Source organism: Paenibacillus segetis (assembly GCF_014639155.1).
Lineage (GTDB): Bacteria > Bacillota > Bacilli > Paenibacillales > Paenibacillaceae > Fontibacillus > Fontibacillus segetis.
Genome location: NZ_BMFT01000001.1, coordinates 2,941,247 through 3,056,589 on the forward strand (window position 1 = coordinate 2,941,247; position 115,343 = coordinate 3,056,589).

A 115,343-nucleotide genomic window follows, 5' to 3' on the forward strand; every position below is an offset into this window, starting at 1 on the left:
CGGTTGATGGAACACGTCTCCATAAGTTGTGCCTTCAACCCACTCTAGGTCAAACACATTCTCTTTCTCCTGAATATAGGAAGCAAGACGCTCCATTCCGTATGTGATCTCCACAGCAACAGGGTTCGCTTCAATACCGCCTACCTGTTGGAAATACGTAAATTGTGTTATTTCCATACCATCTAGCCAAACTTCCCAACCAAGTCCCCAAGCGCCAAGCCCCGGATGTTCCCAGTTGTCTTCAACAAATCGAATATCATGTTGAAGCGGATCGATGCCGAGCCGTTTCAAACTCTCCAAATAAATTTCCTGAATGTTATCAGGAGAAGGCTTCAAAATAACCTGAAATTGGTGATGCTGATACAATCGGTTTGGATTCTCCCCATAACGTCCGTCTGCCGGACGACGTGAAGGCTCTACATAAGCCACATTCCATGGCTCTGGTCCGATGGAACGAAGAAACGTCATCGGGTTAAGGGTACCCGCACCTTTCTCTACGTCATACGGTTGTACAACAATACATTTCTGTTCTGCCCAAAACTGCTGCAGGGTCAGTATCATTCCTTGAAAATTCATGAACCCATCTCCTTCTACACGTCTTAGTGTACAGCCGCCAAGAGTACGAGAACGCAAAAAAGCCCCGTCTCTACGCCTGCTGTCAGACGTAGGGACGAGAGCTGTATAGTCCCGCGGTTCCACCCTACTTGATTTATAATCCTTAAGATAAAGTCAAGGATTGCTAAATCCGCTTTTTTCACGATTCATAACATGCTCCGAGGATGCCGTTTCATGAGTCTCTCTGTCCGGGCTTTCACTCTCCCCAGCTCGCTTCAGCAGATGAAGAACCTCATTACTTTTCCGCTTCAACACATGTGATCTCCCAAAGGAGATATTCTATTTAATAATAAATGATTTTATAAAGTTCGTCAAATTTCATACTTATCTAACTGATCAAGAAAATGACGTGATTTGAGATTAAGCGCAAGCTGCATGTCCATGAAAGATCGCATAATCTGTTTCAACTCGGCCTTAGTGGAATCTTTGACCACAATATTCCCCAATCTCCGCATATCCATCTTCTCAAACAGCATTAATAACTTTAGAGTTCCTGGCGAAACTACCTTTGCCGTTGGATCATGATGATGACAACGCCGACACAGCCTGCCACCAAGCCGGGGACTAATTAATGCACTGTGCTCAGAGGACCCACAAGATACGCACGTTTCAAATGACGGGCCGTAACCAGAAGCTTGTAAAATTTTCATCTCATATAAATGGATGACAATTTGAGGATCTTTACCTGCAGAAAGACCTTCTAGACAAGACTTAAGCTGGCTGAACCAGAAGCCTCCAACCTCTTCGTCATGAAGACTACGATCAAGCAACTCACAAGCATAGGAAGCATATGCCGCCAATACCAAATCACCACGTAAAGAAAAGTGAGATTCAATAATCTCACCTTGATTTAATGTTCCTAGGCCTGTATTTTGACGATAAAAAACGTATTCTCCATAAGTAAAAGGTTGAGTTATCGCCGCATGTCGGCTCTTCAATTTTCTTGCACCGCGCGCCATCACACCAATTTTCCCATGAGTCTGTGTACACAATGTAATAATTTTGTTTCCCTCGCCGTAGTCCATGCTGCGGATGACGATTCCTTCCACCCTGTAAAGCATGATTCTTCCCCCAACCTGACTTAATCGACCTCTTCCTGGGCGATCACTTCTTCAGCTACCATAGACTCCGCTTCAGATTTGCCGTCTGCCTCTTTAAATAACAAGTAAGCATCGACATCTCCTGTCATTGTAAAATACTTCCACGAAAAATCTCGCATTCGCATTCACCCTTTCTTCGGAAATGATGCCTGCATCTTCGAATATAGGATGTGCGCACATGCTTGATCTAATCCGTTGCAATAACTCCCAGTATATTAATTAAGCATCGCGATGGAAGCCAAGATCCTTCAAAACCCGATCCTGATTACGCCAGTCCTTTTTCACCTTGACCCAAAGCTCGAGAAATATTTTCGATCCAAGCAAATTCTCGATATCGTGTCTAGCTAGCTTTCCAACCTCTTTGAGGAGGGCACCTTGCTTACCGATAATAATTCCCTTCTGAGAATCACGTTCTACAAAAATAACCGCTGACATCCGAACAAATCCATTACTCTCAACGCGCATATCTTCGATAGCGACCGCAATGGAGTGAGGTACTTCTTCGCGAGTTAGATGTAGAATCTTCTCACGAATCAGCTCTGCGCACACAAATTGCTCTGGATGATCTGTTATTTGATCATCAGGATAATATTGTGGTCCCTCAGGCAGATATTTACTTATTTGATCCAACAAGGTGTTAACATTGTTGCCCAGTTTAGCTGAAATCGGAACAATTTCTGCGAACTCATGCAGTTTACGATATTCGTCGATCATAGGGAGTAATTGTTCAGGTTCTATACGGTCAATTTTGTTCAATACAAGAATAACCGGGGTCTTAACATCTTTCAATCGCTCAGCGATAAAGCGATCTCCACCACCTAGTCCTTCAGCTGCGTCAACAAGGAATAGTACAGCTTCAACTTCACCAAGTGTGTTAAGCGCTGTGCTGTTCATGAAATCGCCAAGTTTTGATTGGCGCTTATGGATTCCTGGTGTGTCAAGGAATACGATTTGTTTGTCTTCTGAAGTGTACACACCATGTATTTTATTCCGCGTAGTCTGCGGTTTATCAGACATGATTGCGATCTTTTGACCAATGATTTGATTCATGAGCGTCGATTTACCAACATTCGGTCGACCGACAATCGCAACAAATCCGGATTTAAATTTTGATTTTGCCATAGTTGATTGTTCCTTTCTGAGTTCCCTTTATTCCTGTAAATGCGCAGGACCAAACGCATAGGGGAGAAGCTCCCGTATGGTTGTCTCGCGGATATCACCTTTAAGATTGCCAAGGATAACTGGCATATCTGGATCGCATAGCTCTAACATCACTTGCCGACAAACTCCACAAGGAGCAATCGGCTCTTCCGTATCGCCAACAATGGCCATGGCGCTAAAGCTTCCTGGAGCATGCCCATCTGCTATAGCACGAAACATAGCCGTACGCTCCGCGCAATTAGTTGGACCATAAGCAGCATTTTCAACATTACAGCCATGATGTACATGACCTTCTTTATCCAACAATGCTGCACCAACACCAAAACCAGAATAAGGTGTGTAAGCCGCAGCACGTGCTTTTATCGCTTCTTGCAGTAATAGGGTATTGTCCATGTTAATCATCTCCCTTTTTGAACTACCTCTTAGTGATAAATATGCACGGGTTTCTTTAATACAATCCCAACCAGATCATGACAGGCCTGTAGAACAATATAAGGCCAATGCTGACAGCAAATCCAGCACTAACTAGAACAGCACCTGCAGCAGTATCTTTGGCCATCTTCGCCAGAGCATGCCATTCCGATGTTACCAGATCGACCACTGCTTCAATCGCCGTATTCACTAATTCAGCAGCAATTACAAGAGAGATCACCAACAGAAGCAGGGCAATGTCTCTTGGAGGAAGCCCCAAATAAAGGGCAGCCACAATAACAACAATACCTAGAGTGACGTGAATCCGTATATTGCGCTGAGTCTTGAACGCAACCAAAATCCCTTCCAGCGCATGTCGGAACGAAGTGCTTAGCTTCTGCTTCCGGCTATTCATTAGCGAAGAAGTCCAACTTGGGCCAGGATTGCCTCCTGTTTGCCCATCATCTCGGCTTCGCTAATCTCATCCTGATGATCATAGCCAAGCAAGTGTAGAAAACCATGAAGGAACAAAAATCCGATCTCCCGTTTAAGCGAATGACCATATTCCTGAGCCTGCAACTGAGCACGATCCACGGAAATAATAATGTCTCCAAGCATAACCGCGGGCTCGTCTAGCTCCTCGCCTTCTTCTAGTTCATATACAATATCAAGTTCTTCATCCAGTGATTCATTCATTGCAAATGAGAGCACATCCGTTGGACGATCAATTCCCCGATAATCACGGTTAAGTTGATGAATAGCTTCATCATCTACAAAGGTCAGGGCAACTTCTCCTTCGGTCACACTTTCAGCCACACCTGCCTTTTGCAATAACACATCTAGTAATTCAATTAATTCTTCACCGATCTCAAGTGAATCTTGTTCATTGTTCCAAGCCAGTTGTAGGCCCATTATTCCCTTGCCCCCTGTCTATCTCTTCATTTCCCTTATTCCTCTTTATTTCTTCCGGATATTCAATACGGGAATGGAAAATGCCCATTACCGTTTCTTTCAATGTTTGGGACACGATATCAAGTTCTTTGAGCGTTAAGTCACACTCATTAAATTGATGATCGTCCAGACGACTCTTGATAATCTTCTCTATCATCGATTCGACCTGTTCCACCGTTGGCTTACGTAACGAACGAACAGCTGCCTCTACACTATCAGCGATACCAACTACAGCCGCTTCTTTAGACTGCGCCTTTGGTCCGGCATATCTGAAATCAGCCTCCGTGAAATCCGGTTCAACCCCTTGTTCTTCAGCTAATCTCAACGCCTTATGATAGAAATAATGTAAGAACGTTGTTCCATGATGTTGTTCCGCAATATCTCGGATCGGCTTCGGCAACTTGTAATCCTTTTGCATTTCGACTCCATCCCGTGCATGAGCAATAATGATCGATTTACTCAACATAGGATCAATAAAGTCATGTGGATTCTCGACGTTATTCTGATTTTCGATAAAATAACCCGGTCGTTTGGTCTTCCCAATGTCATGATAATAAGATCCTACACGGCATAGTAATCCGTTCGCTCCGATAGCTTCTGCGGCAGCTTCTGATAGATTGCCGACCATCACACTATGATGATATGTACCTGGCGTTTCCGTAAGCAGCTTACGCAATAACGGATGGTTTGGATTAGACAGCTCGACTAGCTTTAGAGCAGAAAGAATGCCAAATGTAACTTCAAAAAATGGCATTAGACCTATAACAAGTATCGTCGTAAGTAGTCCTCCAGCTATTGCTGAACCAATAGCATAAAGGGTACTCGATTGACTCCAGCCATTGTTGTTAAGCAGACTCATCGATAGTACCGCAAATGAGCCAAACAGACAGATCATAATCCCCGCCTTCAATAGCGTCGAGCGCTGACTTGCACGATGAATCGCGAAGATTGCGGCAAAGGAAGTAATAACAGCAAAAAATCCAAATTGAAAATCAAAAATTTGTCCCTGATGGACATTCAAAATAATACTGGCCAAAATACTAAACAAAATGGAACAAATATATGCCAGTGACAAATCAAGTAAAAGTGTAATTAACATCGCACCCGTTGCAATTGGAGCAAGGTATCCTATATAGGGACGTTGATCACTTTGAACGATACTAATGATATGCATAGATAAAATCGTAATCAGGAAAATGAGCAGTAACATTACAAATTGGAAATTATTATACTTAAATCTGCTAGCTGCTTCCGATTGTCGGAAGTACATAACAAGCCCCATGACCAGAAGTGAAGACAATACGAGCAGCCCAAACTGTGGCCAATAATTCACTTCATTCTTGAGGAGTCCATTCTTCTCTAACAGTGAGTACATTTCCTGGGTAATCTTTTCACCCTTTGCAACAAGTACATCGCCCTGCTTAATATATACGGTCGGCGTATTTTCACGTGCTTCTACCTTCGCCGTTTTAGTCGCTTCTTCATCATAAAATTTGTTGGCTGTAATCGCGAGACGAGCAAGTTCCGACACTACTTCCCGAGATACCCGCGTGGTTAAGGAACTCGTACTTACCATTTCTGCTACTTTGGCGCGGGCAGTCTGAGCTTCTGATATTTGATCGGCGGTTAGACGAGTTACAATATTTGCAGCAACCATCTTCATCTCGTTGATGTCGTCTGCCTGCAATCTCGGAATCTTAATAAATGTTTCCTCCGAAATGTGATACTCCTGCTCTTCAATCCGCTCAGTCACTTCTTCAAATAGTGTATTGGAATAATCGCCGGAATTACGATTGTTCGTGATGAAGGATTGAATATAATCCTTCGGCATCCGCTGAAGATCTTCACGATAAATTTTGATCTTCTCTTCAGTGGATACCAGATCATCTTGGTTCAACCGGAAAATCCGATCCATCATTTGTCCAACTAATACTTCATTACGTAAAGGTAAAATCGTATATACTTGTCCCACCTTTTCCGCAGCTACTTCCTGCGCCTTCAAAGTGGCCTTCGTATTCGGTATCTCCATAGGTGCAATAATTTCTTTATCACTAGGCAATCCGATGGCGATATCGTATTTCTCGGGTAACAGCTTTGGTGCTAGACTAACATATAGCATAATAATGAGTAGCACAAACAGAGCATAGCGAACTGCTGGGCTATGCTTCCATCCTGCTGTTTTAATCCCAATTGAATTACCTGTTTGCTGTTCTTTTGAGGTCATGAGACACAGCCCTCCTGAAATTTAAACTCCTACGTATCTTCCCACAGATGTCCTTCTTGAACAAGAACAGTTGGGAACAAGCTTATACCAGATCTACTTGCGGGAGGTACGAGAGTTGGATAATTAACCCTGGTTTTCAGCGGCACGGTCATAAGCAACTATAATTTTCTGAACGAGTGAATGTCTAACAACATCACTTTCCGTAAAAGCAACAAATCCGATCTCATCGATGTTCTGCAAGATACTTCGAGCTTCAATTAGCCCTGATTTTCTCCCTTTAGGCAAATCGATCTGCGTAACATCACCGGTTATAACCATCTTAGATCCAATCCCCAGACGCGTAAGAAACATCTTCATCTGTTCAGGGGTCGTGTTCTGAGCTTCATCTAAAATAATAAAAGAGTCATCTAATGTCCGACCGCGCATATAGGCAAGTGGAGCGATCTCAATCAAGCCCCGCTCTAATGCCTTGGCTGTCTGTTCTGGACCCATAACATCGTATAAAGCGTCATATAATGGACGCAAATAAGGGTCTACTTTCTCCTGAAGGTCCCCTGGAAGGAATCCGAGACTTTCTCCGGCTTCCACGGCTGGCCGCGTCAAAATAATACGTTTCACAGAACCTTCCTTCAGCGCCACGATGGCTAATACAACAGCAAGATAAGTTTTACCTGTACCCGCCGGTCCAACACCGAATACAACATCCTTTTTCTTGATCGTAGTGACATAATGTTTCTGCCCGATCGTTTTCACCCGAAGCGGTTTGCCACGAAAAGTTACGGCAATTTCACCTTTATATAAATCAAGTAATTGATCTGCGCGTAGATCCTTTGCCAAATCGATAGCATACAGCAAGTCTCTCTCGGTCAAAATATACCCGTTGCGAACTAATTTCAGCAATACTTCGAACAATTGCTGAACGATCTCTACTTCATTACTAGCTACGCGAATAGTGATTTCCGATTCTCGTAGGCTGATGCTGACATCTAGACGTTCTTCAATCAATTTTAGGAAGGCGTCTTGGGGTCCAAATAGGGATAGAGCCTCCGTTACATTCTGAAGACTAATTTTGATGCTGTCGAATTGTTCTGCCAAGTAGCCTCATTCTCCTTGATCTTGTACTATTGGAAGTTCTTCTGCTATATCCTGTTCTACTTCAAAAAGCACTTTCATATAAACTTTACCATTGTCTGTCTTCTCATGCAAAATTTTTTGTTCTAGAATAGCCGAGTTTACACCGTATTTAGCCACAATATCTCTTTGTGCTCGTACTATCCCTTCCTTTTTTGCATTCTCCTGAGAACGTTTCAACTCAATTTCCGTCGTTTCATATACTTTCTCGGTCATCCACCCTATAGGTAGCTTGATATCCCGCCAAGATAATGGATCAAGCTCAACTAAGGTTTGCGACTGTTCATAACCTAACTTACCATATCCAGACAGCTGAACAGCTGTTTTCCCAAAATATAAAAAACCACGCTGTTTCGACTCTCCTGTATATACCTTCTGTTTGTGAACTAGAGGTACCTCTATATTGTACTCGTGCCATACAATTCCTTTGACCTCACCTTTAGACACGACGGCTTGACCACCCTGCAGACCTGAAATAAGCACTTGGCCCTTCTTAACCCGATCATTCTTCCTTACTTGCGGCAAACCCTTCTCAGCATAAATATGAGTCACTACCGCATCCGCTTTACTAACTAAATCCTGAGGGTTATGCAGCTCCTGTTCCTTTGGGACATTAGCTTCGACAATCTGAATAGTAATCACTGTTCCCGTACGAGAGACACCTACCCAGGAGGTACCCGGCAGTTTACGGGTTAATTCAGCAGATAACTTGTCCTGTGCCTTTAACCGAAAAATCCATTGGAATGGATAAATACCTTCCTGACGCGCTGCATTTAGTACATCCTCAGTTACTATTTTCTCATTGCCTTTGACTTGCACAGACCATACTAGTGAAGTCAGGCTGAAGATCACAGCGATAAACATGGCAAAACCTAGGATAAACCATTTTCTTCTCCACAGACGCTCCAACATGAATGGCATACCATAACGTCGTTTAACATGCAGTCTGCAGCCTGTCCCCTTTAAAAGCGGACGTAAAGAGAAAAAATCCGCTAGTTGAATATTTAATTCCATATTTCCATTCGTTAATGGTCTTAAATCCCACACTTCAATATTCCGCTTGGCTAACTCATTAATAAAAATTTCAATCTGCTTCTCCTGTTTACTACGCACGACAATGGTTACAAATCCCCGTAAACGGGATAATACTGGTGATTTCACTGTTCATCCTCCGTTCCTCGATATTTGATGCCCAAAATGGTACCTTCAACGAAAACTTCATCTGGCATAATGGCTTTGATCACCAGCCCTTTTCCCTCGACCTCCATCGTTCCATGACTTAGTTCAAGATGAAGTTCCTGAGGTGAAAAGTGAATCACACCACGGTGGTTCTCTATGTACAATTGCTTACCTCCGATCAAGGTGAGCCTGGGCAAATCAAACATGAGATCTCTGGGCAAGTCGAGTACATCGACCGTCCATTTACGGAATTTGCGAGCAATCCGGCTCATAAAGTGCAGTCCTCCTTCCTCTACTGTACAAATTATGCGAGGAGGCACTGATTTATGAGAAACGGTGAAAAAGGAAAAAACACCTTCTACATAGTAGAAGGTGTTCGTTGAGTAGGCTATTGCAGTAGCTGTTGAACCGCCTGGTTTACAAGCTTGCCATCTGCCCGTCCTTTAACCTTGGGCATTAACGCGCTCATCACTTTCCCGATATCAGCTTTCGAAGAGGCACCGGTTTCCTGGATGGTCTGCTGTACAATGACTTTAATTTCTTCTTCGCTTAACTGTTCGGGAAGGTACTCGGCTAAGATCTCCGCTTCCGCTTTAACTTTTTCGGCAAGGTCATTACGACCCGCTTTCTCAAATTCTTGGAGGGCATCTTTGCGCTGTTTGATCTCACGACTTAGGATATCAAGCACTTCATTATCGTTCAAAGTTCTTTTCAAATCTATCTCAAGATTCTTCATCGTGGCACGAACCATTCGAATAGTGGAGAGCTTGAACTTGTCTTGACTCTTCATCGCTTGCTTCATATCTTCGTTCAATCGCTCGCTAAGATTCATAGTGACTTAAATCCTCCTAAAACTTTCTCTTACGAGCAGCCTCGGACTTTTTCTTGCGCTTTACGCTTGGCTTTTCATAATGCTTGCGTTTCTTCACCTCAGCCAATACACCATCTTTTGCAATGGAGCGCTTAAAGCGACGAAGTGCAGCATCAATTGTCTCGTTTTTGCGAACTTTAGTTTCAGACACCAGTTTTCCCTCCCTCCGACCAGACCGTCCAAGAGCTTATAACACGGTTCATCACACTTCATTATAGGGGAATAATAAATAGGGTGTCAACCTGACTCTTAGGTTTTTTCTCTTCCAATTTCTTTAGTGCTATTTCTTTTAGGCGTGAGACTGCGAATTTTGTACCAAAGCTCCTAATTTAGAACCCCCAAGCAAATGGTAATGAATGTGCGCAACAGCTTGTCCACTATCCGGACCACAGTTGTTGATCAACCGATAGCCAGTGTCGGCTACCCCCAGTTTCTCAGCAACATTTTGGGCAACACGGTGCAATTCTCCAATCATCGCAAAGTCCCCAGACTGTACATCATTCATCGAAGCGATATGCTTCTTCGGAATAATCAATACGTGAGTCGGTGCTGCTGGCTCGATATCATGGAACACAAGAAAAGAATCGTCCTCATAAACTTTGTTACTAGGAATCGTTCCTTCTACTATTTTGCAAAACAAACAATTATCCATCTTCGTAGCCCTCCTACAAGGAATATGTACCATCATACCGAAAAAAGACAAAAAAAAGAAGCACCCTGCTCCTTCTATCAAGAAGGTTTGCTGGTCGTACGGACGTATTGGACCGAATAACGATTCAGATGCTCTGTCACCAATACGTCCGACGGGGTGCTTCAAATATGATGTCGGCTAACTGTAGTATAACAGCAGGTTGAAGCTGTATCTGTGATGTACATCACAACCAAAAATAAAATATCATAAATTTTCCAATACAGCCCTGGAGCCTTCGCCACCGCTTTCCGCTGGTATAACTACCAGCTTACGTGGTAAGCGAGCTCGCAATTCTGCAACATGGCTAATGATCCCTACAGAGAGATGATCATGATGCAGATGCTCCAACGATGTAATTACAGTATCTAGCAATTCGGGGTCCAGTGTCCCAAACCCTTCATCAAGGAAAAAGAACTGTAGCGGATATTGTCCGCGAAGTTGGATCTGGGCAGAGAGCGCCAGTGCCAGTGCGAGTGAGGTGAGGAATGTCTCCCCACCAGAAAGGGTAGCTACCGGACGTTTCACTCCGCCATTCGCATCGTCGCATATGACAAATCCACCGCTAGAATCCGTCTCCAATGCATAGCGTTGCTTCGTCAGGAACCTTAAACGCTGTGAAGCTGCTTGACTAACATTCATGAGCTGTTCTTCAGCCACATACTCAACAAATGCATTACCTCGGAGTGAAGATTGTAATTTACTGAGCAATCCTGCTTCATGTTGAAGCTTGATCCGTCTCTCTTCTAGTTCCCTCCAACGAATATGCCTGGTCTGAAGATCTTCAAGATCACGCTCAGTTCGAGCCTTATTCTGCAGCGCTTCCTCATCCTGTTCTTTGGCTAGGGCCAGTTTTGTAGAACAATGACTCCACTCTTCGTCAGTCACCACTCTACCATCCAGCTTTGTATCCAGTTCTTTAAGTCCAATTTGGAGTTCTCGTTCGTTGTCTCTGTGCAACCTGATCTGCTCAGTAAAACTCTGGATCATTCCACCATCGATCATTGCTTCCTTCACTTCTTCTTCACTTGCAAACGGTGAAGTCTCCAATTCCCCCTGCCAACGTTGCATCAGAGCTTGTTTCTGCTCCTGAGCCGCTATCGCGGCCTGTCTGGCGAGTACATCAGCTTTGGCAAACTCATGGCTCTGCGATAGCGCCTGGCTTTGGCGAAGGGTACTCTCTTGAGCATCTAGGCGAAGCGCTTGTAAACGCTGATTCGCTTCATTCCATAATTTCTCCACATCAGCCCCGCCAGTCCAGATCCTCAACCGCTCCTGCTTATCCTTAAGCAGTTCCTCTTTACCTTGTTGCTGCGTATCAAGCTGTAACAGGACCTTATCTAATTCAACAACATCACGCCCCAGTGCTAACAATTTAGCACCCTTCTCTTCGATAAAAGGTACACTAAGGGCAAGGCGCTGTTTGATCTCTTCAGCTTTAGCATCCTTATCTTGAATTAGTTTCAAGCGTGCAGAAGCAGATTCTAAGGAACCTTGTGGTTGTTCTTTCTCCCATTCCTGCTTCTTGATATGAAGCTCATTTCGAAGTGACTCGCTTCGAAGCTTCGATTGTTCCAACAGTCCAGAAGCAGATGACATATCCACCTCCGCAGCTGTACGCAATGGCTGCAACTTGATCCGTGCGGCTGTAGCAGCCTTACTATCCCTTTGCAGCTCTTCCAGAATGGAGTGCAAAGTATGATGCTGCTGACTTAAGTTCAAAGCCTCACGGCCGGCTTCCAGTGCTCCTATCATCGATTCTATGCTGCCTGGTTCGGATTCTTTCTCAGATGAATCCAGACTAGTCGCGACTTGATTCCGAGCAAGCGAGCTTAATCCTTCTGCTTCTGGAGCGCCTAACAGCTCAAGGAGACTGAGGCAGTTGTCTATATCTCTAGATAACGCATAGCGAAGCTCACGAATTTGGCCCTGTAAGTTTGCGATCTCATCAAGTTGTATTTCGCTTCCTGAGCTATCGTCAATCCCTGCAAGTGCTGGCTGCGGATGATGGACCGATCCACATACCGGACAGGATTGTCCATCTTGCAATCCTTCAGCCAAAGTAAGTGACCATACACGATTCTCTCGATCTTTGAGCGCTTGCCGCATGGCTACTTCTTGAAGGCTTAAGGCATCGCTACAAGCGATAGCGCGTGACTCTATCGCGAACAGATCGGTAGCAGTTTGTACTAACGAAGCAGCCATGTTCCTACACACGAATTCCGCCTCTTGCTCTTTCAGCGTAATATCTTTCAATCGTAAGGCGCATTCTTCAGCCTTAGTGCGATGCCCGCTTTCCTCTACCTCTGCTCTAGACAATTGCTCCTGCAGCATCTGTAGGGCCTGTTCGCGTTCTCCCGCTATCTGAACTTCTCGGCGTTCAGAAGCCTTAACTTCGCAACCCTTCAGCAGTTCTTCAAGCTCCTGCTTCCGATGTTGTGCCTTAGCAAGGAGCTGTTCCTCTTTCTGCGTCTCCTCACTCAGCAGCAACCGTCGTGCGTTACCTTCCTGCGACTTGCGCTGTAACTCGCGAAACTCCAAGAGCAAAGCATCGCATTCTCGCTGCAATATTCTGGCCTGCTCCAGTTGATCGAGCCGCTGCAGTAGGAGCGGCTCCTCGCGTCCAAGTAAAGCCGTGGCGGCTTCCGCCTTAGCAACCGCCTGTGTAGCCAAGGCCTCCGCCTCCTGCGCGGCCTTATGGGCAGCTTCCGCCAATGACTCCCGCTCCGCTAGGAGCCGCTCCGCCTCCTTCCAGGCCGTCAGCGTCGGCCTTATTTGCTCCGAGGCAGTCGCTTTGGCAAGCTTCGCTTCTAATTCTGCTATCGCACCCTCGCGCTCCTGCAGTGCCTTAAGCTCCGTAGTGCGCCGGTTGTGCTCCAGAGCAAGCTCACGCACCTTAACGAGTTGATCGAAGCGTTGCTGTGCATCTCCCAGTTCACGGCGCCGAGTCTCAGCTAATAAGATCGCCCCTTTCATCATCGCTTCCGCTTCTCGCAGCATTTCCTCTGAGGCATTGCCAAGCCCCTGCTGTTCCGCGTTTAGCTCACGCAACGAATTGTCCGTCTCCTTCACTTTACGAGCTAGCTTCTGCCCTAGTAAATCTCCGTATTTCTCCAAGTGAAATAATCGCTGGAGCATGGCTCTCCGATCGGCACCTTTCAGCGATAGGAACTCGGCAAACTTACCCTGTGGCAAGACGACAGCCCGGGTGAAGTCGTCCATTTTAAGTCCAATTTTCTCCTCAACACATCTTGTTACATCAGCTAGCTTATCAGCCTTTACCTGCTCCCCTTCTGGCAAAACTTCGATAAAGCGACTGATCGTATTACTGATAGACAATTCATTTTGCCGTTTGAAACGTCTCTCCACCCGATAACGTTCAGTACCTTTTGCAGACATTAATTCGAAGGTAAAGGATACGAATAATGAATCCTCCGATTGGTTCATAATTCCTTGCGTTCCGCCTGAAGCACGGCCCACCTTGCCATACATCGCAAGGGTGATTGCGTCCAAAATAGTAGACTTTCCACTGCCCGTAGGACCAAATATCCCGAACAAACCCATCTCACATAGTGCACTAAAATCTATTTCTTGCATCTCCCGGTAACTCTGTAACCCCGAGAGCTTCAGTGATATCGGCTTCACTTATTCATCCTCCTCCCCAACCTTGAGTTCATCGTCACTCGCAATGAGAGACATAAATAACTCAACCAGTTCCTCTTCTGGCTCCGCCCCTCCACTTTGCCGCTGATAGAACTTGCGGAATAACTCAGGAACAGGCATCTGAGCGCGAGAAGTTAATGTAGCTTCTTCCTCAAGAGCAGGGTAAAGAGGACGGATATGAATGATACCCTCATGTGCTTTTCGCAGAGATTGAATGTCCCCAAGCGACATCGCTTCCGTTAAGCTGATCTCAAGGTCTATGAAGGCATGACTATCCCTGCCTTCATCAAGCCAGCGCCGAACCTCATCAAGTCCGCCACGGCAGGCCCATTTGACCAGCGGACGACCACTACTAATAAATAACTCCTCAGTCCGCGGAGCCTCTCCTGGAGTAATATCTAACATCATGACAGACTTCGCCTGTCCCGCTTCAGAAAAGCTGTAGGCAAGAGGAGATCCGCTATAACGGATCATCCCGCTTCCCTTTACAGCCTGAGGGCGATGCAAATGACCCAGTGCTGTGTATTGTGCTCCAATATCCAGCGCTGAAGGATCAACCGTATAAGCACCACCAACTTGAATAGGCCGTTCGGAGTCACTTTCAACTCCGCCGAGTACGTAAATGTGGCTCATCGCTAAATTAACCGTATTCGGGCTAAAGGAGCTTGCCAGCTGTCGCATCAGCCGACCAACCTTGGCACTATAAGCCACACGTAGCTCTACCTCATCCCCCTCTCCGGCAAGTAACTCAGAGAGACGTGCTTCTGATGGATAAGGTAATGCCGCAATGATGGCCGTCTCCGCGGTGCGAGGTATGTGAATTTTAATCGCCTCTGGAGAGGGAAGTCCAACTAATGTAATGCCCTGTTGCCATACTAAAGGAGAAGCCGCCGCTACCCGTTCAGGTTGATCATGGTTTCCAGCGATAACGACCAATTGGCGTCCATTTTGACTGAGCCGAGCCGCTGCTTCGTAGAACATTCCTTCGGCTGCAGCTGGTGGATTAACACTATCGTATACGTCCCCCGCCATCATAATCATATCGGCCTGTTGATCTTCCGCCATAGCGACAAGCTCATCAAGGAACTTTTCCTGTTCCTGCAAACGGCTCCTTCCTTCTAGCGTTCGGCCCAAATGCCAATCTCCTGTATGCAAAATACGCATCGTCTTTCTCCCCCTCTAACTTTGCCTCACTGTTATACCTTTTCTTTATTACAAGTGCGTGTTCAAAAAGTCAGATATTCAGCACCAGAGGGCCCGGCTGAATTCAAGATTCGATGTCGAATCCGCTTCTCGATAAGCTTCTTGATCAATAGATGGCTTTTTGAACAACCTCTACAACCTGATGGCATCCCCGCTATCAAAGAAATACAACCATTTCTCATCTACCGTAAGTCCCGTAATCTGTTCCACCGCGTCTCCGTACAATTCTAATTGGAAGCGATAAGATTCGCTCAATTCGGAGACTCCCCCTCGGTGTTCCAGAACTCGGTCACTCTTATAATCTAGCAGATACAACCGTCCATCCACGGAGAATAGGCAGTCTACTATCCCTTGAATGAGGACCATTTCTCCTGCGAGTTCTTGGCTAAATCTACTTCCTTCGCCAGTTTCAACTAGATCACCTGTGCTACTACCACTTATCGGTGGTGCTAATCGCGGATAAGCTTCTAGTACTGGTAGACCATAACTGAACGGCATTTCCCGTTTTACCCAATCCGCTCTGCGCAGCAATTCTCCTAGCGGACTACGCAAGAAATCGGCAATCCTTACAACATCCATTTCCTTCGCCTGCTCTGGCGTCATAATCTGCAACATGACAAGTCGATTCAGCGTATCCTGTACGGTTTGTTCCCCTGCTTCTAGCTCAAAAGAAAGATGCTGCATCACGGTATGATAAGCGGTCCCCCGTTCAGTAGGGGTCATATGTCGCTGCTCGATGAACCGCGGACGGCGTAAGTGTAATCTAAAGTCAATCTCCGAATTAGGTGATTCCAGTTCCCTCTTAAGTTCTTCCCTGGCAAAGACATCTTCTGATGGCTCTTCTTGCGCCGCCAATAGAGCTTTCATTTCAGTCACGGATGTCTTAGCAGAAATACGACTTGCAGACTCATAAGGATACGACCAATTCAGTTTAGAATCGACAACCTTCTGCAGTTCTTCATCTCTTGTCCCACGAATAGTGACCGGGTCACCGGAGAGCGTAGAAATCTCCTGCTCTCGATCTTCCTTAACGGCTGCCGCTTCCGCTGTTACTGACATTACAATCTCTCTTGAAGGCACGAAATCGATAATCCAATCCGAAGGGTTCTCTGCTAATACGATAGGTGAAGTCTCAGACAGTCCCCCAAATCGACGTAGCTCAGCGGCCGCCGGATGGCGAATAAGGGAAGGACCTAACCAATCAAGATAGCAACGAGCACGGGCCAAGAGGAAATCTGGTAGTTTCTCCTCGAGAGCTTCCAGTGCCCCAGCCCAAACTTCGACCGATTTAGTCAAATTTTTCACTGAAGATATCAATACGAGCTTGTCCTTTGGTCTTGTCAGAGCAACATATAATACTCGCATCTCCTCAGCAAGCAGTTCCATCCCCGCACGCCTGCGGATGGCGAGATTCGGTAATGTTGGATAACTAACTCGCGTGTCTCCGTCTACAAATTTCGGACCAAAGCCCATTTCTTTATGGACTAGAAAAGGTGCATTTAAATCCTGACGGTTAAACATCTTGGAGAGTCCCGCCACGAAAACGACTGGAAACTCTAATCCTTTACTCTTATGGATCGTCATGATTCGTACAGCATCACCTTGTTCACCCGTAGTTGCTGCTGCACCGAGATCTCCACCATTTTCCCTTAGCCTCGTTACATATCGTAGAAATCTAAATAACCCCCGGGAAGATGATGACATTTCATATTGTCTAGCCCGATCATGTAGCGCCGTTAAATTCCCTTGACGCTGGGAGCCACCTGGTAAGCCACCGACCCAATCCAAATATCCAGTCTCACGATATATGCTCCAGATTAAACGGCTCAACTCACCTTCTCTTGCCATATTGCGCCAAGCCTCCAGCTGATCCAGAAACGTATTCAACTTAGCTACTAAGGGTTCATCACTAAACATAAGATCTAAGTTTTGTTCTTCTGCACCTTTAGCAGCAGCCTGTACAGCATGAAAGAAGCTGCCACTCGGAGCTGCCAATCTCACCTGGGCAAGCTCCTCCTCCGATAAAGTATATAACGGGGAGCGGAGAACGGCTGCTAACGGAATGTCTTGCAAAGGGTTATCAATAATTTGGAGTAGCGATAACATGGTCTCCACTTCTGAAGCCTGAAAATAACCCTGACTTAGCTCACCATAAGCTGGAATCCCTTCCATCCTAAGTTCTTCGATCATAATGGGTGCCCATGATAACGTGGACCGCAGTAAAATAACCATATCACGGTATCCAACCTGACGCGTTTCCTTCAATTGTTTATCGTAAATTTGGAGCGACTTCTCGTCTTGCCCCATCATTCCTCGAATCCGGGCTGCAATAGCGCGTGCCTCAAGCCGGACGGCCTCCAATTCGGCGGCCTCCTCCTCTGCTCCAGCTTCATCGCCTTCTGCTTCCACAGTTCCGATATTTGCTTCTGCTGAAGAAGATTCCGCACTTCGGTCTATTAATAACAATTCCGGTCTGTAGTCACCTTGAGGGCTATCAGGAAATCCTTCACCATATATCAGCTCCGCCCTTGCATCATAGGAGATCTCAGCGACACCTTCATTCATCATTTGCCGGAACAATAAATTCACGGCGTCAACGACTTCACGGCGACTTCGGAAATTCCGCGCCAAATCGATCCGCAGACCATCTCCGCTATAATCGTCACCATATTTCCGATATTTATCTAGAAACAATCCCGGTTCTGCAAGCCGAAAACGATAAATACTCTGTTTGACATCCCCAACCATAAAGCGATTACCAGGACTATTGCGGGAAATTAACCGGACAATATCCTCTTGTACCGTATTCGTATCCTGATATTCATCGAGTAGTACCTCATCAAATTGTACTTGGTATTCCAATGCCGCAGCTGAAGGCATAACCTCATACGGTGTTGAATCGGGATGACGCAAAATTTGTAAAGTATAGTGCTCCAGATCGGAGAAATCCAACCAACCTTTGGCAACCTTCTCTTGCCGATATTTATCGCCAAATTCGATGATTAACATGGCGAGTTCCTTCATCAGAGGTGCAGCTTTATGCATTTCGTCTAAGAATACTTCAGCCGGACGTCCAAATAGTTGAACTCGAAGTTCAGTAACACTCTTCTTAACCTCTTCGCGTAGCGTCTTAACCCGATCTTGCAACATAGGATCTGTCTGATCCTTCTTGCAAGGCTTAAGTTTCCCGAATGAGATCCCTTGAAACACCTCATAAAGCCCCGACCATGGCCCATTTTTCACCGCCGCTAGTAAGTTCTCAATTACGCTTAGATCCTCCTCTAGCGTTGTAGCATATGGCCCAGGTCCACCAGGAGATAAAGCAATATTGTGTGCTTGCCGCAACAAATCTGCAGCTCCCCCCAGCGTCAATGCTGTATCCGTTAAGATACTTCTCACCCAAGGGCTCTTCTCTATCGCTGCCGTGTCCGGAGCCTCAAATACAGCGGCTGCCTGTTGTAACCAATAATCTGGCCAAGGATGACTTCGTGAAAAGTCATATAATTTCTGTACTAAAGTAAAAACCGCATCATCACTCCGTTCTCCACCAAACCAATCAGCCAGCATGAAGAAAGGACTACCTACAGACTCCAAATCATATTTCTGTTCAAACAGTTCTTCCAGCACTTCCTGACGTAGTAATGCTGTTTCACTCTCCGAAGCAATTCGAAAACCTGGGTCAAGTGGAATCAAAGTGTAGTAGTGTTGAATAACTTCCATACAGAAGGAATGGAGTGTCGTAATGGAGGCCCTTCCAAGCATAGCCAATTGACGACTCAGATGCTCATTGCCTGGATCTTGGGCTAACTCCTTCTCCAACGCTTCCGTGATCCGTTGCCGCATTTCTGCTGCCGCTGCTTTTGTAAAGGTTGCTACAAGCAACCGATCGACACTAATCGGTCGTTCACGATCCGACAATTTACGAATAATCCGCTCGACCAGCACCGCGGTTTTACCGGAACCAGCTGCAGCCGCCACAAGCATATCTCCACCGGAGAGCGAAATCGCCTTCCATTGATCATCACTCCAGTAGCTACCTTCTGGTTTGGGTATCGTCATCATCATTACTCCTCCTTTCTTCCGCTTGCTTCAAGTAGTTCCCATACTTGTTCTTTACCTGGTTTGCTGAGCACCTTATACGCACTGCCTTCTAGCGACTCTTCAAACCGGCACACCGGCTTATACACGCAATGAGCACAAGCTGTCTGCGTACCAAGTCGGTATGGTGAAATATTCACGTCTCCATCGGTAATACGCGTCCCTATTTCTGCAATAGCATGCCGAACTGAATCAATAAGGGTACGCCATTGTTCTTGCGATGCAACTGACGCACTGCTGTAAAATCCACCGTCAGCTTTGAGCGCTACAGGCAAAATCTCAGAATATCCGCGTTCCAATTGCCCGTCCATTTGGGCGATGACATCGCGATCAGCTAACAGCAAACCCTTCATTTTGAATCGTTTCAGCATTTCTAGCTCAGCCTCTTCACGGCTCATATCATTACTGCTCTGTAACAGTGGATTGTGTACATGAAAATATAAAGTACCCGCAGGCAATGCGGGACGACCCAGCCACACTTCGGCTGATGTTAACAACACATCAAGGTAGGTAAGCATCTGCAGCGATAAACCATAATACACTTCATGGAGTTTGAGATCCGTCTGACTCGATTTATAATCGATGACACGAAGAAGTAATCCTTTCTCCCCTTCTGCCATATCTACCCGATCTATCCGACCTACGATCTCCATCACACATCCGTTAGACAATTCGAACGTTAATGGAGGTAGCGGTCGTCCTGGACCAAAATCAAGTTCCAAACCTACCGGTTCAAAACTGCCCCGCCGGGACTGCTCGCCTAGAATAACCGAAGCTCGGCCTACGATATTTTTAAGTTTGCGAGAAATGTAGCCGTACCGCTTTGAACTGAGTAGAATCTCTCCCTGCAACTGAGGAACAAGCACCTCAACTGCTGCATCTGCTGCGCGGATACATTCTTCCGGTGTCAAGCTCCCCCAGCTTCGATTCTGCTCTTTGAATGTAATCGCCATCGAACTAAGCGCCGCATGAAATAGCTGTCCGATATCCGGAGCCTTCAAACGGTACATTCTTCTTTCCTTCAACTTCAATCCATGGGATGCGAAATGCGAAAACGGACATGCCGAAAATTTTTCCATCCGTGACACGCTAGTGCGCAGCACCTTACCATATAATTTTCGACTAGTCGCTGGGTTCAAACTAGCTACTTGATTTCGATAATCTAGCGATTCCATTAATCGTGAGACTTTAGCGGACCATTCCGGTTGTTCCTTATACCAATCCAGAACACTCCACCACAGTGGAGATATTTCGTTACCTGCTTTCCACTGCCTCATTTGTCTAATTAACGTAGTGAGTGCCTGCGCTGGCCCCGCCACGTATTCTAATTGACTCTGGGCCGTGTCCGAAATACTAGGAGTATCGCTAATAAACTTTTCCTCTAATAATGGGAAAATTCTCTTCACATGGCGTATGACCTCAGATGGAAGAAGCGAGGAACCATTTTCATCAGCACTTGGATAACTCAGCCACAATGAATGACTAGCTGAAGAAAGCGCCCCATAGATAAGAAACCGTTCGTCTAATAATCTGCGACTCATACCTGGTGCCAATTCTAGCCCAATTTCCGCAAGCCGAACTCGTTCCTGATCACTCAGCACACCTTTATCTTGAAGATTGGCTGGCATAATCCCTTCATTAATGCCTAGCAGAAACACATGCTTCACATGACTAGTACGCGTCCTATCCGTGCTACCGATCAAGACCTGATCGAGCGAAGGAGGTACTAATGCTAGCTTCAAATCCTTCAGCCCTGTCTCGAGGACACCAGCGAACAGAGAACTGCCTAATTCCTCGTCACCCATCATTTCGACAATCTGATCTAGCAGTTCAAGAATCACGTTCCATAACTGTCGGTGCTCCATCGCCCCTTGGGGATGCCCATTTTGTAGACATTGATGGGCCATCAGATCGAGCCGCCGTGGTGCTTCAATATCTTCGAGCAGATGATACACAGCTGCACACATATCAGCTGCGCTCTTAGCTTTCTTCATTCTTTTCTCAAAAGAAAATAACGGTCCCGTTATCGCCGCGCGGCACTGCTCCAACACGCGAAGCGCCTTGTTCTCGGTTATCTTTTCCGGATTCTCACCTGGCTCAAGTGATAGACTAGGGGCCGCTTTCCATGGCTGACCATCGGTCCAACGATAGCCATGAATTCCACTTGCTAGGACATAATTCTCTAGTGCATCCATATCTTCACGCGTCAAACTACCATCCAGCGGAAGTAGAAAATCACTCTTTACACAACGAAACACATCTTCATATTTCCAATATTTCAAAATAACATCGAGTGCCGCTCTTATAAATTCAATCAATGGGTGATGAAGGACACTGGTCTTCTGATCTAAGAAATGAGGAATACGATACTCCTCAAATACAGGACTAATCAAATGCTCGTAATCCCCTAAATTCCGCACGAACAATGCCATGTCCCGCCAGCGCGCGCCTTCCTCCCTGGCCAAACGCACCATTTCACGAGCCGCCCCCTCTATCTCAATACGACGGCCTCCAGCCACATGAAGTGATAGAGAATCAGGAAGATCAGCTGGGGGTGTGGCATCAGGCCAACTGATTCGTCGTTCATACGCCGATTCCAGGTAAGATAACGTCTCACTATGTTTAAACCTTGGATAAGGGCGAGCATCGAGCCATTTGGTCGGTTTAACTTCAACTCCTAAAGATTCAGCTAATGCGCTCAGCTTCATATAAGTTATCGCCGTGGGTTGAAACAAATTCAGCTCATGAGGAGGAATCCCATCGTCATAGGGACGATCTAAGGTAAGAGCTACGGTCAAAGACGAAACCGTAGTCAATAAAGCGCCAATGGCGCTATATTCTTGAGGCGTAAATGTATGAAATCCATCAATCCAAATATCAGCCCCTCGAAGGTACGAAGAATTCGGAGCACCCTCTGTCAACTTGATCACATGATCCTCGGCATCAATATATAACTTGGAGAGTTCTTCATCAAACTCGCGATATAAGAGATTCAAATCATGCAGTTTATCTCTTAATAATGGAGAATCAGTGGCTGAACTCTCTAGAAAACGCAGATGGTCTTCTAGTGCCCCGAAATTCGTATTATGCTTCTTCATCTCTGTGTACAGGGAATTGATCTCATCGATCAAACCAAGCTGATCTCCTGCATGTCCATACAGCCTTAGCTCGTCCCTGTGACGACGCATCATTTTGTAGAGCAGCATTTTCTTGCCTTCCTCGCTGATCGGAACCAAGGCTGAACCGCCCGTTTCTTGCATCACACGTAGAGCTAGACGCCGGAAACCAAGCACTTGGGTACGAAGGGTTCCGCGAAGACCCGGTGTCTGAAGTATGGCCTGCTCAATCTGAAACGTTCCTTGCTCAGGTGCAAGCAGAATAAGTGGTGAACCTATGGGGTTCTCGCGTAACTGGGAGGTAATCTCGTTCAGGACCATGTTGCTCTTGCCACTGCCGGAGCGGCCTATAATGAATTGAAGTGACATGAAAATGCCTCCTAAAGGAATATCTAAAAGTTCGAACTGCTAAAAACGGACAAGTTATCTAAGTCACAGTATATCATAACGTTCGGCGCAAAATAAGAATGTACGTTCCGTCCAAATAACGTAAACAGCTCTGATTACGAAGGTCCTCCCTTCATAACAGAGCTGTATTCATACACTATTAACCTTTAGTAAATTTTACCTTTTCTCACCGGAATAATAAAAGAACTCTTCATCTACCTCATCCATATTACTAAAATTATGTTTGAAGGATAATTCAATTAATCTTTCACGGCTCGGGATCGGTTCCCGCGGACTCTTGAATCCGATTCTTTGATGGTGAGCTTGTATGCCTGCTCTAGTCCTAGAATGAGCGATGATGAACTTTCCTCCTGGTTTGAGGTTATGGTGGGCATTCTTAAAAATCCGATCCAAATTTTCAAAATGCGGGATACTATCATAAATAATAATATAGTCAAAACAGAAGTCGAATTTTATTTTATTCTCGAAATCCATACAATAGGACTCTGCTTGCGGAAATTCATTGGTTAATTCCTCTAGCATTTTAGTTGATAGATCGATAGCTACATATCTCTTGGGGTTAATCTCCATATTGGTAAGAACAGAGAGTAATATCCCCGTACCTGAAGCAACATCTAATATTTTGTGATCATTATTAATACCCAGTGACTCAATTAATCTACTAGCGACAGAAATCGACTCTGGCGTATTTTTCCAATGAGGTGCTAATTGATCAAACCGCTTGATATCTTCTCTTTTCTTCTCAGGTATTGTAAAGCTATTCCAAGTTGTTTCTTCTATATTCCATTGCTGGATTGTCTTAAAAAGTAGTCTATGTAAATTGCCGTAAGTCATATTCTCTGGAAAAGATTCCACCCATCTTACTTCTTCTATTTCAAATTCTTCTGGTAACTTACCTAATTCCAATATTTCACAGTAATATAACAAACCGTAACTCTTTTCCCCATTCACTGTCATGGAATACTTTGTAACAGGAGTTATCCTAAAAGAACGTGCACCCGATTCTTCATATAGTTCACGTGCTGCGGCTTCATTCAAATCTTCATTGGGTTCGCGATGTCCCCCTTGCACTTCCCAAGTTGTCTTCCCTTTCTGCCTACCTATCCCCCACCGACCCTGATACTTGGAAAACATCACGACAAATTGGATCTCTGTATCTTCTGGATGATCTAAACCGTAAACTTCAACCAAACTGTCCAAATAATCACCTCCAAATCATTTTGATAAATATGAATTTTAAAGGATCAAATTTCCCTAGCTTCAATCTTATTCCGTAAAAATTGCTCATTCAGTCCATGCTTACAAAACTCAAACTTGATTCCTGTTAATCCTTGAATTCGATCAATAACTTGTGCTAAATGATAACTTGCATGTTCTACTAAATGATAAATATGATGAACATGTTCCATGTCGAATTCTGCAGGGCTGTTAATATATTGAACGATCAGCTGCTTCCATGAGTTCAATTGCTCGTTCATCTGCTCAAGTAATTGCTGCGGGGTATAATCACCTTTAGGAAAAAATTCATGAAATCCTTGTTCTAATAAATGTTCTTGGTTTGTTAATCTAAGACAGTTTCTATGAATATGCTCCGTTACGTGAATAACAATTCCACCTACTGAATTACTACCGGGATACTGTTCTACCCATAAATGGTCTTGTTGCAAGGGCTTGAATGCCTCACATAATTTCAAAAAGTACAGATCACACATTCTATGAAGTGAAATTCTCAGAAAAGTTTCTACAAAACCCTCGTCTTTCATCCTTCATCAACTCCTTAGTAGAATACAGAACCCAGCCTTAGGCAGTTTTAATTATGCCCATTCACTTGCAAGTATGGCATAGTGATACGAATCCACCCAGATTGGCTCGCCATCCTTGGTCCTTTTGAAAGTAGCATTCTGTAGCATATGAGCTTCCCTTCGCATACCTAACCGTTCCAACAGTTTCCATGATGCTGGATTGACAACATTGGCTGCAGCAGTAATTCTATGAGCCTTAAATTCCTCGAATCCATGTTGAATTACTCTTCTGGTTGATTCAGTCGCATAACCTTGACCATAGAACTCAGGATTAAATACATACCCTACTTCCCATGTTCTAAATTGTTCGGGTCCATCTTGATTGAAATAGATCTGACCTATCACTTGCCCACTATCTTTAAGGCACACCGCCCAAAATGGACCTTGCTCTCCTTCTTCTTGCCGCAATAATGCCTCTTTGATACAGGTTTCCTTAGACAGAATATCATATGGCTCAAAAGCCACAACTTCAGGCAGCGAGAGATATTGGTATATAGCCTCCCCATCCTCTGCTACAAATCTACGGATAATTAGTCTTTCTGTTTCCATTTCCACTCGTGTTTCCACTTCCATTTCTTCTTCTACTTCCATTTTTATACCTAAATCCACGATCTAAAGATCCCCTTGTGAAAAACTTTCCCAGGCTCCTTCATATTTTAACATGGTAAAATATTACTTTATGAGAATTTTGTCACCATAGAATGAATTGTGTGTGACATCACCAAAAAATCAAATTTAATATGATATACTCTCTGAACAATATTATTGTAAAGGGTGATTGTTACGTTAGTTATCAAACGAGATGGGTCGGAAGTTCCCTTTAATCAGCAAAAGATTATTGATGCGATTTGCGCAGCTATGAATTCCACCGACAAAAAGATAGATATGGATGTAGCCCAAAAAGTAACTAATAAAGTTACTCATAAAATCTCTAAGTTTGAAAAGATAGATATTGAACATATCCAAGATGAAGTGCAATCTGCACTTATGAACAGTAAACGTAAAGATGCGGCCGAAGCATATATCGGATACCGTGAGATCAGAACGTTAAAGAGACGTGAACGCAGCAGTCTCGATAAAAAAGTCCAAGGTCTCCTCGACCTGACAAATGAAGAAGTGCTGAAAGAAAATTCGAATAAAGACGGGGCGACCATTCCAACGCAAAGAGATTTGCTTGCGGGTATCATGGCTAAGGATTTTGCCCAGACCTACATGATTCCCAAGCGGGTTGTTGAAGCCCATAACAATGGCAGCTTACATTTTCATGATCAGGATTATAGTCCCTATTTTCCGATATACAATTGTATGTTGATTGATCTGAAGGGGATGCTGGAGAATGGCTTCAAGTTGGGGAATGCCCAAATTGAAACTCCAAAGTCGATTACAACAGCTACGGCTATTACGGCACAAATTATTGCTCAAGTGGCCAGTCATATTTATGGCGGGAATACTATCAATGAAATTGATATCATCCTTGCCCCATACGTAGCTCATTCCTTCACTAAACATTTCAGGACAGGCCTACAATGGCTCTATTCGCTGGATCGCACAGAGATCGATTCATTGGATATTTACTATGAAAATAAAGAGTTACGAAATAAATATCCGCAATGCTTTGATTATGCCAAACAACTTACGGAAAAAGAGACGTTTGATGCTTTCCAATCTCTTGAGTACGAAATTAACACGTTAGTAAGCGCTAATGGTCAAACTCCATTTAGTACGTTTGGATTTGGTAGAGGTTTGTCTTGGGAAGAAAGACAAATTCAAATTGCTATTCTCAAGAACCGAATTAGAGGACTCGGTAAGGACGGCAAAACGCCTGTATTCCCTAAGCTTATATTTGGGATGGAAGAGGGCGTGAACCTGAAGCCTGAGGACCCTAACTATGATATTAAACAATTAGCACTTAAATGCAGTACCTTGCGCATGTATCCCGATGTCATTTCCGTGCCTAAGGTCAAAGAGATTACAGGTTCTTTCAAATTCCCGATGGGCTGCAGATCCTTCTTAGGTGTGTATGAGGAAGATGGACATGAACTTCATGACGGCAGATTCAATATGGGTGTTGTGACCGCCAACCTTCCTCGTATTGCAATTAGAGCCAAAGGCTCCGAGAAGACCTTCTACCGTTTACTTGATGAATTACTGGAAACCTGCAAAGAGGGTTTAATGTTCCGGGTGAATCGTCTGAAGGGAGTCAAAGCTAAAGTTGCTCCAATTCTATATATGGAAGGTGCTGCGGGTAGCCGGCTTGGGCCAGAGGATAGCATCGATCACTTACTGGAGAATGGCAGAGCCAGTATCTCGCTTGGATACATCGGTATCCATGAAACGATACTTTCCTTGTATGGACAACATATTTTTGATGATGAGAAGCTTCGGCAAAAAGGGTTAGACATCGTGAAGTATTTAAGTGCTAAAGCTACGGGATGGAAGAATGAGACGGGTTATGGTTTTAGTCTCTACTCTACCCCTGCAGAATCCTTGTGCTACCGCTTCTGTAAGTTGGATGAGGAACAGTTTGGCGTTATCCCAGGCATTACGGATAAGGGATATTACACGAATTCTTTCCATCTCGATGTCAACAAAAAAGTATCTCCCTTTGAGAAAATTGAGTTAGAGAAGGATTATCCTCAATATGCCAATGGTGGATTTATTACCTACTGTGAATTTGATTCCTTGGTGAAGAACCCGGAAGCTCTTGAAGCCGTATGGGATTATGCTTATGAAAGATTGCCTTACTTTGGGACCAACACGCCGACCGATAAATGCTTGGAATGCGATTTTGAGGGTGAATTCGAAGCCACGAACACTGGGTTTAAGTGTCCTAACTGTGGCAACAGTAACCCTAAGACTTCCTCAGTAATTAGACGTTGCTGCGGATACTTATCAGAACCTAGCCAGCGGCCCTTTAATGCAGGGAAACAAAAAGAAGTTCTCGCTCGTGTAAAGCATATGTGATGTTATGAATATAGCTGATTATAAAAAATTCGATGTGCTGAATGGAAGAGGATTACGAAATTCCCTATTCACCTCTGGATGTCGTCATCATTGTAAAGGGTGTTTCAATGCAGCTACTTGGAATTTTGATTACGGTACCCCTTATATGCAACAATTTGAGGACCAGATCATATCTGATTTGAATATTGCGAACATCAAAATATCGGGCTTGTCTATTCTAGGTGGTGAACCATTTGAGAATGTTGATGGATTACTGGGCTTAGTTAAGAGAGTGCGGCAAGAATGTGAAGGCAAAGATATTTGGATCTGGTCAGGATACACATTCGAAGAAATTGTAGCCGATACTTCCAAGTCAGAGTTACTGTCCTATTGTGATGTTCTAATCGATGGTAAATTCATCCTAGAGCAGCGGAATTTGAAACTGCAATGGCGAGGATCAGAGAACCAAAGGGTAATTGATGTTAAGCAGAGCTTAAATCAAGGAATGGCTGTGTTACTGGATTAGCATAAAATATAATAAAAATCGCCGCTCTACTTCCGTCGTTGGAAGTGTGCGGCGATTTTTATTATTTTCTAGTCATCATAATGATCCCTGTCGACCAATCAAGCTTAGCCAGATGAAATTCTGTCTTCGTTTCTAAATATGCAATCAGTTCCTGCACTTTGTCGCCATGTCCTTCAGGCCAATTACTTTGAGGATTTAGATCATCGATGATGTAGATTCCGTTCGGATTGATCATATTTAAGGTCTCTTCAACTAAATAGAACTTCCCAGGCCAAGTGTCCGCAAAGATGATATCGAATTTTTCGTTAAGATGATCTTCGATATACTTACCACCATCATCGATTATAAACTCTATTCTCTCATCATGTCCTAATACATCCTTAGCAACAAGTGCACTTTCGGCATCAAATTCGACGGTAACCAATCTACTATTGTGATCCATTCCTTCTACTATCCAAGATGTTGAGTAGCCTGTTCCTGTGCCAAGCTCAAGAATACTAGCACCTGGTTTACTCATAACCAATACTCGAAGCAAACTACCTGTCAAACGATCACACGATGCGGTAAAGCCTTGCCTACCAGCGCGTTCAAGAATTTCCTCTGCAAACTTAGGAATCTGTATGTTCTTTAAATCATCCATGGATAGCCTCCTATATTCTATAGTGAGATTGCCTTTGATTAGATAGATCTTCCCATATTAATCTGTCCTCGTTTATCTTTTCTCCGATATCCAAAGGACTCATATATCTTGATTGCATTATGATTCTCAACATCGCTTGCAAGAAAACTTCGTTTGGCTCCATTGCTTCTTCCCCAGGATAAACCTTCAACAATTAGCGAAGATCCTATCCCCTTGTTCTGGTGCTTTGGCTCAACGGCTAATTCTCTTAGCCATAACACGGGCCCTTTTTCACTCTCAAATCCATAAATATTGATTAAACATACTCCAACGATTTCGTTATCCATTTCAGCTACAAGAATACATGAATGATCCGACTCATTCCATTCTCGAATAGAATCCAATTCCTCGCCATTAAACCCTCTGGAGAGACCTCTACAAGCTTTTGTAATAGAACTTGCTTCACGATACTCATCTGAATTAATTGTTCTGATCACACAAGAATGGCCTCGAATATTATTAATTTGCGTGATATCTTCATTCCAATAGTCAACAAATTCACTGACAATTTTAAAGCCCATTTCCTCCATACCTTTTACAAAATCAGGGTGAATAAATTCAAGGTAAAGATTCATTTTATCTATTGGCAGACGATTATGTATGAAATCGATTACTTTAGACATACCGGTTAAGAACTTCTCTTTGGATTCAGTGGACCAATAAATAAATTGGCGAGATTCTTGAAATTGACAGAGAATAAATAGACCCGGCTCATCAATCATAATATCTTCATCTAAATTGATCGTGAGCTCATCTAAATCCATATATTGAAAAGAACAGTATGGATATTGTTGCGCTTGTTGCAGTGTTGATTTCATAATTAACTTCCCCCTGAGGATGTGGTTAAAATTTCCTTATAGATACTCCCACAATAAATTAGATTTGCATAGGTTTCAAGAGAGAGATTAAATATAGTTATTTAGTAAGAAACAAAAAAACCATGACAAAAGCAGACTTGCTTTTGTCATGGTTTTTTTTAAGAATATTACGTGTATGAATTTATTAAAAAGTATCAGCATTATAATATGGATTTAGTAGATTCTCTGACCACTAAATCGGCCGGAAAGACTTTATGAGCATGGGTTATTTTCTTATGGATCAAGTCGAACAGAATCTTTATTGTTTCTTCTGCGATTTCTACTACAGGCTGCCTGATCGTAGTTAACGAAGGATTATAATAAAAAGATATATCAAGTCCATCAAAACCCGCCACTGAATAGTCTTCTGGAACTCTCTTTCCAGCTTCAAATATCGCTTTACATGCACCTACCGCCAAATTATCAGAAATAGCAAAAATTGCTGTAAATTCTTCTTGTGACTCTAACAGTTCTTTAGTAACCGTATAGCCATTTTCCATCGTATAGCTTTCAATATCTTCTTTCATGGCCCATATCAATTGTTCATTAATAGCTAGTCCATGGTCTTCTAGCGCTTTCTTATAGCCCTCATATCTTAATTTCCCGATACTCGCATCATCCATAGATGCAGTAATTAGGGCGATTTTTGCATGGCCTTGATTAATTAAATAATCCGTCATTTTATAACTTTCTTTAAAGTCGTCAACAGATACAGAAGAATAATCATTAAGATCAAATTCAGATGTCATTCCAATCGTACTCAATACGAACGGGACGGTTAACTGACTCAATTTCTCTTTGGAGTGTGAGAAATACCCTCCTAGAAATACAATGCCCTTTAAACGTTTCTCTTTTTCAAGTTCAATTGCAACCTCAATTTCATCTTGATTCTCATCAACACGTTGCAAAATGAAGGAATATTTCTTTCTTTGAATTTCTTGTTCAAATACTTTAATCATATGATTGAAAAATGGATTCGTAATACCTTTAATCAATACGGCAATCGTTTTTGACGCAGAGCGCTTCAAATTTCTCGCACTGTTGTTAGGGACGTAATGATTTTCCTTAATAACCTTCATAACCATCGCTTTGGTATCTTCACTAATATCCGGATGATTATTGATGGCTCTTGATACCGTAGTTACGCCAACTCCACACATTTTTGCAATATCGATAATTGTAATTCGTTCCATTATTTCGTTCTTCCCTTACACTGTAGTATCATTCATGACATGCATCGAATATATCATTCGAACAATGTACTATATAAATATAGCAATTTATGTCGATTGAGACAAACAAATTCGTTCCAGTATATGGATTTGCCATAGTTATAACAAAAGTAGGGTATCCTGGGAATAATTTACCCAGAAAGAACCCTACTCTAACATACCCAGAACTAATAACGATAGGAGTTATGAAATAAACTTACCCTTTCACCGCTCCAGCAACAACACCCTCGATAATATACTTTTGACAAGCCAGATAGAATATAACGATCGGGATAATGGCTAAGACCAACATGGCCATCATAGCTCCCATATCTATAGATCCATATCCACCCTTCAGATATTGAATAGCAATTGGAATGGTCTTGTACTCGGTACCGATGATCAAGTCAGGCAATAGGTAGTCATTCCATACCCACATAACATTTAAAATGGCTACCGTGATAGCGATGGGCTTAAGAATTGGCAAGACGACTTTGAAGTACGATTGCACTGGATTACATCCATCAATCATATTAGCTTCTTCGATCTCAATCGGTATGGATTTAACAAATCCACTGAATAAAAATACAGATAACCCAGACCCAAATCCTAAGTAGATAAATATAATTCCAATTGGATTATCTAGGTGAAGCACGTTAGCTGTCTTCGTCATCGTGAACATCACCATTTGGAAAGGTACGATCATTGAGAATACAAAGATATAGTACATTAAATTAGTAAATTTAGACTTCACCCGTGTGATATACCAAGCTGTCATCGAAGTAAATAATACGATTACAGCTACCGCACCAACCGTGATAAACAAGGACATTCCAAATGCATTGAAGAATCCTGTCTTGGCTATACCGCTAGTGTAGTTCTGTAGACCAGTAAAGGTAGTGCTATTCGGAAATAAAAACGGAGTATCACTAATATAGAACTTCCCTTTAAACGAGTTCATCAGAACAACAAATATAGGAGTTAAGAACGCCATGGCTAAGACCAGCAAAATGATGAAGATAATAATATTACTTGCTTTTGTCTTTTGCATTAGTTCTCAACCTCCTTTCTTCTAGTTAGAACAAGTTGAATTAATGCAATGGATGCTACTAGAACAAAGAAGACAACTGCCTTCGCCTGACCTACACCTTCGTAACCCGATTTACCGTAGAATGTGTTGAAAATATCTAATGCCAACATGGCAGATTGCTTAGATGGAGCACCAGCCGTTAACGCTAAGTTTTGGTCAAATAGCTTAAATGAATTGGATACGGTTAAAAATAGGCAGATTGTGATGGAAGGCATCACGAGTGGTAAAGTTACATTACGCAAAATTTTAGAACGGGAAGCGCCATCAATTTTTGCAGCTTCCACTATATCTTTAGGAACATTTTGAATACCTGCAATATAGATAATCATCATGTAACCAATTAATTGCCAATTCATGAGCACTACTAATCCCCAAAAGCCATAAGTAGCACTTGAAGTCAAAGTCACTTCATAATTATTCAGAATACCATTAATGATTAGCTGCCAGATGTAACCTAGTACGATACCACCGATTAAGTTAGGCATAAAAAATATGGTTCTAAATACGTTAGTACCTCTTAATTTTCTGGTTAATAACATGGCGAATATGAATGCAAATACGTTAATACTGATAACAGAAATAACAGAAAATCTAACTGTGAACCAGAGAGCATTTAAGAATTCTTGGTTAGAAAACGCTTTGGCATAGTTACTAAAACCTACCCACTTCGCATCTGTAACTGTAGTAAACTCCGTTAGAGATAAGTAAATACCCATAACAAATGGAATGACGAACGCAATTAAAAAGGCAAGTATAGTTGGCAATGCAAAAAGAGCAAAATATTTTTTTATCGATTTTTGCATAGTAGTTTCTCCTATCTGTGTAGAGAAATGGTGAGTCAGAACGCTACAAACTCACTCATGATAGATATTTATACCACTGTGCACCAGCAGTACACAGTGGCATAAGTTCTTCAGGTACAGGCTACTTCAGTTATTATTTAGCTTTAGCTTTTTCAGACTTCCAAGAGTCCTTAACGATGGTTACAACTTCATCCCAAGTTTTATTTCCTTGAGCGTATTCAAGCAATGCATCACCGAAATAATTTTTGAAATCTTCACTTGGGAATGCTGCGAAAGTCCATACTACGGAAGAAACATCTTTTTCCATCCAATTAGACACTTCTTTGGCCAATGGATCAGCAGGTTTCTCAGCATCTGTGAATGTATTAAATGGTGCGATAAATCCTAAGTCGTTCGTGATATAGCTTTTACCTTTTTCACTGGAGAACAACCACTCCAAGAATGCGATGGATTCTTGTTGTTTCTCAGCAGATACTTTACCGTTGATTGCAAAGTAGTTTTCAGTACCAACAGCCAAGCCTTGTTTCTCTTCACCTGGGACACCTGTATAGATAGGCATGAATTTGATATCCTCAGATTTTACAACGTTACCATCAACACCATTAATTTGTGACCAAGCCCAGTTACCATTTTGAACCATTGCTGACTGACCCAGTGCAAATTCAGCCATTGAATCAGCTACAGTCTTACTACCCAACATGGATTTGTTGGAGACAGAGTTATTCGTGTACAAATCAAAAACGTTCTTGAAGTTATCGCCGTATTTGAAAGAAATCTCATCTGATGCTAATCCAGCTAGGATTGTGTTATCATATGCAGTATTGTCTTTGAATTCATAGAACAAAGGTAGGTTGGCTAAGTGTGATTGCCATCTCCATTGCTCACCGGCAGCAAGAGAAGTAGAAGAGAATACCCCTTTAATTCCTAATTGATCTTTCTTTGCAGTCATATCTTCAACAACTGCTTTTAACGTGGCATAGTTATTAATTTCTGAAGTCGAAGAAATTGAAACCGCTTTATCAGCTAAAGAAAAATATTTCTTCATAATAGCGTCATTGTAAATGATCCCGTATCCTTCAACTACGTAAGGGATACCATAAACTCCGTCACCACTTGTTACAGCCAAGCTTTTATCTGTCAGATAGCTATATAATTTCGTGTCCTTTAAATCCAAGGTATAATCTTTCCACGCTTCGTAACCAACAGGTCCGTTAATCTGAAAGATCGTAGGAGCATCAGATTTTGAAATTTCTGATTTCAGTTTAGTCTCATACGTACCAGCAGCAGCAGTTACTACCTTAACTTTAACACCTGTTTCTGCTTCATAATCTTTAGCAATCTTCTCATAAACTTCAGCAATTTCAGGTTTGAAGTTCAAAAAGTAAATAGCTTTTTCATCTTTTTTACCACAACCAGCAACCAACCCAGCAATCAAAGTTGCTACTAGCAGAACTCCCATTAGCTTCTTGTTCATCTTTTTCAATTCTTTTCCCCTCTTCTCTTGTAATTTAAGAACCCTTCAGATTGAAATACGTCACAGGAATAATCGATTGGTCGCGCTTACAAGGAATATTTTTAAAAAATTGGCAACCTTATCGGTATCCTTATCGGTAACGTTTCCAATAACTAAATTTATCGTAGCATACCAGCATATTCTTTGCAACAAAATTTCTTATCTCCTATTATTGTTCCTTCTATAATCGATTTTATTCGTAGCAGAATACTATCGATTTTCCCCTGTTATTCCCCTATTCTTATAGGCTTCTAACAGGTCACTTACGAGAATACCATCTATTCTCATCCCCTTAATATTACAATTAATAATTGAAAAGTTCTGCATATTAGAATCCTGAATTGAACTATTCATCATCTCGATTCTTTCCATACGAATGGGTTGATTATCTTCATCAAGACTTAATTTCACATCATGAATATAAGTCCCCCCCATGATAACATGACAAATTTCAACATTACTCATATCAGAATCGCCGAATATCGCGTGGCCTAAATAGGAATTCGTAATATGCATTCCTGCTAAATTGCTGCTTTGGATCTTTAGATTACGCATGTTTGAATTCGAATAAGATGAATTGGATAAATTCACTTCAAAGAAATCGGAATCTTGCATATTACATTCACGAAAATTATGATGCATACACACCTTATCAAAGGTAAAATCCTCTTGGTTCTCTAGATTAGAATCATGAATTTCTTTGTAATAATAGCGCTCTTCCTCATCTTCAGACATGAACTTATATCCATTTTTCTCAAAAAAATAATGATTTCGTGGACTTTTCTGAGTTGTATCTAGTGTCCAAATTCTAATCTGTGGGAATTGTTCTTCCATCAGACGTAGAACGTTCGATCCAATTTGTTTGCTTTGATATTGTGGATCAATATAGAAACGGTCTATTCTTGCATGTTCTCTTCCTGTAGTTGATATCAGAATAACGCCAACAAGAATATCCTTCATAAGGATTTTATAATAGCCCCCGCTCCTGACATGGTATTGTTGCATCCTTATTGAATCAAAACCAGGAATATACGGTCTTTCGCCCTTGGCATACCATCTTGAAGTCTCATCTTTCTCGACAATTATCATCAGATCTCTAATTTGCTCAGCATCAAAATCTGTTGCCAATTCCAAATAAACTTGCGTATTCATTCAACTACACCTATTTTCATCATATTTTCTTAGCGACATAAGTGATACAGTCAGATGATAGTTTCACTAATTGTCCATTACGATCAATCTCATATGTTAAAGGTTTCACCAGTCTTGTCTGGAGTTCCCATCCGTTATACTGATGATCTAGCAATGCCAACATACAATCGGTATCCAAATTGACCTCAAACATGGGGTCCAATACTTCATTAGAGACAACGGTTATTTCTTTAACATTGGAGTTGATGATAAGACAATTAACCCCGCCTATTTTCGTTCCCAAAACTATTTCATTTAGTTTATTAGTAAATACGTGTTCTGAACGGACATGCTCCAAAGATGAAACAGCCACTATTATTTCATAGCCACTCGGTTCAATTTTGAAACTTTCAATATCAGAAATATATGTTTCAATAATCTAGTACTTTCAAATAGGGATAGTCATTAAAATACTCAAGAAGATCTATCACCGTCTTAACTGGTTTATGCAACCAAGAACCCGATTCGAACAATATATTATTCTTATAACAAGCATCATGATATTTCTTTTCGGCAGCTCTGATATAATCCACTCGATCCATCATTCACCTCGTATATAAAATAAGCCCCCAGCTAAGGGGCGGTGTCTTACCATTGCTCATCTAGCTTGTCCGCATAATAAAGAATCGCTTTCTTATAGCTCTGAATACCTGTATCATTACTGGTCTCTGCTATTTGCTGCAATAAAATTTCCATGGCTTTACTATATTCCTTAAGGTTATATTGAACCATCGCATAGAAGATCAGAAACTCTTTGTGTTTCGGAAACTGTCGAATGGCTTCTTCAAAAATACGATTTGATTCTTCGTAGAGTCCTAATGTTCGATAAGTACTTCCTAGCCCTAAGAATGCACCTTGTCTTTCCTCACCTTGAAGTCCAAGCTCCAATGATTTTATATAAAAGGGAACGGCTTCCCGTTCTAATCCCATTGCGTCATGAACCCAGGCACATTGATACCATAATAATGGATTGAGTGGATCTTGGTCCAATAGATGAAGTAATAATGTTTGGGCTTCTTCAAATTGTCCCGATTCTCTTAGTTGGATCGCCCTTTGCAATTCAGTCATCATAATCTCCTTTATGAGGGTCACTTATATAGATGTATTTTTAAAAAATCAACAACTTTTTGAAAAGCGTTCTGAACCATAGGATCTTCAAAATTCTGATCAAAGACATGATCTGCGCCTTCAATGGTAACTAATTTCGTAGTAACTCCATATTCTTTGAGCTTTTCATACATGATCACTGATTGTTCATAAGGAACATCCGTGTCATGATCACCATGGAGTAATAGTGTAGGTGGGTATTCTGCTGTTACATGTTCAATAGGAATATACTTTAGTAACTCTTCTCTATCATTAATTCGATCCATACCCGTTACTTCATATATCCAATCCCCTTGCTGACGGCAATACAGGTAAAAGTTAAATCTCTCCCATGAACCCTCCGTTATTTCTCCATCTCCTACATAATCAGAGGCACTATTTCGATTGATGATTGGCCTCCTGCAGTAATATTCACTAGGTTGAGCCAACCATTCTCCCAGAATATCTCCATATCCATAAAAAGAAACAATAGCCTGAGGTTTAATGTCCATCGTTCCAACTAATAAACTAAGATAACCGCCAGCGGATCCACCCATTACAGCAATATGATCCGTGTCAAAATCATACCACACTCTAGCTTTCGTCTTCACCCAATCTACTGCGTCGCGAATATCCTCGATAATTGAATCCAATTTCGTCTCAGGGGCTAGTCGATAATCTATGCTGACAACGCTAAAACCTGCTTGCGCATAATAATCAATTTGTTCTTCTGATAACCAAGTTCTCGTTCCAAAGATCAAAGCTCCGCCATGAATATAAATAATTATAGGGCTATTGCTACCTACATAGTATATATCAGCACTTATCGAACCCTCATCCAGCTCTTTATAGATCCTTGTTTCTTTCATATTCATATCTCCTCCTGAGTTTGAAATGCCTCGACATGAGTCAAGAACTTACCACACTTAGCATTAATGAACATGATATCGCTTCCATGAGTTAGTACATATCACTAACCGGTTAAAGCTTGGATGTTGTGCTAATTCTGTTATATTAACTCCTTGATCAGTATCAATAATAGTATATGCCTTAGCTGTGTCTTTAGTAGGAACCATGGACATAAAATCCTCTGCATGAGTATCTTTATCATAATGTGGACAATATAGTTCCACTCTTTATTACCCTTAAATACAAATTGATTTTCAAACCACTAACCCTCTTGCGGATCAAATAAGTCAGCGATTCCCATCAATCCATGATCGAAAAATAGAGAAATAATGATCGATCTTAGCACAGTAATCCCACTTTGTGTTATTGTAGTTACTTCTTCCTCCAAAGTGATGTCCCCAAAAAAGGAACTCCAAATTTCTTATCATCCTCACTACATTCAGTCATCAACCTGAACTCCATACATTCAAAATATTCTTGAAATAGGTTCTTCAGCTGCGCTTCACTATACGCTAGTCCACCCTTCATACTCCATTCACGGTAAATATCCCAGTCCGAAGTTTCAAGTGCCCCTCCAACTTCAGCAAATCCAGGGGCAAAGCAAGTTAACCCGAAATATCCACCTGGCTTAAGCGCATTATGCAGCATTTCAATATATTCGATTCGTCTGTGAGGCCAAATGTGATGTAAACATCCTGAATCGTAGACAAAATCATATTCTTCAACTGTTCGAAGCTCAAACGCTGATTCACACTGAAAGTTCACTTCAACGTTCTGTTCGTTCGCTCTATCTTGAGCCCACCTGATCTGCAGCAACAGGACCCATCCATTGATTAATCTCTTCCATGGTTACATCAGAGGTGCTTATGTATTCCTTAGTGTAAGTAACAAGGAGCTTATGTCTGATAAGAGAAATTAATCTCGAAATAATTTTGGGAGTCTCGTCAGGCGTATTCCCCAGTTTAAGCATTAGTATGGTCCTAGCCACATCTCCTGCTGGGTTCCCCTCTACTCCTGTCATCCAGTCGATAACCCATTCTGTCTTTTCTCCAAGCATGATATTGTCTGGGTGAAAATCTCCATGGCAAAGCTTATTACCTTCTTTAAGGGACATCAATTTAAAAAGGATAATGCTCTTCTCTTCGGTCGTTAATAGCGGAGCGTGTTGAATGCGGTCTATTAAAATCTCCCGCTGTTTTGGAATGCTCGATACGGATTTCGAGTGAATATCACGATGAAGTGTTGCCATTCTTTTAGCTTGTTTTTTTGTCGTCCATATCTTTTTCTCGATCGTTTTGAGCATGGTTATTCCATCAATTTGGGAGTAGATAATCCCTTTACGTTCTTCATAATCAATAATCTCAATGGGCCTAGGACACGATAAGCCTAGATTATATACTGCATTACTAATATTATATTCATCGCTACTCAATTGCTCGGGTAACCCCGGACGAAATAGCTTTAATACTTGTCCTTCTCCAAAGAATAGAATTTCAGCTGTTCTACCACTAGCAATTATTCCAGTTGCATCCGGCATACTGAGATCTCCTTCCTATTTCATCTAACAACTCTTACTTACCCACCTAAAAAAATAAAAATCCCACCTCGAAAGACTGTCCATTTCTGGAGAAACACGTCCTCGGTGCGGGAAATCGTTTCATGTTTGCGTTTCACATCTACAACATTATAGAATATCACTACTCTTATTCATGTGATGTTTTCTACAAGTTTTCCATGTACCATCTTGGAGTATTAAATTCAAAATAATGATGATCTTCTAATACTCTATAGATCTTTTCTAGCATAGTATTTGTTTCTTCTGGTTTGACTCGTATAACCCAAGAGACAGATGAAATGAGGTTCATTGCCAAATACAGCGAATATAACCTCCAGAATAAATCGTTTGGATCTTGGTTATTATGATACCCTCTAATCTGACCAACTGAAAAAGGAATGCTGACTTCTGAACTGAAAAATCCCGTTTTCAAGAAATCGTGTACGGGATCTCCCCAATCCAATCGATTAAAATCAATGATTCCTGAGAGTTCTCTGTCTTGGACGATAAGATTGCCAACGTGAAAATCGTGATGCTGAAATATGTTTGGTCTATGTTTCATGTAATGGAGGTTATCATCAATAAAAGATAATATTTTGATATCATCTTTAATCCTCACTTCACCCTTGAAATATTCATCAATAAAATAATTATGCTTACTGAGCTTGCGATCATACCAAGCTGTAATATGAGTTGGAGCAACATATTGATGAATCTTAAGTAGCTCTTTCCCTGCTGTAAATCCAATGTTGTATTGATCCGCCATAGAATAGGTTGGAAGATCTTCTGCCGCATCGTTACCTTCAATAAAACTTAAAATCATAAATCCAATTCCAAAATCTTGAAGGCTCCCCATCTCTAATGGTCTAGAGCAACTAACATTGAATTCCTCCATCTTAATTAATGCTTCATATTCCGTTTGTTTATTATGATAATTTTTATAATCAAAAGTTCTAAGTAGAAATTTTTGATTATCTTTTACAAGGATAAACTTACTATCACTTGAATACCCTTTATTGATTTGATTAATTTGAACCTGTCCATGCAAAAATGGAATGTGTTCTTTTAGCAAAAGAAGATTATTAGTATTGTCCAAAACTATAACCCTCTTTCTTTAATTCTATACTTACTTTTTCACATATTTATTCATGTTCATATTCCACAACCATTGCCCCCAGAAGTACCCGCCAATTGAGAAAATGATAAGAGCAATTAGCAGGGTGATTACAAAGTCACTATCCCTAAATGTAATTCCGACTCCACCTTTTTGTAAATAAGTAAATAGGATCGTAAATAGAATAGCTGTGCCTAATCCCCATCTGATAATTCCTGTATTTATAATATAATTTACTCTCCCTTTTGCCCTAATCTCTTCCCAACGCTCTGCTTGTTGCTCATTCATTATAGTTTCTCCTCCAGTTGTTTTATTTGTAGCTTCGATAAATAGTAGTCATGCTGTGTTTGAAGTAAATCAAGGATCTCCGGAATATCTTGTTGTGTGAAATCAGGTAAACATATTAATTCACTACCACATCGAAAAAACGTGCGCCCATCCGGGTATGTATATTCGTAACCGTGCAATGTATCTTTACATTTTCCACACTCATAGCAACCTGTATATCTGTAATTGAACTCCTCAACAACCGCTCTGATGCCCTCATGAAATAGGAGTGAGTATGATTTCGTAGCATAAAACTTCATTTTCAGATAAGGATTACCTTTCTCTATGGAAAACTTGAGCATATGTGCCTTCGTTTTATTATTTGTAAAAACATAATTTATGGATTGGGTCTTTGCTTTTTTGGGCTTGTAGCCAAGATGAATTGCATATTCCGCTATTTGAGAGAACTTCAGCTTATCCTCATCACTTAAAAAAACGAAAAATTCATCTAACCCCATGCTCATAAACGGCCTCCATCTTCAAATTCACCTTAAGTTACTTAAACCTCAACGATTCCCTGCACTTCATATGGATAGTCAATTTGCTGCTTTATCATATCTACTGCCTCTTGGTTAACAAACAGCTTAACAATATATAAAGCAAGATCAATGGATGTCGAAACTCCCCCAGCCGTTATCAGATTTCCATCTTTCACAATTCGGGTTCTGACAACCTCTTTACAATATGGTTCTAGTAGATCATAAACATTAGGATTAGTTGTTGCCATCTTATTTTCTAGAAAACCTGCTGCCCCAAGCAATAACGAACCTGTACATACTGACACTTTGTATTTAACTTTGTCAGCTTGTTTTAACCATGTAATAAATTCATTATCATACCTAAGCTGACGTGTGCCCATGCCTCCAGGGACAAATAACAAATCATATTCAGATAAATCCGGTTTGATCCGATTGACTTTTATGGTTAATCCTAATTCATCGGATATTTCCTCAGAAAGACCGCAAATGTCCCATGTAGTTCCTTTAGTCTCCTCAAACAAATTCAAACGATAAATAACATCATAGAATCCAATAAAGTCTAGGAATGTCATCCCATCGAAGATAACAAAGGCAATTTTCATTAAAATAACCCTCCTTATTCAAATCCTACAGTTGTAGGTTCTATTACCGAATAAACGTATTTTGTACACGTTCAGACTTTATTAAGTAAGGGATCCAAATTGCACATGCTATAACAGATTTCAATAATTCTCTTATCGAGCTTCCATCTTCTAATTCACGCATAATTGGGATTTGGTAACTTAGGGCCAGATCAATAATACCAATGGCTAAACTAACACTATAAAAGATAATCATGAGACGAGGGAACATTCTTTTCTTACCATAGAATATGACTAGAATAAATACACTAAATAACAGAAAAATGATATTATATACCGTTTCAAAAATTAATAATGGTCCCCACATCGGGTGGTAAGCCTCCGATTGTGTAGAGGTTAATGCATCCCATGTATCCGTACTAAATACAGGTAATGAATACTTAAATAATTGGATCGATAAAAGCAGGATTGTAAAATACAGTCCGATTTGTATCAAGACCAACCATCCACCTAGCCCTGATATACCTATTGGTCTACGATCATAATTCTGTTCATGCAAATTTGTTTCCAAGCAACAACACATCCTTCTAACTTTATTGTTTAATCACCTTGTATTCCATCAACCAACAATCTCTGAGTTGTCCCTCATGACTTTCATGCTCTTGCAGTAATTTGATCTTCTGAAACCCACATTTCTCATAACATGATATTGCACGAAAATTCCATGTTTGTGGATCCATTACGATCTTATCTGCCTGTTTGTGGCCGACTAAGTACCCTATCATGGATGTAACAAGTTTCTTTCCAACACCTTGATTCCAGTAGTCAGTTGCTCCGATGAATTGATCCGTTCCATAGATCGTTTCATCCATGTTTTGATATCCATATTCTTCTTTTGATTCTTTATCTAGAAAATAGAATTGAATATATCCAACCGGTTTTCCAGCATATTCAAAAATACAACGAGTTGTATCATCTTTCTTATAAAAATGTTCCCTAACCCTATCTAGGTTATGAGGTCGGTCACGACCTTCATAATATTCCAGTAGTATAGGATTGGATAACCAAGATACAAGCAGGTTCTCATCGCTATGCTCAAGTTCACGGACAGTGATCTCTTCCGTTTGATATATCAGCATTTCTAGGCTCCTTTAAACTAATTTGATCCCTAAATAGGAATCCTCACTCATTATGGATAATCTCATACCATCCAAATATTGAAGTTGTCGTTCATTTAGATTCGTGCGATCTAAATGTTGCATATGATAAACATATGAATACAAGTGCCTAAAATCAACGAAAAAATCGATATTTTTCAACGTCTCATTCACTGATTTCTCCATAGAATACCCATCGATGAAAGCATTAAAAAATGATAGGGCAAATTTACTTCGCTTGTCCATGTCATTAAAGGACTGGGAAGCATGATAAATCGCAATCGCTATATCATAGGCGAACCAATTATATTCACTGTCGCCAAAATCAATAAATGCTAATTCGCCATTATCGTACAGAAAATTATGATGATGTAGATCACCATGAATGATACCATACGAATCCTTAGATTTATGAATGAAATGGATACCTTTAAGGTAGTTCTCCCATTTTTCTGTGATCATAGGATCAAAATGATTCATATTCAATTGATACATCGGATGCTCATGCCATTCCGGTCGCCCATATTTACCAGTAGGATATAGCTCGGATAAGGAATGTATTTTCCCCATCCCTCTACCCCATTGATGAAACAATTTATCGTTCCATTCCTCATCATCAATATATATATGCCTACCATTAACTTTTTCGTATGCTGCGAAAAACAGCTTGTCACTCAAACTATATGTATACGATTCATTCCTTATCAATATAGGAACTGCTACGTTGACCCCGTTTTCTTCAAGAAACAAAGTCCATTCAATTTCGGATAAAATTTGCTCTTCGCTATCTATCCCTCTATCAAATATCTTAACAACTATGGATGGCGCAGCAGAAATTTCATAAACATGATCGAAATATCCGCCAAGCAAATGGATATCTTCTGATGAGTAATTTAACAACTCTAGAATTTGATTAAGGATAGCTTCATTAATCATAATATGCCTCCTTTCATCTTCCTTAATCCTCCAAGTTCCACTCGTTATAAAACTGTATTAGATACTCCTCCATAAATTGATGTCTTCTTTCAGCCAGCTCTTTGGCGTATGTCGTATTCATCATATCCTTTAATTTTAATAGCTTCTCATAAAAATGATAGATAGCCGTTTTATTCGTAGACCTGTATTCCATTTGTGAGAAATGTGATAACTCTAGCTCTGGATTATGTATGATCGTTCCTTTTGATCCCGAATAGGCAAATGTCCTAGCAATTCCAATAGCCCCAAGCGCATCTAAACGATCGGCATCTTGAACGATTTGGCCTTCTATTGATTCCATTGGTGGATTCTGACCACCATTAAAAGACATCGTTGCAATAATAGTCATTACTTTATTTATTACATCCTTATCTGCAATGTGACCAGTTAGCCAATTTTCAACTTTATCTAATCCCGCTTGCTTTGAATCATTCAGTTTTTCATCCGCTACGTCATGTAAAAGAGCTGTTAATTCGCAAATAAACTCATCTGCTGATGTTTCTTTCTGTGCTATTTCTAAAGTCAGTTTTCTTACTCGATCAATATGCCACCAGTCATGACCCGTAGGGTCAAATTCTAATTCTTGCTTCACAAACTGCTCCGCAAGTTTTATATTATCAGCTTTGCTTCTCATATTGACCTCATTTCCAACCTGTAATTAGATATTGAGAACCCCATGTATTTGTTAGATTCTTCTCTAATGTACCGTTACTTTCGATCTTCTTCAACCTTTAGATTTGTGGGATGGACCTAACATCCAACAAAGTTAGATGTATATCAAATAAAATTAATTGACACCAGTCTAATCATATGTTTTATTTACATCTAGGAGGATGATTAGATTATGATCGAACAAAGAATGGAAAGAAGTATTACTTATAAAGACCTATTAACTCAGAGACAATATCTGAAACTGATTGCAGCCAATGTAATCAATCGCTTTGGAGACTCGGTCGACACGATCGCTTTCTCGCTAATGGTGTATACACTCACCGGATCTGCTACATGGGTTGCCTTAATATTTGGATGTAACGCTCTACCAACGATTCTTTTTCAACCTTTTGCAGGTGCCATTGTTGAAGGATTAAATAAGAAATATACCATGGTCATCAGTGACATAGGACGAGGTTTTGTCGTGGGCATAACGGCTATACTCCTCATTTCCGGCTTACTTAATCCATGGATTCTATTAGCGCTTACTTTTATGAATTCCACACTGGAGTCTCTACGAATTCCTGCCGGTATTGCAATTGTACCTAAAATACTCGACAAATCTTTATATACGCACGGTTTATCACTTAATTCCACAATGCAGCAAACGGTGGGGATTCTCGGATTAGCTGTAGCTGCTGCGATAATCGGAGTTTTCGGCATAGGAACTGCTATTCTGATCGATGCGATTACATTCATTGCTTCAGCTATTATCATCTTATTTATTCAAACTTCCGAAGACAAGCAAGAGCGGATTAAGCTTGATTTGAAAGGCTATTTACATACGCTATCTGAAGGATTTTTTTACTTAAAACAGGCTAAAGTGGTATTTGCTATATGTATTCTCGGGGGATTCATGAGTATCTTCTTCATTCCTATTAATGCCATGATGGCTCCTTATACCACCGATACGCTAGGTCTTAGTTCAATAGGCATGTCCGTTGCAGGTATATGTTCGACAATAGGTATGGGAACTGGGGCTTTCTTATTCCCTACACTCAGAAAACGATTTACAGCACGCAACATCTTCATTCTTGGAGGGATGATGATCGGCGTATGTTACCTGATCTGGGTAGGGATAAGCTTCTATGCTGATCATATCTCGCTCATTTACATTTTGCTGGCCATGACCATGTTTGTTTTCGGTTTCTTTGCTTCATTTATTCAATCTGTTGTTGGTGTTTCCTTCATGGAGCATATTGAAGAGAAATATATGTCCCGAGTTGGTGCTATCTTTAATGCGATCGCAACCTCAACTACACCACTTGGATCATTAATCGTTGCTGGTGCTATGCTGTTCTTATCTGTTAACCAACTCTTCATCGTGACAGGGATTTGTACAATTGTACTGTTTACTGGTATGCTGCCTATAAAAGTGTTAAAACAGTTGTAAAGGAGCTGTCCATCATTAACATTACCGTGCTTAAGGAGCCCAATTTATGGTTTGAATGTATAGAGCTCCTCTATCGTTTCGTTAATCAAAATGACCATCGGAATCTCAAAGAAAACCTAAACCACAAGTACAATCTGAATTCAGAAATATTAGAGGCGTCTTTTGCGGGGATTATTGAACTTGGAGAATATATCTTTAGTCATCTTCAAACGCCTAAAGATCGATTAACCTTCTTTTTTGCTGAACAAGGACAACAGCAGTGGTGCAATGCGCATGTCCTCCTTACGAATTTATTTCATCAAGACATGACTTTTTCAACATCTCGGCTGAGACAGCAATTTGCTAATCTCTCACAGGAAGAACGATTAACTCAATTTACAGATAATCTATTAAATACTTTGACAGATCGATCAGTCAGCTCATTATCAGCTCCAATTAAGAGTGAATCCGATTTGATTCAGGTTATTGATACATTGGAGCTGGAATCACAGAAGAAATGGCAGCTCCTTCTGCTGTACCAGAACTATCGACCTCGTGTAGATGAGCTCCTTACGATCTTAGATCAAGCCGTGGAACTATTCCAGCAAAAGCAATCATTGATCCAACCACTACTCGATAAATTTTATGATACGTACAACGAAGAGCTTCGGCAGGATCCTATAAACTATTTGTACGAACATTTTCGGATCCGCCTATCTGACAGTAAGAATATCGTATTTACACCTTATCTATTTGGCTGTAATTCCGTATCTTATATTGGTTCTCACGAATTGCCAGTTGCCGAAAAAGTATATATTGGAGTCTTATTTGAAACCATTGGTTTGATTGTAGATCAGTTCATCAGCGATGAGAAAATATGTAAGAATCTTAAAATCATAAGTGACAACAGTAAATATGAAATACTTAAGTCTATCCGTAACAAGCCTGCATACGGTCAAGAGCTTGCTGAGCAATTGAATCTCTCTACAGCTACGATATCACATCATATGAGCGCGTTACTTACCAGTGGATTTGTTCAAATTGATAAACAAACAAAGCGGATCTATTACCAAATGGATAAAGACAGAGTCCTCAGTTTCATCGAACAGCTCAAAGCCAGCCTCATGAATGATTGATGATTTAATCGAACCCATAAAATATGCCGCAGTGTTGTTGTCCAAAAGGATGACTACTGCGGCATTACATGTTTTTCATCAACCAGCACTTAAATCTCTTCCTTCTCCTTTTCCTTCTCTTCTCTCAATCCAACGCAACTCTCTTCACAAAAGGCTCATCTTGAATTAATGTTACCAAGTTAGTAACGGATGTCGTTCCTCGGAAAATGATCATCAGTTCCAGGGTAATCTCCATCTCATGACTTTCCGATGTAAAACTGGATACTTCTATATGGCCCTGTCTTAGTCGCTCCATAACTTTATCAATAACACCTTCTTCATTAACCAACACGAGCAGGAGCTTATCTGATCTCGGGGATTTGTTCCAAATCAAATGACTATGCAAAATAATCTGTCCAAGAAACAGGATCAGGGTGACACCAATTCCAATTACGTACATTCCGGCACCAATAGACATCCCTAAACCTGCTGTCGCCCATACCCCAGCAGCTGTTGTGAGTCCTTTGACCGTATGCTTCTGCATGAAGATCATTCCTGCTCCCAGGAAGCTGACACCGCTAACCACCCCTGCTGCAATTCTTGAAGGGTCCAACGATAAATTATCCCAACCGATTTGATCCTGAAAACCATACTTAGAAATTATAATCATTAATGCGGCACCCACTGCCACAACAAAATGCGTCCGAATTCCCGCTTCCTTCCTCCGATTTTTGCGCTCATATCCAATAACTACACCACAAATTCCAGCGAGAATAACCCGTAATAATAGCTCAAATTCCATTTCGTCACCTTCCTATGTTTGATCACCATGAATTTGAATTACAATTATTGTATCACAGTGTGCTACAACATATTTTCAGTATAAAAAAGAACAGCACCTTTCCGTATTAGAGAAGCAATTCTTAGACTCCCTAACAGAAAAATGCGCTGTTCTTGCGCTATATGGTATCTAGGCATTCAACTCTTTTATCCTAAGTTTGATTTCATCATCCAATGGTGGTTTTAAGATACCAAGAATCAAAATAATCCAAAGCGGCGAATTTCCTATCGCATGTACAGCAAAAGACGCCCATGTTGACCCCGTATGCTGCGCAATCCAAGGTGCGATTAACATTCCAGGAATCATACCGATGAAATGCCATTTTAAACAAGCATGTACTATCCATGCCCAGAACAAACCATTTATTATCCAGGCGTAAATTCCAAATGAATCGATCTGTAAGGGTAAAATGTAACCTCGCCACATGAGCTCCTCACTAAACATGGCTATTATATGTAATGGAATAAATAAGGCTAATAAGCTCCAGTTTCCACTTAGAGGTACGCCAAAAAAATGACTTGGTGGGATTGAAAATTTCTTTAGCGGATTAAACGGTGCAGGCAAGTAACTTGGTGGAGCGAAAAAACGCATTTTAGCAAAATATCTACCTACTGGCTCTAGGAGCTGATCCGCAATAATGGTGAATACAACCGACCCGATAACCCACAACCAATCGGTACTATGAAAGGGTACCAGGCGGAATCGTTCATTGAAATCAGCAATTACCAAGTTTCCCCCATTCAACCAATACAGCAAGATGGATAAAGGTAATAAGAGAAGAACTGGCATCCACAAAAAGAACCAAAAAGAAATAATCAAGGGTATTCCTTTATTTATTAATTTTGGTGTCCAATAGTGAAATCCACAAAACAGCAAAAGTCCTGGAACTCCAAATAACAAAAGTTGCTCCCATATGGGCATCGGGTTCTCTCCCTAAATCAAGCTCTGATTAATATAACTCTTTGATTAAGTAAACGAGTAATTCATCATCAACCATCACCGTGTGACCAGGTTCGACTAGTTTATTGTCATAAGATATTCCCTTACCATCCATCACATATCCACGCTTACCATACATGATTTGCGCATTCCCGTAATCTTTGTAAAGTCCCACTCCCAGACCTATGTACCTAGATGTTCTTGAAGCTATCGCTTCTAATTCATCAAATAATCTACTTGCGATCTTATTTCTTCTAAACTCCGGAAATACATTCAAATCATTAATTTCCGGAATATTGTCACTTATAAAAAACGGATATTTCGAATGGTATAACAAATGACAACATCCTGCTAATTCATCGTTGTAAAAAGCCATCAAAGTTACTCTTTTGCCATCGCGATTCTCTTCGAGACAATCCATGTAATAATTTCCTTGCTTATACCATCCAAAATGTTGAGAAAATTGTTGATCTAATAATATAGCTTCATCTATACTAGATAGTTGTTTTATAGTTATTTGGCTTTCTATCATGTTCTCACCTCTAACATCAATAATTAGGGTTGGCTCAAGCTACCAACTCTTTCCCCTTAGATTTCTAATCGTAATCTAATCATATCTCTGCACTGTATCCCGTTCTCAAATATTTCCTCATCATAATGTCGGACAAAGAAATCCTGATCAACTCCGACAATACGAAATCCACATTTCTGGTACAAAGCTAATTGCAGAATACTTGAATTTCCTGTTCCAATCTCAATCGTATTTACTTGCTCTTCTTTGGCTTTCTCAATTGCACTCCGAACCAGTCTTTTTCCAATACCTCTATTTTGAAAGTCTTCTTTAACTGCTACATTTACAATTTCAATTGTCTCAGGGCGTGTCCTCAACAACACGAAGATACCAACAATTTCTTCTAGTAGCGAAGCAATATAGCAACTACCTCTATGCAGGTAATCATCAACAATCTCTTTCGATGGATCAGCAAGCAGCAGCAAGTCATACGGAACGATCTCATCTTCAGTTAATTTCTTTATGATCAAATCCATGTGAATTCTCCTTAAGACTCAATTAATCTTATTCTGATGGCAAGCGTCTCCCACTCAGATTCTTGTTCAGGCGTATATATTTCATAAGTTCCATGAATCATTTCTTCCATTGACCATCCCTCGCAGCCAAAGTCCCTGAACGGTATTGTTCTATACATCTCTTCAAAAGTCTTGAATATCATTAGTTGTTCTACGCAAACTTCGATTCGCTCTTGTTTATCCGGCAGCTTCTCAAACTCAATGTGATCTCCAACTTGGATTAATCTTCGCTTTTCGTCATGTAGTCTAATCTCTACTGTTTTACTGCCCGATTTAATTGCTGCAAAAGGTTCGTTAAATAATGACATGGTATGCTTCATCTATATGACTCCTTAGTAATTTGTAGTTTGATCTAGGACAGGGCCCTATGATTGTCTTGCTTATTCCATGATTATACATCCGTTAGCCTTAAGGTGTAAGCCCTGTATCACGAACATACCTATTTGGATTGACGTCCTTCTCCACCTAAAAGATGATTCTCCCTCTAGATTTTTCAACCTCTGGGTGGACTCCCTCTGTTCGAATTCTTTATATACTTTAGTCAATAAGAAAACGAAGAGGGGTAATGAAAATGTTGTATAACTATCTAATGATTATGGTCATTTCGGTTTTACTGTTAGCTCGTGAGAGAGTAGTTCGTCCTCACACCCTATGGATCCTGCCGGCATTGTTAACTTGTGCAATCGGTTCGGTAATCACCAGTACCTTTACACTAACTATACAAAACATTACTACCTTATTAATTTGTGGTATTGCTGGCATTGCCGTAGGGATATGGAGAGGTAATCTCGAACGGGTGCGAATTCATCCTACTAGCGGTAAGATTACTGTTCAAACTCCATTGATTGGAATCCTCCTATTCTTAAGCCTTTTTGCCATTCGAGCTGTAATTGGCTATTGGGGACAATCCCACAATCTGGTATCATTAGGAAATGACATGTTATTGATTCCACTCGTTAGTGCCTGTGTACGTCGCTACTATGTTTATATGAAATTCAAACAATTTAAGGTAGCACCTACATTCAAATTAGAATCTAAACCTACTTTTTAGGTAGAAAGCGTGAACTGTGAGATGAGAGCATATGATATTTAAAATTCAGCAAAAGGTCAAACAACGATTTGGAATCATCGTCATCAGCTTGGTTCTGTTGTATATCTTTGTGGAAACCATCCCCATCCATACTCCGCTTCATCTCACCATGTGGGGCCTTCTTTTAATAGGGTATCAATCTTTATTATGGGTACCAAGACGCTGGTGGACTGACTTTGGACGTGTTGCAACCATTATATGTATTTGGGGTTTGACGATATTATCATGGATTATACTTGATATGCGTTCAACTGCCGTAGCTGCGGCTTACTTTCTTATTGGAGCAATCGTCCAAAAGTTGTCCAGGAATACTTCCATTATTGTTGCACTGATCATCATTCTGTCCTTTGCGGGCATTGAGCTCTCAGCTTCTGAAAGTTCCATAGATTCTATTCTTCTCGTTGTTAGCAATTTTGTAGGTATCTTCGTCGTACTTTGGGGATATCGGATCAAAAGTGAAGCCACCCAGTTAACTAAACTTCACTATCAAGAGCTAAGTTTCATACACAATCAATTGGAACAGGCACATGCTGATCTTCAAGATACACACAAGAAGCTTGAAGAAGCAACCGTCGATTCCCTTAGATATGCTGTTTTAGAGGAACGTTCGCGGATTTCTCGAGATATCCATGATAGCATTGGACACGGGCTCACGTCGGTAATTGTCCAGCTTCAAGCATTACCCTACGTCATAAAAGCCAATTCTGCAGAAGCAGATGCTACAGTTCGCAACGTATTAGAGGTTGCAAGACAATGCCTCAAAGAAGTTAGAACGGTGGTACACGAAATGGCAATTGATGAGGCCGATCTAGGAATCATTGCTATGAAAAGTTTGGTTAAACAGGTCCAAGATCGCAGTGGTCTTCCAATTGAGCTCACTACATCTCAATCCATATCTCGGTGGAAGTATGATATTTCTGAAACATTATATCGTGTCCTTCAAGAGGCCTTAACTAATGTCATTCGCCATGCAGAAGCCTCAAAAGTGGAAGTTTCGCTTCAGGAGGACGATAACAGTATTACGATGACGATTATAGATGACGGGAAATTTACTGATCCTGTTTCAATTACATCGGGTTTTGGAATGTCGGGAATGAAGGTACGTTGTGAGAGGGTAAATGGTTCTTTTACAGTACAAAATTATAATCCTCATGGCATGAAACTCATCGTTAAGCTACCATTTGACAACACTTCACTAGAGGGGGAAACAAAATGATAGAAGATCAAATTCGAGTAGCACTAGTGGATGACCAGCAGTTAATTCGTCATGGCTTCAGCTATATTATTAAATCACAGGATGACATGGAGTTAGTTGGAGAAGCCAATAATGGACTGGAAGCGATCACGATGGCTAACGCCACCCTCCCCAATGTAATTCTCATGGATGTGCAGATGCCTGAATGTAGTGGGATCGAAGCGACGCGTGAAATATTAGCTGCCCATCCCGAAATTAAGGTGGTCATTCTAACTACCTTTGATACGGAGGAATATGTATTTGATGGAATTCGTTCAGGTGCCGTTGGCTATCTCCTCAAAGATGCTAGACCTGATGAACTTCTAGACGCAGTTCGAGCAGCCCACAGAGGAGAAGCTATTTATCGAACCGCTATTGCTGCCAAGGCGATCGCTAAGTCTTTTCAAACAAATAATCTAGTCAATAAGGTAGAGCAAGAAGCACCCGCATTTCAATTACTAGAACCTTTTACAGAACGAGAGTTGGAGGTTCTTCAACAGATGGCATTCGGCCTGCGTAACGAAGAGGTGGCTGGTAAGCTGCATATTAGTGAAAGCACGGTAAAAACACATGTTCATCGTATTTTACAAAAGCTTAGTGCAGACGACCGTACACAAGCCGTTGTCTATGCCATTCGAAATGGAATTGTAAATTAACATAGGATCCTATGAAAGTTTGTTCCCTACGGCAATCCAGCGACCATCGATATCTTCAAATACAAATTCATGATTGTTATAATCCGTTGTTGATAATGGCCGCACGATCTTGATTCCTAAGTTAGCAATCTCTTTCTCGATTTCCTTCTGCTCATAGGCAATAAAATAAGCGTCGTAACCATAGCCATGACTTATTCTATTAGGAGTAATTACATCATGCTGAGACTTCGTTAATACAATCTCAATTGAATCCCTATATAGACATGCATGAGGTTCCGCCGATTCAAGATAATAGACTACCTTAAATCCTATATTCTCATAGAATTGCGCCGTCTTCTGAATATCTGGCGTCGGGAATATCTGCAAGCAATGAGAAAATCCTTGATTCATTATGTACACCTTCATTTCAATAATAATCTGTTCACTCGAGTTCATTCATTCCATTACTTCCTTATACGTTGGTAAAGCAGCTATTGCTCCTACTTTGGTACACACGATCGCACCCACTCGGTTTGCAAACTGAATCTTGGCTTGCCAATCCTCAAAAGTAAGCTGTGCAATTCCATGAGTTGTAAGCTGAGAAAGCTGGAATAGAACCGCCCCAACAAAGGCGTCTCCTGCCCCTGTGGAATCAATAGACTTAATAGAAATGCTAGGTACCTTAGCATATTGATCCTCGTTCGAAATCAACGTACCATTTTTCCCTAATGTGACGGCGACAACCTTCGCTCCAAGACGGTGAAGTTCCGTAACACCTGTATTAAGATCCTCATGACCACTAATCAACTGTAATTCCTCTTCACTTACCTTAACAAAATCAGCATGGGCGATTCCTCTTTTCGCTAGCTCTATAAATTCTCCCGTCCTGTGGGCCCATAAGCTACTTCGATAATTTGGATCAAAAGAAATGTACTGTTTCGCTTGCCGAGCCTTGTCCATAATTTCAAAATAAGCGTCTAAGTAGGCTCCACCTAACATCGCTGTGGCTGAACCAAAATGAATGATAGCTGCTTCACGTAACTTATCATCAGGAAGATCTGTCGTAACAAAGTTACCATCCGCACCTCGATTGAACATAAAGTCACGTTCCCCATCGCTCTGCAAGGATACGAACACCATTGTTGTTAGCGCAGTGGAGTCTCTACAAATGAGATTCGTATTTACATTCACTTCATTCAAGGTATGGATTAAGAAATCACCAAAAGGGTCGCTACCTACTTTACCAGCAAACGTAGCAACTCCACCCAATCGAGAAATAGCAGCCGCTACATTAGCTGGAGCACCACCAGCTTGCTTCATAAAGTGGGATCCTTCCGCCAAGTTAACACCTATATCACTACAAAAGAAATCTATCAATAACTCCCCAATACAGAGTATTTGTTGATGATGACTTTGATCCTTCAAACCTAGAGCCAACGTAAGTCCCCCTTCATTCTTGTCCTGTATGAACATTCTACCACAGGAATTCAACTCACTTGTTGGCATTCTTGTCAAAGAAACCAGTGATGAAAGTCATTCCGCTTATCACTCCAAGGAAAAAGTGCTCGTTGTGTTTCGTAAGTTCTAAGTAAAATCGATAATAAGGGATCTCAATATAATAAGGAACAATCATGTAGATCAGAACGAGAAAGCTTGGGATAAAAATAATCAATTGGGATTTATTAACCTTAAATCTTCTTGGAAGTCCATTGATTACCCCTAAATACATGCCGGATACAAAAGCAATAAGAATCATTCCCCATATAGCATATGTCGCATCATATGTGACAGCGACCTTCCTATTTAAGTAATCAAGAGTTAAACTGCTACTGTACATCAATAGAAATGCTCCGATAATCCAAACTAAATGATATATAAAACGATTGCTTCTCATATGCCCTCTTTAGAATTACAAGTATGGATTTGGAGTTACTATACCAGACTACTCTTGCAATTTTCGCTTACTGACCGGACAGAATCCTGGGTTCGTCGAGCATAACAATTGAGTATACTTGGGTTGGAGTTTAGAAAGCTCCGCAAAATAGCTTCCGATGATATGATTGGCGCTAACGGATCCATTTTGGAAAACCAAAGGTATGGCAGTATGGACGTGACTGTAATAGTACTTTTTGTCTCGCTTAGGCAGCTTGTAGACCCTTGGAGGAGTAACGGTTACGGCGTCAAACTCATTGGCAAAGCGGTAGCTGTTCCGAACATACATGGCAAATACTTTCGAGAAAGCCGGGTCGCCTACTCGCGGAGAACCATAGGTAAACAGGTAAGGTAAGTGGTGAAAAGTGTTCGCCGCAATATCAATAGCACATAAGGTAGCAAGTGCAGCACCAAGACTGTGACCCGTAATATAAAGCGTCTTGTTAGGTGATAACTTGTTAAGTGCAGAGATAATCTGGACGCGGGCGGAAGCGTAGATGTCTGTAAATCCACGGTGGGTAAGCGTGTTTCCCCTTATATACTTGAAGTTTTCTTGCGTGGCGATGGCGTCGGATATCCAATTACTCGTCGAACTGGTCCCCCGAAAGGCAATAATAATCTCTTGCCTAGACTCAAGAATGAATCCAAAGCGTTCCGATCCGTTACTAGCAGCGGATTTCGCTTGAATGGTATCACGAACTGAATAATTCAATGGAACGACGAACGAACCGTCCGTATTCGTAAATTGTGCATAGGTTTGTTCGCAGATCGCTGCTAAAAAAATGGCCCATTGCTCTTGAAATATATTCATACGCACGTGCATCCCGCCCTTCTCCTACACTATATTAGGGGGATGAAAGGGAGATGCCTATATTGTGTGAGGCGCATTAATTCGGTAAATAATCGAATAGATTAAATCCAATCTACTATCTGATTCAACTTTTCTAGGTCACTGGGTCTAATCTTTAATGTCGTCAGCGGATGCCCTGTGCCCCCATAAACAAATTCATAACGAATTAATTTACGATCCAAAATTGTCAGTAATCCTTGATTAATTAACGATACGTTTCCAATCTTACTACATGTAACTTCTTCAACTTCTTGGGGCGAAGCTAATTTCACCTGTTCTACAGATAGTAATTCCCTCAGAGTAGCAAAGTCGACTTTTCCATGATCTCCTGAAACAATCAGAGCATAAAATCCCTTCTCTGATTTTAGGATCAGAGTCGGTGCGGTCTGACCAATCGAAATACCAAAATAATCAGCACCCTCCTGCGCGGAATTAAGTTGTTTGTTATGTTCGATGATCTCATATTCAATCTCTTGTTGTTCTAAGATCGCAACTAATTTGTCCATAACATCCCTTCTTTCATTTCTTTAATCACGATAGATGGTCATCTTAAGAATGCCCTTTACAAATTCAGTTTTGTTATCGCAGTAATTATCAATATCATAGCGATATGTTTCAGCTAAATTTAGTTTAAGCGCTTCGTAATCCTCTCGAGCTGATTCATTAGCACGTAAGTAATCTCGAAAAGCAATATGCTCCAAATATCCTTTCCCATCCTTAGGGCATACATAGAGGTGATATTTCATAAATCCATCTTCACAGGTTCTTTTAAATGCTTCGCGCCCTTCTATGCCTAAGTTTCCCTGATGTACAAATCCGGCCTTTTCTAAGCGTTCAATAATTTCAGGCAGTACCTCATAACTATCCATAACAACGTCCAGATCAATAATAGGCTTTGCGGATAACCCCTCAACAGACGTACTTCCTACATGTTCGACTGCTAGAATTAAATCCCCTATATAGCCGGTGATCATCGACTTTATCTGTTCAAACTGTATCTTCCATTCCGGATTGTAAGGTACAACCTCAACAACCTTTGTTCTTTCTGCCATTATAGATTCACCCATCATTAACCTTATTTTTTTGAATTCCCGTTATATTTCAGTCTATTAATCTTCTCCACCATATAATAAAAAAACGCTTTGTTCAGTTTATTTGATATTTCATCAGGTAACTTATCCATGATTTCATCCGCAATTTCAGTCAGTAATTGAACTCCCTTAGGTAAATAGGACGGTCCGCAATAATCCATGGCTTCGACCATTTTCTTATATAGTCTCTCATCCAAACTTTTATGAAGTCTTTTGAAGCCAACCCTGGCGTTCTCCTCATCATATAAATACCTTAAAATAATCGAAATGTCTCCACTTAAATGGCTAGCTAACCTTGAGGCCCATAGGATATCATTCCTACAATAAGCTGCTTCGAACTCGAGCAAGGAGAACGTGAATTCGTGAAAACATCTTATAACGCCGTCCTTATTAATTGTTAAATTCTCAGGTGTATAATCTTGAAGTAGTTGCTCAGGATCGTAGAGCACTTTTATCTCATCCGTATGATGTAGAGAATCAAAGGTGACCGTATAGAGGTCAAAATGCAATCCGTTATTAAACACTGCCACGATTTGTGGTCCAACAAAGTTGGATTCAGACCAATAAATTAATGGTTTGTATTGCTGCAAATAATCTAATCTTCGTTCCAAGAAACTCTCAATTTGATCCTCTTTAACAATACAGTAGAAATCTACATCTGAGTAATCATCCAGATCATTTCTTGCTATGGACCCTTTTAGAAAAATCGCTCTAACAGCACTATCATTTTTTATTACATCTAGCATTGTATTCACTGCTTCTAGTTGTTTCATTACTCATCCTCCGTATCACTCATCACATCATACCCTCAAGATCACCATTTTTAATTTTTAGGTGTTGAGATTCATAAGAATTCATTAATCTTCATGTTTACATATTCCGGTTTTTCTAGATTAAGCAGATGACCTGCCCCTGGAATAATCTCTGCATATATATTCTTACATAATTGAGTTGCACGCGTGTATGCCAAATTAGCATCGCTAATTACTTCCTGATCGCCAAGCAGAAGGAGAATAGGCATATCAAGCCTCTTTAGCTCATCGTCACTATAAACACCTGGAGGAACTCGCAATGAGAGTGATCCATATCTAAAGGCAGCATGAAATTGATCGATTAACGTTTTATTTAGTTTATGTTTGGACAACCACTTGATAAAATGATGCACACTCCACTTCATCGGAATAGCATTCATAACAATAATGCGATAAATGAATTGTTTGTGTAATGGTACGAATGACGCAGCCGGACTTAGCAAGAACAAACGTTGAATTCTATGAGTCGCATAAATCGCGTAATTGATGGCCAAATATCCACCGTAAGAAATTCCACCAATTATACAGTCGGTAACCTCCAATCTATCCAATACTTCGTCCAACCATTCCCCACACTCGTCTCTATTCGCTGGTAATATACTAGGCGCACTCCTATTCAAATCACCAATAAAATCTATAGCATAGACTTTATATCGTTGAGCTAACACTTCAATGTTAGGAAACCAAACCGTTGAGCTAAATCCCATCGCATGTAAAAGAATAAGGGGTTCCCCGTCATCTGGACCGCAAGAAATGATATGGGTTTGACCGAAACGTGTAGGTTCGTACCATGTCTTATAAGGGACGCTCCATAATGCTAGACTTTGTTCATATTTAAGATTGTAGTTCATTTCCTTCTGTACTGTAGTAAAGTGTATCGGATTGCTTGAAGTTACCCCTGTATGGATTTCCTTTCGTTCCATCATACTCCCCCTCACCAATTCTTAAGCAGGTCAAAACGGATGCCATAAATTTAATAGACTCAAAACAAATGACCCAACCAAAGATAGCGCTTACCTTAGGCTGGGTCATTTGTTGTCTGAGCTATTCCCTTGATTATACGTAATTTCTTACATCCTTTCCATCTTTGCAAAGAGTACTTTAAAATACTCATCTGAGATAGGTGTAAAGTCCTTTCTTCGCAGCTCCCTTGTATCGCTTAGCATTAACCCACTTACTTCATCAGCAATTATTCCTTCTGAGGCTACATGGTCCCTCTCACCGTTCAGCAATTCCTTAAAGTCCTTTAAAGCAATCCAAAAAAGTCCAGTGATTTCATCCTTCTGAATGTGATAATCCCGTAATGACTTGTTACTTTCATAAATGAATACATGATTAAATTCTCGATCAACCAAATGGCTGGATACAACATGCTCTTGAGCTACCATACCACAATATATTAAATCATCAATTAATACTGATAATCCAAGCTCTTCTTCTAACTCTCGAACTCCATCTTCTACAGCCTCACCCGTTTGTAAATGACCTGCACAAGATATATCTAGTAACGATGGGAAAATATCTTTATCCTTATGTCGCAATTGAAACAACAAACAAAGACCTTCAGACGGTGTGTCTTTTATGATCCAACAATGAAATGTTTGATGCCATAATCCCAGCGAATGAACCCTTTGTCTACTTTCTTTCCCGATCTTGAACATATTTTCATTGTAAATATCGAAATATTCAATATTATTCATGTTAGTCTCCTATGAATTGGACTTCAAGCCACTATTCGTTGATGATAAATTCAAATTCTTTGGTCTCGAGGTTTATAATCCTAGTTCTTAAGTCATTTTTAGAAATGAATATTGGCTCTCCTGCTCTATCTATGCAATACGCTATGGGTATTGAAATACCACAGTTTCTATAGGACCCATCTGCATGACTAGTCCCTAGAATTAAGGTATTATATTTCAATGCAATTTTCTTTGCTTCAGCTATCCATTCATCAAATTGCTCATCACTAAACATTCCTACGCCGATCGGGTGTGCTATATAGGCCAAACTAGCAGCATATTTTTCTAATCCAAGTAATCCCTGCAATAATTCTACACATAACAAATATCCAATCTTATTCCCGTCAAAATCAGCTGCAGAAGGAGTAAATAATCTGTCATTCATCGGTGTCTTTGCGCGTTCTAGAATAATCTCTCCATGCGGATTAATAATTAATGCTCGATCTTTCCTGTTCTCATCTCTATAGCCTGAAATAATCATCTTATGATATTTATTTGCTAATGCACACGCTTTATCTACATTCACTTTATTTGTTATGTAGCCTTCTGGATATAATACCGTATCAAAGTCGGCATCTAAAGCTATATCAGTTTCTAGTTGCTGAAGGTTCTCTTCATGATAGGGTTGAGAGATAAGGATTTTCATAAATTGCTGGGTTTCACCTCCAAAAACGCACATATTTTAATTGAGTAATAACTCGATCTATCCTCTTTCGCGTTCTGCTTCTTGGATCCGGTAATAATTGAATATTAGTTGCAGCAGCAATCTGTTCGGCTATATTATCAATAGATAGGTGATCTGTATCGATATGGGTTTGGAATACGTCGTGAGATAGTCCGTTCAAACATCTATCAATTTGCCTAGCCGCCCATGAGTTTTTCCCCTCACCCCTACTTTTCAGGCGTTTCAGAATCGTTTCCTTTGAGGCACGCAGTGTAAAATGATGTACTTCCACTCCATCGTCTCTTAGCCTACCAACAATTTCACTAAAATATTGAGGATTTGCAATGGTCATAGGTACGATAATTGTTCCACTAAATTCGCCATATATTGCTTTCAACATCGAATAATTGAGCTCTCTCCAAACATTGAAATCTTGGAAGTCATTCTTGGACATTTGCTTTGGTATATTCTTTTTAATAAAATAGCCAACATGCTCCGGATCATAAATAAACGAATTAGGAATTCTCCTAGATAATTCATTGGCAGTTTGAGTTTTGCCTGATCCAAACGTCCCATTCACCCAAATGATCAAGATCGACACCTCAGTTCGTTGATTCTAGTCTACCTCTACTGATTATATATGTTTCTATCTTAGAGATATGATGTTTGTTATGCCAAATAAACCGTTGGAGGGCAATATCTAAAGTTATTGTGCCGAGTACCTGCGTCTTCAATTTCCTTTGGAAATCTTCCGGACTTAGACCATTCAGAAGTACATGTAGCCGTTTATGAAGTAGTTCAAGTAATAACAATGAGTTTTCGATAGGAATATCTTTGTAGTCATTTAATTCAGCCCATAAATCTTCACGATAAGAACTCGCCATTGGCTCGTCTTCAGTTAAAGCTCTCTTAAACCTAATATAAGCGTTCATATCATTATCCGCTAAGTGATGCACGATTTGTTGAATTGTCCATCCATCAGGACGGTACGGAATGTGCAATTGTTGGGTAGGAATATCCTTTAAAATATATCTTAAGGTTATTATGATTCCTGGTATCTGATTCATAAAATGAGCTGTGTCAGCATTATTAACGGGTTCAAACCTACCTATGGGAAAACGAATAGGATCCATTATATTTTGTGTCCCCCTAATGTTAAGTCACGCAAGATTTAAGTCATTCTTATGGTCTCATTAGATTGCCGATTTTCTTTCCAAATTCTATGTTCTTCAACTGTTCCAACTGAAAAAAAACAGTGGTATTCTCTACTTGCACACCATTAATAAATTCCCGTCTGGATCTTTAAAATTAAACCAATGTCCGTTTTCGATATCCGTGATTACCTCTACCTGATGCTCCTTCATATATTCATAAGAATACTCAATATCATCCGTAGCGAATTGGATAACTGGTGTTTTGAATACTGCCTCTGGGGAATAAATCTTACTATCCAATACGATCCCTGCAGTCCCTTCCATGGGTAAAATAAATAAGTGACCAAATAATATTTCACCATCAGAAGGTAAATCTAAGATCTTACAATACCAATCTCTCGCATTTCCAATATTACTTACTGGAATAAATGTACATTTAATCTGATTTTTAATTGGACTTGGCATATCCTAATTCCTCCATTCACAAAATAACCCAGCTTTAGATAACTTATATCTTAGGCTGGGTTATAGTATATATTCCATAATTATACATGTATCCTTTTAAAGGCGATAGTCCATAGCGTGTATGTATTAGGTTCATTCATAAGTACAATTAAATGAAGTTTAAATTCCTGAGAAACCGATTATACATTTAAAACATCTTCTGGTTTTTGTTTGAATCTTAAACCCAGTTCTTAAATCTAGTATGAACACCTTGTAACCTATCCAAGTTCTCATGTAAATAGATTGAATTTTAAATGGTCTATATATCCCTTGAACTTCTGTTTCTGTACCATCAGGATATTCAAGTTCCGTTCTTACAAACCAGGTGTTCCCGAATCCAATCTCAATATATTTCTTCAATTTTAAAAATTACCTTTTCTTTTAATGTATATGTCTAATGCCTTAATTCCTCGGCTTGCAAGCCTAATGAACATAACTAGAGAACCCAGAACTAGCACTGCCAACACAATGTAAAAGATTAAAAGTAAGATAGGTAAAACATTAAAAGCTATATCCATAAAACACTCATCTCCTTTTTTATTTGTACTTTGCGTAACATTCATTCCATTTCGTTCTACTTAGTTCCCAATAGGTGCCTGATTCATTACCTTCAGCAATAATTCCCGTATCCTTAAGTCCACATCGATCATATAGTCTCATCGCAGCGATATTACTTTGAGATGGTTCAGTCCAAACACAAGTAACTTCCTTAATATATTCAAATATGTAATTTATAAGACATAGTAAGGCTTCTGTCGCTAATCCCTGCCCTTGGAATTCAGGCAGAAATTTTATATCCAAGCCAGCTCTGTTATCCGGTTCAAGATCGTAAAATAATTCTCCACAAAAGTTTGAATGCTTATCGAACACAACAAAATGCTTTTGATTCTGATGACTTTTTAGGCGTTCTAACCATACCTTTAAACTTGCTTGAGTAATCTGTAAACCGTTAGGAAAACCGACCCATTTCATGACCTCGGGTTCATTCCACAGCTTTTCAATGTTATTCAAATCCCTTGCTTCTGTTTCCCTAATGATAAGCCTTGCACTTTTGATTTCTATCAATATTTAGCCCCTCTATTCCCCATGCAGAATGTTCACCCATAATCTATGCCCTGTTTAAACGCTCCAATTGTCCCTGACTAAGCTTGATGTCCAGAGATCCTAAATTCTCACTCATTTGTTCGGAATTACTTGCTGCAATCAGTGAGATCGTGGCCGGCGTATTTTGTAGGAGCCAAGCCAGTACAACCTGATTCAAAGTACCATCAGTCTCAGCAGCCACTTCCTTTAAAACGCTTAGTCTTGTTTCAACTTCCGGCCCTCGGTACTGTTCTGGAAGAGCTACGTCTTGCCGTGTATATGCACCATTGAGCAAGGGCGAATAAGCGAGAAGCGAAAAATCGTCATGATGCTCGCAATATCTTAATAGCTCATCATCTGCACTAATCTGCACTCCAAAATCAGCAGCCGAATTAGGACGAAGATAAGTATGACGCTGTTGAATACAAGAATACGACGTCCAGTTATGGGAACGACTGATGCTTCTGGCCTCTTCAATCCGAGAAACGCTATAATTACTACATCCTAGGGCTCTTACCTTTCCCGAACGTACTAGTCTATCCATGACCTCCAGTGTCTCTTGCAGCGGGATGCTGTTATCGTCAATATGAGCATAATACAAATCAATATAATCAGTACCCAAACGCAGTAGACTCTCATCGATTGCTTGTTCAATAGCTTTACGACCTAATCCTTCCTTATTCTCAAACCCACCTCCTGGAAAAGTAGGTTTCGCTCCAACCTTCGTCGCTACAATCATTCGACTACGGTTTCCGCGTTCTTTCATCCATTGCCCAATCAGCGATTCACTTTCTCCACCAACACACCCTTCGTTCCAAAAAGCATAGTTATTAGCCGTATCCAGGAATGAACCTCCTGCATCTTGATATTGATCTAACAAACGATAGGATATCTCTTTCGTTGTCCGTGATCCAAAGTTTAAACATCCTAAAGCTAATGCACTTACTTTGATTCCTGTATTACCTAATGGCAGGTTTTGCATCTTGAGTTCCTCCTCAACGGTAGTGAGCCTGGACTCTGAGAAATTCATCCTACTCTTGATGCTGGGCGGCTTCCCATGCCCTGTAATATGTAACCTTGTCCCGTAGAACGCTCAAAGTATCCTGAAGCTCCTTAGCTTGCAACAGTAATTTTTGTTCATGTTCCTCCAGCAGTTCTCTTCGACTACGAATACCTGCATCACCCAAGCGCATTAGATCAGCGAACCGCTGCATTTCAGCAATTGGCATGCCGGTAGAACGCAGTCTCATGAGCAAGACGATCCATTCCAAATCATGTTCATGGTAGGAACGATGCCCGTTCGATGCACGACATATGGGCTCCATCAGACCTATTTTTTCATAATATCGAAGAGTATGTACACTTAATCCCGTCCTAGCGGCTACCTGCTGAATTGATAATTCCATCTCTGAAGAGTCCTCCTCACTGATTAACTTTAGTTTACAAGCTAGAGTTCACTCTAAGTCAACCTTCAACTCTCTTGTTCCTTCAGGAAACTCCCAGGTCTCTCGTTCTTTATGTTTAACAAAGATCCATTCATCATTGTATCTAGAAAGAATAACAGCAATCCTTACTTGGAAATTGATTTAATCAGCTCAACTACCTTGTTAATTGCATCATTACTCCCACTCTTACTCATTCTCTCCATCATATCAGGCCGCTGCTCGAATACATCGTTAATAGCCATTAAGAATGTATCATCATGCATTTCCTCTTCTAACAAAACCTCACAATAGCCCGCAGACTTAAATGATTGCGCATTTAATATCTGATCTCCCCGACTCGCTTCCTTTGAGAGAGGAATTAATAACATCGGTTTTTTCAGCGCTAGAAACTCAAATATTGAGTTAGATCCCGCCCGCGAGATCACAAGATCAGCTATAGCTAAAATATCTGCCAATTCATCATGGATATATTCAAATTGTTTGTATTCTCGATAATGATAAGAAGGATCCATTTGTCCCTTGCCACATATATGAACAACCTGAAATTTTGTAGTAATATGATGCAAATTTCTGCGAAGGATCTCATTCATTCGTTGCGATCCCAGACTCCCCCCCATTACCACAATGACTGGTTTACTTCTTGTAAAATCACACAGAGTCAAGCCTCTAATTACACTTCCACGCATAAGCTCTTCTCGTATTACGGCTCCTACATGAACGGTTTTGTTATCCTTAGCATGCTCCGCTGTCTCTGGAAAGGTCACACATATTTTTGAAGCGAAAGGCATGGATATCTTGTTAGCTAATCCAGGTGTAATATCGGATTCATGAATTATGATGGGTACTCGATTCAACCTAGCTCCTATAATGACAGGAACGGAAACAAATCCACCTTTCGAAAAAACAACATCAGGCTTCATTTCTCTTATATACTGATAAGCTTGAATGATTCCTTTCGTCACTCGAACAGGATCCTTTATGTTTTCCCAGTCAAAATATCTTCTCAACTTTCCAGTTGAAATGCTTATGTACTCAACATTACCAAGTTTATTAATAAGTTCAGCCTCAATCCCTTGCTTAGATCCCATGTATTTGACATCCCAACCCATGTCGATAAACCTAGGTATCAAAGCCATATTCACAGACACATGACCGGCCGACCCTCCACCCGTAAATAGTATTCGCTTCGACATCTTTTCACCTCTATTCTAGTCAGTTATGTATGCTGAATCCCTAAATGTACATTACTTTTGTCTATTAAAATGTACATCAACATTCTCATTGATTATGTTCATTTCATTCTTCTTCATCTTGATTTCAAATACTTGATTATCTATTTTCAGCTGGTTATTGGATTCCCATGTGTATTGTAATTCTCTTGTTTCGTCAGTAAATTTCTTTATTTCCTTGTCCCCTTGAATTTCGAAATTAAAGTTCTTACATATGATCTTCCCTTCAGATACTTCCCAATGGTTATACCCAGTGATAGATTCCTCGGTTCCTTCTTTCTGACTTGCTTGATCTGCTTCCCACACACCCAGCAACAAACTTTGATTACTTTTTGAGCAACTAATTAATGTCAATGAAAGAACGAGTAGCATGGTTAATACCAACCATTTGCGCATTGGAATCTCCTTTCTCTTTATAAGTTCAGCCCTTAAGTACGGTTGAGAATATTTGAATGGGTCCATCCCAACCCTCTTCTCTAATTTCTTGATAATTGTTGTTTGTATATCGTTCAATCGTCTTTCTCCAAAATGTCTGAGCCGGCTTATTTGTCTCCATTTGAGCCACTTTCCAAACCCCAGTAAATGTATTAAACATTTCAGTAGCTACATGTTCTCCGACTCCTTGATGTCTATACTTCTTCATGATAAAAAACTCAGCTATCGAATAAGTAGATGTACCTATTTCTCTTATCAAAGCAAATCCAGCCAGTAAGCCATCTACTCGCAAAAAATAGGGATGCCTACCTTCTTCTGTCCAATAATGATCCAAATACATATACTCATCATAACGTCCATTTTCATTGACGTCTTCAGGGTCAAATTCGCTGAAATCGTATTTATATAATTCAAGAAGGTTCCTTAATGTAGGTTTTTGATGATATTCCACTCTATGAATCGTTATCATGTCTTCTCCTCTTCCTATGCTATTCATTCCAAAGTCTTGTAACGCCAGTTAATTCAAAATCTTCAAATTCCATTTTATAAATATCCGGTTTCGTTGTTTGGATCAGGAATTCAAAGCCATACTTTGCGTCAAAATATTGCATCATCAAGGTCATTACATTCCCGTGAGTTCCGATCGCGATTTTCTTACCTTTGTTTTCTTCCAAAATAGTCCGTAAAGCAGCTACCGATCTATTTTGGCAGTCAGCATTAGTTTCTCCTCCAGGCAAAGTATAGTTAGGATCATGAAACGAATCTTGGATAGCCTGCATAAACTTATCATCTCGAATAATGTAATCTTCTCCAGCAAAGTGCCGTTCTCTAAGATCTTCAATGGATTGAAGCTCTATATTTAACTTCTGAGCTAATGCCTCAACTGTAAGAACTGCTCTTGCATAAGGACTTGAAACAATATGGTTTATTCCTTCATCCTGTAGTAGCTCTGTTACTTTTTCAATGTTGTTCTTCCCCGCAGGTGTAAGTCCCCTAGTTCTTTCATTTCCTTCTGTATACGGTGATTCGGCATGTCTAACCATATAGATCGTAGTCTTCATATAAACCTCCTGATAATGTACTTCGCAAAATGACCCAGCCGTAGATAGCATGTATCTTAGACTGAGTCATTGGTTGCCTGTACTATTGTCTTTCATAAGTGTAGTAAGTGTAAGGTAATTCTCCATCCATTTTCTCTTGATAAGTGATTTTAAAAAGCTCCTTATTAAAATTAGGGAATAAAATATTCCCTGCAATTTCACGCTCAATCACTGTTAAGTATATTTTATCAGCATTTGGTAGAGCTTCTCTATATATTTCTCCACCACCAGCGATAAATATCTCTTCCTGGTCTATCAATAATTCGTATGCTTCTTGAAGGGACCTTACAGTCGTACAATTTTCAGCTATTATCTCTTGGCTTCTTGAAATTATAATAGTCTTTCTATCAGGTAATGGTTTACCTATGGACTCGTATGTTTTTCTGCCCATAATGATTGATTTGCCGCAGGTTAAGTCCTTGAATCGCTTTTGCTCACCTGGTATCTTCCAAGGAATCACTTCATCCATGCCAATCACTCTATTGATTGATGCAGCTGCAATTAATGAAATGATCATGTTAATCCTCCTATATCAAGTTAAAATTTTTTATAAATTAAAAAGATTTCTCATAACAAATTAGCGTTGTAGTATATCCATCATCAGTTGTTACTTCCTCACCGACGATTTTAAAATTCCTAGCCTCATAAAACTTTCGCGTCATATGATTTAATTCTTCTACCCATGCCTTTAATTTAGAGATATCATTTAAATTCCTTACCTCTTTTATTAATTCAGTCCCTATTCCCTTCCCTTTATGTTCTGGTAGAATATAGACCCTCAATAATTCGTAACATTCTTCACTTTCCTTCAGTACATGAATAAATCCAACGACCTCCTGTGTTGAAGGCAGTACGGCTACTAGAAATCTCCGCCCCTCATTTTTCTGATCATGAATGACTGAATGTTCTAAATTTGCGCTTGAATATGCCTTGCTTAAAAAAGATTCTATGTATTCAATTGAGTAAATATCCTGATAGGTATCGACCCAAGATCGCCTAGCAACCTTCTGAACAGCTTCTATGTCACTTAATTCAATGGGTCTAATTATCACCATAAGAGTCCCTCCTTTTTGCCTTCAAAAACTCTTTTTAAAATTACTAATTCATGTTATACCAAAATATCCTATAGTTAAAATCAAGAGACATTCCTACACTCTTCGCCAACCGAATGGACCCCGTATTCTCAGGAGTACAATCCCAATAAGGATGAATTCCTTCGCGTTTACACTCTTCTACAAATGCCCTAGCCACCAAGGCGCCTAGATTTCTTTTTCTATAACCTTCTATTGTTTCTATATCTATAGCGTGCGTGTGATCGGCAACAAATGCGGAGAAACATGAACTAACCACGGTATTGTTCTGCTCAGCAATATATCCAAAACCATGCTGTAAAAAGTCATCAATAGAGTCCCAAAAGCGAGAAATCTTCCCCTCTAGGTAGGATTGATTTTCAAATCTCCTAGACTTCAATACATCCTCATCTAATTTTCGGATAATTACCCCGTCAGTATGGATTTCATTTGTTTCCATATCTTCATTAAGTTTAAACACATGTTGAATATCATTCGAAAGATTTCTATTTTTAAATGTCACTTGTAACGTTTCTGTCCAAGTTTCATCTGCACCGATTTCGACACAGCTGATATTTTGTTCTATTAAGTTTGGTTCAATATAAGTTCTCATGTAGGGTTCCAGATCATTCAGAAAAGACTTGCTATGAGGATCTCCAACCACTTGAAAACCAGCTTGACCTTGAATCCAGATAAGAGCCGCAGTAGGCATCGTTGGATGGTCTACATAAACCTGGCCAGGATTAATTCCACTTACCACTGCTCTTACTTCAATATTGTCACACTTATCGGTAATGTGTCTTATCTTATAAAAGTCTTGTTTGATAAACTGAGCTATCAAAATAACTACACCTCGCAATCGAGATTATTCGTGTTTCTATTAGGCATATCCCAAGTGCCCTTATATTTTAGATTTTTCAACTAAAATACCCCCGGGTCTCTTAATTCTGCCCATTGTATAACGGGATCTTCATCATTGTTATCGATTGAGATTGTTCCTATCGTCACTTCTGTTTTATCTGGATTAGAAAAATAGTGTTCTATCATAAATCGAATAATTCTCGACACATGCAGGTTCAAGATTTCATCCTTATGAATCCAATACAATTCTCCTTCTTCCGAGGCAACAGCATCACTTCTATTTGTCTTACCGAAATATACAAATTGTTGTCTAATCTCATCGTTCTTAACACGTAATAATATGTACTGTAATTTCAAATCTTCAATTTCTTCTTCTTGAATTCCCGATTCTTCAAAAATTTCTCTAACACACGCTCCTTTTGGCTCGTTTAACTCTTCAGGTTCTAGATGTCCCCCAAGCCCACTCCAAAACTCAAAGTCAAAAATTCTGCTTAAATTTTTCTTCATCATTAACACTTTGTCTTGATTAAATAGGAATGCAGTAGCCATCTGCCTAAGCTCCATGTATCATCATCCCTTACCCTCAGGAATTCAATATCTTATCAACCCACACATAGCATCTTTCTAAATCTTCATCGCTTATGAAATCAGATTGATGCTCAAACTGAATCTTAACGTTCCGATTCTCTTCTCTAATGATGTTCAAATAATCTTCAATTGGAGCCCATCCTTCTGATGGAGATAGCTCAGGTAAAACAGGATAATGATATTGTTCAATCTTCTGGATATATTGAAGAGTCCATAAATGAATGACTTCAGCATATTTCGCATATTTCTTGATGACTTCTTTCGAGTTGAAAAAGGGATCTATTTTCTCCTGTAAATACAGTCGCCCCGTATCCAAGCATAATTTAACCTTGTTATATTTATTTAACAATTCTTCTAGTAGTTCTGTTTGGTAGACATATTTATTCAGCGCATCAAACTCTAAGACAGGGATAAAGTTGTACTTATCACTCATAGCGGACAACCATTGAAATAAATACTGACTATTCTCTATAAAATCGTTGATAGAGTATTTGCTTTCATACACATACTCTTTGCTATCTGTGAACCGCCAACTACTCCAATCTACTCGATCATCTAATATAACCGGTTTGGGGTAATGAAATAATATATACTTAGGTTTCAAATGAATCATATACTCAAGTTCATTCTGTATTAATTCAAAAGCACTTTCTTTAACAGATTGATCTTGAGATAGAACTAACGCATCTCTTAAATCTGATTGACCTGCTCGCAGTGGAAAATGAACTCCAACTTCAAAAGATCGATCCTTTGATTCCTTGATTAGATTTAATACATCCTCTTCTGAATTAAAAAGGCATGCTTCAATTCCAAAAAATTCGTCCTTAAAATCTCGATTATATTTCGTGTAATCAAATGAACCATATTGGCCGATCATAAAATTGTTCACATTATTCACCTTTCAATCTATTGATCTTCATCTACTGTTTCTGGATGAATAAGGCCTTTACCGATGACATTTGGCGATACAGGCTTCTTTCCTATTTCTCGCGCCCAAACCGATAATTGTCCCATATGATGGATTTGATGAGCAATCACATGACGCATAACTTCACCCCAAGCATCCATAGCAACGCTTCCATCTGGTTGGGGATCATAGAAAGGGCGCTTCTCCATGCTGTCGTCCCATGCTTCAACAAATCCCTCTATATCTGTCCGATACTTTTCATCTAATTGTCTAATCTTGTCTAAGTTCTTATAGTCTTCAAAGTTCTCCGGAGTGTCTGGCTTCCCTTCCAACATGCGAATCCAACTCCATTCAACATCAATAATATGAAATAGAGTTTGTAATATACTACCAACACCACCTGTTCGTTCCCGAAGTAGCTCATCATTTGTTATCTCTTCACACCATTGATACCATTGTTCTCTTACTACCCAGTTATAATGAAAAAAAGTTAGCATGATGATATTACCTCCGTTGATTACTTCAATCTATCATTTTCTATTCGTACATTTATTAATCAATGTTCCATGTTTGCGCAATTTGGATCAAATCATCCTTGGCTAGCTGTTCATGATCTCCAATTACTTCTCCTTCTAGATAATAAGTCCTCATCAAGTCTGGCTGATTGGGAATAGATCTCTGAACATAAATCCAATATATAATTTGATCTGGTACTGGATTAACAGCAGGTCCGCCGTGTGAAAATCTGATCATGGTTGCCTCGCCTACAGGAAGTTTGATCGTTTCTGTATTTGTGATTTCAGAATGATTAGGAATACTTACATAATCCCCCGGACCGTCTAATTGTCCTACTCTTAACTTAAGATGGTTCCATTCAATCTGTTCAGGCTGTTCAGTTAAGGTGAGGACGATGCTGTTGGGAGTACCCTTTCCATTTGTTCTATTGAAATAAACTATAGAAGTGAAAATTAAAACCAGTACCGCTATGATAAATAATGATGTATAAATCTTTTTTGTCATGACTGTACCTAACCTTATTTTTTTATTTTCAATGATCAACCTTATTTCTCATAAATATAGAGTCTTCCGTTATCCGGCTTAATGAAACCTTTTCCTCGATATCCTCTTTTGAATAACTCTTGAATTAGTGACTTCATAATCCCTCCATGGCTGACCACTAAGACATTGGAATCCATATAATTATCTTCAATCCAATTAATGATTTGCTTTGCCCTTAAAGTAGTATCCGTTCGCCCTTCCTCCTGCGACTTGTGAGAGAAAAACCAGGCCATTCTACTCAAAACTATCCAGATTTTATAGTGGAGTTTGATTTCTGATTGATTAATCGACCGCATCCCTATCTCTCTGAGTCGCTCAGTCTTTATGATAGGACCTTGCCCTTGATAAATGATTTCGGCTGTCTTGCTAGCCCTAAATAAATCACTTGCAATACATATCTCCCACTTGGGATCATGACCTATGTGTCCAACTGGACTCACATCAGAATTATTGTAATCTTCCACCCATTGATTGAATTGATCCGATGTCATCCAAGAATATTCAGGTTTATAGATGACTTTAAAATGTCTTACTAATCCGATTTTCATATCATAGAACTCCTAGCCTCTTAAAGATCTTTCTTCAGATAATAATGAGTATGCCTTCCCGCATTCTCAATCACTCCGAACACCTCAAACCCTTGCTTCTTATAGAAATCTAATGCCTGAAAACTGAGCGTATCCACTTTTACAAACTCACATTCTTTATCTCTAGCTATTGTTAAAGCCTCACTCATTAACTTCTTACCATACCCACAATTACGAAATTCGTCTTCAACAAATAAATAGTGTATTTCTAGCCAGTTCCAGCAAATCTCACCGATAATTCCACCTAACACTTGATCCTCTTCATCAACTAAGAATAAATTCACTTCTTGATATCTACCTTTTAAGTCATCAGGAAAGTGCATGAGGTTATATTCGATCATCTTATTTCTTACATAATCTTTATGTTTATTGCTTGCATGATTGGTAATAAGTAGTTCCAAATTAATCAACTCCAACCTTCATCTTATCTGTTTAATCTAAGGAATATCTCATAACGATAAAATCAACGACTTGACCATCAATCAAGCTTCCAAACATGTCACCTTTAATAAATCCAGTTCTTTCATATACTTTTATGGCCCTTTCGTTAAAAACTGCCACCACAAGCTGAAAATTCTTGATATCGAATTGCTTATGAAAAAATATAATGCTCTGAGTCAAAAAATCTTGTCCAAGCCCCTTCCCAGTATAATTGGGATTTAGCCCTAATCCGATGTCTAGTAAACTATCATTATATATTCCAGCTTCATAACCCCCAGGAACACGTGCAGAGTTACCGTTACATACGTAGCCAACAATATCATTTGCATCGTTCAAAGCATAATAATAGTCTCCATTCATTAATTCAGAAATATCTTCAGTGCTGCCATCCATACTATATATTTCATAAGGTTTGGTGTACTTCCAATTAGATATCAAATTGGCATATTCATCGGTCATTGGATGAAAGTAGTATGTATACATTCCTAAAAAGTCCCTTCAAGTTCGATTTTTCATATCCCTAATGAAATGTTCCATCACTTGGTCTATTTGACTCAGAAAATTTCCTGCGAGATCTAGTTGTTGTGTAGCAAAATTTAAATCACCATGGCCTTCTATAGCATAATCTAAATTGCCTAGTGTAGACATTAATATACGGGCGGAAATAGCAAAACCAAATACTTCTGGATCAACGACAATGTCCTTATTGCTGAGTATATACTTAAATGTTGGTTCCTCAAATCCTTTAAACAAGGCGAGATTACCAACAAATGATGCTAAATCCCAGTATGCTGGCATCAATGATACATCCTCAAAGTCTGTCCAAATCCAACCCTCAGAGCTAGGGATTAAATTTCGAGCATGAGCATCCCCATGACACGGGAATAGCAAATTTGTTTCTAATCGCATCTGTTTATCTACTGTATGAAACAAATCTAATAATGCCTGTATCCGTTGATCCGAGCTCTTCATCAATCTTTTAGCAGATTGGCTGGTCCGTTCCCAAACACCAAGCACTGGAAGTTCTCCATCAAAATCCACCATTGCTGCGGTGAGCCTACTTACTAATTCAACAGCTTCACTCGGCGATGGTCTTTCTAATTGTGTGGGAGGCACATAATTCCATAGAGTCATCCATGCCCCATCAACACTGTATGGTCCGGCATCTACAAGACCTGTAGGTAATAACACGGGAACGTCCTTGATCTGAAGGTGACGTGTTGCCTGTAATTCTCGGCAAAGTCTCTTGTATGCTAGATCCGCTTCTTCCTGCAAAATGACATTAGCTAATCGGGCAACAATAGGGTAGGGGGCCAGATGAACAATCAAGTTGCCTCCATTACTAAGAATAACAGGCTTAATCTCAGTTAAACCTATTGTCTTGGCAACTAATAACACTTGAGAAACTAGTTTATCTATATTTGACAATATAACGGCTCCTTAACTATGATCTTCAATTAATGATAACTTTCCTTGTTCGATTTTAAATATTGATTTACCCTGTAATTGAATCTTATCTCCAACTTTTAGACCGTTAGGAAGGTCAATAGCAACGATCCCTTCATAATCAATTTCAACCTCAACTCTATCCTCAACATAAAGACAATCAATAATCGTCTGACGCCGACTTGAAAAAATCTTAATTGACTCCTCTGCTAATTCCCTAAACTTCTGAATTCCTTGTGTCTCTGTATTAACTTCTCCATTGGATATATTTCTGAACTTAATATCTTTATTCAATAGACTTACCATACCTTCAACATCAAATGCATTATAGGCTTTAATGTAATCCTGAATGATTTTATATGATTCTTCTCCGACCATAAACATCTTCCTCTCATGTCCTAGATTGTTTTACTAATGCTTATTTCAACTTTAGTTTATATATAATTTCTCCATCTTGATTCTCTTTACCTTGACTGACAAATCCTAATTTTTCGTATAACTTTTGAGCATGTTCATTACTTTTTTCGATGGTTAGAGAGACTACTTCGCATTGTCGATGCTTTTCCTGAATGAATTCTAACATTCTTACAAGGGATTTTGTTCCTAATCCCATCCCCTGATATTCTTTGTCTAGCTGAAATCCCCCGATCCAGTAATTATCAGTACTATTAGGAGTATAAGAAAGATAGAAAAATCCAAATGTTGTTTCATCTTTTCGCAAAATAAATGGATCAAAAGCTTCATCCCATGGTTTTATATAAGCCCAGGCTAATGATTCGATAACAGAAGGTACAAACTTCTCTTGAGATGGGAGTAATGAAATAGAGAGCGCTTCTTCCCAATTATTCTTATGAATAGGTTCTATGTCGATTAGATTCATAATATGTATTCCTTTCGAGTGCCCACTAAATTAAACTTTAATAGTGAGCACATTCTTATTCGTTTAGCCCCACTATGCTAAATCTTCTACTCCTCTAAATATGCTTAGAGCTTTTTTCATTTTGCTTATATATTCTTCCGATTGGCTTGAACACATAAATTTAATATCCTGATTACCTTGCGAACTTAATAAATTAGTGGTTTGTAATACTTGAGATAGTCTATTTATTGTACCTGCACTTCCATCTACGATATGAATATGTTCCGGTAATAATTTCTTTAATATCTTCCTATAAAATGGATAATGCGTGCAGCCTAGTACAACGGTGCCATACTCATTTAAATCAAATGGATCCAACTTCTTAACGAAATATTCTTGTATTATTTTCTCGTTAAAGTTCAACGCCTCACAATATTCCACAAGTTTAGGTAAGGGAAGTGAATCTACTATATTGGTATCATCTATACGCCTTACTAAGTCAATGTATTTCGTTTCTTTTAACGTTAATGAAGTAGCGAACACCATGACTCTCTTACCCGTTGACCGATTAATTTCTATAGCCGGTTTCACTGCGGGCTCCATACCTATTATGGGGAGACTATACATGTTTCTAAGTTCATTGACGGCTATACTTGTAGCTGTATTGCATGCAATTACGATCGCCTTTACATCTTCCTTTAAAATTGTCTGTATAGCTTGATAAATATAGCTTTTCACTTCTGCCTTGGATTTAGTTCCATATGGTACATGAAGCGTATCTGCAAAAAATAAATAATCTTCATTCGGTAACTCATTCATTGCATGTGATAAAACAGTTAGTCCACCTAAACCTGAGTCAAAAAAAGCGATTCTCATTTACTGTCACCTTCTAAGTATTTTCTGTATTATTTCACTGTATAAAAAAGGATCTGCAATGCAGACCCAAATGCTTAATTCATTTATTCTGAATTAGTCCGATTCCATTACCCACAGGGTCTACTAAATAAGCTAAATAGAAGTTATCGAATTCCATCTTGTCCCTTACAATTTGAGCGCCTAATTCAACTGATTTTTTAATTGACTCTTCAATATCATCGACTTCAATTTGAATTCTAGTCCCATGAGGAAAATCATGAGGCCCTTTAGAAATACCACCATGTATGCCTGGTTTTGAATCATCACCGGTAGTCACAGGATAGTACCCCCAGTTGGGTTCTGCAATCTCCCAGCCAAATACGGATGAATAAAATGCTGCTGCACGTTCTGGGTCTTGACTACTTAAATCAAATAATACGACTCTTCCCATAAGAACCTCCCTGAAATGGTATACTTATCCAACCCCGATAATACCAAATGCTTGTTCGTGTGTAAAGAACGCTTCAGATTACCCGAACGATACTCTAAGTTTTTCAATAGATTCTCGCAGAGTACTACTTGTTTTGACCTCCACTACTACAGATATTTCAAGGTCCTTGGCCAATTGTAATCGTTCGTTGATAGGAACCACCCCTGAATATAAAGGTTGATGATCTGATATTCCATTATAATCATGAAGATGCATATGTCTTAGTCGAGCTAGGTTTCGCTCAAAAAAGGGCTGTTCTTGAAATCCACTTTTCCCATCATGACCTGCATCCCAAGTTAAATGAAAATTATCAAACTGCATCAATTTGTTCAGGGTTCTCTCAACGAATGGAAGCTGAAAATTCAGGGTATTCTCCACACAAATATCAACATTTAAATGGCTAGCAAGCTCAAGTAATTCCGCATATGACTCATAAATTAAATTTATAAATTCCGTCTCATATCGTTCGTTGATCCAAACCCTCTGATCGGGTAATGTAAAATATATGCCCTGATTCAAGTGCATATTCAATGTTTTAATATTCGCCATGCTCGCCCAACGAATCGTTTCTTTACAGCGTTCCAAATGACCGTATCTTATAGAAGGGTGAAATGATCCAAGATCAATCTCTTCTGGCAGATGAATCGAAAAATCGATTCCAAACCGATGCTTAATCTCCTTAATTTCATTTATATTCAGACTTTCAGGAGTGCAGATGGGTAAGTTCATATTCAATTCAATAAACTCCAGTTCTAATTCGCGGCAAAGATCTACATTCTGTTGTAAGGTTGCATACTCAATCAAAGTCGGCATTCCGAGCTTCATAGCTAGCCCTCACCTCCTATTACTTCTGAATTTTATTCTTAATACGTATGGATTTATTCAAGTGAAGAAAATTATGCCTTGTGGCTGGCATAAGGATTAGTCCTCCAGTGTCCTTCTTCCCCCAATAGTCCAGTAACCAAGTTGCTTCCTTCTTAACTGCTCCTTGATCTAATAGCTTTTCTATTCTCACAGATTCAACCTTTTGTTTGAATTGACCCGGTTGTAAAGACTTTACTATCGTTCGCGTTGCCCGCCCGACTTCAAGACGATACGATAATAATGCATTTATATCTATATTAGCGCTTAATTCAGCTACCTCATTTTCTGTCATTTCATTTCCGGTATGAGTACAATTTATATTTAGTTTTTTAACCCAGTCCCCAGAAAAAAAGACCTGATCTTGATTACCTACTAGAACATTCATAGTCATATCTTCAATCCGAGAAATATGCCAAATTTGCCATACAATAGAGTTTCTTGTATCAGGCGATACGACTGGATATTTACGGAATGTCTCATCTGTCATATTGTTTAACAATTCATCCTCTAAAGTCATAACCTGAGAGTTTTCTATTTTCGAAGCGTATAACAAGGCATGTTGATTCAAAAAAAGTTCAATCGCATTCTCATGTTCAGTCGGCTTATATATAATACTCGTTAATTTTTTGTGATTCTCATTCCAAAGCTTCCTTTGCTCTATATCCATCCCAATCCCAGCTTTCATAATGATTATTCATGCGTAAGAATATTGATTAACTTACCAAATGGATCACGGACATAGAATCTCCGAACGCCCCATGGCTCAACTGTCGGACCATACTCTATTGGAAACCCAGCTTTTTTCATTCGATCAAGGGCGATATCAATATCATCTACTTCGATCGATAGATCGGGCGTTTCCGTCTGGGAGCCACCTTGTGAGGCGAAGCTAATCTGGATGTTCATTTCTGTATCTGAACCATAAGTTGCAATCCAACCATGATCCATCAATAAATGTAGTCCAAGCACATCCTCGTAGAAACGTTTAGCTGCTGTAATATCCTGCGTATCAATATTGGTGACGATGCGTTTGACCCTCATTTTGTTACCTCCATTTACGAAACACCCCAACCTTAGATAACTCTATCTTAGGCTGGGGCGTCGGCTGTCTGATCTCTTTTTAATGATTATACTCTAAGTTCAACGTTCCATTCTTTAAATAATTGATTCAATTCAACTGCTGTTTCTACAATAAAAGCTCTTACCTTTTCCTCTAGAAAATAACTCAGTTCAATCTTTGGCTCATTCGTTTCATTTAGAAGCCATTCTAACTTCACATCTCTATATTGATTGACTTCATCATCAGTAATGTTCCATTCTAATTCTGTGCGCTCATTTAAATATTTCAAACAATTGTCTCTAATTATGTCTATTCTGGGGAACTGGTCATCGCAAACCAGATGAGTAGATCCCTTCTCTTGTCTGGTCACGTTACCTCTCATATGGACCGCATCTGGAGCGATACTGCCTATCAACAAACTAGGGGACACATCTATTAAACATATTTCATTAGCAACTGCAAAATGAACCATGGGCCAAGGCACTTGTTTATCCCCCCTTATAGGAATTAAAGACTCTTCGTCAGGATGATTTCTAAAGGCTCATTCTCCAACAATAAACAGCCGCTATCTTTATATCCTAATCTTCTATAAAAGTGCTGAGCTTCTTCATTTGCTAAGGTTGACGTCATGACTAACTTATATCCTTTTTGCTTCATTAAATCTTCCCAGAACAAGACAACCTTCTTCCCGAAACCATGACTTCTATGTTCTGAATCGATCCAAATCATGTTCATAAACGGCGTGTTATCCCAAAAATATCCGTATCTCATCCAGCCAATATTTTGACTTTGATCACGTAAAATTAATATCTCATTTGCCTTGATCTTCGGTATGACTAGCTCCTCTGCAATATGTATATCGTGTTCGATAAGATAAGGATAGTCCGATTCTGTTGCATAATCTATCTTCATTATGTGTTCTCCCTTTTCGATGATTTTCTATTCAGTTGTTCGCAATTTCTGATCAACACTTATATTCTTCAATACATTTAATATTTGTTTAAATAGGTCCAGATGACAAGAATTTATTTATTAGGTTCTAAAGAGTTTTAACATTATATACCTTCATCCTAATCTCTCCTATAAGTTATTATTCAATATTAATATGTATATTTAAAAACCCAGCCTTCAAAATAAACGGCTGGGTTTTTAGAATTACGATAGTTCTCATTTCTTTTTGTGATAATGATAGCCTGTACAGAGCCCTTTTTGTTTTGATTTAGCAGAACATTTATGTCCACCATTTTTATCAAGTCTACCTGAATGTGCGTAAGCAGAAGATGAGGTTCCAACTAATACTACTAAAGCGATAATCATTACGATGATTTTTTTCATTTGTCACCCTGGAATTGGCCTAAGTTTTAGGCGTAATGGAATTCTCCACTATTCTACAATAAAATCCATATTTAGGATATAGAGAGTTTTTTTCGATATAACCCTCACTTATTATAATTATTTTCCAACACATTATATCTCCCAATTATGCGAACTTCATGCCCTAATGTCTCAAGTATGGTAACTGCCTTCTCAATCGTTCCTTTGCTACAGTTATTATTAGCTTCTAGAAAGAATCTATATACTCCAAATTTCCTTGCGGTTGGACGCGATTCAATCCATGATAAATTTATTTCAAGGGCAGTAAATATATTTAACATTGAAGATAGCACCCCAGGTTGGTCTTGGCCTGGTGTAATGACGAACATCGTCTTCTTGTAATCTATCTCAGGCATTTCATGATTACTAACAATAATAAACCGTGTCTGATTGTCCATATTGTCTTGGATATTCTGATCAATAATATTAAGGTTCAATAAATTAGCTAACGTTCTCGAACCAATTGCTGCTACATCCGTCCTTCCACTATTCTCCAATGCTGTAGCAGCTGATGAAGAACTATCATATTGAAGGCTTTTAATACTTCGATTTCTTATGTATTTCCTACATTGCGTTAGAATGGGAGAGATGGACCATACTTCTTTAACCTCAGAGAGTATCGTATCCTTATTTGCAAGCAGATGCAAGGAAACAGCCAATGTATATTCACCTATGATTTGTAATTTATGAAAGGATATTAACGAGTCAATTGTCATATTAATAGTTCCTTCTATGGTGTTCTCCAGAGGAACTATTGCTGTATCTACCCTAAATTCTCCAACGGCTTCAATTACATCTGGTATTGAATCGTACATACAGAATTCCACTTGATCTTTATTAAAATATTGAATAGCCGCTTCCTCTGAAAAAGTTCCCTCTGGACCTAAATAAGCAACTTTCATGCCATTCTACCTCCTGAAGTTGTATTCGTTTATTTTCTGCATAGTCTCGATAAATTTGGAGCATTTATGAAATGACCCAGCCACAGATAGTTTTACCTTAGGCTGGGTCATTTGATGTCTGAATTTCATGATTATACATCCTATTTATGTACTCACTTCACCGCATTTGCATATCTAATGATCGAAAAATCTAACGAAGAGTTTATGACTGCTTCCTTTATCAAACTTAAGTTTGGAGTAAATCTTAGTTCAATATCTTGCTCCATCATACTCCCTAGTAAATCATCTATCACTTCAACTCTTAGAGGTTTAACTTCCTTATGAGAAATGTAATATCCCGCTGTCTTCGCTTCTTCAAACCAATGAAAATCCTCTGGTGCGAAAACATAAACATACAATTTAGTAGTTCTTAATCGTTCCATCCATCCATTCTCAACTACCATGATCTTGTCCACGGTGCTATACCTAAAGAATTGCTCCCGATCTTCAATAGTACTGTTGTCTGCTTTCCAATAAATTACCCGAGGACAGTCCCTTGGAAAAAAATAATGAACCGCATGCTCCTGATCTATCGCCCAAACTGCTGGTTCTAGATGTGGAAAAGACTTATTAGGTCTTGGTATAAACAACTCAATGTCTGATTCTTCACTGAAATGATATAAGATAGTGACACCTCCTAGTTTCCGCTAATCCAGTATTTGCTGTAACTCTTTAAGTTTAACCTTCATTGTTTTTACCCCTAATCAAGCTCATATTTAGTTTCTGAATCCCTCTTTTATTTTATCCTTAGGATCCCAAATGGACCAAGCTGCTTCTAATAAATTCCCTTGATTATCTCTAAAATAAAAGTACTTTGCCTCTCCAGCTCCTAGTGTATGTATATCTTGAACGTCAACTTTATTTTCTTTCAAAAAATGATGGGTGTATTCAATATCAGGACAATGGATTGCCATGATCGGGAAAGGAGATCCGTTCCTTGTAATTTCCAATGATTGAACATCGTGAGTTTCAATTAATAATAATGCGATTGAATTTTGATGAGGATGATGTAATACAGCAAGGTAAGATCCTCGATCCTCAAACTTGTTCATTAGTTTAAAGGCTAGATTTCTTGTATACCATTCGATGGATTCCTCAATATTTGTCGTTGGAACATAAACATTGCCAATACGTGTAAAAGAAAGTTCTTTCTTCATTAAAATTACTCCTTTCGCTATTTTACTCCTTTAATGATTGTTGCATATTTACTTTCTGTTTCTTGAACTGATTCAATTGTAAATCCTACCGCTTGAAATAAATGAATATATTCTTCCACACTAATCGGATAAAGCTTGGTCCTTCTACCATTGCACTCTAACCATTCATCATCTTTACTTACTGATAAAATAAACACTCCATGGTCATTGAGAGAATTGTATATGTTTAATAAAGCCTGTTCCTTATCCTCTATATGCAAAAAGGTCAGCACACTATACGCCACATCGAATGTATTAGGACGAACAAACCGACTAATATCACTTTTTAGTAACTCAATGTTTGAATACTTCTCAAGATTTAGTTTGGCCCGCTCTAATGTTTTCGGAGAAATATCAATTCCTACAAGGTACTTACAACCTGCACTTAGTACCTCTTTAGCAATTCTTCCCGTACCAATGCCAATATCCAGAACTAATTTATTCTCTGGCACTAAAGAGTCGAAAAAATGAGGCCCATCCCAACTACTCATGTACGCTTGTAAAATTGGAGGGTCTTGTACTGGATCGTTTCCCTCTTCAATAAGTAACTCATAATGTTCAAAGGTACTTACAATTTTCATAGGATAGTGTCAACCCTCTCATTATTGATCTATCTCAAAGCTAAAATTATCACCTATTTCAGCATTTGCCCCTGTGCATGCTTCTATTTTATATTCAGTCGTTGTTCCTTCAGTATTTTTAGTGAAATTCTTACATACCGTACTTCTCACATTACTCGAACCAAATTTATCGTTTGAATTATCGTATTTGTATGTAATGACTTTTCCATCATATTTAAAATCGAAAAATATAGGATCACCTTCTATTGTGTATCTAGTGATTCTTATCTTATCTACCTTTTTTTCATCGATACTGAGAATAAATGAATCTAACCTTTCTGCATTTGAAATTCTCCCGTGCTGATCAACAACATCACCACGTTGTATTGCTTTATCAGCATCGTACCCTTTGCTACCAGATTCTTTGCCGATTGAATTACTACATGAGAATAAAACAAGCGAAACTATTATAAGTAAGATATATTTCATTCCATGCTTCATAACATCACTCCAAAAGAACATATTTCTAGAAGATTACCCTCTGGATCAGCAACATAACATACGCGTTGACCCCAAGACTTAGTAAGGGGCTGTAATACAGACTTAGCCCCAGATTGTATCAATCTCTCATACTCTTTATCTACATCTGAAAAATTAGGAACATCAAATGCTAATTCCATTGTTCCATTCAATCCTTTAGGATAATCAAATGTTTGTATTGTCATATCTTCAAAATCCTTTCGTCCAAACATCATAAACCATGAGCCTTCCGTTTGAAATCTAGCGAATGGCCCACCATCCCAATCCGTATCCATCTTCATAACATCCCTATAAAACTTAACCATATTTTCGAGGTCCTCTACAAAGAAACCAACAGCGCTAAATTTCATGTTTGTCCTCCTAAAAATATACCCCAGCAATAGAAAGCTCTTTTTCTTAGGCTGGAGCGAAGTTAGTTAACATTTCTCAGTTACAATTCAATTTTTTCTTTTCAATAACACCCGATATTTTATAACAATTATCAAAATAATACTTATAATTACTGAAAGTATAATTATTCTACTAATACTATTACTATTGGAGTGCTTATTCTCTTTTTCATCTGAATTTATCGTTTTCTCAATACCCAATGATTGTTTTACTAATTCAGCAATATTTAATTTAGGTTTTCCATCTTTCGATTGATTGTAAGCATCATACTTTTCATCTTCCTTCCACTCAATAAACGGTAAAATTGTTTCTTTCATCGTTTGTAAGTCATCATCAAATCTTGTAACATCAGTCACTAAAGTAGCTGACATGTAACCATTTCTAGATAGCAATCTAACAAAATAATTTATTTGTGTTTTTCCAAATGCATCTCTGAAGAAAAGGGAATACGTTAATTCGTGTCTTTTGGGGTTATAACTAGGCTTATCCTTCCAACCAATAATTTCAACTTCTTTATTCACACCACGATCTTTATTACTTTGTGTTGTACCAATAATATAATCAGTCAATAGACTCTCATCATTAATGTGAAGATAGTCTAAATCACTAACATATCCAACAGGATAATATTCAAATACAACCAACCAATTCTCCTCTAAATTAACTGGATGAACACTTCCAACTTCATATCCACTGGGAATATTACCATTCTCTTTTTGAAACCTAATTAGTTCATCCGTAGGTAAAAAGAGAAATTTCGAAGGTAGAGTAATGTCAGCTAGTTTATTTCCAAACTCAATTTTGTGGCCGCCTTCAACCCACTGATAATCGTCTGGATCATAATCAGCATGGATTATGGATAAGTTAGTATTAATCAGACAAAAGAAAAAGAAGAATAAAATAATGTTCTTTAATACCTTCATCCCTCGATCCCCCTACTTATTAGGTTATATCACCATTTTTATTAGCCCTTATGTATGTTTCAAGTTCTTTCTCTATTTCTTTATCCAATTCAGTAATCAAATCTGGATTTTCTTTGGCCTCTTCATATTTTTCTATACTTTTGTCGACTTCGATCTGTATTTTCTCATCCTCACTTAGCAATCCGAGCTTTTCTCTAATTCTCTTTAGATCCTCATAAATTTCTTTGTTTTTTTGATGAGTACTGAATGCACTATAAAAACTCAAAAGCCCCAACCTTAGATAACTCATATCTTAGGCTGGGGCACTTGTTGTCTAATCCTATTTAACTATTATACATATGGCTACCAAAGGGTGAAAGTCCAGTAGCGGATAAGTACTCACGATCATTTCTAATCAATAATACCAAATTTTCGTAATGCGTAGGATATACCGTCTTCGCTTGCCTTTTTTGTGATAAAATCAGCTTTTTGTTTTAATCTTTCTTGACCGTTTCCCATAGCAATTCCCAATCCCACATACTCAATCATATCAATGTCATTACCACCATCACCGAAAGCAATAGCTTCTGACTTGCTCATGTTGAAATACTCGAGCACTTTTTTTATCGCAGCTGATTTCGAAACTTCTGCTTCTTCCAAGACATTCGACACATAGCCGTGGAAGCGTTCGAATCTAAGTGAGGGAAATCTATCTTGGAATTTTTCAGTCTCACTTTGATCAGCATACAAACATATGCAGTATACTTCATCGGACAAAGAGTTCATTATCTCAGGATATTGAGCTATACTCAAAGTTTCCCTCAATGCACTTAAAGTACGCTCATCTTCGTAGCCAATACCGTTCATGACAAAACGCTCAGTAAAATATGCAATACCGTGACCGTGCAATTCAGCGAATTCCGAGATATCGCGAACGGTTTCTAGACTAATCAATGACTTATGAATAGTTTGATCATTGCATTTAATAAGCGCACCGTTAGCTGTAATAAACGTATCAATCCCTAGCTCCATCAATTCTTCGCACAAATTATGTGATCTTCCGGTCGCGACCACTACTTTTATTCCTTTATTCATCAATTTCTCAATTGCTTCTTTTGTACTAAGGGGTAAGGTTCTATCACTTTCACTTAAAAGGGTGCCATCAACATCAAAAAATACAATCTTGTACATGTTATGAAAGCCTCCTATTTACTACGCTCAATTAAGATGTTTTCTAAATCCTTCAACATTCTCATCTTTAAAACCTAATTTCGCATAGAATTCATGAGCTTCTTTCCGTTGTTCTCCCGATACAAAGATCATATAATAACAATCTCTACTTCTCGCAATCGTTTCAATTTCTATCATCAATTTCTTTCCAATCCCCATTCTCCGAGCACGCTGAGAGACAATCACATTCTCTACGACCATAAATGGTTTACACTCTCCTACAAGATCATGACAGACGATTCCCATTAGTGATCCAACTAATTTGTCATCATTATAAGCCCCAAGAACAATATAATTTTCGTTTGTTTGAATTGTTTCATAGACATGGACCAGATTCTTATAATTTGTCTTAATTCCCATGAGCTCATCATAAAGCTCGCATAGATCTGGCAGGTCATCAAATGAAATTTGTTTTAGTGTAATCAAAGAACTCCAGCTCCCATAAATTTGTCTACATATCTTAATATCTCTTCATTATCTTTTACGACGATTCTCTTATCCGCTCGTTCTTCCGTTAGTTTGAAAACGTCATTCATATTAACTTTATCAAAATCCTTATTCCATGTTATTATTCTTCCTCTATAAATTCTTCTTTATTATGAACAATATACGTATTCATTTGACTAATTGTATTTCCGGATATCCTTTTGTACTTCTCATAAAGTTCCTTCACTTCTTGTAATAAATCTGTATCTCTCTCTAAATCTGAAGGAGAAGCCTGCCACACGCCATCCTCCTTTTTACATTTTTCAATGAGTCCTTCAATTTGATCTAGCAATTCAACCATTTCAATATCTTTAAAATATTGAACTCCACTTTTTATTCCATGCCATGATTGGATTTCAATAATATAATATCCCGAGAACCAGTAGAATTCTTCTATTGAATTGACATGATTATGAAATGAATAAAATAAATATATACCTTTCTGACCTTCATTTAATTGTTGATACATTTCTAACTTTGTTTGGAGATCCTTCCCTCGAACAGCGAGCAACATAGGTTTAACACATAACCAACTTAATTGTGTACTCAAAAGATCCTCTTCCTTCAAATTTACCTTCATTGATTTCTCCCTTCTTTATGTATGAGCTACTCTATCTAATTTTAGTCTTTCGATGGCATAAGTTGCCGCACCTATCATTCCTGCTGTTCCACCTAGCTGGCCCTGCAGAATCTTACATGCTGAACTGGACAACTTTAATGCATGCTTGGCAGTTGTTTCTCGAACAATGTTTAGTAGTCTATCTCCAGCAGCAGACATACCACCACCTACAATAATTACTTCAGGGTTTAATAAATTAATTACGTTAGAAAGCCCAAACCCTAGTATTCTCCCCGTTTCATGCATAACTTCAATAGCAACATGATCTCCTAGATCATAGGCATCGGAAATCATTTTTGCAGATATTTTACTTGTATCTCGCTCCACCCATTCTTCAATGATGCTTCTTTGGCCATCATTGAGTTTTCCAATTAATGTGTTCACCATACCAACAGCCGAGACGTATCTTCCTAAGCATCCCGAGCTTCCGCATTTACAAGGACGACCTTCTCTATACATATTCAGATGTCCGATTTCCCCAGCACTCGAGGTTGCACCATACATGACTTTTCCATCAGTGATAATCCCTGACCCCAGTCCGGTTCCCAAAGTAATTAATACTAGGTTTTGATGCCCTATCCCAGCACCATATCGCCATTCTCCATAGAGATTTACACGAACATCGTTATCAATAAAAGTTGGAAAATCAAAAAAGGTCTTCATGTGCTTCACAACATGAATGTTCTCCCAATCGGGAAAGTTAGGTGAGAAAATAGAAAGCCCTTCATTAGGATCTAAAAGACCTGGAATCCCCATCCCCATGCATTTGATATCATTTGCTGACAAATTTGCTGTATGAATCATTTCCATGATCGTTTTTATCATTCTATCCATAACATGGTTTGGTCCCATGGCTGCTTCTGTAGGTACACTTTTTTCAGTTATGGTCTTTAGATCATTATTAAATATAGCCGCTTTCATATTAGTACCACCAAGATCAATTCCTATAGTATATTGCTTCATATCACGACTCCTGTAATTTCATAAAATATTATTCCATCTGATGCTATATGCTCACAATATTTCCATCAGGAACTACAATGCTAGCAATTTTTTATTCTTTCTATTGTATCTTCAATTTTTTCTACAATACCAAATCGATGATTAAAAATATTAAAGTTATAATATTCATACAAGCCTTTTGCCGAAAAACTTCCGTTATCAAATGTTGTATTTGATTTCTCTGGAATTACTAACTTAAACCCATACTCAAAGGCAACTTTACAAGTCGTATCTATGCAGTATTCTGTTTGCATTCCTGTAATTATTAATTGATCTATGTCTTTGCTATCCAAATACTCATGTAAATTTGTTCCCCTAAAAGCAGAATTATAATTTTTATTGATCACCGTTTCATTAGGATTTGGACTTATTTCATCATAGATCTTCCACCCTTCTGAGTTGGGTTCTAATTCATCACCGATTGGATCACTGTGCTGAATGTAAATTACCTCTACGTTATTCTCACGACTGACTTCGATTAATCTTTTTATATTATTTATTATCGTCTCGATTTCAAAAGGTTGTGCCCACACTAAAGCATTTTGGACATCCACGACTAAAAGTGCTGTGTTTTTCATTAATTGTCCCTCCAATAGATAGATATGATTTTGGATAATACCTTATAAGGCTAATTTTAGCTGTAATTTATTTCTAATCTCTTGTCTATATTCCCCTTGCATTTCATCGATTCTTGCTGCTAAAGTTGGTATCATCCATCGTTCAAGGAAACTATCGTTCAGATCAGCTAGCTTAATATACTCGGCTAAATACTCCTTGTTAAATAACTCTCGAAGTACTCTGTTCATTAACCAACTTGGAGCATTAGGCGGTAGCGAATGTGATTGAATCATCATAGAAGTCCTAGTAACATCAGCTTCTTGGTTACCAATTAATACATTTAACCAATCAATTATTATCGGACCTTTCGGTGAAATAATGATGTTATCTGGATGAAAATCATAATGACATATCCTATTGCCATCAGGTAATGAATTTAATAAATCCAAAATGACCTGCTTCTCATGATCAGATATCTCTAGTGAATTATTAACTTTATTAGCTATTTCAAGTTTAAGATTTGGAACAAGCTTATTCTCAACATTGTGAATCTCATATTGAAGATTTGCCATCAGCTTAGCGTTATAAGATATGCTCCGTTCTGTTGGTTCGATACGCCATAACATCGTGGGACCATCAATTTTCTCATAAACGATACCTATCTTGCCTTCATATTCTACTAGTCCAGAATAATTAGGTGATCTCAGCTTTAAGTTATTAATTATTTCTGCATTTTTCGCTTCATTCATCGCGGAACTTTGATCATGAAAAATCTTTATTATTTCAGCCTTCCCCCATTGGTAGACTCTTGCAGTGTTGCCAATACCAATTAATTCTCCGATTTTCATGGTATGTTCCTCTCTTTGAGTAGAATTTGTAAATGAGTTATTTTTCAGTCCACGATGTTCTAATATATCCCACTTTCATCCCCATCCGCTCCATATTTCGATGGCTCTGAGATAAGAAAGCGCACTGTCCTACTACTAGTTTACAATGATGTTGTAATGATTCTTCGATTCTTTTTTCGATAAGCCGTTGTTGTAGCCCTTGATTTCGGAATTCCGGTAATGTGGCTGCAAAAGTTAGTGAAGCAATACCATCTTTCATGTGCATGACACCTACTGCAGCAGGTGCTTCGTCCATATAAGCAATAAAAAACTTCCAGCCAGGTCGGTTGTACAAAACCTTATTATTCGCTGCTACAGATGGAATACCATCATCTGATAATCCAGTTCCTCTGCAATGAATGGTCGCATATTGAACAAATTGATTCTCTTGAAGCGCTTGAATTGTAATATTCGTATTCGTACTATCATCGTTTTTAAACTCTTTTGGCTCAATATACAATGATGAATGAAACCCAGACTGATAGAATCCGCGGCCTGCCAAAGACCTAAGATAATCCTGATCCACAAGCGAAGGTACAATCTCAAATTGAGCTTTTCGTTCGCGAGTTCTATAAAAGTCAAGAATGGGATCGATATGTTCAATATCAGCACTTGTTATTCCCTTTACCGTATTAAATGCAGCCCAGGGCATCGTCTTACTATACAAAGCGATTGAACTTCCAAACTGCTCTACTTCAATCCCTTCGGGATTATTAATTCTACTTTGAATGGCTAGCATTCGATCATACATATAGTTCACTTCTGATCTTTCAATTTCTTTAATAAGCTGTTTAGATGGAATGGATAACATGATCACTCACCTCGTTATTCTTTTGTTGACTTTGCCCTTAGGGCAAGGTGTATATCTAGAATTGTAAGTTCTCAATATTTATTGATTTAAGTCCGTATAAACTATGAAAAAGGAGGTGGCTTCTTGCTATCGATTGGAGAATTCTCAAAAATATGCGAAGTATCTACAAAAACCCTGCGATATTATGATGAAATTGGCTTAATTCATCCGGATGAGATTAATCCTGAAAATGGTTATAGGTACTACTCCATCAAGCAACTAAAAAAAATGCTCTTGATCAACCGGTTAAAATCGTATCATTTTTCTTTGGAAGAAATTAAAAGCATTTTGGATTTGGAAGATGATCAAACAGAAGAGAAGCTGGGTTTAGCCCTTAATCGCAAAAGAAGGGAAATACAGGAAAAACTAAATTATTTTGAATATACCATAAAACAAATAAGCAATGATATTTTAAATTTAGAGATAGGAGTTCCCCTGATGTCTTACATCGACAATATAGAGGTTCAACTTGTTGAAACGACGCCAATGAATATCCTTTATACGCGTCAGATGATGAATAGTGATGATTACGCCTTAGGATATGGACAATATTTTAGCCGGCTTTACGAAAAGATTGCTACTGAACAGCTCACCATGCTTGGCACGCCAATGACGATTTATCACAGCCCAGAGTATAATCCTACCGGTAATGATACTGAGTTTGCCATCCCGATCAAGGAGATTGTGACAGGAACGAGAGATTTGCCTGGAGGACTTCGTGCGAAGTCTGTTTTACAAGGGGCATACCCAGAGTTGACATCGGTATATGCCAAGCTGAGAGAATGGGTAGAAACTGAAGGCTATGTATTGGTGGAGTCACCATATGAAATATACGTGACCGACCCCAATCAAGCCACCACTGCCGAGGATATGGTTACTGAGGTGTATTTTCCTATAAAGAAAAAATAGTATAAGAGGTGACTAAGAATGCAAAGAAAATACTGGCCAACTACGGAATGGAAAGCCGAAAATCCGGCAATTTTGGGAATGGACTCTGACAAGCTCTCAAAGCTTGAACCTACGATAACATCTCAGTACAGCAATATAAACGGTATTGTTATAGTAAGAAATGGCTCTATTGCTTATGAAAAATATTATAATGGCTATGGCCCGAATGATACCCACCATGTGGCCTCGGTAACAAAAAGTATCCTATCAGCTCTCATTGGTTTAGCCATAGATGCCGGATATATTAAACATGTAGATCAGAAGATACTGGATTTTTTCCCCGAATATATTCAAGTCGCTGTTAATAATGGACAGAAACAAGAAATCACCATACGCCATCTGCTCTCGATGACAGCCCCCTATTCATTTGAGGACTGGCACGAGCCGCTGGACAAGATGTGTATGCAATCTGATTGGGTCAAATATACGCTAGATATGCTTGGCGAAGGCGGAAGTATTGGAACATTCAAGTATTCCACCGCTGGAGCGCATCTACTGTCAGCTATCATCACTCGTACTACGGGACAAAGTGCCCGTGCGTTTGCCAACGAACACTTATTTGGACCCATTGGAATGAAAGAAATCCCGGATTATGAAATGACATCATTTGGGTTTGATGATTTATTCGGAAAAGATGTAAGAGGATGGGTGCATGATCCAAACTATAACTCCACAGGTGGATGGGGACTCACGCTAAATCCCCGTGATATGGCTCGATTTGGTTTTCTATACCTGAATCATGGTATATGGGATAATAATCAGATTATTTCTGAATCATGGATCCTTAAATCAACCACGATGAATCCCAATAACTATGGCTATCTATGGTGGTTACGCGAAGAGGATGGAGTTTCTGCGTACCTAGCACTAGGTGACGGTGGCAATGTTATTTGTTGCATTCCAGAGCAAGACCTCGTCGTAGCCATTGCTTCCGAATTCACCATGAATCCTCGTGATCGATGGACATTAATTAAGGAATGTATAATCCCTGCCATACAATCAGCTTAAACCTTGATGTATTATTTATTGAATGACAATCCTTCTTCCTGCAATGCTGTCCTAAGTTTAGGTATAGAGGCCGGCCCCATACCATGAAATTTTAAGATGTCCTGTTCAGTATAATTGGAGAGCTTCTCTAGAGAGGTTATTCCGTTGTTTTCTAAAGCTCGTCTTGCTGGTGCTGAGAGTAGTGAAAGGAAGCCCTTGTCAGGTTTGCGCTCTTGTTCACAGATTGGGCAGGTTGGACAATCACTGCTCTTAGTGTATCGATGTCCTTTATCACAAGTTCTTACATCTTTATTTGAAGTTTCCATAATTAATTGTCCCCCTTGCTTAATAGTTAGCTAAGTGCCTAGGTATACTTCCGGACATACTAGTATAGACCTCTATCATTAGTGTATCCCAGCCTTAGATCGCTCTTTAATACCTACACAATCGTTCTAAGATTATTGCTACACCATCTTGATCATTATCTTCTGTTATTTCATCCGCAATTTCTTTCAATTCTTGTATCGCATTTCCCATAGCCACTGAATATCCGATCGTCTGGAACAGACCTAAATCGTTATGATCATCTCCAAAAATAATTACAGAATCCAACCCTACTCCGTAAATATTACATAGTCTTGTGATTGCTCGCTCTTTCGATACACCCAATGGCATAATTTGAATCAGCTGGTTATTATCCGTCGCCAAAATATTAACTTGTTGATCAAACTTACTGATAAGAGCTTGAATCTGATTGAACCCTGAAAGTAATATCTTTGTAGCTTCATGTCGTTTCAACTCTTCCAGTGATTTAACAATAGGATTGGCCCTTGCATTCATTGTTGAAGAATAATCGAGCTCTCTTAAGCTAAACCATTCATCCTTAACTTCCATTGTTAATTCAGTTTGTGGATCGCCATGCAAACAATAATCTATAATCTCAGAAGTTATTGAAACAGGAATTGAATCATAAAAATCGGTATTCGATTTTTGACAGATTACTTGTGCTCCGTTATAGTACACAAATGATCCGATGTCCAACAACTGTTGCGGAAGAAACCACCTAACGGCTCTTGGTGGACGTGCTGTTGCAAAGATAATTCTCATTCCCTTGTTGTAACAGGAAAGAACAGCCGCCAAATTCCGTTCAGAAACCTGTTTCTTAGAGTTTAATAACGTACCATCCAGATCTAGAACAACGGTAGAAAAATTAATGGAAACCACCTCTCAAAGTATTTCTTGTCTCTTTCCTCTCTCTACTTGCTACTATATCTACCTTCAGGTATTCCAAGCCCAGCTATCTCCAATTAATCCTTCGGTCTCTTAAATACAACAATTACTTCTCTAGATGTCCCTTGACCATAACTTGTATCGAAACAGGACACCACTTCCCATCCATCTTGTCCATATCGATTCAATTCACTCTCAAATTCCATTTCATCAAGTTTGCCCCCCATGAAACCTCCAGTTTTCAATTTTATGGTTTTATATTCCCACAGTGTCATCTTTGTCCGCCTCCATTATAATTTCATTTATTTGCTTCATATGTCTTTGTTCATGTAAATACAGTGATCTAACCCATTCGATTAATAGCATTTCCTTAAAGGCTGGGTGCACAAAATGTCTTCTACTCAGTATGGATGGATCTTCCACCGAGTTTAATAATTCGTTTAACTTCTCTCTTGAAGTGTTTAGCCTTTCAATAATTTCGTGGGATTCTAAAATTTCATCACTTGGTTTAGCAATGTCAGGCGCCTCTAACTTTCTACTCCGATCAAGTAGCGACTCTACAGGTTTATGCTCTATAACTGAATCTTCCTTACTCTTTAGTCCCCTTTTTATGGCTACGATATATAACTCTTCTGTCTTAATTAAGTGCTGACATATCTGACTAATGCTCCAACTGTAGGGGTCTTTCCGTTGGTTTAATTGATCTCCACGCAGATCATTAACAATTTCTAATAACTCGTCCCTAGTTTCTTCTAACTTTTGATTGATTTCTTGAAGTTCCATGAAATACACCCCTTCATTCATTTATTGAAACTACTTCTCATATAGCACCGCAATTACTAAAGCTTGTTTTTCACAACTCCATAGTAGATAAGATGCTCATAATGATTTTCTTTCTTTACATGATCAAGCAATACACCTTCTTTTATCATGCCTATTTTTTGTATGACTCGTCCGGATGCTGGATTAGAAGCAAAGTGTCTGGCATATACTTTGTGATATTTTTTCACATTAAAAGCAAAGTCTAATATGGCATTGGAAGCTTCTGTTGCATATCCATTCCCCCAAAACTCTTCACCCACCCAATAAGCTATTTCACCATTATCAAAACATTGATTATTAGACAATGCGATCGCACCATATAAAGTCCCTGTTTGCCTATCGCAGATAGCAAATTCATATGACTTATCAACATTAAAGTTATTCACAAGATGCTCTATCCATGACAAAGCACAATCAACTGTATATGGATATGGTAAGTAGAGTGTATTTATATATATGTTGTAATTATTACATAACCTAGTAACCTCCTCAGCATCCGATTGTTCGAATAACCTTAAACAAAGTCTCTCAGTAATAATGGTTTTATTCATGTCGTCATAAACCACTTTGTTTCCCCCGATCATGCTTCGAATACGTTCTCTAATTCTTCTATTATTTGATTTGTTGTGCACACTTTGACTCCTATATTCTTTACTTCAGTAATCCCTCTACTATAAACACCAGAAATTGCATCCTCCACCATAACAGCTTTAAAATCTCGCTCGCTTGCTTGATATATACTTGTTCTTGGACAATTCGGAAAATTACATCCTATGAATATTAAGGTATCTATAGCTCGCTCTCTTAAAAAATCTTCTAATCTAGTTTGATAAAATGCTCCCCACCTAGGTTTATAAATAACCCATTCTGAATCTCCTATTAATTGAATGTTCCCGTCCAATAGATCTTCATAATTCAAACTTTCAGCATGAATAGGTTTTATTGAACTAACCAGATCAGCACCTTTTGATCCAGGTTTTACTACATGAATACCAGATTCAATCATCTCTTTACGACAAGCATCGGCATTTGATCCATCCTCTTTGTAGATACGAATTACATGTATTATAGGAATTTGATTTTTTCTACAAACCTCTAATATATTCTTCATCCGTGGAACCACTTCATTTGTTCCTTTTATCTCGGCTACAGCACCCGGCAAACTAAAGTCATTCTGAGTATCAATTGTAATCAAAGCACACTGATTAAAATTCGGTTTTATATACTTATTATCCATCAAGAACTCCCTTCTAAGAATAGTACTTGTCCGAATAACATATAACGTTATCCTATTCACGAAACACCTCAACCACAGATAGCTTTTTATCTTAGGTTGAGGCGTTTGTTGTCTGGATTATTCTATTGTTCAACTATTAAGGTTTCACTTGTAACACCTTCTCTAATATCATAAGATGTTTCTTTTGATCAAATTTAAAATAATACTCCGATACTGTATCCATTCCAGCCCCATACCCACCCTTAAACACAAACCTATCATTAATGATTTTTGGTTCTTCGTTCGGATACATCTCGAAATGAATAACATTGCTATTTTCTGCGAATAAAGTAATCGGATAAGCTTCATTTTGATCAATTCCATATAAGTAAAACGTTAATGCATGACAATCAGTATATCTGGGGATAAAATAAAATAATTCTGTATCCCCTATTTTCACCTTCTTTAACTTCAGGATTTCATCTCCATGACTAATAATTTCAAGACGACTTAATTCTTGAATTTTAATATCATTATTTCCATTCTTAAATACAACATCATAATCTGCTGAAATACTATAATCATCTTCTAATCCGTAGCAACGGGGGGCTCCTAGTTTATGAATACTTTCCTTAGATTGCGGTTCAATCACTAACTCACCGAATATGGATACACCAACAGCGCGAGGAGTTATTAATTCGGTATTGATTACAATTTCAGAGATTTCATCAACATCTTCTTGAAAATTCACTTTCTGATCTGTTGTTACGTCATCACATCCGAAAACAATGGCTAGCAAACACAAAATTGATATCTTTAATATAGTCTTTGTCTTCATTAAACACCTCTTCTAAATCATTTCAATACATTCCTCGATTCTGCTTCCAAAAATCTTTATCCATTGTCATTTCTATATTATTCCATACAATTCCTTTAGTTGATGTATATACATTTATTCTTATAGTCCCTTCTTTGAATCCCACACTCTTATAGCATCTTATTGCTCTTTCATTTATATCAAATACATTGAGTTTGATTCTTTCCAAACCTAATTCTTCAAATCCAATTCGCACCGCTTCTTCTAGTGCAGCCCTTCCAGTTCCATGCCCACGCAACTTCTCACTCTTCATCATGAATCTTCCGATAACTGCCTCCCGTGTCTCCATATTAATTCGAGCAATCTGAATTGTCCCTACTACATCGTCACTCAATGAATCTTCTTGTATCATATAAAGAAATACCCCAGTCTCAATGGTATTGATTCCACTGCGATAGTGTTCCTTCATCTGTTCAACAGTCAAAGGATATTGATAAGTTAAACCCGCCCATTGGACCATAAAATCAGAGTCATGTTCATTCACCCAATCAACAATATCTGAAAATTCAGCTTCCTTGGCAACTCTTAATACTACCATCGATTCACCCCATCAAATTTAAGTATTAATTTCGTTTATAGAGATTATTCCATTATTATACATCCAATAACCAGACGACGGCCTCTCATCACGTTGGTGCATTCACGAAAAGACCCAGCCTTAGATAGCATGTATCTTAGGCTGGGTCTTGCGTTGTCTGGTCAGTCAGCTACTCCAAAATCCCTTGGTGTTATCTCAGGTTACTCATTCTGGATGATTACGTAATTACCAAGCTCGAAGAGCTCTGCAAAATCCTTTTTGTCCGGTGCGACATCGTCATAGACCTGTGATGTTTCATTCATGAGTTCATCCGAATTCAACCCGGAGACCCGCAGGCTGATGAGAGAGTCACCTTTTACCAACATTTCTGACAGCTTGGACTTATAGGCTGCCTTACCCTGAATGTCTAGTCCATGTGTAACATAATAATCTTGTGAATTATCTTTTGCAGCAAACTGAGATAGTTCTTCGTCGAGCCAGTATGTACTATTTTCGCTGTAATTCAGGTCTTCTGCTATCTTGTCACTGCTACCATAGAGAAAATAAGGCACTCCAGAATTGGTCTCATTATTGGTTGTATCCACATTGACCCATTTGTTATTAATTTGGATTTTATTCCAGGCATGAGGAACATGTTCCAGCGTTCCACTTACCACTAAATTATCCACTTCAGCCAGATCGCTCAGCAGTTTATATGTTTTGGCGTAACTCCCACAGACCCCCAGCTTGTTAACTAACACACCATAAGTAGAAAATGAATCATTAAACTTTGCATCAACCGACATATAATTATTGACTACGGCGTTGTCTAACGCGGATTGATCGTATTTCGTGTAGTCATTCAAATAATCATAGAGAGTGAGAGCCTTTTGTTCATCATTCATGCCATCCGTAATGACTTTTCTTACAATAGATTGAGCTTCTTGTACCATCTGCTGCTGCTTCTGATTTATAAGCTCCTGGGAATCGTCATACTTTATGAAGAGTGTTATGCTGTTGTAATCATAACCATAGTTGTCTACTCCGAGAATAAGTGGGTTTTGGTAAATAACCTTTTGCAGCACATCATATAGAACCTCTGTATTTTGTGCTTCTGGGAATGCTCGCAGTGAAATCGCTTCCTGCGCAGCAGTTAGATTCAGAGCCAGGAATTCTTCCAATGCTGAATCGGCGTTCACCTGAACATCGTTCACTACACCAAGAACAGGTACGGACTCTTTATCAGCCTTAGCCACCTTGATTCGGGTATTCTCTATTTGTCGTTCGATTATATCAAAGCTGCCGCCTGTAGTTTCATCCTCAATAATGGTAGGAACATCACTGTCTGGCAGGTAACGAAACGAGTTTTGAGGAATAATATTACCAGCATTCAGTTCCGGCGCTTGAAAGTTGTCTGACTGAAGAAGCTCCATCTCGTCTGCGGTTATCTTATCCACGATTACATAATCCTTTATAGAGGTCCCACTGACCATGTATGCCAAATATACTTCTGTCGCAGATGCCGCACCATTCAGTGTGCCCTCATAGCTGACACCAAGATTTGCTACGGAACCATCAATAAAGGTAACAGGAACCGACTTGGGTAATTCATCTATGCTGCTGTATGATTTTATGGTGGAATTGTCTAAAACCTCGACCGGCAGCAGCTTGGACAGCCCAGAAGTTTGCACTACATTGCTGTATATGGATTCCATATCTGCATTTACCGCCGTAACATAATAATCCCCATTCACCCTATTATTCTGTCTGATGACCCAGCCGTCACCAGCGAACATTCCTGCTTCACCATCCTGAGCAAAATCATTAAACTCTGTATCCGATGTGCTTCCGATCAGATCTGCAGGCACGCCACGGTAGACTTCTTTTCTACTGAGAGTGGGATCATTTTCTTCATTATATGAGGCATTGTAAATACGATAGGTCTCCGCTCCCTCGACCTTGTCCCATACTAATTTGAATCTTCCCTCTTTATCGATTTCATACCGGAGATTAGGAGCGGAAAGATCAGATTTTACAGTAAATGGGATAATGAGCGGCTTGTCTAGCTTGGTTGGAGTAGTAGCATTCAAATCATAGTTCACCCGAATATAATAGATTGGTGCGTTACCCCAAGCCCCTTTGTCAGCTGCCGAATATTCCTCAGGGCTCATATTAAAGAATTCGTCGCCTATTCCTAAAGGGTTCACTGTTAGTTGACTTTTAACACCGTCATCTTCATAAGGGAGTTGGTTATAAGTAACAAGCACGCTGTTGGGTCCTGCTTCGCGATCAGTATGTATAGTCACAACTTTATCGGCCACTTCATACCGACTATGGAATTCATCCGAGCTACCTTTCAAAATATTAAGATCACAGTTAAACTGAAAAATAAAACTACTACCGGACGAGACATTATACAGCGGCATAATATTCTCTTCCGACTCAGTACCGTATTTTTTCTTCAGATCTTCAACCTTTACGTAATGATCCACAAATTCATTGGCAATCGTTCCTATACGTTCTCTAGTAAGTGTTGACTCGGACTGTGTCTCCAATATGGATTTTACCAACTGTCCATCTCTGCATCCAGTCACTACCATACATATTAATAGTAGTCCTAGTATCGTTTTTTTCATGAGTTACACTCACTCCTTGGCCGGCCCATTCGTGAATTAAATGATAGTCTTTCGAATAAGTTGGTCATTTTTTTAACTTTCTCTTCATAAAAAATGCTATCTCTCCACTCTCCGCATCATTATTCGAATAATAGGACAAATCAATCCCCTCCAATTCAAATCCACACTTCTTATAAAATTCGATTGCAGGTACATTTGTATTTTGGGTCTCTAAAACAACTGCTCGAAATCCTTTGGATCTTGCTAATTCAATAATATTTTCCATTAATGCCTTACCAATTTTCATCTTCCTATGTTTTTCATTCACCTGAAAATTCCATATATTCAATGTATTATTCCAATCAATAGGTTCACATATAGCAACAGCAATCAAATCATTATTTAGGAAGACACCTTTGGAGAAGCCTAAAGGAATAATTCGATTATATCTTTCATAATCCTCATGTTCCTCTTGATAAATCTTAATGTAAGGAGACTCTAATGAAATTCTATCAACGCAAAAAGAGATTCTCCCAAAGATTTCTTCCTTGTTAACCTCATACTTATAAGAGGATATATAGCCAAAACTACCAAGTATTTTTTGTTCCTCTATTGAGAAGCTCTCTAGTTCCCTAATCTCCATTGAGTTCACTCCACTTATGTATAGGTCGCCATGATCTACTTGTAACTTGTGATATTTCAAATAAACGATACTATTCTTCTTTGAATTTAATGCTGGTAATCTTAATATTAGCATCACCTGATTTCCATTCCTTAGGAACGAGCTTTGCAGAATAGAAATGGTCATTATCTAATTGGAATGTATAATTGGGTTTCAATTCTTTGAAATCACTTACTGCAGAATCAAATACAGGATAATATGTATCCTCAGCAATATTGTTTCCATTAGCATCAGTAAAATAAACTGTAACTTCGATTTCAGAAAGGGTCTTCTCACCTTTATTTTTTATTTTGAAAACAACCCCAGGAACCTTCCCATCAAGCCAGGAATCCATATAAACCGCCTTAAAATCATATATTTGAAGCAGATTATTAATATATTCCTCTTCTAGTGTACTATTATAATTATTGTTCTCCTTACTATCAGGGTTAGACTCACTGCGATATAGATCCAACTTCTCTTTCAATTGATTATTCTCACTACCAATTTGATTCATCTGAGTCAGTTCATTTGCTTGATCATCAACTTTTTTTCGCATTAATTTTAAATCTTTTTCTAAACTAACCAGCTTTTCTTCATTAGCCAACTTTTCTTTCTTCACTTGATCAAATTCACTTTGCGATACACAACCAGCCAATAGCAATGAAATACAAATAAAACTAAATAAACTCTTTCCTGTTCTCATATCTCTAACGTACTCCTTCAAATAAATATTCATAAAAATGGGAATTCAAGACTCTCATCATGTTACCATAAAACAAGAAAAAGCATCATAATGAAAGACATTAACTATCTTCATTTTGGTTCTCACTATCCTCAAAAACAAATGGTTCTTTTCGATCAATACATTGGTATTGCTCATATTTCATATGACTTTCCTAGGTTCACGACAGAACCCCACCTTCTACGCATTTCATCAGGTGAGGTTCTATGTTGTTATATATTCTTCTATGTATGGTACATGCTTCTTCTATACGGAAAAAATTTATCTTGCTTCATCTCATACTCATTTAGTTCAATTATTAAAGAATCCTTGAAGTAAACAATGCTAGACCCTTCCCATTCATATTCCTTTGCATCAAATAAGCACTTGAATCTCCATTCAACAAACGCTACATTACGTACTTCATCATATCCAATTTCCTTGATTGTCCAGTAATCAACCTTATTATCGCTATTATTCCATTGAGTGAACCAGTTTTCTAACTCATTTTTTCCTTCCATGACCGCACCAGTACATTCCCTTATAATAGCCTCATCATGTACAACCTTAGTAAACATCTCCATATCCTTCTTGATCCATGATTCGAAATATTCATTAATAATTATAGATGTTTGATTTCGATTCAAAGTAACCTCTCCTTTGAAGTCTGGAAAAACCCATGTTCTTCCCTACTCCGCTATAGTAAAGCTTTCTTCACTCTCTATAATCGGCAGATCCATTATAGTCATTTTCCTAACAGACGCCCGTTTTAATGAACGCATGGACTTGACCAGACAATCAATATGCGACTCTTCCCCTTGTAATTCTGCTTCCACACTTCCATCTTTTAAATTTTTCACCCAGCCAGTTAATCTCATTCTTCGAGCAATAGAATAGATTTCCAAGCGGAATCCTACCTTTTGAACTTTTCCAGAAAAAGTTACATTTTTTCTAACTATAATTCCTGATGTAACTGTTGGAATCTTAACACGATTGGCATGCCAAACTACATATTCATTTCGTAATTTTTTGAAAACACTCATTGTACAGTAGGCTCCTTTTTGTTACTTCATCTGATATCTCTACCTAACAAAAATAATATAATCAATGCTAACTGGATCAATACCATCTGCACGAAGTCGCGAGTTAATCTGTCCTCGATGATACTGACCATGAAGTGCTACGTGAGTTAGAATATCTCGTATAGAAGTCTTAAACTCTTCACCGTTACTATTTCTGTATGTTATTAAGCTATCTAGATCGTTTTCTGTTATTTCAGCGAGAAATGTCTTGTAGCTTTCTTCATTTTGTTTAATCAGTTTTGCACAGACTGTTATATCTCCATCCGACCAGATAGGCATTTGTGAGCTATCCATACCTTTTAATCTAGTTACCCATACTTGTTCAGCGTTGAGAATATGAGAAAATAAACGTAACTGCTGGTCCAAGCCCCCATTCTTTACATTTTGTAATGTTTCTAGAATGCGTTGATTAGCCCAATTTAAATGCTCAAACATCTTTTGGATTGTTTTCATAATATCTCCTCCAGAAATATAATCTGTATCTTACCATATTAGACGAAAACTTTTTTATAATGATTTCAACTATTTTAAGTGAGAAAGTCAGTATTAATGACAAACTTAAGGCTATATACATAGCATCCCCAGGTCCAATATTTCTCTGTAAAAAAAAGACAGCATTCTTAGAGAAATTCTGTCTTTTAAAATCGTTCTTATTATGGTCTTGTTCAAAATCTAAATTAATATTTCACCTTGAGTCCTAACAGCTTAGCGAATCCAATGGCCTGCTCGGTCGATACCGTGCACCCTACCAACGCTTGCATAGGCATATCGATCCGCTCATAAGTACAGGTACTGATGTCCATTCCCTTGAGCGAAGTATCCGTAAAATCCGCTTCATTCAAATCACATTCATGAAGCTCTACATCCTTAAACTTGCAACCATAGAAGTTCGCAGTCTGCATGGAGCAGCCTGTAAATTTCACCTGCTTGATGGAAGCTTCCACCAGATCACTCAGGTTCATTACGCAGTTCTCAAATGTCACATGCCCGAGGTTCGCTTTGGACAGATTGATCCCGATCAATTTGCAATCCTTAAAATGTACGCGGTGAATGATACCCTTTGTCAACACGGTATTAGACAGATCGCAGTTTTCCAGCACCGTGTCCGTCATATCCATCCGCTCAAACGTGGTATGCGCAAAGGAACAGCCCCGAATCAGCATCTTACTAAGTGTACACCGCTCCATAACCTCATGTTCGAAAAGAGCTCCATTGATCATCGCACTTGCCAACTCATGATCCTCATCCCTCAGCAAATCTTCCCAATCCGCCTCATCCAAAGCCACCGGAAGTTGCGGAGCCATTATTTTCGTTTTTGCCGCCACATTATCACCTTCACCTTATATTGTTATGAAGCAATATTTATAAATTTAGCTTTCTCCAACTCACCGATGCATCCTTACCCTTGTCTTTCCGCTTGCTTGCGCAGCGTCTCGGCCAACCCTTGCACATCCAGACCATCCACGGCAAAAGCCCGGCGCACCAATGCTGACGGTACGAACTCGTCATACTTCCCCAGATATGGAGCCTCCTCAGCATCCAACAGCGCTTCTGCATCTGGAGTAGCGGATAGCTCCGCTTGAATTTCTGCCAGTAGCTCCGCCGCACCTGGTTTCCCGGATACGACCATATAATACGGCTCCATTGGGACAATGGAACGAAGGCCCATTGATTCGGACAGATTATGTTTCAAAAGACGCTCCAAAGTACGGAACTGCTTACTTCCTGCCCAAGGCAGAATAAACAGCGAATCTCCGCCCGCTGGAATCACCGTACTGCGTAGTAGCCCGCTTTCCCGGGCAAGCCTGCGCGCGCGTTCAAGTCGGTTCACCGCACCGGGTGCTAGGTACGGATACAGTGTGTGTTCCTCCAGTACCTGACGCATTTTCTGCATCACCCGAGTATGAACATCGCCACCTGCTCCGAGCCAAAGGGTGTCCACTTTGCCCCTCGAAGACTTCACGTACACCGATTTATGCTTGCTATCCACTTCCTCGACCTTCCACAGTTTGCCTGCCAACGTAAAACAGTAGCCAGGCGGCGGCACCGTGGTGATGCTGCCGATCTCTTCGGAACCATTGTACACCGCATGTTCCTCATCATCTTTGAACACAGCGTAGAACCGGAAGTTGTTCACCACCTTTTCTCCACCAAGACCAATGATGAGCGTGCCCTCATCGGTCTGTTGGATATGGTCGGTCTGCAGCAAATACTGCAGCATTCCCTTATATTCGTCCGTTTCAATCCCACTAAAAGTCGGTAACGTCAGCACTGCCCGCGCCAGTTCGGCGGGCTCCGCCTCGCCGATGCTTTTGAGGGTGCTCATCGTCTGGTGGTAGAGCACCCCGACTGGCTTTTGCCGCAGATCCAGCGGCTCCACCCAACGCTCGCGGATGTACAATTCGATGACGGCGATCGCCCGCAGCAGCGTCCACGGCATCCGAGCTGGCAGTTGAGCCTCTTCGTCTTCTTCCTCCGGGCAGAGGAACATCATCTCCGATGCTGCATCGCCCCGGCGACCGGAGCGGCCAAGCCGCTGCACGAAGCTGGAGCAGCTATACGGCGCCCCTAGCTGAATGACGCGTTCCAGCTCGCCGAGATCGATGCCTAGCTCCAGTGTCACCGTCGCCGCAGCAACTGCGGGCCCGGGGCCGGAGCGAAGCGCCGCCTCAGTCTCCTCCCGCAGCATCGCGGAAATGCTACCGTGATGAACGTGGAACACGTCGCGTTCCTCGCGTTTCGCGGCGATCCGGCGCAGCTCTAACGTGGTTAGTTCAGCGTCTGAGCGGCTGTTGGTGAAGACGAGTGCTTTTTTTCGGTGGGTATGATCATAAATGAAGTTGTGATAGTTCTGTTTGGCCAGCTCTAAGTGCTCGGCCTCCCGCTCATTTCGGGCGTCAGGGAACGAAAAATGCTCCACCGACAGCTTCAGTTTCCGGCCGCCTTGCGGCGAAACTACTTCCACTGGCTGCGGGGTTCCAGCCCCAATCCACCGCGCCGCTGTATCGTAATCGCTCAACGTCGCCGACAGTCCGATCCGCCGAGGCTTGCAAGAGGCCATCCGTTCCAGCCGTGTTAGCTGACTCAGCACCTGAATCCCTCGATCCGCACCCATAAAAGCATGCACTTCGTCGATCATGATGAACCGCAGATCATGGAACAAAGCCGGAATCGCATTGGGTCGATTCATCAGCAGCCCCTCCAACGATTCGGGAGTAATCTGCAGAACGCCACGAGGACGCTGCATGAGCTTGGTTTTCTCTGCTTGAGAGACATCGCCGTGCCAGTGCCAAACAGGCACCTCCCCCTCCTTCAGCAGCTCGCTAATCCGCTCGAACTGGTCATTGATCAGCGCCTTTAGCGGTCCAATGTAGAGAATGCCGACAGATTCAGAAGGACGGTAATACAGTTCCGTAAGCGCTGGAAAAAAAGCCGCCTCTGTCTTCCCTGACGCCGTACCCGAAGCGATCAGCAGATGATGCTGCGTGTCGAACAGCACACGGCAAGCTTCGACCTGGGCCTCACGGAGGGTGTCCCATTGTTTGCGGTAAATATATTCCTGAATGAACGGAGCTAGCCGGGAAAAAGCATCATTCCCGCTCATAATTCAAACTCCGCCAAGAAGTCGTCCAGTTCGTCATTCGTATCATTGTTAGCGCGAGCGCCAGATGCTGTATATTCCTGTTCCCGCTCTCCCATCAAATCCTCAAACATAAGCTCTGTATGCTGGTGCAGCATGTGCAGTACATCCATAAAATCCCGCACGACCTCCCGGGTTGTCAGTAATTCTTCGGCTCCAAGCCGGCCCACCGCGGCCTGCATAAAAGCAATCATCTGCGCATCCGTAATCCGCGCTTCATAACCGGCATGCATAGCATGTATATCCCGCAGCTTTTGTAGCAATATCAGAATCTCCTCATGCGATAGCATGTCCAGCTTCAGAATCGGCGAAGTGTATGTTCGGCGCATACCGCTGCTATATCGCCCGTCCATCAGCCTTGACCGCAAAGCGTCATAACTGAACAGCCCTCTTCGCTCATCCTCTACAAACTGCGGCGTACCGCCAAGGTAGATGCCCAGGTACTGAGCTTTTCCCTGCATTGTGTCATTGAACATCGTCAATAGCTTCTCGTAGTTGCTATGCCTCGAGATACTGTTCGTTATTTTGTACAGATTCACGCCTTCATCAATAAAAAGCAGTAGTCCCTTATACCCGATCTTCACCGCAAATTCTGCCCACAGCTTCATGTAGTCGTACCAGTTGTCATCATCGATGATAACGCCGACACCGAGTTCCTTGCGCGCCTCCGTCTTAGTAGGAAACTCACCGCGCAACCAGCGAAGTGCCGCCGCTTTCCGGTCGTCATCTCCGAGCTTGTAGCCAGACCAGTACGCAGCCAGCACCTTGGCAAAATCAAAGCCGTGTACCATGCTCTGCATCTCATTTGTGATGTCATAAATACGCAACTCCACCGCTTCATACAACTGAGGGTCGCCGGGATGCAAGCCCCGGGCCTGCATCTGCTCCTGCTGGAGGACGGTAATCCATTTTTGCAGCATCGGCTCCAGTGCCCCACCGTCTGGTCTTGTCCGGGTCGACAAATTCATCATGAGCTCACGGTACGTGGCTAATCCTTGCCCCTTCGTCCCAACCAGTCGCCGTTCAGGTGACAGATCTCCATCTGCCACGACAAAATCACGGTCCATCGCGTAATTACGTACCATCTGCAGCAAGAAGCTTTTGCCGCTTCCGTACCGTCCGGTAATCAACCGAAAAGCCGCTCCACCCTCAGCGATATTCTCCATATCCTGCAGAATCGAAGCCACTTCAGGCTTGCGCCCAACCGCGATATGTTCAAGCCCGACCCGCGGCACCACCCCTGCCGTCAAAGAATTCACCAATGCCGTAGTGAGCCGCTTCGGAATTTGCATCTGTTTCATCGTCATCACCTCTTAGATCATTCTTACCAGCTTACCTGCCCTGAAGCATATGTTGCAGCTCTGTCTTGTACTCTTCTAGAATCTCATCTCCATCGATCAGCAAATCACCGATCCACTCCATGGATAACTCATTTATTTCATCAAGCATCAGCTCAGACATAGAACCCGCTTGCTCGGCAATGCCGTGACGAATCGCCGCGCTCTGCCCCTCTAGCAAAGCAGACAGCATGTTCATGTGAGCCTCGGATAATCTAACAAATATCTCTTGCCACTCACTCCGTGATTCCATCACGCTATCATCTGTGAGCACTTCTACGTGTTGTCCGGTTGCATCCAGCATGTTCTGTATGGGATTACTAAGTTCACTAGAGATGTCGTTATACTCCTGCTGCTCCAGCTTCAAGAGATCTTCTTTCATCAGCTCGTTAGAAGCTTCCTGTTCTCGGCCTATCAAATCCTGCTCCTCAAAAACCTGCCAGCCCTGCTCAAAATCCAGTTCCGCTTGCTGCGGCCCATCTGAGGCCTTGGGTTTGTGGGTCGGAAGCTCCCCGATTAGCAGCATGTCCCGCACTTCGTCAGATTCCTGCCGCAATTTACGTAGCTTGGCAGAATTGATCTTGACCTCGGGGATACGAGCCTTGGCCTCTTCTTCCTTCCGCTGTTTAAATTCCTTTTGCAAGAAACGAGTAATAAGCTGCTCTACCTCCGGCTCAACGCTGATCCCTCGTAGTTTCCCTTTAAAACCCATCAGCTCCCGCAGCTTGTTCTCCGTGAGTCTAACCAACTGTGTCAAATAGGAGCGAAGAGGGAGATCATCACTAATCGACAACGTGGGTACCGTAATCGTCCGTCCGTACATCTCGTGATCATATATGGCGCTGCGGAACAGAAATCTGTTGACCTTTTTCTCTCTCGGCTTAAACCGCTCAATGAGCCTGGTCCCTTTGGTTTTTGCCAAATAACCATCCACCAATACCAACACTTTCGGTATATAAGCCCGGAGATCCTTTCGCCCTTGTTCCATGTAAAACCGGCTCTTCTCCACATCATAATCTAGAAGTAGCAGCAGCATATCCCAAGATAGATCCAACGGATCGGCCGTGAATCTCCGTCGCCATTCCAGTTCCTTCAGCCCTGGTGACATGTTGCGAGGAAGTTTCTGAAGTGGTTCTGTAAGAGGCATGTCTAGTTCGAATACAAGCGCTAGATCATGCAGCCATTCCCGTACATACACGTCTAGCTTCGGGTACCGCTGCCGATACGCCTGCCAAACCCGGTCCATCAATGCATACCCTTGCGTCGGTACATTCCAGCCGATCCCATGGATCAGCTCGTACAGGTACACAAACAGATAGGATAGATCCGTGTCCGGGTATCTTTCGGAACGAACCTCTTCACGCCAGTACAGATACCATCTCAGCTGACCTGGTTGCATTTGTTCATAGGTGGGCCAATAGGTTTGGAAGGGGACAAAGACCGCCGATTCCACGGTTTCTCGCTCCAGTTCCCGAGCTTTCTGCACAAACTGTTGCTCCCGGGAGACATATCGGAAATCCTGCCGCCAATCCAAATTCCTCTCCAAGTTGGCCGGCATGACGACCCTGCTTACAGAATATTCCTTCTGCAATTCCTGTTCCCCCAGCTCAATTTCTGCAAATGTAAACTGTCTATCCCGTTCCGTCCACCGCTTGTTGTTCTCTATGTGTGTGTCGCGTTTGTCCTCTCTATCGTTCATCGTATATAGACCTCCATCACGACTCCATTATATCACCAAAGCGAAAGTTTGTTCGCCTTTATGAACACTATTTTATTGTCATTTTAACAAAAAAACATCAGTTATTCGAAGGACACTTCTTCTCGAACCTAAACTTGTATTCACAAAACGACCCAACCCTAGATAGCTCCTATCTTAGGCTGGGTCATTTTCTATATATTTGTTAATCCATTCCTTCCCTGTTGACCATTCTTTTATTGGATTATTGGTTTTTAAAATATCAGTACTCACTTTTGCCATTATCCATTCTTTCAATCCATTTTCTTTACTACTTTTTAGCTCTTTAATTAAATATTCTAGCCCTTTGTCACCTTCACTTATGATGTTTTCGTATTCATTCTGATTTTGTTTAATATAATCATTTGGATTACTAGAGAATGCAATTTCTTTGTTATTAATGATCTTGCTTAAATTACCCTCTATTTCTCGACCAACATTATCACTTGATTGACAAGCAGCTAAACACACTGATATTAGTAGGAAAATAAAAAGAATCTTTTTCAACTCAATACCTCATCTCAATTTGAAGTCTTGATGTTATCGGGTGTCGACCACACGATAGAATACACTAGCTTCATGTATACTTCACTCTTATATTCCTTTCTCGCCGATTCCCAATAACGTTTCTACGTTCACGGTGTCTCTTCCTGTTTTCCAATGATATGAACCGTTTTTGTTTCTTGATCCCAGTTTACAACGTAGCCAAACGTTTCAGCGACTAATCGAAGCGGAACATAGGTCATTTTGTTTTTAATAAACGGCGGATGCTTTGCTTCTATCGTATTGGATACCGTCTCCACTTTCTCATTTCCAACCGTAAAATAGGCCGTTTTCTCATTGCTTTCGTAGATAATGAGATTGTCTATTGTACCTGAAAGATAACCGAATCCAAGCTCGGGAGTCGCATTAAACGCGTCAGAAGAAACGAAAACAACTCCTTTTACCATCAGGGGATTATATTGATCCGTAACGTCTTTACCATTTACATCAACATGTACACTTGCAGCAGCGTAAGATGTATTGGAACAAACCAATATAAAAATCATACACAAAAGAAATGCAAACTTCATTTTCATCTCTTTTACTCCTAATATTTTATTTTCTTGCACCGATTTCCTATGAATGTCCTTGTATTCACGAAACACCCCAGCCTTAGATAGCTCTTAGCTTTAGGCGGGGGTGTTTGTTCTCTGAGCTTATTCCATTATTATACATTTGATAAGTAAGGGGCGAAAGCCCTGAAGATGAAATAAAGAGGAACATCGGAAGTAGTAGCTTCACTGATGTTCCTCTTTACGCTATATAAGAGATTGAGTCTTAGCCTTGCGGCTTCAGTTTGACCGGTTTTCCAATTCGGGCCGACTCATAAGCGGCAAGCCCTACACGGGCGGATAGATAACCATCCTCGCCCGAAACAAGAACTGGCTTCCTTTCGATAATACTATTCACAAAGCTGTTGACCAGCCCGGTATCCATATCGTCTCCCCAATAGCTCCAGTTGGCTTTTTGGTCTGCATCACTGTACAGGTCATTTTTCTGCGCAAAGGCATCGATGGAGAGAGTCCCCTTGGTCCCAATGATCTCAAGTGTCACATCGCCCCATGTCGGGAAACTGCAAGAACGGGACCAGCTCGGATCGAGCACGGCAAACACACCGTTCGCAAACTTCACATGCACCATGCCTGCGTCATCAATATCCGTGTCATGAAACAACGTCTCGACGTGGGCGTATACTTCCTCAACCACACTACCCGTAAACCAGTGCATGAGGTCCATTACATGGACCGTATGATCAAGAACCGCCCCGCCGCCGGAATGCTCCTTCTTAAGGAACCATCCTTCGGGCATCGTCCCGCGATTCGTACCCTTCATGGCTACAATATCTCCGATTTGACCGTCATCGATCGCCTGCTTTGCCTGGCGGACCGCCGTCAGGAAACGGCATGGGAAAGCTGTCATCAGCTGAACCCCTTGAGACCTGCACACCTGGATCATACCTAGCATTTCCTCTTCGGACAAGCCAAGCGGCTTCTCGCAGAGCACATGCTTCCCTGCTTCGGCTGCCTTGCGGGTAAGCTCCGCATGCTTGGCATTTTCCGAGCAGATCACAACCGCATCGACGTCCCCCGCAAGCAGCATGTTATAATCTGCATAGTATGGAATCCCCTGATGTGTGGTGAATGGAGCAACAAGCTCGGAATTCTCATCAGCGATACCGATCACTTCCACGTCACTTCTCTGGAGCATAGCATTCAGATAGCTGGCGGCATGCATATGGGCAAAACTAATAAAGCCTACTTTAATCTTACTCATGACGAAATCCCTCCCATACAGACGGGTAATCCTATCTGAGCCGAACGATTACAAGCCAGAGCGATTTCAACGGCTCGGCAGGCATCAGCTACGCTGACAATCGGCTCGTTGCCCTCACGAATGCATTCAATAAAATGTTTCACTTCATCGTAATAAGGATCATGCAGCGTCGGACTGGTCGGTACCTGCACGGCATCTATCTGTCCGTTTACGCCGGACAGTACCTTCAGATCGAGTGATTGCACCTGGTTGCTGTCAAAACGGATAATACCCTCGTTACCGGATATTTCAAACTGTGTAGTGAACGGTCCCGGGTATCCCCAGAAGCCGGTTAGATTGGCGATGTCTCCACTGCTAAATTTCAGTGTCACCTGGGCATATTCCATCCCTGATAGAGATGGCTTCGTGACAGAAGCATACACGGACTCCACGTCTCCGAATATCCAGCAGGCAAAATCGATGTCATGAATCATCAGATCCATAATGACCCCGCCGCTCTTGGCACGGTCATGGTACCAAAGATCCACCCCTTGCGGATAGGAACCGTAACGCTTGAATTGCGCCATTTTGGCCTCGCCGATTTTACCGGACCGTACCTGATCAAACGCATTCCGATAGTTCGGGAAGAAGCGGACAACGTGGCCGATAAACAGCCGGACGCCCTGCTTGCTGCAAGCAGCTTCCATTTCTATGGCATCCTCCAGTGTGAGTGCTGCAGGCTTTTCGCAAATCACATGCAACCCACGCTGCGCGAGGTTCAGTACAAATGTCTTGTGCAAGTACGTCGGTAAGCACACGGCCACCGTCTCCGGTTGCTCCTTCTCCAGCATCTCCTCCCAATCCGTATACGAAGCAGCGCCACTTACTGCAGCGGCCTGATCGGCACTCTCTTGAATTAAGTCTACAACTCCGGATACCTGAACTCCCGGCATTTTCCCCAAGTTATGAGCATAAATCATGCCCATGGTTCCGCAGCCGATAATAGCTATCTTCATAGAAATCCCTCCATTATCTTTCTTTTTATGTTTAAAACACACAGCGAATGAGCTTATTTATGGCCGGTGAAACACGTGCTGGATGGCGTAAGTGTTGTTTTGGCGGAATATTCCGGGAGACACCCCCATATGCTTGCGGAACACCTTGCCAAAATAATTAGCGTTTGAGAAACCGGATTTTCGTGCAATCTCCTCCAAATTGCATTCGGTGGACATCATAAGCTTAACGGCATGGGCAAGCCGAACCTCCGTCAAGTGACGTACAGGCGTAATACCCAGTCTCCGTTCGTATTCCCGGCTGAAATGAAATTTGGACTGGCCCGCCACCTCAGCCATATCCTCCAGGCCGATTGGCTCCATATAATGCTGCTCTATGAACTGTTTGCACTGCTCAATCTTCATTGATACGGGCTGGACGTGATTTTGGGATACATGTCTCGTCAATTCCATCAGCCATATATAAGCTAGCGTGGAGTTTTCATACGTGTCCTGAATTTTGTTATGAATGGCTTTATCGTAAATGTCCCATGCCAGCTCTACCACGGGAGAAGAATCAGGCAGCTCGAATACCGGACCTGACAAGGCCATAGCCTGTCTGAGGAAAGGTAGTGCCTCCTTGGACAATTCCACATACAGTACTTCCCACTTTGGAGATGACGGTGGCAGTCGGTAGCAATGGTCTCCCGGAATATCGACAATAAAGGCATCCCCCTGCTTCAGTGAATACTTGACCCGCTGTATTTCGATTTCTCCACCACCGCTAACCGTATATTGAAAAAGGCAGTGCTCATCCTTCCTTCTTTTCCCATCCCATATATAGTTCTCGGAGCTGTTGATCTCCCACCCGATTCCCTGCAGCATGAGCATTCGCAAGGGGGTAACAAATTGAAATCCGACGGATGTTCGCAACTCTGATGGCAGCAAGATTTTACCCTCCATGATGTGTTATTTACTCTTGTACCAAATGAATAATGTGCCTATCCTTATTCATGTAATGGTTATTAAGGGTTGTGAACATACAACCTAGCACGCTTTTATTATCAATTTTAAACCTTATCTATCTCATTTTAGGAGGCGCAACTATGAACATTCAATTCGATGAACAACGTCAGGTCTTTCATCTGCAGGGGCCAGGTACCAGTTATATCATGCAGGTCCTACGCCACGGCTATATCGCTCATCTATATTGGGGCAAAAAAATCAGCACCTACCGTCAAAGCAATCCGATTCTCTTTACAGACCGCGGGTTCTCCCCAAGCGTAGAACCTGCAGACCGGGCTTTCTCACTTGACGCGCTGCCTCATGAGTATCCGGCATATGGCAACGGCGATTTCAGAACACCCGCTTACCAGGTGGAACTGGGTAACGGCTCTTCCATTTCTGATTTCCGCTATAAGAGCCACCGAATTTTCCAAGGTAAGCCCACACTAGAGGGTCTACCCGCGACCTACACAGAGCAGGATGAGGAAGCGATGACGCTTGAGATTATGCTTGAAGATTCTACCATCGGGTTATCCGCCACGCTTATCTACACCGTATTCCGTAACTTTGATGTCATTACACGCTCCGTGCGTTTTCATAATGCAGGAAATGAGCCGGTGAAGCTTCTGCGCGCACTCAGCGCTAGCATAGACTTTCATGACAGTGAGTTTGACCTGATAACGCTTTACGGCGCCCATATTAATGAGCGGAATATATCAAAACGTCCGCTTGTTCCAGGACAACAAGGAGTTGAAAGCCGCCGAGGTGCGAGCAGCGCGCAGCAGCATCCATTTATGGCCCTCCTCCGTAAAGGAGCAGATGAAGATCACGGTGAAGTATACGCATTCAGTCTTGTGTACAGTGGTAACTTCACAGCTCAAGTTGAAGTAGAACAGTTCCAGACCTGCCGTGCATCTATTGGGATCAATCCATTCGGATTCTCCTGGCTGCTTGAGCCTGGTGAACAATTCCAGACTCCGGAAGCGGTCTTAACCTACTCTTCCCGCGGCCTTGGGGACATGTCTCTAACTTACAACAAGCTATACCGAACCCGTCTGTGCCGCGGCAATTACCGCGATCGTGAACGCCCGATTCTGATCAACAACTGGGAAGCCACTTACTTTGATTTTAACGCGGACAAAATCGAGCAGATCGCGAAAACAGGTAGCGAGCTCGGCATCGAACTGTTTGTTCTTGATGATGGCTGGTTCGGCAAGAGAGATGACGACAACACATCACTAGGTGATTGGACCGTTGACACCCGTAAGCTTCCTAATGGGCTGAAGGATCTTGCCGAGCGCGTGAACGCCATGGGCATGAAATTCGGTCTCTGGTTTGAGCCTGAAATGATATCCGAGAACAGCGAATTGTTCCGCGAGCATCCGGATTGGTGTCTGCATGTGCCGAATCGACCTTCCACAACAAGCCGTAATCAACTTGTGCTGGATCTGTCACGTGAGGATGTGTGCGATTATATCATTCAATCCGTTTCGGATATTCTTGCAAGTGCGCCGATCAGCTACGTAAAATGGGATATGAACCGCCATATGACCGAAATCGGTTCAGCCGTTCTTCCTCCGGAAAGACAGCGCGAAACCGCCCATCGATATATGCTGGGGCTATACCGTGTGATGGAAGAAATCACATCCAGATTCCCAGATACTCTATTCGAAAGCTGCTCCGGCGGCGGTGGCCGCTTTGATCCAGGCATGCTTTATTACATGCCGCAAACCTGGACAAGCGATAACACAGATGCCGTTTGCCGTCTGAAGATTCAGTACGGAACAAGCCTTCTCTATCCAGTCAGCTCGATGGGAGCGCACGTATCTACCGTTCCAAACCATCAGGTAGAGCGTATAACATCCCTCGATATTCGAGGTCATGCCGCCATGTCAGGGAACCTTGGCTATGAGCTGGACCTGACCAAGCTGACTGATGCTGAAAAAGAGATCGTACGGAAACAAGTAGCAGACTATAAACAGATCCGGCCGTTGATCCAATTCGGTGATTTCTACCGTATCCTCAATCCATTTGAGCGGAATGATGCGGCATGGATGTTCGTTGCACCTGATAGATCCGAAGCGATCCTGGGATACTTCCGTATACTCTCCCAGCCAAATGATGCATTCCACAATATAAAATGCAAGGGTCTTGACCCAGATGCCCTTTATAAGCACGAAGAGACTGGCGCTGTCTTCGGAGGCGATGAGCTGATGAATGTTGGACTCAGCCTACCGCAGTTAAGAGGCGATTTCGCTAGCCTGTTCTGGAAGTTCTCAAAAGTCGAAGACTAGTTAAGACCATTTGTCCATTGGCAAAGGGCTAATGAACGCCCGCACCTTATTAGGGATGCGGGCGTTCTTATTTTTGAAAAATAACCGCTTTAGTTTTTGTTGTTGTAAATTTTGATGATGTGATCCGCATACTTCAGATCGAACATCATCCGCTCCTTCACCTGAGCATTTACGGAGGCATCCTTACTCAGGTTGTTCATAAGCTGCTCTAAATCTCCACCGAGCTTGGCTGCTCTCTTGTCGATTGTCTTATTTTCATTCAATTTGTTGATTAGCACCTTCAGGTCCTTTTTATAACTCTTTGCATCCGTCATTCCTTTATTCGGCACATAAATCTCATCGATTTTCCGGTCCATTTCCATCAAGATGGTTTTCACAGACAGTCCAGGGTTACTGAATGGAACAATGGCTTTATTCCGGTAAATCCCCTGCTTAAGCGGCACGTTATATTGATCGCCGAAGTAAGACAGGAATTCGAAGTACGCACTGCCTGATGTTCCTTTTTTCTGTGTCTCATAGGCCTGCTCGACGAGCACCGGCCGAGATACTTTGGCCTGTGGTCCAAGCCCCATTGTCACATATGAGAGGTCACCGGCAAGCTTCAGTGTCTCTTCCGCATCATGGACAACTGCTTGGGCATCCAGCTTATAGGACATTGGGAATACGTTGTCCAGATAACCATTTTGCAGCCACAACCCTGCCTCCTGCAGCTTGTAATACGGATTACTGTAGAAATCGGAAAACACCGCTGCGCTGATCGACAGTTTCGGTGAAATCTTTTTCAATTGCGGTACAAGATCTTTAACAAATCCCGTAATGATATCCATGCGGAACTGCTGCCATTCCGGCCACAGCTTATCGCCCGGATACAAATTTACCGGATCTATGTCTGTTTTAAATGTCTTCATAAACTGCTCACGAGTATAAGCGTCATAACCATAATCAATTTCCGTCCCGTAGTTATCCGGATAACGGATGTAATCCAGATGCAGCCCGGCAACCGGATATCTGGACACTAGATCGACATAGAGGTCGGTAATGAATTTCCGGACTTCTGGCAGTGCAG

At 40.4% G+C, this 115,343-nt stretch carries 140 protein-coding genes (2 of these 140 running past the window's edge); 10 read left to right on the forward strand and 130 right to left on the reverse strand.

The window, feature by feature from the left end:
• The 22 genes from glyQ to IEW05_RS13895 form a co-directional block, all read right to left on the reverse strand.
• Positions 1-576 carry the 5' portion of a glycine--tRNA ligase subunit alpha gene (gene glyQ / locus IEW05_RS13790; protein ID WP_188539650.1) on the reverse strand. Its footprint begins 312 nt before the window's first position, so only the first 576 of its 888 coding nucleotides appear in the window; it begins with the start codon at positions 574-576; the stop codon falls past the left edge of the window.
• A 153-nt stretch (positions 577-729) separates the two neighbouring features.
• Complete coding sequence (locus IEW05_RS13795) at positions 730-867, reverse strand: hypothetical protein (RefSeq protein WP_194434121.1); 138 nt, start codon at positions 865-867, stop codon at positions 730-732.
• 59 nt (positions 868-926) lie between these two features.
• On the reverse strand, positions 927-1,676 hold the full coding sequence (recO, locus tag IEW05_RS13800) for a DNA repair protein RecO (RefSeq protein ID WP_188539654.1): 750 nt from the start codon (positions 1,674-1,676) through the stop codon (positions 927-929).
• Positions 1,677-1,696: 20 nt separating this feature from the next.
• Entirely contained in the window at positions 1,697-1,834 is a 138-nt protein-coding gene (locus tag IEW05_RS13805) for a YqzL family protein (protein ID WP_188539656.1), read from the reverse strand.
• Between the two features lie 100 nt (positions 1,835-1,934).
• Positions 1,935-2,837, reverse strand: coding sequence for a GTPase Era (gene era / locus IEW05_RS13810; RefSeq protein WP_188539658.1), 903 nt, complete (start codon positions 2,835-2,837; stop codon positions 1,935-1,937).
• A 27-nt stretch (positions 2,838-2,864) separates the two neighbouring features.
• Positions 2,865-3,329: a cytidine deaminase gene (locus tag IEW05_RS13815; protein WP_268238749.1), complete on the reverse strand. Its 465-nt coding sequence runs from the start codon at positions 3,327-3,329 to the stop codon at positions 2,865-2,867.
• Positions 3,325-3,702, reverse strand: coding sequence for a diacylglycerol kinase family protein (locus IEW05_RS13820; RefSeq protein ID WP_188539662.1), 378 nt, complete (start codon positions 3,700-3,702; stop codon positions 3,325-3,327). Before IEW05_RS13820 ends, IEW05_RS13815 begins: the two co-directional genes overlap by 5 nt.
• Complete coding sequence (gene ybeY / locus IEW05_RS13825; protein ID WP_188539664.1) at positions 3,702-4,199, reverse strand: rRNA maturation RNase YbeY; 498 nt, start codon at positions 4,197-4,199, stop codon at positions 3,702-3,704. Before ybeY ends, IEW05_RS13820 begins: the two co-directional genes overlap by 1 nt.
• A complete protein-coding gene (locus IEW05_RS13830; RefSeq protein ID WP_188539666.1) occupies positions 4,171-6,462 on the reverse strand; it encodes an HD family phosphohydrolase in 2,292 nt (763 codons plus the stop codon). The genes ybeY and IEW05_RS13830 overlap by 29 nt, the downstream gene beginning before the upstream one ends.
• A gap of 123 nt (positions 6,463-6,585) precedes the next feature.
• Complete coding sequence (locus tag IEW05_RS13835; protein WP_188539668.1) at positions 6,586-7,557, reverse strand: PhoH family protein; 972 nt, start codon at positions 7,555-7,557, stop codon at positions 6,586-6,588.
• A 6-nt stretch (positions 7,558-7,563) separates the two neighbouring features.
• The gene (gene yqfD, locus IEW05_RS13840) at positions 7,564-8,754 is read right to left on the reverse strand and encodes a sporulation protein YqfD (RefSeq protein WP_188539670.1); all 1,191 of its coding nucleotides are present in this window, start codon (positions 8,752-8,754) and stop codon (positions 7,564-7,566) included.
• On the reverse strand, positions 8,751-9,044 hold the full coding sequence (gene yqfC, locus IEW05_RS13845) for a sporulation protein YqfC (protein WP_188539671.1): 294 nt from the start codon (positions 9,042-9,044) through the stop codon (positions 8,751-8,753). The genes yqfD and yqfC overlap by 4 nt, the downstream gene beginning before the upstream one ends.
• Positions 9,045-9,160: 116 nt before the next feature.
• Positions 9,161-9,604 (reverse strand): GatB/YqeY domain-containing protein, encoded by a 444-nt coding sequence (locus tag IEW05_RS13850; RefSeq protein ID WP_188539673.1) that lies wholly within the window; start codon positions 9,602-9,604, stop codon positions 9,161-9,163.
• A gap of 16 nt (positions 9,605-9,620) precedes the next feature.
• Complete coding sequence (gene rpsU / locus IEW05_RS13855; protein WP_005547957.1) at positions 9,621-9,794, reverse strand: 30S ribosomal protein S21; 174 nt, start codon at positions 9,792-9,794, stop codon at positions 9,621-9,623.
• A gap of 138 nt (positions 9,795-9,932) precedes the next feature.
• Positions 9,933-10,295 (reverse strand): histidine triad nucleotide-binding protein, encoded by a 363-nt coding sequence (locus IEW05_RS13860; protein WP_188539675.1) that lies wholly within the window; start codon positions 10,293-10,295, stop codon positions 9,933-9,935.
• 243 nt (positions 10,296-10,538) lie between these two features.
• On the reverse strand, positions 10,539-13,976 hold the full coding sequence (locus tag IEW05_RS13865) for an AAA family ATPase (protein ID WP_188539677.1): 3,438 nt from the start codon (positions 13,974-13,976) through the stop codon (positions 10,539-10,541).
• Entirely contained in the window at positions 13,977-15,158 is a 1,182-nt protein-coding gene (locus tag IEW05_RS13870) for an exonuclease SbcCD subunit D (RefSeq protein WP_188539679.1), read from the reverse strand. It lies immediately after the preceding gene.
• Positions 15,159-15,329: 171 nt separating this feature from the next.
• Positions 15,330-19,262 carry a helicase-exonuclease AddAB subunit AddA gene (gene addA / locus IEW05_RS13875; protein ID WP_373285801.1) on the reverse strand — a complete coding sequence of 1,311 codons (3,933 nt, stop codon included), beginning with the start codon at positions 19,260-19,262 and terminating at the stop codon, positions 15,330-15,332.
• A complete protein-coding gene (addB, locus tag IEW05_RS13880) occupies positions 19,262-22,780 on the reverse strand; it encodes a helicase-exonuclease AddAB subunit AddB (protein ID WP_188539683.1) in 3,519 nt (1,172 codons plus the stop codon). Before addB ends, addA begins: the two co-directional genes overlap by 1 nt.
• Positions 22,781-22,975: 195 nt before the next feature.
• Positions 22,976-24,019, reverse strand: coding sequence for a methyltransferase domain-containing protein (locus tag IEW05_RS13885; RefSeq protein WP_188539686.1), 1,044 nt, complete (start codon positions 24,017-24,019; stop codon positions 22,976-22,978).
• 44 nt (positions 24,020-24,063) lie between these two features.
• Positions 24,064-24,582: a DinB family protein gene (locus IEW05_RS13890; protein WP_188539688.1), complete on the reverse strand. Its 519-nt coding sequence runs from the start codon at positions 24,580-24,582 to the stop codon at positions 24,064-24,066.
• A gap of 51 nt (positions 24,583-24,633) precedes the next feature.
• Positions 24,634-25,230: a GNAT family N-acetyltransferase gene (locus IEW05_RS13895; RefSeq protein WP_229753369.1), complete on the reverse strand. Its 597-nt coding sequence runs from the start codon at positions 25,228-25,230 to the stop codon at positions 24,634-24,636.
• Between the two features lie 165 nt (positions 25,231-25,395).
• On the opposite strand from IEW05_RS13895, the gene nrdD reads away from it, so the two are divergent.
• Together nrdD and nrdG are read left to right on the forward strand one after the other, a co-directional pair.
• Complete coding sequence (gene nrdD, locus IEW05_RS13900) at positions 25,396-27,585, forward strand: anaerobic ribonucleoside-triphosphate reductase (protein ID WP_229753370.1); 2,190 nt, start codon at positions 25,396-25,398, stop codon at positions 27,583-27,585.
• Positions 27,586-27,589: 4 nt separating this feature from the next.
• On the forward strand, positions 27,590-28,090 hold the full coding sequence (nrdG, locus tag IEW05_RS13905) for an anaerobic ribonucleoside-triphosphate reductase activating protein (protein WP_188539695.1): 501 nt from the start codon (positions 27,590-27,592) through the stop codon (positions 28,088-28,090).
• A 61-nt stretch (positions 28,091-28,151) separates the two neighbouring features.
• Here the strand turns inward: nrdG and IEW05_RS13910 are convergent, their stop codons facing one another.
• The 22 genes from IEW05_RS13910 to IEW05_RS14005 form a co-directional block, all read right to left on the reverse strand.
• Positions 28,152-28,730, reverse strand: a complete 579-nt coding sequence (locus IEW05_RS13910) for an O-methyltransferase (protein ID WP_188539697.1) — start codon at positions 28,728-28,730, stop codon at positions 28,152-28,154.
• A 38-nt stretch (positions 28,731-28,768) separates the two neighbouring features.
• Positions 28,769-29,587 (reverse strand): GNAT family N-acetyltransferase, encoded by an 819-nt coding sequence (locus IEW05_RS13915; RefSeq protein WP_188539700.1) that lies wholly within the window; start codon positions 29,585-29,587, stop codon positions 28,769-28,771.
• Positions 29,588-29,787: 200 nt separating this feature from the next.
• Positions 29,788-30,819 (reverse strand): LacI family DNA-binding transcriptional regulator, encoded by a 1,032-nt coding sequence (locus IEW05_RS13920; protein ID WP_188539702.1) that lies wholly within the window; start codon positions 30,817-30,819, stop codon positions 29,788-29,790.
• 235 nt (positions 30,820-31,054) lie between these two features.
• The gene (locus IEW05_RS13925; protein ID WP_188539704.1) at positions 31,055-31,888 is read right to left on the reverse strand and encodes a carbohydrate ABC transporter permease; all 834 of its coding nucleotides are present in this window, start codon (positions 31,886-31,888) and stop codon (positions 31,055-31,057) included.
• Positions 31,888-32,691 (reverse strand): carbohydrate ABC transporter permease, encoded by an 804-nt coding sequence (locus tag IEW05_RS13930; protein ID WP_229753371.1) that lies wholly within the window; start codon positions 32,689-32,691, stop codon positions 31,888-31,890. Before IEW05_RS13930 ends, IEW05_RS13925 begins: the two co-directional genes overlap by 1 nt.
• Positions 32,692-32,863: 172 nt before the next feature.
• Positions 32,864-34,204 (reverse strand): ABC transporter substrate-binding protein, encoded by a 1,341-nt coding sequence (locus IEW05_RS13935; RefSeq protein WP_188540880.1) that lies wholly within the window; start codon positions 34,202-34,204, stop codon positions 32,864-32,866.
• A 249-nt stretch (positions 34,205-34,453) separates the two neighbouring features.
• A complete protein-coding gene (locus tag IEW05_RS13940; protein ID WP_188539708.1) occupies positions 34,454-35,395 on the reverse strand; it encodes a GNAT family N-acetyltransferase in 942 nt (313 codons plus the stop codon).
• 19 nt (positions 35,396-35,414) lie between these two features.
• On the reverse strand, positions 35,415-35,747 hold the full coding sequence (locus IEW05_RS26085) for a hypothetical protein (RefSeq protein WP_373285803.1): 333 nt from the start codon (positions 35,745-35,747) through the stop codon (positions 35,415-35,417).
• 58 nt (positions 35,748-35,805) lie between these two features.
• Positions 35,806-35,979, reverse strand: coding sequence for a hypothetical protein (locus tag IEW05_RS26090; RefSeq protein ID WP_373285804.1), 174 nt, complete (start codon positions 35,977-35,979; stop codon positions 35,806-35,808).
• A gap of 43 nt (positions 35,980-36,022) precedes the next feature.
• Positions 36,023-36,502 (reverse strand): tetratricopeptide repeat protein, encoded by a 480-nt coding sequence (locus tag IEW05_RS13950; protein WP_188539711.1) that lies wholly within the window; start codon positions 36,500-36,502, stop codon positions 36,023-36,025.
• Between the two features lie 20 nt (positions 36,503-36,522).
• Complete coding sequence (locus tag IEW05_RS13955) at positions 36,523-37,389, reverse strand: alpha/beta hydrolase (protein WP_188539713.1); 867 nt, start codon at positions 37,387-37,389, stop codon at positions 36,523-36,525.
• Between the two features lie 302 nt (positions 37,390-37,691).
• Positions 37,692-37,817: a hypothetical protein gene (locus tag IEW05_RS25945; RefSeq protein ID WP_268238733.1), complete on the reverse strand. Its 126-nt coding sequence runs from the start codon at positions 37,815-37,817 to the stop codon at positions 37,692-37,694.
• On the reverse strand, positions 37,802-38,245 hold the full coding sequence (locus IEW05_RS13960; protein WP_188539715.1) for a class I SAM-dependent methyltransferase: 444 nt from the start codon (positions 38,243-38,245) through the stop codon (positions 37,802-37,804). The genes IEW05_RS25945 and IEW05_RS13960 overlap by 16 nt, the downstream gene beginning before the upstream one ends.
• The gene (locus IEW05_RS13965) at positions 38,217-38,966 is read right to left on the reverse strand and encodes an aminoglycoside phosphotransferase family protein (protein WP_188539716.1); all 750 of its coding nucleotides are present in this window, start codon (positions 38,964-38,966) and stop codon (positions 38,217-38,219) included. The genes IEW05_RS13960 and IEW05_RS13965 overlap by 29 nt, the downstream gene beginning before the upstream one ends.
• 184 nt (positions 38,967-39,150) lie before the next feature.
• Entirely contained in the window at positions 39,151-40,080 is a 930-nt protein-coding gene (locus IEW05_RS13970; protein WP_188539718.1) for an aminoglycoside phosphotransferase family protein, read from the reverse strand.
• Between the two features lie 30 nt (positions 40,081-40,110).
• Entirely contained in the window at positions 40,111-40,386 is a 276-nt protein-coding gene (locus tag IEW05_RS13975) for a hypothetical protein (protein ID WP_188539720.1), read from the reverse strand.
• Positions 40,386-40,883 carry a hypothetical protein gene (locus IEW05_RS13980; RefSeq protein WP_188539722.1) on the reverse strand — a complete coding sequence of 166 codons (498 nt, stop codon included), beginning with the start codon at positions 40,881-40,883 and terminating at the stop codon, positions 40,386-40,388. Before IEW05_RS13980 ends, IEW05_RS13975 begins: the two co-directional genes overlap by 1 nt.
• 41 nt (positions 40,884-40,924) lie before the next feature.
• Complete coding sequence (locus tag IEW05_RS13985; protein ID WP_188539724.1) at positions 40,925-41,506, reverse strand: DJ-1/PfpI family protein; 582 nt, start codon at positions 41,504-41,506, stop codon at positions 40,925-40,927.
• A gap of 43 nt (positions 41,507-41,549) precedes the next feature.
• Positions 41,550-42,056 carry a DUF2569 domain-containing protein gene (locus IEW05_RS13990; protein WP_188539726.1) on the reverse strand — a complete coding sequence of 169 codons (507 nt, stop codon included), beginning with the start codon at positions 42,054-42,056 and terminating at the stop codon, positions 41,550-41,552.
• 22 nt (positions 42,057-42,078) lie between these two features.
• Positions 42,079-42,624 (reverse strand): GNAT family N-acetyltransferase, encoded by a 546-nt coding sequence (locus IEW05_RS13995; protein ID WP_188539728.1) that lies wholly within the window; start codon positions 42,622-42,624, stop codon positions 42,079-42,081.
• A gap of 12 nt (positions 42,625-42,636) precedes the next feature.
• Positions 42,637-43,578 (reverse strand): phosphotransferase enzyme family protein, encoded by a 942-nt coding sequence (locus tag IEW05_RS14000; protein WP_188539730.1) that lies wholly within the window; start codon positions 43,576-43,578, stop codon positions 42,637-42,639.
• A 22-nt stretch (positions 43,579-43,600) separates the two neighbouring features.
• The gene (locus IEW05_RS14005) at positions 43,601-44,251 is read right to left on the reverse strand and encodes an HD domain-containing protein (protein WP_188539732.1); all 651 of its coding nucleotides are present in this window, start codon (positions 44,249-44,251) and stop codon (positions 43,601-43,603) included.
• Positions 44,252-44,461: 210 nt separating this feature from the next.
• Here IEW05_RS14005 and IEW05_RS14010 point away from each other — a divergent pair, with 210 nt between their 5' ends.
• The gene (locus IEW05_RS14010) at positions 44,462-45,721 is read left to right on the forward strand and encodes an MFS transporter (protein WP_188539734.1); all 1,260 of its coding nucleotides are present in this window, start codon (positions 44,462-44,464) and stop codon (positions 45,719-45,721) included.
• A 26-nt stretch (positions 45,722-45,747) separates the two neighbouring features.
• On the forward strand, positions 45,748-46,836 hold the full coding sequence (locus IEW05_RS14015) for a winged helix-turn-helix domain-containing protein (RefSeq protein WP_194434122.1): 1,089 nt from the start codon (positions 45,748-45,750) through the stop codon (positions 46,834-46,836).
• Positions 46,837-46,960: 124 nt separating this feature from the next.
• On the opposite strand, the gene IEW05_RS14020 is transcribed toward IEW05_RS14015, so the two are convergent.
• The 5 genes from IEW05_RS14020 to IEW05_RS14040 form a co-directional block, all read right to left on the reverse strand.
• Positions 46,961-47,617, reverse strand: coding sequence for an MgtC/SapB family protein (locus IEW05_RS14020; RefSeq protein ID WP_188539739.1), 657 nt, complete (start codon positions 47,615-47,617; stop codon positions 46,961-46,963).
• Between the two features lie 168 nt (positions 47,618-47,785).
• On the reverse strand, positions 47,786-48,577 hold the full coding sequence (locus tag IEW05_RS14025) for a CPBP family intramembrane glutamic endopeptidase (protein WP_188539740.1): 792 nt from the start codon (positions 48,575-48,577) through the stop codon (positions 47,786-47,788).
• 28 nt (positions 48,578-48,605) lie between these two features.
• Entirely contained in the window at positions 48,606-49,127 is a 522-nt protein-coding gene (locus IEW05_RS14030; RefSeq protein WP_188539742.1) for a GNAT family N-acetyltransferase, read from the reverse strand.
• Between the two features lie 56 nt (positions 49,128-49,183).
• Entirely contained in the window at positions 49,184-49,642 is a 459-nt protein-coding gene (locus IEW05_RS14035) for a GNAT family N-acetyltransferase (protein WP_188539744.1), read from the reverse strand.
• Positions 49,643-49,653: 11 nt separating this feature from the next.
• Positions 49,654-50,001 carry an ASCH domain-containing protein gene (locus IEW05_RS14040; protein WP_188539746.1) on the reverse strand — a complete coding sequence of 116 codons (348 nt, stop codon included), beginning with the start codon at positions 49,999-50,001 and terminating at the stop codon, positions 49,654-49,656.
• Positions 50,002-50,252: 251 nt separating this feature from the next.
• Between IEW05_RS14040 and IEW05_RS14045 the strand changes: the two genes are divergently transcribed.
• The 3 genes from IEW05_RS14045 to IEW05_RS14055 are packed head-to-tail and all read left to right on the forward strand — an operon-like array spanning position 50,253 to position 52,661.
• Positions 50,253-50,732, forward strand: a complete 480-nt coding sequence (locus IEW05_RS14045; RefSeq protein ID WP_188539748.1) for a hypothetical protein — start codon at positions 50,253-50,255, stop codon at positions 50,730-50,732.
• A gap of 31 nt (positions 50,733-50,763) precedes the next feature.
• Complete coding sequence (locus IEW05_RS14050; RefSeq protein ID WP_188539750.1) at positions 50,764-51,987, forward strand: sensor histidine kinase; 1,224 nt, start codon at positions 50,764-50,766, stop codon at positions 51,985-51,987.
• The gene (locus IEW05_RS14055; protein WP_188539751.1) at positions 51,984-52,661 is read left to right on the forward strand and encodes a response regulator transcription factor; all 678 of its coding nucleotides are present in this window, start codon (positions 51,984-51,986) and stop codon (positions 52,659-52,661) included. The genes IEW05_RS14050 and IEW05_RS14055 overlap by 4 nt, the downstream gene beginning before the upstream one ends.
• Positions 52,662-52,670: 9 nt before the next feature.
• Here IEW05_RS14055 and IEW05_RS14060 read toward each other — a convergent pair whose 3' ends face one another.
• The 57 genes from IEW05_RS14060 to IEW05_RS26185 all read right to left on the reverse strand — a co-directional run bounded on the left by IEW05_RS14060 (position 52,671) and on the right by IEW05_RS26185 (position 89,261).
• A complete protein-coding gene (locus IEW05_RS14060; RefSeq protein ID WP_188540881.1) occupies positions 52,671-53,051 on the reverse strand; it encodes a VOC family protein in 381 nt (126 codons plus the stop codon).
• Positions 53,052-53,096: 45 nt separating this feature from the next.
• Complete coding sequence (locus tag IEW05_RS14065; RefSeq protein WP_229753372.1) at positions 53,097-54,146, reverse strand: carbohydrate kinase family protein; 1,050 nt, start codon at positions 54,144-54,146, stop codon at positions 53,097-53,099.
• A complete protein-coding gene (locus IEW05_RS14070) occupies positions 54,133-54,534 on the reverse strand; it encodes a hypothetical protein (RefSeq protein WP_188539753.1) in 402 nt (133 codons plus the stop codon). The genes IEW05_RS14065 and IEW05_RS14070 overlap by 14 nt, the downstream gene beginning before the upstream one ends.
• A 48-nt stretch (positions 54,535-54,582) precedes the next feature.
• Positions 54,583-55,383: a lipase family protein gene (locus IEW05_RS14075; RefSeq protein ID WP_229753373.1), complete on the reverse strand. Its 801-nt coding sequence runs from the start codon at positions 55,381-55,383 to the stop codon at positions 54,583-54,585.
• A 101-nt stretch (positions 55,384-55,484) separates the two neighbouring features.
• Positions 55,485-55,928 (reverse strand): aminoacyl-tRNA deacylase, encoded by a 444-nt coding sequence (locus IEW05_RS14080; RefSeq protein WP_188539757.1) that lies wholly within the window; start codon positions 55,926-55,928, stop codon positions 55,485-55,487.
• 21 nt (positions 55,929-55,949) lie between these two features.
• A complete protein-coding gene (locus IEW05_RS14085) occupies positions 55,950-56,474 on the reverse strand; it encodes a GrpB family protein (RefSeq protein WP_188539759.1) in 525 nt (174 codons plus the stop codon).
• Between the two features lie 23 nt (positions 56,475-56,497).
• On the reverse strand, positions 56,498-57,286 hold the full coding sequence (locus IEW05_RS14090) for a nucleotidyltransferase domain-containing protein (RefSeq protein ID WP_188539761.1): 789 nt from the start codon (positions 57,284-57,286) through the stop codon (positions 56,498-56,500).
• Positions 57,287-57,357: 71 nt separating this feature from the next.
• Positions 57,358-58,248, reverse strand: coding sequence for an alpha/beta fold hydrolase (locus IEW05_RS14095; RefSeq protein WP_188539763.1), 891 nt, complete (start codon positions 58,246-58,248; stop codon positions 57,358-57,360).
• 147 nt (positions 58,249-58,395) lie between these two features.
• On the reverse strand, positions 58,396-59,025 hold the full coding sequence (locus tag IEW05_RS14100) for an NUDIX hydrolase (RefSeq protein WP_188539765.1): 630 nt from the start codon (positions 59,023-59,025) through the stop codon (positions 58,396-58,398).
• Positions 59,026-59,056: 31 nt separating this feature from the next.
• Positions 59,057-59,743, reverse strand: a complete 687-nt coding sequence (locus tag IEW05_RS14105; RefSeq protein ID WP_229753374.1) for a hypothetical protein — start codon at positions 59,741-59,743, stop codon at positions 59,057-59,059.
• Positions 59,724-60,320 (reverse strand): ATP-binding protein, encoded by a 597-nt coding sequence (locus IEW05_RS14110; RefSeq protein ID WP_188539769.1) that lies wholly within the window; start codon positions 60,318-60,320, stop codon positions 59,724-59,726. The genes IEW05_RS14105 and IEW05_RS14110 overlap by 20 nt, the downstream gene beginning before the upstream one ends.
• A gap of 10 nt (positions 60,321-60,330) precedes the next feature.
• A complete protein-coding gene (locus IEW05_RS14115; protein WP_188539772.1) occupies positions 60,331-60,861 on the reverse strand; it encodes a YfiT family bacillithiol transferase in 531 nt (176 codons plus the stop codon).
• 132 nt (positions 60,862-60,993) lie between these two features.
• On the reverse strand, positions 60,994-61,347 hold the full coding sequence (locus IEW05_RS14120) for a VOC family protein (protein WP_188539774.1): 354 nt from the start codon (positions 61,345-61,347) through the stop codon (positions 60,994-60,996).
• A gap of 159 nt (positions 61,348-61,506) precedes the next feature.
• Positions 61,507-61,746, reverse strand: coding sequence for a DUF3977 family protein (locus IEW05_RS14125; RefSeq protein ID WP_188539776.1), 240 nt, complete (start codon positions 61,744-61,746; stop codon positions 61,507-61,509).
• A gap of 177 nt (positions 61,747-61,923) precedes the next feature.
• Positions 61,924-62,451: a GNAT family N-acetyltransferase gene (locus IEW05_RS14130; protein WP_188539778.1), complete on the reverse strand. Its 528-nt coding sequence runs from the start codon at positions 62,449-62,451 to the stop codon at positions 61,924-61,926.
• 43 nt (positions 62,452-62,494) lie between these two features.
• Positions 62,495-63,451, reverse strand: a complete 957-nt coding sequence (locus tag IEW05_RS14135; protein ID WP_188539780.1) for an aldo/keto reductase — start codon at positions 63,449-63,451, stop codon at positions 62,495-62,497.
• A 49-nt stretch (positions 63,452-63,500) separates the two neighbouring features.
• Positions 63,501-63,875, reverse strand: coding sequence for a MerR family transcriptional regulator (locus IEW05_RS14140; RefSeq protein ID WP_188539782.1), 375 nt, complete (start codon positions 63,873-63,875; stop codon positions 63,501-63,503).
• A gap of 164 nt (positions 63,876-64,039) precedes the next feature.
• Complete coding sequence (murG, locus tag IEW05_RS14145; RefSeq protein ID WP_188539784.1) at positions 64,040-65,107, reverse strand: undecaprenyldiphospho-muramoylpentapeptide beta-N-acetylglucosaminyltransferase; 1,068 nt, start codon at positions 65,105-65,107, stop codon at positions 64,040-64,042.
• Between the two features lie 51 nt (positions 65,108-65,158).
• Positions 65,159-65,539: a hypothetical protein gene (locus IEW05_RS14150; RefSeq protein ID WP_188539786.1), complete on the reverse strand. Its 381-nt coding sequence runs from the start codon at positions 65,537-65,539 to the stop codon at positions 65,159-65,161.
• 25 nt (positions 65,540-65,564) lie between these two features.
• Positions 65,565-66,047: a GNAT family N-acetyltransferase gene (locus IEW05_RS14155; RefSeq protein ID WP_188539788.1), complete on the reverse strand. Its 483-nt coding sequence runs from the start codon at positions 66,045-66,047 to the stop codon at positions 65,565-65,567.
• Between the two features lie 19 nt (positions 66,048-66,066).
• On the reverse strand, positions 66,067-66,639 hold the full coding sequence (locus IEW05_RS14160) for a histidine phosphatase family protein (RefSeq protein ID WP_188539790.1): 573 nt from the start codon (positions 66,637-66,639) through the stop codon (positions 66,067-66,069).
• Between the two features lie 82 nt (positions 66,640-66,721).
• Positions 66,722-67,195, reverse strand: a complete 474-nt coding sequence (locus IEW05_RS14165; RefSeq protein WP_188539792.1) for a dihydrofolate reductase — start codon at positions 67,193-67,195, stop codon at positions 66,722-66,724.
• A 37-nt stretch (positions 67,196-67,232) separates the two neighbouring features.
• Entirely contained in the window at positions 67,233-67,733 is a 501-nt protein-coding gene (locus tag IEW05_RS14170; RefSeq protein ID WP_188539794.1) for a GNAT family N-acetyltransferase, read from the reverse strand.
• Between the two features lie 43 nt (positions 67,734-67,776).
• Positions 67,777-68,589 carry a GNAT family N-acetyltransferase gene (locus IEW05_RS14175; protein WP_188539796.1) on the reverse strand — a complete coding sequence of 271 codons (813 nt, stop codon included), beginning with the start codon at positions 68,587-68,589 and terminating at the stop codon, positions 67,777-67,779.
• 80 nt (positions 68,590-68,669) lie between these two features.
• On the reverse strand, positions 68,670-69,173 hold the full coding sequence (locus IEW05_RS14180; protein WP_229753375.1) for an NUDIX domain-containing protein: 504 nt from the start codon (positions 69,171-69,173) through the stop codon (positions 68,670-68,672).
• A 19-nt stretch (positions 69,174-69,192) separates the two neighbouring features.
• Complete coding sequence (locus IEW05_RS14185; protein WP_188539798.1) at positions 69,193-70,086, reverse strand: sugar phosphate isomerase/epimerase; 894 nt, start codon at positions 70,084-70,086, stop codon at positions 69,193-69,195.
• 17 nt (positions 70,087-70,103) lie between these two features.
• Positions 70,104-70,601, reverse strand: coding sequence for a DinB family protein (locus IEW05_RS14190; RefSeq protein ID WP_188539800.1), 498 nt, complete (start codon positions 70,599-70,601; stop codon positions 70,104-70,106).
• Between the two features lie 55 nt (positions 70,602-70,656).
• Positions 70,657-71,163, reverse strand: a complete 507-nt coding sequence (locus tag IEW05_RS14195; RefSeq protein WP_188539802.1) for a hypothetical protein — start codon at positions 71,161-71,163, stop codon at positions 70,657-70,659.
• Positions 71,164-71,165: 2 nt separating this feature from the next.
• Positions 71,166-71,711: a histidine phosphatase family protein gene (locus tag IEW05_RS14200; RefSeq protein WP_188539805.1), complete on the reverse strand. Its 546-nt coding sequence runs from the start codon at positions 71,709-71,711 to the stop codon at positions 71,166-71,168.
• A 20-nt stretch (positions 71,712-71,731) separates the two neighbouring features.
• The gene (locus tag IEW05_RS14205; RefSeq protein ID WP_373285805.1) at positions 71,732-72,151 is read right to left on the reverse strand and encodes a GNAT family N-acetyltransferase; all 420 of its coding nucleotides are present in this window, start codon (positions 72,149-72,151) and stop codon (positions 71,732-71,734) included.
• Between the two features lie 31 nt (positions 72,152-72,182).
• Positions 72,183-72,650 (reverse strand): GNAT family N-acetyltransferase, encoded by a 468-nt coding sequence (locus IEW05_RS14210; RefSeq protein WP_229753376.1) that lies wholly within the window; start codon positions 72,648-72,650, stop codon positions 72,183-72,185.
• Between the two features lie 39 nt (positions 72,651-72,689).
• Positions 72,690-73,619: a phosphotransferase gene (locus IEW05_RS14215; RefSeq protein ID WP_188539809.1), complete on the reverse strand. Its 930-nt coding sequence runs from the start codon at positions 73,617-73,619 to the stop codon at positions 72,690-72,692.
• Positions 73,620-73,631: 12 nt separating this feature from the next.
• Entirely contained in the window at positions 73,632-74,015 is a 384-nt protein-coding gene (locus IEW05_RS14220; protein WP_188539811.1) for a nuclear transport factor 2 family protein, read from the reverse strand.
• Between the two features lie 40 nt (positions 74,016-74,055).
• The gene (locus IEW05_RS14225) at positions 74,056-74,517 is read right to left on the reverse strand and encodes a GNAT family N-acetyltransferase (RefSeq protein ID WP_188539813.1); all 462 of its coding nucleotides are present in this window, start codon (positions 74,515-74,517) and stop codon (positions 74,056-74,058) included.
• A 72-nt stretch (positions 74,518-74,589) separates the two neighbouring features.
• Positions 74,590-75,372, reverse strand: a complete 783-nt coding sequence (gene murI / locus IEW05_RS14230) for a glutamate racemase (protein WP_188539815.1) — start codon at positions 75,370-75,372, stop codon at positions 74,590-74,592.
• Between the two features lie 79 nt (positions 75,373-75,451).
• A complete protein-coding gene (locus tag IEW05_RS14235; protein ID WP_188539817.1) occupies positions 75,452-75,802 on the reverse strand; it encodes a VOC family protein in 351 nt (116 codons plus the stop codon).
• Between the two features lie 78 nt (positions 75,803-75,880).
• Positions 75,881-76,666 (reverse strand): sugar phosphate isomerase/epimerase family protein, encoded by a 786-nt coding sequence (locus IEW05_RS14240; RefSeq protein ID WP_188539819.1) that lies wholly within the window; start codon positions 76,664-76,666, stop codon positions 75,881-75,883.
• 19 nt (positions 76,667-76,685) lie between these two features.
• Complete coding sequence (locus IEW05_RS14245; protein WP_188539821.1) at positions 76,686-77,372, reverse strand: DinB family protein; 687 nt, start codon at positions 77,370-77,372, stop codon at positions 76,686-76,688.
• A 23-nt stretch (positions 77,373-77,395) separates the two neighbouring features.
• Positions 77,396-77,746, reverse strand: coding sequence for a VOC family protein (locus IEW05_RS14250; RefSeq protein ID WP_188539824.1), 351 nt, complete (start codon positions 77,744-77,746; stop codon positions 77,396-77,398).
• Between the two features lie 86 nt (positions 77,747-77,832).
• Positions 77,833-78,249 (reverse strand): hypothetical protein, encoded by a 417-nt coding sequence (locus IEW05_RS14255; protein WP_188539826.1) that lies wholly within the window; start codon positions 78,247-78,249, stop codon positions 77,833-77,835.
• A gap of 23 nt (positions 78,250-78,272) precedes the next feature.
• Positions 78,273-78,677, reverse strand: a complete 405-nt coding sequence (locus tag IEW05_RS14260) for a GNAT family N-acetyltransferase (RefSeq protein WP_188539828.1) — start codon at positions 78,675-78,677, stop codon at positions 78,273-78,275.
• Between the two features lie 255 nt (positions 78,678-78,932).
• Positions 78,933-79,100, reverse strand: a complete 168-nt coding sequence (locus tag IEW05_RS14265; RefSeq protein WP_188539830.1) for a YHYH domain-containing protein — start codon at positions 79,098-79,100, stop codon at positions 78,933-78,935.
• A 104-nt stretch (positions 79,101-79,204) separates the two neighbouring features.
• On the reverse strand, positions 79,205-80,041 hold the full coding sequence (gene pheA, locus IEW05_RS14270) for a prephenate dehydratase (protein WP_188539832.1): 837 nt from the start codon (positions 80,039-80,041) through the stop codon (positions 79,205-79,207).
• Between the two features lie 152 nt (positions 80,042-80,193).
• Complete coding sequence (locus tag IEW05_RS14275; RefSeq protein WP_373285835.1) at positions 80,194-80,706, reverse strand: DUF6886 family protein; 513 nt, start codon at positions 80,704-80,706, stop codon at positions 80,194-80,196.
• A gap of 90 nt (positions 80,707-80,796) precedes the next feature.
• Positions 80,797-81,237 (reverse strand): VOC family protein, encoded by a 441-nt coding sequence (locus IEW05_RS14280; RefSeq protein WP_188539837.1) that lies wholly within the window; start codon positions 81,235-81,237, stop codon positions 80,797-80,799.
• 17 nt (positions 81,238-81,254) lie between these two features.
• Complete coding sequence (locus tag IEW05_RS14285) at positions 81,255-81,857, reverse strand: class I SAM-dependent DNA methyltransferase (RefSeq protein ID WP_188539839.1); 603 nt, start codon at positions 81,855-81,857, stop codon at positions 81,255-81,257.
• Between the two features lie 21 nt (positions 81,858-81,878).
• Positions 81,879-82,337, reverse strand: a complete 459-nt coding sequence (locus tag IEW05_RS14290) for a DUF4362 domain-containing protein (protein WP_188539841.1) — start codon at positions 82,335-82,337, stop codon at positions 81,879-81,881.
• A complete protein-coding gene (locus tag IEW05_RS14295; RefSeq protein WP_188539843.1) occupies positions 82,334-82,726 on the reverse strand; it encodes a VOC family protein in 393 nt (130 codons plus the stop codon). Before IEW05_RS14295 ends, IEW05_RS14290 begins: the two co-directional genes overlap by 4 nt.
• An 87-nt stretch (positions 82,727-82,813) precedes the next feature.
• Positions 82,814-83,689, reverse strand: a complete 876-nt coding sequence (locus IEW05_RS14300) for a DUF2167 domain-containing protein (protein WP_188539845.1) — start codon at positions 83,687-83,689, stop codon at positions 82,814-82,816.
• A 19-nt stretch (positions 83,690-83,708) separates the two neighbouring features.
• The gene (locus tag IEW05_RS14305; protein WP_194434123.1) at positions 83,709-83,978 is read right to left on the reverse strand and encodes a hypothetical protein; all 270 of its coding nucleotides are present in this window, start codon (positions 83,976-83,978) and stop codon (positions 83,709-83,711) included.
• Between the two features lie 101 nt (positions 83,979-84,079).
• A complete protein-coding gene (locus IEW05_RS14310) occupies positions 84,080-84,859 on the reverse strand; it encodes a Cof-type HAD-IIB family hydrolase (RefSeq protein WP_188539850.1) in 780 nt (259 codons plus the stop codon).
• A gap of 27 nt (positions 84,860-84,886) precedes the next feature.
• A complete protein-coding gene (locus IEW05_RS14315; RefSeq protein ID WP_188539852.1) occupies positions 84,887-85,324 on the reverse strand; it encodes a GNAT family N-acetyltransferase in 438 nt (145 codons plus the stop codon).
• A 142-nt stretch (positions 85,325-85,466) separates the two neighbouring features.
• A complete protein-coding gene (locus tag IEW05_RS14320; RefSeq protein WP_188539854.1) occupies positions 85,467-85,964 on the reverse strand; it encodes a hypothetical protein in 498 nt (165 codons plus the stop codon).
• Between the two features lie 15 nt (positions 85,965-85,979).
• A complete protein-coding gene (locus IEW05_RS14325) occupies positions 85,980-86,966 on the reverse strand; it encodes an ROK family protein (protein ID WP_188539856.1) in 987 nt (328 codons plus the stop codon).
• Positions 86,967-87,046: 80 nt separating this feature from the next.
• Positions 87,047-87,583: a cysteine hydrolase family protein gene (locus IEW05_RS14330; protein WP_188539858.1), complete on the reverse strand. Its 537-nt coding sequence runs from the start codon at positions 87,581-87,583 to the stop codon at positions 87,047-87,049.
• 42 nt (positions 87,584-87,625) lie between these two features.
• The gene (locus IEW05_RS14335; protein WP_188539860.1) at positions 87,626-88,411 is read right to left on the reverse strand and encodes a phosphotransferase; all 786 of its coding nucleotides are present in this window, start codon (positions 88,409-88,411) and stop codon (positions 87,626-87,628) included.
• Positions 88,412-88,448: 37 nt separating this feature from the next.
• Positions 88,449-89,261 carry a GNAT family N-acetyltransferase gene (locus tag IEW05_RS26185; protein ID WP_188539862.1) on the reverse strand — a complete coding sequence of 271 codons (813 nt, stop codon included), beginning with the start codon at positions 89,259-89,261 and terminating at the stop codon, positions 88,449-88,451.
• A gap of 123 nt (positions 89,262-89,384) precedes the next feature.
• Between IEW05_RS26185 and IEW05_RS14345 the strand changes: the two genes are divergently transcribed.
• Entirely contained in the window at positions 89,385-90,209 is an 825-nt protein-coding gene (locus IEW05_RS14345; RefSeq protein ID WP_188539864.1) for a MerR family transcriptional regulator, read from the forward strand.
• 18 nt (positions 90,210-90,227) lie between these two features.
• Entirely contained in the window at positions 90,228-91,256 is a 1,029-nt protein-coding gene (locus tag IEW05_RS14350) for a serine hydrolase domain-containing protein (protein ID WP_188539866.1), read from the forward strand.
• 11 nt (positions 91,257-91,267) lie between these two features.
• Here the strand turns inward: IEW05_RS14350 and IEW05_RS14355 are convergent, their stop codons facing one another.
• From IEW05_RS14355 to IEW05_RS14465, 23 genes are all read right to left on the reverse strand, one after another.
• Positions 91,268-91,561: an RNA polymerase alpha subunit C-terminal domain-containing protein gene (locus IEW05_RS14355; RefSeq protein ID WP_188539869.1), complete on the reverse strand. Its 294-nt coding sequence runs from the start codon at positions 91,559-91,561 to the stop codon at positions 91,268-91,270.
• 106 nt (positions 91,562-91,667) lie between these two features.
• A complete protein-coding gene (locus tag IEW05_RS14360; protein ID WP_188539871.1) occupies positions 91,668-92,459 on the reverse strand; it encodes an HAD family hydrolase in 792 nt (263 codons plus the stop codon).
• An 83-nt stretch (positions 92,460-92,542) separates the two neighbouring features.
• Entirely contained in the window at positions 92,543-92,740 is a 198-nt protein-coding gene (locus tag IEW05_RS14365; RefSeq protein ID WP_188539873.1) for a DUF4177 domain-containing protein, read from the reverse strand.
• A complete protein-coding gene (locus tag IEW05_RS14370) occupies positions 92,721-93,248 on the reverse strand; it encodes a DinB family protein (protein WP_188539875.1) in 528 nt (175 codons plus the stop codon). Before IEW05_RS14370 ends, IEW05_RS14365 begins: the two co-directional genes overlap by 20 nt.
• A gap of 56 nt (positions 93,249-93,304) precedes the next feature.
• Positions 93,305-93,838 (reverse strand): GNAT family N-acetyltransferase, encoded by a 534-nt coding sequence (locus IEW05_RS14375; protein WP_229753377.1) that lies wholly within the window; start codon positions 93,836-93,838, stop codon positions 93,305-93,307.
• A gap of 29 nt (positions 93,839-93,867) precedes the next feature.
• Positions 93,868-94,524, reverse strand: coding sequence for a cysteine hydrolase family protein (locus tag IEW05_RS14380; protein WP_188539877.1), 657 nt, complete (start codon positions 94,522-94,524; stop codon positions 93,868-93,870).
• Between the two features lie 136 nt (positions 94,525-94,660).
• Entirely contained in the window at positions 94,661-95,341 is a 681-nt protein-coding gene (locus IEW05_RS14385; protein WP_188539879.1) for a hypothetical protein, read from the reverse strand.
• A gap of 22 nt (positions 95,342-95,363) precedes the next feature.
• Positions 95,364-95,918: a GNAT family N-acetyltransferase gene (locus IEW05_RS14390; RefSeq protein ID WP_188539881.1), complete on the reverse strand. Its 555-nt coding sequence runs from the start codon at positions 95,916-95,918 to the stop codon at positions 95,364-95,366.
• Between the two features lie 200 nt (positions 95,919-96,118).
• A complete protein-coding gene (locus tag IEW05_RS14395; RefSeq protein ID WP_188539883.1) occupies positions 96,119-98,533 on the reverse strand; it encodes a transglutaminase domain-containing protein in 2,415 nt (804 codons plus the stop codon).
• A gap of 64 nt (positions 98,534-98,597) precedes the next feature.
• Entirely contained in the window at positions 98,598-99,155 is a 558-nt protein-coding gene (locus tag IEW05_RS14400; protein ID WP_188539885.1) for a GNAT family N-acetyltransferase, read from the reverse strand.
• A gap of 70 nt (positions 99,156-99,225) precedes the next feature.
• The gene (locus IEW05_RS14405; protein WP_188539886.1) at positions 99,226-99,879 is read right to left on the reverse strand and encodes a hypothetical protein; all 654 of its coding nucleotides are present in this window, start codon (positions 99,877-99,879) and stop codon (positions 99,226-99,228) included.
• A 263-nt stretch (positions 99,880-100,142) separates the two neighbouring features.
• Positions 100,143-100,544, reverse strand: coding sequence for a nuclear transport factor 2 family protein (locus IEW05_RS14410; protein ID WP_188539888.1), 402 nt, complete (start codon positions 100,542-100,544; stop codon positions 100,143-100,145).
• Between the two features lie 42 nt (positions 100,545-100,586).
• Positions 100,587-100,940 (reverse strand): acylphosphatase, encoded by a 354-nt coding sequence (locus tag IEW05_RS14415; RefSeq protein WP_188539890.1) that lies wholly within the window; start codon positions 100,938-100,940, stop codon positions 100,587-100,589.
• A 39-nt stretch (positions 100,941-100,979) separates the two neighbouring features.
• A complete protein-coding gene (locus IEW05_RS14420; RefSeq protein ID WP_188539892.1) occupies positions 100,980-101,432 on the reverse strand; it encodes a DinB family protein in 453 nt (150 codons plus the stop codon).
• Between the two features lie 224 nt (positions 101,433-101,656).
• Positions 101,657-102,283: a pentapeptide repeat-containing protein gene (locus IEW05_RS14425; protein WP_229753378.1), complete on the reverse strand. Its 627-nt coding sequence runs from the start codon at positions 102,281-102,283 to the stop codon at positions 101,657-101,659.
• A gap of 95 nt (positions 102,284-102,378) precedes the next feature.
• On the reverse strand, positions 102,379-104,583 hold the full coding sequence (locus IEW05_RS14430; RefSeq protein ID WP_188539896.1) for a DEAD/DEAH box helicase: 2,205 nt from the start codon (positions 104,581-104,583) through the stop codon (positions 102,379-102,381).
• Positions 104,580-105,920: an ATP-binding protein gene (locus IEW05_RS14435; protein WP_188539898.1), complete on the reverse strand. Its 1,341-nt coding sequence runs from the start codon at positions 105,918-105,920 to the stop codon at positions 104,580-104,582. Before IEW05_RS14435 ends, IEW05_RS14430 begins: the two co-directional genes overlap by 4 nt.
• 31 nt (positions 105,921-105,951) lie before the next feature.
• On the reverse strand, positions 105,952-107,655 hold the full coding sequence (locus IEW05_RS14440; protein WP_188539900.1) for a TerB N-terminal domain-containing protein: 1,704 nt from the start codon (positions 107,653-107,655) through the stop codon (positions 105,952-105,954).
• 174 nt (positions 107,656-107,829) lie between these two features.
• Entirely contained in the window at positions 107,830-108,198 is a 369-nt protein-coding gene (locus tag IEW05_RS14445; RefSeq protein WP_188539902.1) for a hypothetical protein, read from the reverse strand.
• A gap of 128 nt (positions 108,199-108,326) precedes the next feature.
• Positions 108,327-108,770 carry a copper amine oxidase N-terminal domain-containing protein gene (locus tag IEW05_RS14450; RefSeq protein ID WP_188539904.1) on the reverse strand — a complete coding sequence of 148 codons (444 nt, stop codon included), beginning with the start codon at positions 108,768-108,770 and terminating at the stop codon, positions 108,327-108,329.
• Between the two features lie 241 nt (positions 108,771-109,011).
• Positions 109,012-110,007: a Gfo/Idh/MocA family protein gene (locus IEW05_RS14455; RefSeq protein WP_188539906.1), complete on the reverse strand. Its 996-nt coding sequence runs from the start codon at positions 110,005-110,007 to the stop codon at positions 109,012-109,014.
• Positions 110,004-111,044 carry a Gfo/Idh/MocA family protein gene (locus tag IEW05_RS14460; RefSeq protein ID WP_229753379.1) on the reverse strand — a complete coding sequence of 347 codons (1,041 nt, stop codon included), beginning with the start codon at positions 111,042-111,044 and terminating at the stop codon, positions 110,004-110,006. The genes IEW05_RS14455 and IEW05_RS14460 overlap by 4 nt, the downstream gene beginning before the upstream one ends.
• Before the next feature lie 15 nt (positions 111,045-111,059).
• On the reverse strand, positions 111,060-111,926 hold the full coding sequence (locus tag IEW05_RS14465; RefSeq protein WP_188539908.1) for a helix-turn-helix domain-containing protein: 867 nt from the start codon (positions 111,924-111,926) through the stop codon (positions 111,060-111,062).
• Between the two features lie 158 nt (positions 111,927-112,084).
• Between IEW05_RS14465 and IEW05_RS14470 the strand changes: the two genes are divergently transcribed.
• A complete protein-coding gene (locus tag IEW05_RS14470) occupies positions 112,085-114,277 on the forward strand; it encodes an alpha-galactosidase (protein WP_188539910.1) in 2,193 nt (730 codons plus the stop codon).
• A gap of 89 nt (positions 114,278-114,366) precedes the next feature.
• Here the strand turns inward: IEW05_RS14470 and IEW05_RS14475 are convergent, their stop codons facing one another.
• Positions 114,367-115,343: the final stretch of a glycoside hydrolase family 10-like protein gene (locus tag IEW05_RS14475; protein ID WP_188539912.1), read on the reverse strand. Its footprint extends 1,720 nt past the window's final position; the window shows 977 of its 2,697 coding nt (coding positions 1,721-2,697); its start codon lies beyond the right edge, outside the window — the gene reads right to left on this strand; its stop codon occupies positions 114,367-114,369.

Coding starts and splice junctions, on each gene's coding strand:
- recO (WP_188539654.1), bottom strand. CDS start 1,676: ATGCTTTACAGGGTGGAAGGAATCGTCATCCGCAGCATGGACTACGGC.
- IEW05_RS13805 (WP_188539656.1), bottom strand. CDS start 1,834: ATGCGAGATTTTTCGTGGAAGTATTTTACAATGACAGGAGATGTCGAT.
- era (WP_188539658.1), bottom strand. CDS start 2,837: ATGGCAAAATCAAAATTTAAATCCGGATTTGTTGCGATTGTCGGTCGA.
- IEW05_RS13820 (WP_188539662.1), bottom strand. CDS start 3,702: ATGAATAGCCGGAAGCAGAAGCTAAGCACTTCGTTCCGACATGCGCTG.
- ybeY (WP_188539664.1), bottom strand. CDS start 4,199: ATGGGCCTACAACTGGCTTGGAACAATGAACAAGATTCACTTGAGATC.
- IEW05_RS13830 (WP_188539666.1), bottom strand. CDS start 6,462: ATGACCTCAAAAGAACAGCAAACAGGTAATTCAATTGGGATTAAAACA.
- yqfC (WP_188539671.1), bottom strand. CDS start 9,044: ATGAGCCGGATTGCTCGCAAATTCCGTAAATGGACGGTCGATGTACTC.
- IEW05_RS13850 (WP_188539673.1), bottom strand. CDS start 9,604: ATGAATCTTAGCGAGCGATTGAACGAAGATATGAAGCAAGCGATGAAG.
- IEW05_RS13860 (WP_188539675.1), bottom strand. CDS start 10,295: ATGGATAATTGTTTGTTTTGCAAAATAGTAGAAGGAACGATTCCTAGT.
- IEW05_RS13870 (WP_188539679.1), bottom strand. CDS start 15,158: ATGCGTATTTTGCATACAGGAGATTGGCATTTGGGCCGAACGCTAGAA.
- addA (WP_373285801.1), bottom strand. CDS start 19,262: ATGATGATGACGATACCCAAACCAGAAGGTAGCTACTGGAGTGATGAT.
- addB (WP_188539683.1), bottom strand. CDS start 22,780: ATGTCACTTCAATTCATTATAGGCCGCTCCGGCAGTGGCAAGAGCAAC.
- IEW05_RS13890 (WP_188539688.1), bottom strand. CDS start 24,582: ATGAAAGACGAGGGTTTTGTAGAAACTTTTCTGAGAATTTCACTTCAT.
- nrdG (WP_188539695.1), top strand. CDS start 27,590: ATGAATATAGCTGATTATAAAAAATTCGATGTGCTGAATGGAAGAGGA.
- IEW05_RS13910 (WP_188539697.1), bottom strand. CDS start 28,730: ATGGATGATTTAAAGAACATACAGATTCCTAAGTTTGCAGAGGAAATT.
- IEW05_RS13915 (WP_188539700.1), bottom strand. CDS start 29,587: ATGAAATCAACACTGCAACAAGCGCAACAATATCCATACTGTTCTTTT.
- IEW05_RS13920 (WP_188539702.1), bottom strand. CDS start 30,819: ATGGAACGAATTACAATTATCGATATTGCAAAAATGTGTGGAGTTGGC.
- IEW05_RS13925 (WP_188539704.1), bottom strand. CDS start 31,888: ATGCAAAAGACAAAAGCAAGTAATATTATTATCTTCATCATTTTGCTG.
- IEW05_RS13935 (WP_188540880.1), bottom strand. CDS start 34,204: ATGAACAAGAAGCTAATGGGAGTTCTGCTAGTAGCAACTTTGATTGCT.
- IEW05_RS13940 (WP_188539708.1), bottom strand. CDS start 35,395: ATGAATACGCAAGTTTATTTGGAATTGGCAACAGATTTTGATGCTGAG.
- IEW05_RS26090 (WP_373285804.1), bottom strand. CDS start 35,979: ATGATGGATCGAGTGGATTATATCAGAGCTGCCGAAAAGAAATATCAT.
- IEW05_RS13950 (WP_188539711.1), bottom strand. CDS start 36,502: ATGACTGAATTGCAAAGGGCGATCCAACTAAGAGAATCGGGACAATTT.
- IEW05_RS13955 (WP_188539713.1), bottom strand. CDS start 37,389: ATGAAAGAAACAAGGATCTATAAAGAGCTGGATGAGGGTTCGATAAGT.
- IEW05_RS13965 (WP_188539716.1), bottom strand. CDS start 38,966: ATGCCGGATGCAACTGGAATAATTGCTAGTGGTAGAACAGCTGAAATT.
- IEW05_RS13975 (WP_188539720.1), bottom strand. CDS start 40,386: ATGAATGAGCAACAAGCAGAGCGTTGGGAAGAGATTAGGGCAAAAGGG.
- IEW05_RS13980 (WP_188539722.1), bottom strand. CDS start 40,883: ATGGGGTTAGATGAATTTTTCGTTTTTTTAAGTGATGAGGATAAGCTG.
- IEW05_RS13985 (WP_188539724.1), bottom strand. CDS start 41,506: ATGAAAATTGCCTTTGTTATCTTCGATGGGATGACATTCCTAGACTTT.
- IEW05_RS13995 (WP_188539728.1), bottom strand. CDS start 42,624: ATGCTGATATATCAAACGGAAGAGATCACTGTCCGTGAACTTGAGCAT.
- IEW05_RS14000 (WP_188539730.1), bottom strand. CDS start 43,578: ATGATTAATGAAGCTATCCTTAATCAAATTCTAGAGTTGTTAAATTAC.
- IEW05_RS14005 (WP_188539732.1), bottom strand. CDS start 44,251: ATGAGAAGCAAAGCTGATAATATAAAACTTGCGGAGCAGTTTGTGAAG.
- IEW05_RS14010 (WP_188539734.1), top strand. CDS start 44,462: ATGATCGAACAAAGAATGGAAAGAAGTATTACTTATAAAGACCTATTA.
- IEW05_RS14020 (WP_188539739.1), bottom strand. CDS start 47,617: ATGGAATTTGAGCTATTATTACGGGTTATTCTCGCTGGAATTTGTGGT.
- IEW05_RS14025 (WP_188539740.1), bottom strand. CDS start 48,577: ATGCCCATATGGGAGCAACTTTTGTTATTTGGAGTTCCAGGACTTTTG.
- IEW05_RS14030 (WP_188539742.1), bottom strand. CDS start 49,127: ATGATAGAAAGCCAAATAACTATAAAACAACTATCTAGTATAGATGAA.
- IEW05_RS14035 (WP_188539744.1), bottom strand. CDS start 49,642: ATGGATTTGATCATAAAGAAATTAACTGAAGATGAGATCGTTCCGTAT.
- IEW05_RS14040 (WP_188539746.1), bottom strand. CDS start 50,001: ATGAAGCATACCATGTCATTATTTAACGAACCTTTTGCAGCAATTAAA.
- IEW05_RS14045 (WP_188539748.1), top strand. CDS start 50,253: ATGTTGTATAACTATCTAATGATTATGGTCATTTCGGTTTTACTGTTA.
- IEW05_RS14050 (WP_188539750.1), top strand. CDS start 50,764: ATGATATTTAAAATTCAGCAAAAGGTCAAACAACGATTTGGAATCATC.
- IEW05_RS14055 (WP_188539751.1), top strand. CDS start 51,984: ATGATAGAAGATCAAATTCGAGTAGCACTAGTGGATGACCAGCAGTTA.
- IEW05_RS14060 (WP_188540881.1), bottom strand. CDS start 53,051: ATGAATCAAGGATTTTCTCATTGCTTGCAGATATTCCCGACGCCAGAT.
- IEW05_RS14065 (WP_229753372.1), bottom strand. CDS start 54,146: ATGCCAACAAGTGAGTTGAATTCCTGTGGTAGAATGTTCATACAGGAC.
- IEW05_RS14070 (WP_188539753.1), bottom strand. CDS start 54,534: ATGAGAAGCAATCGTTTTATATATCATTTAGTTTGGATTATCGGAGCA.
- IEW05_RS14075 (WP_229753373.1), bottom strand. CDS start 55,383: ATGAATATATTTCAAGAGCAATGGGCCATTTTTTTAGCAGCGATCTGC.
- IEW05_RS14080 (WP_188539757.1), bottom strand. CDS start 55,928: ATGGACAAATTAGTTGCGATCTTAGAACAACAAGAGATTGAATATGAG.
- IEW05_RS14085 (WP_188539759.1), bottom strand. CDS start 56,474: ATGGCAGAAAGAACAAAGGTTGTTGAGGTTGTACCTTACAATCCGGAA.
- IEW05_RS14090 (WP_188539761.1), bottom strand. CDS start 57,286: ATGAAACAACTAGAAGCAGTGAATACAATGCTAGATGTAATAAAAAAT.
- IEW05_RS14095 (WP_188539763.1), bottom strand. CDS start 58,248: ATGGAACGAAAGGAAATCCATACAGGGGTAACTTCAAGCAATCCGATA.
- IEW05_RS14100 (WP_188539765.1), bottom strand. CDS start 59,025: ATGAATAATATTGAATATTTCGATATTTACAATGAAAATATGTTCAAG.
- IEW05_RS14105 (WP_229753374.1), bottom strand. CDS start 59,743: ATGTGCGTTTTTGGAGGTGAAACCCAGCAATTTATGAAAATCCTTATC.
- IEW05_RS14115 (WP_188539772.1), bottom strand. CDS start 60,861: ATGGATCCTATTCGTTTTCCCATAGGTAGGTTTGAACCCGTTAATAAT.
- IEW05_RS14120 (WP_188539774.1), bottom strand. CDS start 61,347: ATGCCAAGTCCAATTAAAAATCAGATTAAATGTACATTTATTCCAGTA.
- IEW05_RS14135 (WP_188539780.1), bottom strand. CDS start 63,451: ATGCAAAACCTGCCATTAGGTAATACAGGAATCAAAGTAAGTGCATTA.
- IEW05_RS14140 (WP_188539782.1), bottom strand. CDS start 63,875: ATGGAATTATCAATTCAGCAGGTAGCCGCTAGGACGGGATTAAGTGTA.
- murG (WP_188539784.1), bottom strand. CDS start 65,107: ATGTCGAAGCGAATACTATTTACGGGTGGAGGGTCGGCCGGTCATGTG.
- IEW05_RS14150 (WP_188539786.1), bottom strand. CDS start 65,539: ATGCGCAAATGGTTGGTATTAACCATGCTACTCGTTCTTTCATTGACA.
- IEW05_RS14155 (WP_188539788.1), bottom strand. CDS start 66,047: ATGATAACGATTCATAGAGTGGAATATCATCAAAAACCTACATTAAGG.
- IEW05_RS14160 (WP_188539790.1), bottom strand. CDS start 66,639: ATGAAGACTACGATCTATATGGTTAGACATGCCGAATCACCGTATACA.
- IEW05_RS14165 (WP_188539792.1), bottom strand. CDS start 67,195: ATGATCATTTCATTAATTGCAGCTGCATCAATCAATAGAGTGATTGGC.
- IEW05_RS14170 (WP_188539794.1), bottom strand. CDS start 67,733: ATGGTGATAATTAGACCCATTGAATTAAGTGACATAGAAGCTGTTCAG.
- IEW05_RS14180 (WP_229753375.1), bottom strand. CDS start 69,173: ATGGAGCTTAGGCAGATGGCTACTGCATTCCTATTTAATCAAGACAAA.
- IEW05_RS14190 (WP_188539800.1), bottom strand. CDS start 70,601: ATGCTAACTTTTTTTCATTATAACTGGGTAGTAAGAGAACAATGGTAT.
- IEW05_RS14200 (WP_188539805.1), bottom strand. CDS start 71,711: ATGAAAATCGGATTAGTAAGACATTTTAAAGTCATCTATAAACCTGAA.
- IEW05_RS14210 (WP_229753376.1), bottom strand. CDS start 72,650: ATGACCGATGAATATGCCAATTTGATATCTAATTGGAAGTACACCAAA.
- IEW05_RS14220 (WP_188539811.1), bottom strand. CDS start 74,015: ATGGTCGGAGAAGAATCATATAAAATCATTCAGGATTACATTAAAGCC.
- IEW05_RS14225 (WP_188539813.1), bottom strand. CDS start 74,517: ATGAATCTAATCGACATAGAACCTATTCATAAGAATAATTGGGAAGAA.
- murI (WP_188539815.1), bottom strand. CDS start 75,372: ATGAGAATCGCTTTTTTTGACTCAGGTTTAGGTGGACTAACTGTTTTA.
- IEW05_RS14235 (WP_188539817.1), bottom strand. CDS start 75,802: ATGGGAAGAGTCGTATTATTTGATTTAAGTAGTCAAGACCCAGAACGT.
- IEW05_RS14240 (WP_188539819.1), bottom strand. CDS start 76,666: ATGAAGCTCGGAATGCCGACTTTGATTGAGTATGCAACCTTACAACAG.
- IEW05_RS14245 (WP_188539821.1), bottom strand. CDS start 77,372: ATGGATATAGAGCAAAGGAAGCTTTGGAATGAGAATCACAAAAAATTA.
- IEW05_RS14250 (WP_188539824.1), bottom strand. CDS start 77,746: ATGAGGGTCAAACGCATCGTCACCAATATTGATACGCAGGATATTACA.
- IEW05_RS14260 (WP_188539828.1), bottom strand. CDS start 78,677: ATGAAGATAGATTATGCAACAGAATCGGACTATCCTTATCTTATCGAA.
- IEW05_RS14265 (WP_188539830.1), bottom strand. CDS start 79,100: ATGAAAAAAATCATCGTAATGATTATCGCTTTAGTAGTATTAGTTGGA.
- pheA (WP_188539832.1), bottom strand. CDS start 80,041: ATGAAAGTTGCTTATTTAGGTCCAGAGGGAACTTTTTCAGAGGAAGCG.
- IEW05_RS14280 (WP_188539837.1), bottom strand. CDS start 81,237: ATGAAGAAAGAACTTTCTTTTACACGTATTGGCAATGTTTATGTTCCA.
- IEW05_RS14285 (WP_188539839.1), bottom strand. CDS start 81,857: ATGAAAATTGTAAGTACCTTTGAACATTATGAGTTACTTATTGAAGAG.
- IEW05_RS14290 (WP_188539841.1), bottom strand. CDS start 82,337: ATGAAGCATGGAATGAAATATATCTTACTTATAATAGTTTCGCTTGTT.
- IEW05_RS14295 (WP_188539843.1), bottom strand. CDS start 82,726: ATGAAATTTAGCGCTGTTGGTTTCTTTGTAGAGGACCTCGAAAATATG.
- IEW05_RS14300 (WP_188539845.1), bottom strand. CDS start 83,689: ATGAAGGTATTAAAGAACATTATTTTATTCTTCTTTTTCTTTTGTCTG.
- IEW05_RS14305 (WP_194434123.1), bottom strand. CDS start 83,978: ATGAGTTATCTAAGGTTGGGGCTTTTGAGTTTTTATAGTGCATTCAGT.
- IEW05_RS14310 (WP_188539850.1), bottom strand. CDS start 84,859: ATGTACAAGATTGTATTTTTTGATGTTGATGGCACCCTTTTAAGTGAA.
- IEW05_RS14320 (WP_188539854.1), bottom strand. CDS start 85,964: ATGAAGGTAAATTTGAAGGAAGAGGATCTTTTGAGTACACAATTAAGT.
- IEW05_RS14325 (WP_188539856.1), bottom strand. CDS start 86,966: ATGAAGCAATATACTATAGGAATTGATCTTGGTGGTACTAATATGAAA.
- IEW05_RS14330 (WP_188539858.1), bottom strand. CDS start 87,583: ATGAAAAACACAGCACTTTTAGTCGTGGATGTCCAAAATGCTTTAGTG.
- IEW05_RS14335 (WP_188539860.1), bottom strand. CDS start 88,411: ATGAAAATCGGAGAATTAATTGGTATTGGCAACACTGCAAGAGTCTAC.
- IEW05_RS26185 (WP_188539862.1), bottom strand. CDS start 89,261: ATGTTATCCATTCCATCTAAACAGCTTATTAAAGAAATTGAAAGATCA.
- IEW05_RS14350 (WP_188539866.1), top strand. CDS start 90,228: ATGCAAAGAAAATACTGGCCAACTACGGAATGGAAAGCCGAAAATCCG.
- IEW05_RS14355 (WP_188539869.1), bottom strand. CDS start 91,561: ATGGAAACTTCAAATAAAGATGTAAGAACTTGTGATAAAGGACATCGA.
- IEW05_RS14365 (WP_188539873.1), bottom strand. CDS start 92,740: ATGACACTGTGGGAATATAAAACCATAAAATTGAAAACTGGAGGTTTC.
- IEW05_RS14370 (WP_188539875.1), bottom strand. CDS start 93,248: ATGGAACTTCAAGAAATCAATCAAAAGTTAGAAGAAACTAGGGACGAG.
- IEW05_RS14375 (WP_229753377.1), bottom strand. CDS start 93,838: ATGAATAAAACCATTATTACTGAGAGACTTTGTTTAAGGTTATTCGAA.
- IEW05_RS14380 (WP_188539877.1), bottom strand. CDS start 94,524: ATGGATAATAAGTATATAAAACCGAATTTTAATCAGTGTGCTTTGATT.
- IEW05_RS14385 (WP_188539879.1), bottom strand. CDS start 95,341: ATGAAGACAAAGACTATATTAAAGATATCAATTTTGTGTTTGCTAGCC.
- IEW05_RS14390 (WP_188539881.1), bottom strand. CDS start 95,918: ATGGTAGTATTAAGAGTTGCCAAGGAAGCTGAATTTTCAGATATTGTT.
- IEW05_RS14395 (WP_188539883.1), bottom strand. CDS start 98,533: ATGAAAAAAACGATACTAGGACTACTATTAATATGTATGGTAGTGACT.
- IEW05_RS14400 (WP_188539885.1), bottom strand. CDS start 99,155: ATGGAGATTAGGGAACTAGAGAGCTTCTCAATAGAGGAACAAAAAATA.
- IEW05_RS14405 (WP_188539886.1), bottom strand. CDS start 99,879: ATGAGAACAGGAAAGAGTTTATTTAGTTTTATTTGTATTTCATTGCTA.
- IEW05_RS14415 (WP_188539890.1), bottom strand. CDS start 100,940: ATGAGTGTTTTCAAAAAATTACGAAATGAATATGTAGTTTGGCATGCC.
- IEW05_RS14420 (WP_188539892.1), bottom strand. CDS start 101,432: ATGAAAACAATCCAAAAGATGTTTGAGCATTTAAATTGGGCTAATCAA.
- IEW05_RS14425 (WP_229753378.1), bottom strand. CDS start 102,283: ATGGCTCCGCAACTTCCGGTGGCTTTGGATGAGGCGGATTGGGAAGAT.
- IEW05_RS14430 (WP_188539896.1), bottom strand. CDS start 104,583: ATGAGCGGGAATGATGCTTTTTCCCGGCTAGCTCCGTTCATTCAGGAA.
- IEW05_RS14435 (WP_188539898.1), bottom strand. CDS start 105,920: ATGAAACAGATGCAAATTCCGAAGCGGCTCACTACGGCATTGGTGAAT.
- IEW05_RS14440 (WP_188539900.1), bottom strand. CDS start 107,655: ATGAACGATAGAGAGGACAAACGCGACACACACATAGAGAACAACAAG.
- IEW05_RS14450 (WP_188539904.1), bottom strand. CDS start 108,770: ATGAAAATGAAGTTTGCATTTCTTTTGTGTATGATTTTTATATTGGTT.
- IEW05_RS14455 (WP_188539906.1), bottom strand. CDS start 110,007: ATGAGTAAGATTAAAGTAGGCTTTATTAGTTTTGCCCATATGCATGCC.
- IEW05_RS14470 (WP_188539910.1), top strand. CDS start 112,085: ATGAACATTCAATTCGATGAACAACGTCAGGTCTTTCATCTGCAGGGG.